Genomic DNA, 114,497 nt, shown 5'->3' with positions numbered 1-114,497 from the left:
ACAGGCAGCCGCCATGGAACACCACGTCGTGTCCCTGGCGCTGCACCCATTCCAGCCCGAAGCGGTAGTCCGGCACAGTGCCGTCTTCCAGCGGTGACGGTTGCAGCATCGCTTGCAGCAGGCTGTCCGGCTGCGCCCACTGGCGGTGCCATTCGCGCTCCCACTGCACCAGCTCCTGCGTGCTGGCATACACGCCGCCGTCGCCCACCGTGTTGGCGTTGCCCAGATGCTGACGGTAGCCGCCCGGCCGCGCCGCATCCACCTCGTAGCTGAAGACCCGGTGCGGCAGCACATTCTGGCGGTCGTCGTCGAAGCCCATGCGCGTAATCCCCAGCGGCAGCAGCAGCGTCTCGCGCAGGAAGCGCGCGGCCGGCATGCCGCTCAGGCGCTCGACCAGCGCCGCCAGCAGGATGTAATTGCTGTTGCTGTAGCGGTGGCCCGCACCGCGTTCGACCGTGTCCATGCGCGCGATGACGCGCAGGATGTCGGCGTTGTTGAAATAGTCCGCCTCGTGCCGGCCCGGCTGGCAGCGCAGGAACTGGAAGTAGTCCGGTATGCCGCTGCTGTGATTGAGCAGGCTGCGCAAGGCGAACGGCTGCTCGAATTCGGCCAGCTCCGGCAGCAGCGCGCAGACATCGTCGTCCAACCCGATCTTCCCGGCGCGCACCAGCGCCAGCACCGCCGCCGCCGTGAACTGCTTGGACTCCGACGCCAGGTAGTATGCCGAACGCGCCGACAGAGGCACCGCCAGCTCCAGCGACGCCAGCCCGTGATGCAGCTCGAACGTCACCTCGCCATCGCGCAGCACCACCGCGCTGAAGCCCGGCCCGTCGGCCGGCAGCGCCGCCTGCTGCCGCAGAAAATAGTCGCTCAATGGGTCCATCCGATTGCTCTCCATCGTCATTCCGGCAGCGGCACGGCCGGCGACGCCGGCACCGCCGTCTGCGCCGCGTTCATCACCATCGCCAGGAAGGTGTAGTAGCCGTTGATGCCCATCAGGTCGACCACGCCGTGCTCGCCGAAGGCCGCCAGCGCCGCCGCGTAGGTGGCGTCGTCGACCCGCTGCAGTTGATGCAGCTGCAAGCAGAAGTCGTGCACCAGCGCCTCGTCGTCCACCATGTTCTCAGGCCGGCGCCGCGCCGCCACCGCTGCGATCACTTCGTCCGCGATGCCGTACTGACGGGCGATCGGCTCGTGGATCGCCCATTCCACCTGCTGGCTCCACTGCCGCGCCGTCACCAGGATCGCCAGCTCCGTCAGCCGTGTGCCGATGGCGCTGCGGTAGCGCAGGTACTCGCCCATGCGCTGCGCCGCCGCCATCAGTTCAGGGCTGCGGATCAGCGGCACGAACGGCCCGTACAAGGCCCCGCGCGGGCCGTCGATCACGGCTTGCGCGGCCACCTGCTGCGCCGCGCTCATGTCGGCAAACGGTATGGCTCCCAAACGGTCGGTCATGGCGTGCATCCCTTTCAATTATTCGCTCATGGTGCGGCATAGATCAACAGAATACAAGCCGATCGCGGCTATCGTCTGCTCTTTGTCACCCCGGAACGAAAGGACGCCATGAGCCACATCATCCACCGCAACCTGCGCCGTGCGCCGCCGCTGGCCGTCAGCGCCGCCGGCCTGACCGTGCGCGACAACCAGGGCCGCAGCTATCTCGATGCCAGCGGCGGCGCCGCCGTCTCCTCGCTGGGCCACGCCCATCCCGACGTGCTGGCCGCCATGCACGCGCAGATCGACCGCAACGCCTACGCCCACACCGCCTTCTTCAGCTGCGACGCCGCCGAGGAACTGGCGACGCGGCTGGCCAACGACGCCCCCGGCGACCTCGATCACGTCTACCTGGTGTCGGGCGGCTCGGAAGCGATGGAGACCGCGCTCAAGCTGGCCCGCCAATACTGCGTCGAAGCGGGCCAGCCCAAACGCAGCCTGTTCATCGCGCGCCGCCAGAGCTATCACGGCAACACGCTGGGCGCGCTGGCAATCGGCGGCAACGAATGGCGTCGCCGCCCGTTCGAGCCGCTGCTGATACAGGTGCCGCGCGTCGCCCCCTGCTACGAATACCGCGACCGCGCCGAGGGCCAGAGCACCGAAGACTACACCGCCGCCCTGCTGGCCGAACTGGAGGCGGCCATCCTCCAGCAAGGCCCGGAAAACCTGATCGGCTTCGTCGCCGAAACCGTGGTCGGCGCCACCGCCGGCGCGTTGCCGCCCACGCCTGGCTACTTCCGTGGCGTGCGCCGGCTGTGCGACCAATACGGCCTGCTGCTGATACTCGATGAAGTCATGTGCGGCATGGGCCGCACCGGCACGCTGTACGCGTTCGAACAGGAGGGCGTGCTGCCGGACCTGGTGGTGCTGGGCAAGGGACTGGGCGCGGGCTATCAACCGATAGGCGCGGTGCTGGCGCGCGAGCATGTGGTGCGGCGTCTGCACGAAGGCAGCGGCGCCTTCCAGCACGGCCACACCTACATGGGCCATCCGGTCGCTGCGGCCGCCGCGCTGGCGGTGCAGAAGGTGATACAGAGGGATTGCCTGCTGGGTGCCGTCACCGTGCGCGGCGCGGCCTTCCGCCGCCAGTTGCGCGAGGCCTTCGGCAACCATCCGCATGTGGGCGACATACGCGGGCGCGGCATGCTGCTGGCGCTGGAGCTGGTGCGGGACCGCGACAGCAAGCAGCCCTTCGATCCGGCCTGCCAGCTGCACGCGGCGGTCAAGGAACAGGCCATGACGCGCGGCCTGATGGTGTATCCGATGGGCGGCACCATCGACGGCCGGCGCGGCGACCATATCCTGCTGGCGCCGCCCTTCATTGCCACCGAGGTGGAGCTGGCGGAGATCACCAGCCGCCTGGCCGACGCCCTTGCGCGGGCGCTGACCAGCGTGACCTGATTATTTCGGAGCGGTCCAGGCGACGACGTCCTGCTGCTGCTCGCCCAAACCGGCGATACCCAGCCGCAGGACGTCGCCTTTCTTGAGGAAGCGCTGCGGCTTGCGGCCCTGGCCCACACCCGGCGGCGTGCCGGTGGCGATCACGTCGCCCGGCTCCAGCGTCATGAACTTCGACAGATAGCTGACGATCTGCGCCACCGAGAAAATCATGGTCTCGGTGCAGCCGGTCTGCATGCGCTTGCCGTTCAGTTCCAGGTACAGGTCCAGCTTCTGCACGTCGTAGATGTCTTCCTGCGTCACCAGCCACGGGCCGACCGGGCCGAAGGTGTCGCAGCCCTTGCCCTTGTCCCATTGCGGGCCGCGCTCCAGCTGGAACGAGCGCTCCGACACGTCATTGACCACGCAATAGCCGGCTACGTACTTGAGCGCATCCTCTTCGCTGACATACTGCGCGCGGCTGCCGATCACCACGCCCAGCTCCACTTCCCAGTCGGTCTTCTTCGAGCCTTGCGGCAGCATGATCGGATCGTCCGGGCCGGACAGGCAGGAGATGGCCTTCATGAAGACGATGGGCTCCTTCGGGATGGGCATGCCCGCTTCGGCCGCGTGGTCCGAATAATTGAGGCCGATGCCGATGAATTTGCCGACGCGCGCGACCGGCACGCCGTAGCGCGGATTGCCGCGCACCAGCGGCAGCGAAGCGTGCGGGATTTTTTCCAGCTTGCGCAGCGCCTTCGGCGCCAGCTGCGTCGCGTCGATGTCGGCGATCACGCCGGACAGGTCGCGCAGCTTGCCTTCGTCATCGATCAGGCCTGGTTTTTCTTTGCCGGGACGGCCGTAACGAACGAGTCTCATAAGGGTTCCTAGGTTAAAAGCGTTGGGTCTGTGCCCGCCATTCTAACCGTAGCGCCCTTGTCTCAGCCATTTGTTGGCGATGATCTTGGTGCCGCGCACCACCGGCGCGCCGCCGTGCAGCGTGCGTTTGTCCGGCTGGTGGTTGATGTCGGTGTTGAGGAACCACAGCGCGTTGCCCTTCTTCGGATACACCTCCAGCCCCAGGCCGGGGAACACCGTGCCGCCGCCCTGCTCCACATCGCTCAGGTAGAGGATGAAGGTGGCCAGCCGCTGGCCGCCGCGCGCCAGGTGGCTGCGGTGGCCGCTGCTGTCCGGGTCCAGCCAGTCGTAGTGCGGGCGGTACTCCTGGGTGGCGTCGTACTTCTGCAGCTGGAACGGTTCGCTGCACTCGGCCGGCCAGTGCGCCAGCGCCGCCAGCCGCCGTTCGATGCGCTCGGCCACTTCGGCCTCGCCGCGCTGGATGAAGGCCATCTCGCTGGTGCGGCCTTCGTGCACCATGCTCGATCCATCGGCCTCGCCGGTGACGGTGGAACGCGTGTAGCGCGTGCCGCAATGGGCGATGATGGCGTCGCACTCCTCGTTGCTGAGCACATTCCCCAGCAGGATGATCTGCGGCTGCTTCAGCACGAACAGCACTTCCGCCACGCGGTCGGGCGCCGCCACCAGATTGCGTTCCAGGTCGATATACGGCATCTGCTGCGGCGCCACGAACACGCTGGCCTGCGGCGCCGCGGCAGCACCGGCGCCGGCGGCGCGCAGCACCAGCGCCTCGTCGATGGCGGCGCGCGCCACCGCCATGCTGTGCTGGCCGGAGCCGGCCATGCTGTTGGCCATGTCGAGCGGGTTGCAGGCGCGGTCCAGGTTATCCATGATCCACTCCTGCCAGGCGGACGGCAGGGAAACGAAGACCGAGTGTGTAGAAGTCATGGCGTTATCGAGGGGCTGGTTGCCGGGCTGCCGGATTGGTGTTCGATTTTACCGGATTGCGCCGCGCGGCCACATCGCCCGCGCGCGAATAACAACAGTCCGCGCAGCTGCAGCAGCACCAGCACCGCGAACGCCACCTGATAGGCCTGGGCCGGATACTGCTGCAGCACGTTGGGCCGCCAGCAGCCCACCAGCAGCCCGAAGCCCGCCTGCACCGCGAACGCGCCGAGGAAGATCAGCAGGTTCAGGCAGGTGGCGCCGCGTCCCGTCAGCGTGGCCGGCAGGCTTTGCGCGACGATGGCGTACTCGATGCCGGTGATGGTGCCGATCAGCGTGAACAGCACCGACAGCAGCTGGTAGCTGGGCCGCCAGTTGAGCACAAACCCCAGCTGCACCAGGACGAACAGCGCCACCCCGGCCGCCGCCACGCGGATCGGTTCTATGCCGCGCCGTCCGGCCCACTCGGTGAGCATGCCGACCGCGATGGCGCCGAAGATCACCGCCGCCATGCTGAGGTACAGCAGAAAGGCCACGCCCTGCTCCGTATAGCCGGCGACGTCGGTCAGCCAGCGGCTGATCCACAAGCCCTGTATGCCGAAGAACACCATGTGCGGCACCAGCACCAGCCGCGCCACTTCGCGGAAGGCCGGATGGCGCATCACCTCGCGCAGCACCGCCAGCGCGGCCGATGGCGCAGCAGCAGCAGCAGAAGCAGAAGCAGCGGCAGCGGCGGCCGGTCTGATGCTGGCGGGCGGCGCGGCCGGCGCCAGCACGCGTATCAACAAGCCGGTGCCGACCGCCGCAGCAGCCAGGCCGACGAACAGCCCGCGCCAGTCCGTGTAGTGCAGCGCCAGCCGCACCGGCAAGGTGGCCGATGCCGCGCCCAAGCCGCCGGCCGCGATCAGATAGCCCTGCACGGAAGGCAGCCGCGCCGGCGCGACCCAGGTGGCCAGCGCCTTCACCGCCGACATGAAGCAGCCGCCCAGGCCCAGGCCGATCAGCGCGCGCGCCACCAGCAGCTGGGCGAAATCGTGGCCGCCCGAGAAAGCCAGCGCACCCACTGCCGCCAGCAGCAGCATCGGCGGCTGCACCCGCGCCGGGCCCCAGCGGTCCAAGGCCATGCCGACCGGCAGCTGCGCCAGCGCGAACGCGAGGAAGAAGGCGCTGGTCAGCAGGCCAAGCTGGCCGGGGGTCAGCGCCAGCGCCGCCATCAGCTGCGGCGCCAGCGTCGCGTTCACGGTGCGTATCAGGCTCGATAGATAATGGCCCAGCGCGAACGGCAGGAACACCACAAGGAACACCGCGCGGCCGGACATGGCAGCACCTAGGCCGGAGTGCGGACGCCGCAGCCGGCCGCCGCCACCGCACCGCCGCAGCCACCGCCGCCGCGCAGCGCCTCGTCCTGCCGCGCCGAGATCAGCGGAATCACCTTGCGCTGTCCCGGCGGCGCGGCGCCGAATTCGCTGCGGCTGCCGCCCTCCTCTTCGAAGAAAAACTTCTCCTTGCCGAAGGCCGGCTTCAGCTCGTCCATCCAGGTCGCCTGCGGATCGAACCTGGCGTAGAACGGCTTGCGCACCCAGTCCGCATTGCGCGCCTGCAGGAACTGCAAGGCAAACACCTTCTCGCCGCCGATGTTGGCGATACCGTCGATCACCACCTTGCCGGGGAAAGCGCTCATCGACGGCCCGCGCACCGTGCGCGACAGGCCGGACACCATCTGGTAAGCCTGCTGGAAGATCTCGTGCGCGCGCGCCAGCGGCAGCTGGAAGTACTCGCGCGGACCGGTGTCGCGCTCGACGAACATGTAGTACGGGATCGCCCCCAGCCGCACGCCGGTCTGCCACAGCTCGGCCCAGCTGTGCGGGTCTTCGTTGATGTGGCGGATCAGCGGCCCCTGCATGCGCAAGGTCGCGCCGGTGCCGACGATGCGCTTGACCGCCTGCTGCGCGATGTCCGGCCGCAGTTCCACCGCGTGGTTGTAGTGGCCCATGATGGCCATGTTCTTGCCGCTGTCGACCACCCGTTCGAACAGGCGCAGCAGGTCGTCGGCGTCGCGGTCGGTGACGAAGCGCTGCGGCCAGTACGCCACCGACTTGGTGCCGATGCGGATGTTCTGGATGTGCGCCAGGTCCGGCGCCAGCAGCGGTTCGATGTAGGCCTCCAGCGAGCGCGTGTTCATGATCAGCGGATCGCCGCCGGTAATCAGCACATCGGTCACTTCCGGATGCATGCGCAGGTAGGACGCCAGCTCGTGCGATTCCTTGGCGTCGAACTTCATGTCGTCCATGCCGACGAACTGCGGCCAGCGGAAGCAGAAGGTGCAGTAGGCGTGGCAGGTCTGGCCGGCGCTGGGGAAGAACAGCACCGTCTCCTTGTACTTGTGCTGCAGGCCCTTGAGCGGCGCGTCGTTCACGCGCGGCACGTTGTGCGTCATCTGCCCGGCCGGATGGGGATTCATGCGCATGCGGATGCGCCGCACCAGCTCCGTCAGCGCCTGCTGGTTGGCGCGGCCCAGCACCAGCTCGCGCAGCTGCGCGTAGTCGTCCGGCGCCAGCATGTCGCGGTGCGGGAAGGTCAGGCGGTAGATCGGATCGTCGGGGATGTTGCTCCAGTCGATCAGATGGTCCATCACGTATTCGTTGGTGCGGAACGGCAGCACATGCGACACCACCTGCACCGCTTCCTGCAGGTCGGGCGGTATCCATTCCCATTGGCGCGAATTGGCTATGGTCTGGCGGATGAAGGGCTTGAACTTGGGCGCTAATGCGCCGGCGCTGTTCCAGGACGCTATCGGAGTAGTGGTCATCGCAGGTTCCTATCGCAATAAAAGGAGGGGTGGGAATTGCATGCTAGGCTCCCCTCCAAAATTCCGATTGCCGCAAATCAACTGACACATGGAAATAAATTTTTCCTTGACGCAGACAGGCGTGCACAGTTGCCACACGGCCAGAACTTGCGGCATCGCAATCCCCGTGCGGCGACGGCGGCGTACAGTTCGTTGGAGCAATCCCGCCCCTCCCCCACACCGACGAGGAACCACCATGAGACTGATCGCCCTGTTGAGCGCCGCCGCGCTGCTGCACCTGCCCGCCCACGCCGCCGAGCCCACCGAAAAAGACGCCATCGCGATGGCGGAAAAAGGTGCGGCCTTCATCAAGGCCCACGGCAAGGACGAGATGATCAAGAAGCTGGTCGCCAAGGACCCCGACTACGTGCAAGGCTCGCTGTACGTCGACCTGCGCGACATCAACACCGGCATCGTGCTGGCGCACCCGATCAACCCCTCCATCGTCGGCAAGAACCTGACCGACGTGCCCGACGCCAACGGCAAGAAATACCGCCGCGAAATCATCGAGCTGGCCGCCAGCAAAGGCCGCGGCTGGGTCGACTACCAGTACAAAAACCCCAACACCGGCAAGATCGAACCCAAGACCACCTACATCCTGCGCGTCGGCGATGTCGTGCTGGAAGCGGGCATCTACAAAAAATAGCGGCGGGAGCGCACCATGCTGAAGAAACTGCGTATCGGTCCCAAACTGCTGCTGGCGCCCGGCCTGGTGCTGCTGCTGCTGATCGCCACGGCGGGCGCCGCCTACTACGGCATGGTGCGCCAGAACGCCTCGCTGGAAAACCTGGTGCAGCTGCGCTCCGCCCGCCTCAAGGCCGCCGCCGACATCACCGGCGAGGCGCGCTACGCCCACGCCCACATCTACCAGCTGCTGGCCTGGGTCAACGGCAGCTTCGCCCAGGCCCGCATCGACGCCCTGGCGCGGCAGATCAAGACCGGCCACCACGACATCGACAGCCGGCTGCGCCAGCTGGCGGCGCAAGCGTCCGCCCCCGGCGAAAGCCAGGAGCGGGCGCTGGTGGCACAGGCGCTGCAATCGCTGGCGGCCTACCGCAAGGCGGTGGGCGACGCCATGGAGATGGCGTCCATGGACCAGAGCATCGCCACCAACGCCATGGTCAGCGGCGAAAAGCAATTCCTGCTGCTGAACGAACAGCTGGCGCAGCTGTCGGCGCTGGAAAAGCAGCTCGGCGAACAGGCGTACGCGCGCGCCAGCGACGAGTTCCACGCGCTGGGCAACAGCATGGCGCTACTGGTGCTGCTGTCGATCGCGCTGTCGCTGGGCGTGACGATGGCGGTGCGCGGCGCCATGCTGCGCGACATCCGCGCCATCGCCGACGTGGTGGTGGCGCTGGCCGCCGGCCGTCTGAGCGCCGGCCGCGGCAACGACGGCCGCGACGAGATCGCCGACACCGCCCGCATGCTGGACCACACCATGCACAACCTGACCCAGACGCTGGGCGCCATCCTGGCGGCGGTGCGCGCCATCGACAACGCCGCCCATGAGATCGCCAGCGGCAACCTCGACCTGTCGACCCGCACCGAGATGCAGGCCAGCTCGCTGGAGGAAACCGCCAGCGCCATGGCCAGCCTGACCAAGGCGGTGCAGGACAACGCCGCCAGCGCGCGCCAGGCCTGCACGCTGGCGGCCGACGCCACCGAACTGGCCCAGCACGGCGGCACGGCGGTGCGCCAGGCGGTGCAGACCATGGCCTCGATCCGCGCCAGCTCGCGCCAGATCGTCGACATCATCGGCGTCATCGACAGCATTTCCTTCCAGACCAATATCCTGGCGCTCAACGCGGCCGTGGAAGCGGCGCGCGCCGGCGAACAGGGGCGCGGCTTCGCCGTGGTCGCCAGCGAGGTGCGCACGCTGGCGCAGCGCTCGGCCGCCGCCGCCAGGGAAATCAAGGCGCTGATCGCCGCCTCGGTGGCCACCATCGACAGCGGCAGCGCCTCGGTGCACCAGGCCGGCGAGCGGATGGACGATATCGTCGCCTCGGTGCAGCAGGTCAACGACGTGATCGCCCGCATCAGCGCGGCCAGCGCCGAGCAGGCCCAGGGCATCGCCGAGGTCAACCAGGCGGTCGGGCAGATGGATGATGTGACGCAGCAGAACGCCGCGCTGGTCGAACAGGCGGCCGCGGCCGCCGCCAGCCTGCAGGATCAGGCGGTGCAGCTGTCGCAGGCGGTGTCGGTGTTCAAGGTGGAGGCGCCGGCCTCAAGCCTCGCGCATGGGTTTGCTCAAAAAGCGCGAACCGGCCAGGCCGAAGCGCCACGGCAACTCCACGGCTTTGGAAATGCCGATGCGCGGGCCGGCTAGCACCTCCACCGCCGCCGCTTCGCGCGCCAGCAGCGTGAACGGCGGCGCCGCCAGCGCCAGATTGTTATGCGCGCGCGTCACGCCCAGCGCCTGGCACAGCCGCCCAGGTCCCGAGCACAGCAGCCGACCATCGTCCAGGCCGCGCCGCGCGCGCATCGCCTCCAGCCCGGCCAGCGGCTCCAGCGCCCGGATCAGCACGCCGGCGCCGTGGCCCTCCTCGCGGCAGACGAAATTCAGACACCAGTGCAGCCCGTGCGAGCGGTACACATAGCTGCGCCCCGGCGGCCCGAACATCGAGAAATTGCGCGGCGTCGGGCCGTTGTAGCTGTGCGCGGCCGGCTCGGTGCGGTCGTAGGCCTCGGCCTCGACGATGCGGCCGCCGACGCCGTCCACCAGCAGCGTGACGCCGATCAGTTGCCGCGCCACCTCGTCCGAGGGCGCGCTGAAATCTATGCCAGCGATGAGCTTGTCCATGCGGCTATTGTAAATGCCAATGTGGCCGTCCCGCTCACGAAAGGCGTGACAAATGATTATCGAATCGCCGCACTTACAAGAATTTAGCGACAAAATATGCTGCCGGCGGCAGAAAATCGGGAGAAATTCATGCCCGCCGCGCGCGCTTGCGGCGATAATCAGGGTAAGCATGCCCAGCATGAGTGAGCGCACTGGTTTATAGTGCTGCTTTTGCATCGCCAGCCCCTAGCCCTGAAGACCACAATGACGACAGTTGCAGCCCCAGCCTTGCCAGCAGAAAACGCGGTGGAAGACGCGCTGATGCGCTCCATCCGGATTCCGCCCCGGCCCAGCCTGCTCGTCGACCTGCAGCGCGAGCTGGCGCAGCCGGATCCGTCGCCGCGCCGCATCGCCCGCATCATCGGCAACGACGTCGGCATGTCCGGCGCCCTGCTCAAGCTGGCCAACTCGCCGTTCTTCGGCGCCGCGCGCAAGGCCAAGTCGGTCGAGCAGGGCATCAACTTCCTCGGCATCAACCAGTGCGCGGCCCTGCTGACCGGGCTGCTGGCGCGCCAGGCCATCGAAGGCAAGGAAGCCGACCTCAGCGCGTTCTGGGAAATCTCGGCGCGCCGCGCCCAGGCCGTGGTGTTTTTCTCGCGCAAGCTGCGCATCGCCCCGCCCGACATCGCCCACACCTTCGGCCTGTTCTGCGACATCGGCGTGCCGCTGCTGATGAACCGCTTCGACGACTACGCCGACACCTACGCCGACGCCTGCGAGGACGCCGAGCAGCCGTTCACCGCCATCGAAGACGCCCGCTACAGCACCAACCACGCCGCCATCGGCTGCCTGCTGGCGCGCAACTGGGGCTTGTCGCCCGACGTCTCCTGGGCCATCCTGCTGCACCACGATTACCGCGTGCTGGACGACCCGGCCACCGACGACGCCGTGCGCTCGCTGGTGGCGCTGGCGCTGCTGGCGGAAAAAGGCATTTCGCGTTTCCACGGCCGCAACCTGTCCTACGAGTGGGAAAAAGGCGGCGACCGCGCCTGCCGCCACCTGGGCCTGTCCGAAGATGAAACCGCCGACCTGCTGGACGAACTGCACGAAGCCTTCCACACCGAACGATAATAAAAACATGCCAAAAAATAAGCGCCCCGTACCGCGCAAATCCGCCAACTCGCCGGAACTGAAAGACGAGCAGCAAACCACCGAACTGTGCGCCCTGGCGCTGGACCTCGCCGACGGCGAGTTCAACCAGGACATCGTGGCCGACAGCACCCGCGCCGACCTGGCGCAAAAAGCCCTGGACTTCCAGCGCCTGCTGCGCAAGCTGCTCAACCAGGGCAAGGACGAAGTGTTGTACGGCGCCATCGAGCTGGCGCGCGACGAAGCGCTGGACGGCTTCCGCTACCTGCGCAACGCCGTCGAGGAAGGCGCGGCCAGCGTGCTGATGCGCCGCGAAGGCGCGCCCGAGATGGAGATCGACGCCTTCGCCATCCCGGTGTTCGTGCACAGCCAGGGCGGCCTCGACCCGGCCTTCGATTTCCAGGACGGCGCCGCCTACGAGGCGCTGCTCGACAGCTTCACCGACGCCGGCCTGGAAAGCGCCAAAGCCAAGGTGGTGCTGGTCAGCCACGCCTACGACCTCGACGAATTCGAACGCGTCAGCTACGGCCAGCTGCACGCCATGGTGCGCGAAGCGGCGCACTCGCTGACCGAGAAAAAAATCGCCGCCGCGCCGGCGCTGGAGCGCAGCATGGCGGCCGGCTGGTCGGCCACCGGCTTCGGCGCGGACGACACGGCGGTCGAGCTGCGCTTCCTGCTGGGCTTTGCGCTCAAGCGCGCCGACGACCCGTTCTACAAGGTGCCGGCCGGCGAAAAAGCCGCCGACGCCTATTTCGCCAAGCGCGCCGAGCGCTACCAGCAGTGGACCGAGCGGCACGCGCCGCTGGTGGCGCGCTGCCTGGGCCGCGGCCGCGGCGCGCCGGAGCTGCGCCTGAACTTCCTGTACCAGGACTTGTTCTTCGGCGCGCGCGCCCAGGGCCAGTCCGAGTACGCGATGCTGCAGCTGCTGTCCACGCTGAACCAGGCGCTGGACGGCCAATCGCCGGACCAGGTCGAGGCCGTCATCGCCCCGGCCGACCTCGACGATGAAATGCTGCTGCGCGTGCAACTGCGCGCCGGCGGCGCCGTGCTGGCCGAGGCCGACAAGCCGCTGGACCCGTGCGCCGACCTCGAAGAAGAAGTCGACGACCTGCGCGACGCGCTGGCCAGCATCGGCATCGCCCGGCTGACGGTGGCGCTGCGCTTCGACGCCCAGGGGCAGCCGGTGGAGCCGCGTCCGCTGGGCTGAGGGCCGCAAATTCCCGTTTGACATCGCCGCGCGAGCCGAGGATACTTTCCTCAAGCGGAACACAGAATCCGCTGCCAGGTGCGGCGCCGGCTTGTGCTCCGCAGCAAAGGGAGACTAGTCATGAAACCATGGGCCTTGACCTTGTGCGCCGCGCTGCTGTGCGGCTGCGCCGGTCCGTCGCAAACGCTGCGCGTGGCCGCCCCGGCCGTATTCCACGACCAGCTGTTCCAGCCGCCGGCCACGCCGGTGGACACCCGCCATATCTTTGCCGTCAGCCAGGAGATGCGCGACTATCTGAGCCGCGAAATCGGCCACAGCCTGCAGCGCAAGGATGCCCGCCGCGAACTGTTCGACGCCCTGTACCGCAAGGACAAGCTGCAGCTCGAATACGATTCCGCCATCACCCGCGACGCCGCCCAGACCTTCGCCGCGCGCGCCGGCAACTGCCTGTCGCTGGCCATCATGACGGCCGCGCTGGCCCATGAACTCAACCTGGTGGTGCAATTCCAGCAGGTCGACGTCGAGGAAAGCTGGAGCCGCGCCGGCAACCTGTACTTCGCCAGCAACCACGTCAACCTGGCGCTGAGCCGGCAGCGCCTCAGCTACGGCGAGGCCTACAGCGTCGACCTGTCGAACGCGCTGACGGTGGACTTCGTCCCCGTCCCGCCCAAGGCGCGCGAAAGCACCCGGCCGCTGGAAGAACAGACCATCATCGCCATGTACCTGAACAACCGCGCCGCCGAACTGCTGTCGCAGGGGCAGCTGGACGAAGCCTACTGGACGGCCCGCAAGGCGGTCGAGCAAGACCCGGCCTTCCTGCACGCCTACAACACGCTGGGCGTGATCTACCAGCATCACGGCAACCTGGGCGAGGCTGAACAGTCGCTGCGCTACGCCCTGTCGCAGGCGCCGAACAACACCATCTTCCTGTCCAACCTGGCGCAGTCGCTCGATGTCCAGCCCGGTCCGGACAAGCAGGCCGAGGCGGCCCGGCTGCGCATCCGCCTGGCCCAGCTGGAGCCCGATCCGCCCTTCCACTTCTTCAACCTGGGCCAGGCCGCCATGCAGGCCGGCGACTACCGCCGCGCGCGCGACCTGTTCGCGCGTGAAGTGGAACGGGTGCCGGACTACCACGAGTTCCACTTCTGGCTGGCGCTGGCCAATTACCAGCTGGGCAATCTGCGCGAGGCCGACGCCCACATGAGCAAGGCGCTGGCCAACAGCACCACGCGCGGCGACCACGACCTGTACTCGGCCAAGCTGGACCGCATCCGCGCCTACGAGGCGCACGCGACGGGCAAATAAGGGCGGACTGATGGTATTCTTGCTGGAGGCTTGACACATAGTTGCAATTGCGCAACAATTGCAAAATATGTAAACACGCTACGCCAACCAAGGATACCGACATGCTGAGACCCAGCTCCGCTTACGCCCTCCCGCTGCTCATCGCCGCCCTGCTGACCGGATGCGGCGGCGGTGGCGGCGGAGGCAACAGCGGCACGCCCGACAACGGCAACCCCGCCGCCACGCCCGCCCTCAGCTTCAACCCTTCCACCGTCCGCGCCACCGTCAGCGCCGGCACGTCGCTCACCCTCAACGTCATCGCCACCGTCACCCGCCCGGGCGACTTCGCCAATGCGGCCAGCGTGTTCGCCAGCGTGGTCGACAGCAACGGCGTGATCGTGCCCAACGCCCAGGTGGTGCGCGACAGCGACACCCAGTACCACGCCGTGCTGCAGACCGCGCCGTCGCTGGCGGCCGGCACCTACACCGGCAACTTCAGCGTGCGCCTGTGCCGCGACAGCGCCTGCGCCGCACAATTCCCCGGCTCGCCGATGCAGCTGCCGTACAACCTGCAAGTGGTGCCGGCCGGACAACTGGCCTTCACCGCCACCCCGGCCGTCGCGCTCAACGCCACCGCCCACCTCAGCGGGGCCGCGCCGGTTCCGGTCAGCGTCGCCATCGGCGGCGAAGGCCGCAACTGGAGCGCCAGCACCGGCGGCGCCGCCTGGCTCAAGCCCACACCGGCCAGCGGCAGCGGCAGCGGCACGCTCAGCGTCGCCTTCGACGCCACCGGCCTGGCCGTGGGCGACTACAGCACCACGCTGACCATCACCGCCAGCGACGGCCAGAGCGTCGCGCTGCCGGTCGCGCTGTCGGTGCAGCCGAGCGGCCTGACCACCAACACCGGCGGCGTCGTCTTCAACGCCATCAATGGCGCCCCGATCGCCACCCAGGTGGTGGCGATCGATACCGACGACCACAGCAGCCTCGCCTGGAGCGCCGTCTCCAGCGACACCTGGCTGCGGGTCTCGCCCGCCAGCGGCGCCAGCACGCCGTCCACCATGGTGCTGACGGTCGATCCCACCGTCGCAGCGCTGGCCAGCGGCAGCTACCCGGGCAGCATCTCGCTCAAGGCCAACAACCTGCCGGCGCGCTCGCTGCCGGTCACGCTCAACCTGGCCAAGCCCACGCTGAGCAGCTCGCTCAACAGCATCAGCCTGGGCGGCACCTACGGCCGCGACTTCACCGTCAACCCGAGCCTGACGCTGAGCCTGAACACCGTCACCAACGCCTGGCCATGGTCGCTCGGCACCTTGCCGGCCTGGGTCACGGCCAACTCCGCCAGCACCAGCGTCAACCAGACCGGCGCCACCGTCGCCTTCACCGCCAAGCCAGCCGCCGCGCAGGTCGGGATCACCTCTGCGCTGGTCACCGCCACCGCCCGTGTCAACGGCGACAGCGTGCCGGCCCAGGTCCTGCTGACCATCAACAAGGACAAGCACAAGCTGATCCCGTCGGAAACCGGCGTCGGCTTCAGCGCCTCGCCGGGCTGGAGCCGCCTGACCCGCACCCTGACCGTCAGCGACAACTACAACACCTTCGGCGGCATGAGCGCCGCCTCCGACCAGGGCTGGCTGGTGGCCGGCGTCAACGCCAACAAGCTGATCCTGACGGCCGACCCGACCCCGCTGGGCCCGGACACGCTGAACATCGCCACCGTCACGCTGACCCCGCTCGACGCCGACGCCAGCGCACCGGAGACCGTCCGCGTCGCCCTGTGGAAAGGCACCCGCACGCCGGTCGCCAACGTCAGCACGGTGCTCAGCTACAGCAACGTCGCGACCGACCCGATCCGGCCGTACGCCTATGTGCACAACGGCGGCGCCTACATCGACGTCTACAACCTGTACAAGGGCCAGAAGGTCGCCACCATCACCGGCCTGGGCGCCAGCCTGGGCGACATGGTCACCAGCAGCAACGGCGACTACCTGTTCCTGCTGAACCTGAGCAGCCGCACCATCACCACCATCGACCTCAACACCCAACAGGTGCTGACCCAGTTGCCGGTCAACGCCGACAAGTCGACCCGCCTCAAGGTGATCCGCCCGAACGGCGTGGAAATGCTGGTGCTCAGCAACGGCGCCGCCTACCTGACATCCAGCGGCGTCCGCCTCAACCTGCCGCTGACCAGCGGCGGCACACTGGCGGCCAGCGGCAACGGCAAGAGCTTGCTGCAACAGGATGAGAACAATAGCAGCGTGCAAATCACCACGCTCAGCGTCGACTATGCCGCGCTCAACGGCGGCACGCTGTTCACGGCCAGGATACCGGCCGCCAGCCACGGCAACACCGGCAGCCTGGGGCAGGATATCGCCGTCAGCGCCGACGGCACGCGCATCTACACCGCCAGCAGCACGCCCAAACTGTGCAGCATCCTCAACCCGGCCGACCTCGGCGTGCTGGGGTATCTGGCGGCCGGCGACGGCACGCCGAACAACATCAAGCTCGGCAGCGACGGCCGCATCTTCTGCGGCACCGCCGTCAAGTCGGCCTTCAGCGATGTGTGGATGTACGATACCAGCGGCAAGCTGCTGAACCAGTTCCGCCTCGCGGCCACCGGCCGCCAGTTGCTGCCGCGCCAGCTGGCGGTCTCCGGCGACGGCATGATGATGATCGGCATCACCGACGACGGCACCGCCACCATGGTGCCGGTGGGGCCGTAGGCGCTTCAGTAACCGGTGCTGCGGCCGGCGATGACGGGCAGGTCGTCGTCGCTGGTCATGGCCCAGATCAGGCGGGCGATGGTTTCCGAGGCGATCACCGTGTGGTGGTTGCCTTGAGCCATCAGCTTCTCGCGGATCTCGCGCCGCACGGCGGGGATGCCGGTCAAGTCGAACAGGATGTCGACGCCGGTGCCCAGGGCGACGATCTGGTCCAGCGACGTCACCGCCAGGCCGGCGTCCAGCGCCATCTGGCGGCCCGGCGTATCGCCGCTTTCGGCCACCGCCACCAACTCCACGCCGCGCTCGCGGCGGCCCAGCATATTGCGCAAGAAGGCCGAGCCGATACGGCCCAGTCCGATGATGGCGATTTTTTGATTGTCCACTTTATCCCCTGCTGAGTTGAACTGCGGTCGATACCCCTGTCAAAACTGTGTTAAAAAGAAAGTGTATTAAAAGCAAGCATAACCACGCTCCCCCGACAAGGCAAGCTACATGGAACGCAACGCGCTGCTGGACCACATTTTTTGGCACACATTGACCGGCGCCCACGCGCACCACGCCAGCGGCAGCGGCGGCGCGCGCCGCTACAACGAAGGCTTTTCCCCCATCGTCGCCTTTGCCGACCCGGCGCAACCGGACTTCGACGCGCTGGCGGCCGTGTGCGCGCCGGGACTGTCCTTCTATTGCGACAGCTGGGCCGGCGCCGCTCCGCCCGGCTGGCGCATCGACGCCGAAAGCACCATGTTCCGCATGGTGTGGCGCGGCCCCGCGCCGGCCGCCGATCCGGCGCCGGACGCCGTTCCCTTGCAGCCGCAGCACGCCGCACAGGCGCTGGAACTGGCCGGCCTGTGCAAGCCGGGACCGTTCGGCCTGCGCACCATCGAGCTGGGCGACTACTTCGGCTACTTCGACGGCGAGCGCCTGATGGCGATGGCCGGCGAACGCCTGCGCGCGCCGGGGCTGTGCGAAATCAGCGGCGTCTGCACCCATCCCGACGATCAGGGTCGGGGGCTGGCCAAACGGCTGATCGGCAAGCTGATCCATCGCCACCGGCAGCGCGGCGACACTTCCTTCCTGCACGTCATGCGGAGCAATGACGCGCACCAGCTCTACCTGCGCATGGGCTTCGAGGATTACCTGGAGTCGGTGGTGCGGGTCATTTCACGCGAGGACATTTGAGATGCAGGCTTTAATCATCATCGACATGCAGCAAGGCATGGCCAGCCCGGCCGCCGGCCAGCGCAACAACCCCGGCGCCGAGGCCAACATCGCCGCCCTGCTGGACGCCTGGCGCGCGGCCGGCGCCACCGTGGTGCACGTGCGCCACATGTCGCGCACGCCGGGTTCGCCGTTCTGGCCCGGCCAGCCGGGCGCCGAATTCCAGCCGCGCCTGGCGCCGCTGGCCCGCGAACACGTGGTGGAAAAGAATGTGCCGGACTGCTTCGTCAACAGCGGGCTGGAACGCTGGCTGCGGGTGCGCGGCATCGACGACGTGGTGCTGGCCGGCGTCAGCACCAACAACTCGGTGGAGGCCAGCGCGCGCAGCGCAGGCAACCTCGGCTTTGCCACGCGGGTGGTGGCCGACGCCTGCTACGCCTACGCCCAGACCGATTACGCGGGCGCGCCGCGCAGCGCCGACGATGTACACTACATGGCGCTGTCCAACCTCGATGGCGAATACGCCGCCATCGTCGACACCGCCAGCATGCTGGCGGCCATACGGAGCTGAACGCCATGCGCCTCGCCATCGTCTCCGACATCCACGGCAACCTGGCCGCGCTGGAAGCGGTAGCGGCCGACATAGTCCGCCACGGTGTGGACGCGGTCGTCAATCTGGGCGACAGCCTGTCCGGGCCGCTGCTGCCGCTGGAGACGGCGCAATTCCTGATGGCGCAGGACTGGACCCACCTGGCCGGCAACCACGAACGACAGATCCTGGAACTGCATGCAGGCTCCGGCGCGGCCGACCGCTACGCCCACGCGCAGCTGACATCGCGCGAACTGGACTGGATCGCCAGCCTGAGGCCGTCGCTGCAATACAGCGCCGACATCTTCCTGTGCCACGGCACACCATCGAGCGACATCACCGGCCTGCTGGAAACAGCCGACCGCCACGCCGCCGCCGCCGACATCGAGCAGCGCCTGGGCGCGGTCGACGCCGGCCTGATCGCCTGCGGCCACACGCACGTGCCACGCAGCGTACGCAGCGCGCGCGGCCAGCTGATCGTCAACCCGGGCAGCGTCGGCCAGCCGGCCTATGCCGACGACCACCCCTACCCTCACGCCATCGAATCCGGCTCACCCGACGCCCGCTACGCCATCGTCGAACACCGCCAGGGGCAATGGCAAGCGCAACTGCACAACATCCCCTACGACCACCGCAGCATGGCCGCACTGGCCCGCCGCAACGGCCGCGAAGACTGGGCTACCGCGCTGAGCAGCGGCTACATGCCGTAGCCGATCAGAGACGTCCTGACTCAAGCAGAGCGCTCCACTGCTCCAGCTTTTGTGCCAACGTAAGCGAGGCATGCGCCGGCGAAGTCGATGGCAGCACCACGGTGCGATACCCGGCGGCAGCAAACTGCGGCGCGAACTTGCCGGAGGTCTGGCCATTGAAGCCCACCGTCTCCAGCAGCGGACACAGCTCGCGCAAGCGGGCGAAGTCGTTGGCGGCGGGCTTGCGGATGGCCGAGTCGAGACTGCCCTCGCGCTCGCAGGCGCCCAGCACATCCCACAGCCCGAAGCCATGCGCCAGCAGGCGCGGCAGGCGTTCCGCATACGGCAGGTCCGCCAGCGGCTCGCCGGTCAAGGCTGACAAGATCGGCCACAGCAGATTGCGCGGATGCGCGTAGTATTGCTGCGCCGCCAGCGATGCGGCGCCGGGAAAGCTGCCCAGCACCAGGATGCGCGTGCGCTCGTCGATCACCGGCGCGAGACCGGCCAGCGCCGGACTAAGGGAAGAGGTTGCATGAGCCATGGCCGCATTGTACCCAAGCCCGGCGCCGCCACGTTTCAGGTGTAGAATTTACCGACGGCCCGACCGTACAATAAAAACAGGAGACACCCATGTCGCAACCGCGCACCATCGATACCTTGCTGGCCCAGTACAGCGAAAGCCATCTCAACCCCACCAATGAAGTCATCCACTTCATCTGCGTGCCCATCATCGTGTTCACGCTGCTGGGGCTGCTGTGGGCCGCGCATCCGCTGCTGGCGGTGACGGTGACGCTGGCCTCGCTGGTCTATTACTTCAAGCTGTCGAAGCCGTTCGCCGTGGGCATGCTGATGATGAGCACGCTGATGCTGGCCCTGCTGGCGGCGCTGCCGGACAAGGCCATCCTGCCGCTGTCGCTGGCGATCTTCGTGCTGGCGTGGATAGGCCAGTTCATCGGCCACAAGATCGAGGGCAAGAAGCCATCGTTCTTCGACGACCTGCGCTTCCTGCTGATCGGGCCGCTGTTCGTGCTGGGCTTTCTGTACCGCCGGCTGAAACTGGCGTATTAATGGAAGCCGGCGAAGGCGAACAGCGTCTGGGCGGCGCCCTGCATCTCTTCGTCGGCCAGCCATAGCACCAGCGCGGTGCTGACCGCGACATAGCCCAACAAGCTGACGACTTTGATCTGCAGCGCGGTACTCATGCCGCTCTCCCTTGATTGATGTGTCATTCCATCATACTTGCACTTTCAACAAAATGCTCAAAATTTACGCAACAGAAACAAATTAATGCCGCCTCTGTTGCGCCGCAACAAAATCGTGACTCACCAGCAAGAATCGACGGGCGCAGTTATACTCGCCCGATGCCCTCCCCACTCCTGTTTATCGCCGCCTGCCTGATCTGGGGCTCCACCTTTTTCGCCATCACGCTGCAGCTGGGCGAGGTCGCGCCCGCCGTCTCGGTGGTCTACCGTTTCGCGCTGTCTTCGGCGGTGTTGTTCGCCTGGTGCCTGGCGCGCGGCGACAAGCTGCTGATGCCCTGGCGCGCCCAGCGCTGGATGTTCCTGCAAGGCGCCGCCAGCTTCTGCGTCAGCTACATCTGCACCTACAGCTCCGAGCAATACCTGGTCTCCGGCCTGGTCGCCGTGCTGTTCGCGCTGATGGTGTTCTGGACGCCCATCCTCAACCGCATCGCCTTCGGCACCCCGCTCAGCTGGCGCACCTGGAGCGCAGGCGCGGTCGCCATCGGCGGCGTGGTGCTGCTGTTTTCCCGGTCGATCAGCGGCGCCTGGAGCGACATCCTGTCCGGCGGCAACGGCCACTTCCTGCTCGGCCTGGCGCTAGCCTTGAGCGCCACCATCGCCAGCACGGTCGGCAACGCCCTCGTCGTCAAGGTGCGCGAGCAATCGTCCAATGTGCTGCTGACCATGGCCTGGTCGATGATGTGGGGCACCCTGCTGGTGGCGCTGTGGGTGCTGGTCAGCGGCCAGCGCTTCACCATGCCCGCCGGCCTGCCCTACTGGGGCGGCTTGCTGTACCTGTCGCTGTTCGGCTCGGTAATCGCCTTCGCCGCCTACTTCACGCTGATCCACCGCATCGGTTCGCAGAAGGCCGTGTACATCGGCGTCGTCACGCCCGTCATTTCCGTGCTGCTGTCGATCCAGCTGGAGCACTTCCGGCCCGGCCCGCTGGAATGGGCCGGCATGATATTGTGCCTGTCCAGCGTCGCCTGGGCGCTGCAAACCGATACCCCGAAAACCACCACCACAGAAAGCATCGTAGAAGCCTGATGAGCCATTCCGACCTGACCATACGCCCGGCCCAGCCGGCCGACGCCGCCGCCATTTTCGGCATGATTTACGAACTGGCCGTGTTTGAGAAACTGGAACACATGGTGGTCGCCAACGAAGCCATGCTGCGCGACAGCCTGTTCTGCGAACGCCCGGTGTGCGAAGCGCTGGTCGGCGAAGTGGATGGCGAAGTCGTCACCTTCGCGCTGTTCTTCCACAACTTCTCCACCTTCCTGTGCAAGAAGGGCCTGTACCTGGAGGACCTGTACGTCAAGCAGAGCCGCCGCGGCAAGGGCTACGGCAAGCAGATGCTGGTGGCGCTGGCCCAGCTGGCGGTGGAGCGCGACTGCGGCCGCTTCGAATGGTCGGTGCTGGACTGGAACAGCAACGCCATCAAGCTGTACGAAAGCATGGGCGCCTCGCTGCTGCCGGAATGGCGCATCTGCCGCGTCACCGGCGACGCGCTGACGCATATGTCCCAAGGGGCTTGATACAGATCAAGGTGCGGCGCGATCCCGCTTGCACAATGATTGTCGATACCCGCTCGCTGGAGACAATCATGGTCAACTTGCCGCCCTTCGTCACCGTCCTTTACAAAGCCTGGCTGCGCGCGCGGCTGGAGCGCTACATGCGGGCGCTGGACGCCATCGCCGCCCAGCGCGAGAACGACTTCCACGCCGAGCGCGTGCTGCACAAGGAAGTGGTACTGCTGCGCTCCAAGCTACACTCGCTGTGACGCCGCCCGGCCCCGGACGGCCAGCCGCTCCAGCAACTCGAACGCGGCCTGCGTCAGCAGCGCCAGCAAAGCCGCCGGTATCGCGCCGGCCAGCAGCATATCGTTATCGTTCAGCGCCAGGCCGATGGTGATGCGCTCGCCGTAGCCGCCGGCGCCGATGAAGGCGGCGATGGTCGCCGTCCCCACGCTCATCACCGCCGCCGTCTTGACGCCCGCCAGGATCACCGGCAAGGCCAGCGGCAATTCCACATGCACCAGCCGCTGCCACGGCCGCAGGCCCAGCGCCTGCGCCGCCAGCCGCAGGCCTTCCGGCACCTGCAGCAAACCGGTGCAGGTATTGCGCACGATGGGCAGCAGCGCATACACCAGCAGCGCCACCAGCGCCGGCACCGTGCCTATCATGCCCAGCAAGGGGATCAGCAGCGCCAGCAAGGCCAGCGACGGCACGGTTTGCAGCACGCCCGCCAAACCCAGCACCACCTGCCGCAGGCGCGGCAAGGCCGCCGCCAGCACGCCCATCGGAATGCCGATCACGCACGCCAGCAGCACCGCCACCAGCACCAGCGTCAGATGCTGGCGCGTCTGCGGCCACAGGTTCTTGTCGAACAGTTTGGCCATCAGGCCGTCGCGCACCGGCGCGGCTGCGGGCGCCGCGCCGGCCGCCGTCAGCGCAGCGCCGCTCGCCAGCGGCTTGTGCGCCGCCAGCCAGTCGCGCGCCACGTTGGCGAAGTTCTGGCCATCGATTTCGGCGGCCGCGTTCATCGCGATCATGTCCGCCGCGCTGATGCGGCCTTCCAGCTGCGTGATCGCCTTCCACGCGGCCGGGAAGCGCTCGGCCGCATCGAGGCGGTACAGCAGCACCGCGTCGTAGCGCGGGAAGTAGGCGCGGTCGTCCTCCAGCACGCGCAGGCCGTACTGGCGGATCTTGGCGTCGGTGGAGTAGATGTCGATCACGTCGACCTGCCGTTGCATCAAGGCCTCGTAGGCGATGCCGTGGTCCAGGCCTTCCGGCCGCTGCGGCAGGCCGTAGCGTTTGGCCAGGCCCGGCCAGCCGTCGGCGCGGCCGATGAATTCATGCGACAGGCCGAAACGCAGGCGCGGCTGCGTGACCAGCTCACTGAGCTTTTTCAGGCCGTCCGCATCGCCGCGCACCGCCAGCGCATAGGTGTTGTTGAAGCCCAGCGGCACCGCCACGCCCAAGCCCATGGGCGCCAGCTCGCGGCGGATCTGCTCCAGCGGCGCGGCCTGCTGGTGCTTGAGGATCTCCAGGTCGATGGTGCCGAGGTATTCGGGATAGACGTCGATGCGGCCGGCCTGCAGCGCCGCCAGGACGATGGCGGTATTGCCCAGGCCTTGCAGATGCTCGACCTTCGCGTGCGGCGATGACGTCTGCGCCAGCACCTCGCCCAGGATGTAGGATTCGGTAAAGCGCTTGGAGCCCACGTGCAGCGTGTCGCCCGAGGCGGCGCATGCCGCGCCGCCGAACCACAGCGCCAGAAAAATAACTAGCAATCGTCCTTGCACAAGCTCTCCGGAATGATGGTCAATCCGGAGAGCTTACCATCAAGCGCTTGCGCGCATCGCCGTTATGCGCCAGCGCGCAGCATGGCCGCCTTCAAAGCCTGGCTGATGGTTTCATACGATTCCGACAGGTGGGCCTTGGCCTCGCGGCTCATCGGCCTGGCCATCGCGCCACGGATATCGCGTTGCAGCGCCAGCGCATTCTCGCGTTGCAGGCTGCGCGCATCGGCCGGCGTGGTGGCCGAGGAGCGCAGCAGGATCGCGGTGATGCGCTTCAAATGCTCGCGCTGCAGATTGCGGCGCATGCCGTTGATGTCCTTGCCGGTTTTCAGCTCGCTCCACACCGCATCCTGCACGGAGGTGTACAACTCGTCGAGACTGAGCGCCTGCTTGCGGTCGTCCAGCTTTTCCTGCGAATCGAGCAGGCGCACCGCCACCGCATCCGACATCAGCTGATCCAGCGCCGCCGCCTGCAGGAACAGCACGCGGCCGCCCACCGACACGTCGGCCCGTCCGCGCGACTCGAAATGATCCGAGCCCAGACGGCTTATCATCGCCGGCGAGAACTGGAAGCTGTCCGACTTGAACAGGCTGGAGGTCAGCATCTGCAAGGCGGCCCGCTGGCGCGGCAGCGGCACCGGCGTGAAGGTGGCGCGGCCGGTGCCGGCGTGGTCGCGCAGATAGGTCACGCCGCCCACGTACTTGACCACCACCGGCATGGTGCGCGCAAACTGCTGGAAGCCGTAGTCGAAACTGCGGCGCAGCGTTTCATAGCTCTCGCCCGGCTTCAGCGTGCGCCTTTGCAGACGGTCCCACAGCTCGCGCGAGATCGTCAGACGGCGCTGGAAGTAGGCCAGCGGATCGCTGCCCAGATCGAACACGTTCACATCCGGATCGGAATTGAAGCCGCCCGCATCCTGGTCGGTGCCGAAGGCCAGCAGCGGCTCGTTGGAGCGGCCGGCGATCTTCGCCAGCTCTTCCTTCTCCTGCGCCGGCTCGATAGGCTTGTAGGCGTACTCGATGGCCCAGTAATCGTAAGGGCCCAGCGTCGATGCCACATACTCGCCCTGCTTCTCGCCCTTGAGCGACAGGTTGAACGGCGTGTAGTCCATGATCGATCCGGCCAGGCCGTTCTTCTTCGTGAACTCCGGATCCTGCAACTGCTTCAGGGTGTAGATGGTCGACGAGCGGAAGTTGTGGCGCAGGCCCAGCGTGTGGCCGATCTCGTGCATCACCACCGAGCGCACATAGGCTTGCGCCAGCGCGTCCGCTTCCGGGCTGCCCATTTCCAGTTCGCCGCGCGCCTCCAGCAGGCCCATGGCGAAGCCCATCTCGGACGCCGACTCCTGCATGTAATCGCAGCGCGCCTCCTGGCCCGGCAGGGCCAGCGGCTCCTGCATGGACATGCCGTCCTCGCCGATCATGCGGCGCGCGCCGCGCGCGAACACGTCGGACATGCCGATGTCCGCATCGAGGATCTCGCCGCTGCGCGGGTCGACCTGACGCGGGCCGATGGCGAAGCCGACATCGCTGCCGAGGAACCAGCGCACCGACGCATGACGCGCATCCATCGTATCGAAGCGGTCCTTCTCGGTCTGCTGCTTGACCACGATGGCGTTCCTGAAGCCGATGCGTTCGAACGCCGCGTTCCAGGCCAGCACGCCCTGCTTCACCGACTCGCGGTACTTCTCCGGGATGTTCGCGTCGAGCCAATAGACGATGGGCTGCTTCGGTTCCGACAGCGCCTGCGCCGGATCCTGCTTCTCCAGGCGCCAGCGCTGGATCACATGCTGCGCCGTGGTCGGCGTCACGTCGTCCGAGTAGTCTTGCATGGTGTTGACGAAGTGGCCAACGCGGTCGTCCGCAGGCCGGCCATGCATGGGCTGCGCAGGCAGCGGCATGAAGCTGTAGTAAAAGCCGAGGAACATGCTGCGCGGGTCCGGCAGCGTGGTCGGCGGACTGGGAACCGGCACCGGCGTGGTCGGCGCCACCAGCGGCGGCGCGGCGATGCGCGGCACGAAGAAGTGGGCGTTGACCTGCAAGCCCGTCATGCTCTCATCGGAGCGGATGGTCTGGAAGCTGCTGTTGCGCGCATCCATCGCATACTGCAGGCGGAAAGCCGATTCCAAGCGGGTGGTAAAGCTCGGGATATCGCCGAACAGCAGGACATTGGCCTCGACCAGGATGCCGTGGTTCTGCGGATTCGGGCCGCTGGCCACGGGCGCGATCGCCAGCAGGCTGTCCGAGTACGCCTGCGACACCGCCAGCGCCTGCGGCGTGCCGGCCTTGGCGCCGTACTCCGTGTTCTTGGCGATCATCTGCACCAGATTGCCGATGCGGTGGAACACCACCACTTCGCTGCGGCCCATCTGGCTGCCGTAGATGCCACGCTCGCCGATCCCGTTCGGTATGTTCACGGTCATGAAGATAGGGCGGTCGAACTGGTCGGGGCGCAGCTCGATCCAGACTTTTTCCTCTTTCTGGTACAGGTTCAAAAAGCCCTGCAAATGCGCCGCGCCGCGTATCACCTCGGCGTAAGGCCGTGGCGCGGCGGCGGGGGGAGCGGCCGGCGTTGGCGTGGCGGGCGGCTGCGCCGGAGCGGCGGCGGCCGCCGGCGCTTCCGGTGCATGCGGGACGGGGGTAGGCGGCACCGGCTCCTGGGCCAGCGCCTGCGCGCCGAGCGTCAGCAAGACGGCGGCGCGGAGAGAATTCAAGACAAACATGGATATCCTGTTACGTTAGAAGAGGCATCCCGGTACTGTAACCGAAACAATAACTAACGAAACAGAATTTCCCGAGGCCGCCCTCTAAACCTGCGGCGAACGCAACACCCCTGCATTGACCACGCCCCGGCACGGATTGAGGCCGATGGCATAGGACAGGTCGGCCGGACGGGCGATGCGCCACAGCGCGAAGTCGGCGCGCTTGCCCACTTCCAGGCTGCCGATCTGCTGTTCGCGCCCCAGCGCGCGGGCGGCGTGCAGCGTGCAGCCGGCCAGCGCCTCCAGTGGCGTCAGGCGCCACAGCGTGCAGACCATATTCATCGCCAGCAGCAGGGACGTCATCGGCGAGGTGCCGGGATTGCAGTCGGTGGACACCGCCATCGGCACGCCTGCGGCGCGCAGCGCGGCGACCGGCGGCGGCGTGGTATCGCGCAGGAAGTAGTAGGCGCCCGGCAGCAGCACCGCCACGGTACCGGCGGCGGCCATCGCGGCGATGCCGGCTTCGCTCAGGTGTTCCAGATGGTCGGCGGACAAACCGTTGTAACGCGCCACCAGTTCGGCGCCGCGCTGGTCGGACAGCTGCTCCGCGTGCAGCTTGACCGGCAGGCCATGCTCGCGCGCGGCCTGGAACACGCGCTCCGTCTGCTCATGCGAGAAGCCTATGCGCTCGCAGAAGGCGTCGACGGCGTCGGCCAGGCCTTCGGCGGCCAGCGGCGCGATCATCGCGCAGACTTCGGTGATGTAGTCGTCGGCGCGGCCCGCGAACTCCGGCGGCAGCGCATGCGCGCCGAGGAAGGTGGTGGCCACGCTGACCGGCAGTTCGCGGCCGATGCGGCGCGCCACGCGCAGCATGTTCGCTTCCGATTCCAGCGCCAGGCCGTAGCCGGATTTGATCTCCAGCGTGGTCACGCCTTCGGCCAGCAGGCTGCACACGCGCGGCAGGCTTTGCCGCAGCAGCTCATCCTCCGACGCGGCGCGGGTGGCGCGCACAGTGGACATGATGCCGCCGCCGGCGCGCGCGATGTCCTCGTAGGTGGCGCCGTTGAGGCGCGCCTCGAATTCGTCGCTGCGGTTGCCGGCGTGGACGATGTGGGTGTGGCAGTCGATCAGGCCCGGCGTCAGCCAGCAGCCGCCGCCATCGTGCACGGTGACGGCCAAAGCGCCCTGCGGCATCTCGGCCTTGGGGCCCAGCCAGGCGATCCGGCCATCCTTGACGGCGATGGCGGCATCGCGGATCTCACCGTAACCATCTGCCATCGTGGCCAGATGCACGTTCGTAAACAACACATCCCACATGCTCGCTACTTTCGAATTAATTGTTGATGATATCGACCACGAACACCGTCGCCTGCTGGGTCTCCATCGACCACTCGTCCTCCGCCTCCATCACCAGCACGTCGTAGCGCACCATGGCGATGCGTTCGCGCGCGCTGCTCAGCGTCAGGCTCTCGCCGTCGGCCAGGAACAGCAGCGTGGTGGCGCTGCGGCGCTTCAGCAGCTCGGTGCCGCGCACCACGCGCGGCTCCAGCCGGTGGCGGCAGCGGCCGCGCCGCGTCATCACATTGAAGTCGGTGGTCAGGCTGCCGGTGACGGTGGCGTGCACCGCGGCCTCGCCGTCGAATTCGATCAGCGGTTCGCTGGGGCTGAGCACGAAGCGCTCGTCGCCGAAGTCCAGCAGCACGCCGTCGCCGGCCACCAGCGCCAGCGAACGGTCGATGCCGGGGAAGGAGGAAAACGGGCCGCTTTGCGAGATGGTCGCCAGGCTGACGCGCCAGTCGAATTCATCGAAGCCGGAGCCGGAAGGCGAGACGGCAATTTCCGTCGTGCTGCCGCCGCCGTTTTTCCACGGCGCGGGCCGCAGGCTTGCATACTGGATTAGCTGGGTCATCGGAACTCCCTCAGTTCGGCCAAGGTCTGCTTGAAGCGCGCAGCGATCGCCTGCTGCGCAACGTGCTGCTGATTGCGTACTACCCACCGGCCGCCGACCATCACGTCCTTGACCAGATTGTCGTTGCCGCAGAAGACGAAGCTGCCGAGTACCTCGTCCAGCGCCAAGCCATACAGATTCGGGTGCTGGTCATCCAGCACGATCACATCGGCGCGGCGGCCCGGCGCCAGCGCGCCCACCGGCCGTCCGCTGGCCTGCGCCCCGCCCTGCAAGGCGCCCTGCCACAGGAAGTCGCCGACATTGCGCTGCCCGGCCGACACCGCGATATTGCGGCGCTGGTGTTGCAGGCGCTGGCCGTATTCCAGCCAGCGCAGCTCTTCCACCGCGCTCTGCGAAATATGGCTGTCGCTGCCGATGCCGAACCGTCCGCCCGCCGCCAGGAAATCCTCCAGCGGGAACAGGCCGTCGCCCAGGTTGGCTTCCGTGGTCGGGCACAGGCCCGCCACGGCGCCGCTCTGCGCCATCTGGTCCACCTCGTCGCGCATCAGATGCGTGGCGTGGATCAGGCACCAGCGTTCGTTCACCTCCACCTGGTCCAGCAGCCATTGCACCGGGCGGCGTCCGCTCCAGTCCAGCGACTGCTGCACTTCCTGCTTCTGCTCGGCGATGTGGATGTGCACCGGACGGTCGTCCGGCAACGTCAACAACACCTCGTTAATCTGCGCCACCGACGCCGCTCGCAGCGAATGCGGCGCCACGCCCACCTCGGTCTGCGCGTCGCGCAGGGGTTCCAGCGCCTCGATCACCCGCAACACGTCCTGCGGATCGGTCTTGAAGCGCTTCTGCTCCGGCTTCAAGGCGCTTTCGCCGAAGCCGGAATAACTATACAACACTGGCAGCATGGTCATGCCGATTCCCGCCAAACGTGCGGCGGCGATGACACGCTCCGCCGTTTCCGCCGGGCGCGGATACATGGCGCCGTCCGCCGCACGCTGCACGTAATGGAACTCGCACATGGAGGTGTAGCCATGGCGCAGGCATTCGGAAAACAGCTGGGCCGCGATGGCTTCGATATGCTCGGGCGTGATGTTGCGCGCGAAGCGGTACATCAGGTCGCGCCAGGTCCAGAAGCTGTCCTTGGTGTCGCCGGCCTTTTCCGTGCGGCCGCCCAGCGCCCGCTGGAAGCTGTGCGAATGCAGGTTGATCATGCCCGGCAGCGCGTATTCAACGATCTGCGCCACCACCTGCTCGCCGGCCGGCAGCACCGCCCCGGCCTCGGCGCGGACGATGGTGCCGTCGGCATCCCACTCGATCAGCACATCCTTGCGCCAGCCCTCGGGCAGCAGCGCGTTGCGCGCAAACAGGCGATTCATGCGCGCCCCCAATCGGCGGCGGCCTGCGTCATCTGCATCAACACGCCCTGCACCTGCTGCGCGCGGTCCTCGCGGTAGCCGTACGGCGCTTCCTCATCCATATACGTGGACTGGCACATCTCCAGCTGGATCGCATGCACGTTGTTGGCCGGCTGGCCGTAGTGGCGGGTGATATGCCCGCCCTTGAAGCGGCCGTTGACGGCCACGCTGAACTGGTCCTGCGCCAGCGCGCGCGCCACGATGGCGTCGCTCAGGCCCGGCGCGCAGCTCTTGCCGTCGGCCGTGCCGAAGTTCAGGTCCGGCAGCTTGCCTTCGAAGAAGCGCGGCACCACCGACGCGATCGAATGCGCGTCCCACAGCACCACGCGGCCGTGCAGCGCCAGCAGGCGATCCAGCTCGGCGCGCAGTTGGTCGTGATACGGCTTCCAGTACGCGGCCAGGCGGCGCTGCACCTCGGCCTCGCTGGGCGTATGGCCTTCGCGGTACAGCGGCTCGCGGTGGAAGGTATCGACCGGGCACAGGCCGGTCGTGTCCTGGCCCGGATACAGGTTGGTGTTCTCCGGCGGACGATTCAGATCGATGACGTAGCGCGACCAGCGCGCCGACAAGGTCGACGCACCCATCTCACCCAGGAACTCGTACAGGCGCACCAGGTGCCAGTCCGTGTCCTGCTTGTCGACGGCGGCCGGCGTCATCGCCGCCGCCACGTCATCGGGTATATCGGTGCCCACGTGCGGCATGGACACCAGCAAGGGAATACTGCCTGCTTTGAACTGATAGTCCATGACGCCTCCTCTTACGGGTGCAGCGGCGTGAACAGGCTCTTGCACGACGCGCTCAACTCGCCGCGCATGACCATGCCCTTGGCTGCTTCGATGTCCGGCGCGAAGAAGCGGTCGGCGTCGAAGAACGGCACCTTCTGGCGCAGCTGCGCATGCACATGCTCCAGGTGCGGCGAGGTTTTCAGCGGACGGTGGAAGTCGATGCCCTGCGCAGCAGCCAGCAGCTCGATGCCGACGATGACGGCGGTATTGTGCGCCATGTCGTCCAGGCGGCGCGCCGCATAGGTCGCCATGCTGACGTGGTCTTCCTGGTTGGCCGAAGTCGGGATCGAATCGACGCTGCCAGGATGGGCCAGCGACTTGTTCTCCGACGCCAGCGCGGCGGCGGTGACGTGGGCGATCATGAAGCCCGAGTTCACGCCCGGATCGCGCACCAGGAACGGCGGCAGGCCGGACAAGGTGGCGTCGATCAGCAGCGCGATGCGGCGTTCGGAGATGGCGCCGATTTCGGCGATCGCCAGCGCCAGCGTGTCGGCGGCGAAGGCCACCGGCTCGGCGTGGAAGTTACCGCCCGAGACCACCACCGACAGCTCGCCGTCCTTGAACAGCAGCGGATTGTCGGTGACGGCGTTGGCTTCGATCAGCAGCGTGCGCGAGGCGTTGTTGATGATGTCCCAGCAGGCGCCCATCACTTGCGGCTGGCAGCGCAGGCAGTATGGGTCTTGCACGCGCTCGTCGCCGACCAGGTGCGAGGCGCGGATCGCGCTGTTGCTGACTAGTTGACGATAGATGGAGGCGGCGGCGATCTGGCCCGGCTGGCCGCGCACTTCGTGCACGCGGGCGTCGAACGGCGAATCGGAACCCTTGGCCGCGTCCAGCGACAGCGCGCCGGCCACCATGCCCGCTTCCAGCAGGCGCTCGGCCATGAACAGGCCGTGCAGCGCCAGCGCGGTCGACACCTGGGTGCCGTTGATCAGCGCCAGGCCTTCTTTCGCGGCCAGCACCACCGGTGCGATGTTGGCGGCTTTCAGCGCGTCGGCGGCCTGCATCAGTTCACCGTTGACGCGCACTTCGCCCACGCCCAGCATCGCCAGCGTCATGTGCGACAGCGGCGCCAGGTCGCCCGAGGCGCCGACCGAACCCTTGGCCGGAATGGCCGGCATGATGCCGGCGTTATACAGCGCGATCAGCGTGTCGATAATCAGCGGGCGCACGCCCGAGTAGCCGCGCGCCAGGCTGCCGATCTTCATCAGCAGGATCAGGCGGCAGACCGCGTCCGACAGCAGCTCGCCGGTGCCGACCGAGTGCGACAGGATCAGGTTGCGCTGCAGCTGTTCCAGCTTCTCGTCCGGGATGCGGGTCTTGGCCAGCAGGCCGAAACCGGTGTTGATGCCGTAGGCGGCATCGCCCTTGGCGACGATGGCGCGCACGGCGGCGGCCGATGCTTCGATGACGGGATAGGCTTCGGCGGCCAGCGACAGCGGGCCGGCGGCGGTCCACACGGCGCGCAGTTCGGTCAGGGTCATCGCGCCCGGTTTCAGGGTCAGTGCATTTGGTTTCATAGGTACTCTCGAATTATTTAATCATTGGCAGATTGAGGCCGTTGCGCTTGGCGCAGGCGACCGCAGTCTCGTATCCCGCATCGGCGTGACGCATCACGCCCGAAGCGCTGTCGTTGACCAGCACGCGCGCCAGGCGCTTGGCGGCGGCGTCGGTGCCGTCGGCCACGATCACCACGCCGGAGTGCTGCGAATAGCCCATGCCCACGCCGCCGCCATGGTGCAGCGACACCCAGGTCGCGCCGCCGGCGGTGTTGAGCAGCGCGTTCAGCAGCGGCCAGTCGGAGACGGCGTCGGTGCCGTCTTTCATGCTTTCGGTTTCGCGGTTAGGGCTGGCGACGGAGCCGGTGTCCAGGTGGTCGCGGCCGATGACGACCGGCGCTTTCAGCTCGCCGTTGCGCACCATCTCGTTGAAGGCCAGGCCGGCGATGTGACGCTCGCCCAGGCCCAGCCAGCAGATACGCGCCGGCAGGCCCTGGAAGGCGATGCGCTCGCGCGCCATGTCCAGCCAGCGGTGCACATTGGCGTGGTGCGGGAACAGCTCCTTGATCTTGGCGTCGGTCTTGTAGATGTCTTCCGGGTCGCCGGACAGCGCCACCCAGCGGAACGGGCCGCGGCCTTCGCAGAACTGCGGGCGGATATAGGCCGGCACGAAGCCAGGGAAATCGAAGGCGTTCTTGACGCCGTGGTCAAACGCGACCTGGCGGATATTGTTGCCGTAGTCGACTACCTTGGCGCCCAGCGTCTGGAAGTCCAGCATCGCCTGCACGTGCACCGCGCACGATGCGGTGGCGGCGGCTTTCAGTTCGGCGTGGCGGGCGTCGTCATGCTGCGCGGTTTTCCACTGGTCGACCGACCAGCCTTGCGGCAGGTAGCCGTTGATCAGGTCATGGGCCGAAGTCTGGTCGGTGACGACATCAGGAACGATGCCGCCGGCCTTGGCGCGGCGCACCAGCTCCGGCAGCACGTCGGCCGCGTTGCCCAGCAGGCCGATGGAGATGGCGTCGCCATTGGCCTTGTGCAGTTTGATTAGTTCCAGCGCCTCGTCAATGCTGGCGGCCTGCTTGTCCAGGTAGCGGGTGCGCAGGCGGAAGTCGATGCTGCTTTGCTGGCACTCGATGGTCAGCGACACGGCGCCGGCCATGGTGGCGGCCAGCGGCTGTGCGCCGCCCATACCGCCCAGGCCTGCGGTCAGCACCCAGCGGCCTTTGAGGTCGCCGCCGAAATGCTGGCGGCCCGCTTCGGCGAAGGTTTCGAAGGTGCCCTGCACGATGCCCTGGGTGCCGATGTAGATCCACGAGCCGGCCGTCATCTGGCCGTACATGAACAGGCCTTTGCGGTCCAGTTCATTGAAGTGTTCCCAGTTGGCCCATTTCGGCACCAGGTTGGAATTGGCGATCAGTACGCGCGGTGCGTCTTCGTGGGTCTGGAACACGCCGACCGGCTTGCCGGACTGGATCAGCAGGGTTTGATTGTCTTCCAGTTCGCGCAGCGAGGCCAGGATCTGGTCGTAGCATTCCCAGTTGCGGGCGGCGCGGCCGATGCCGCCGTAGACCACCAGGTGTTTCGGGTTTTCCGCCACTTCCTTGTCCAGATTATTCTGGATCATGCGGTAGGCCGCCTCGGCGCCCCAGTTTTTACAGGTGCGCTCGGGTCCGCGCGGGGCGCGGATTTCGCGGCTGGCGTCAAAACGTGGATCGCTGTCTAAATGGGTCGTCATGGTGGCTCCTGCTCCTGAGTGAGTGGGACCGGCTACGGGCGCAACCATGCACGCGCAGCCAGCGCATCCTCAAAGGATAAGTTGTATATACAACCAAGTCAATCAGTTTTTAAGCGGGCTGGAGGAACCAAGAGTCCCTGAGCTTGTCAAATAGCTTATCCGCATTTGTCATCTTGCCAGCATACGCCGGCGCGCGCTCACCCGGAGCCTCGATATGGTTGCCCTGCCGATCAACCTGCAGAATTTGTTGCGCCACCGCACAGTGGAGAGCGAGCGCATTGAGTACAAAGCGGCGTGGAATCCTGATGCGGTCATCCGCACCCTGTGCGCGTTCGCCAACGACTTTGAAAATCTCGGCGGCGGCTACACTTTGATGCTGGCCTATCTTCAAGAAGTGGCAGCGCGCTGGCGGACTATGCGGAGGAGCTCTCCGTAGATGAGTTGCGCCGCCAGATAAACGTCGTAGACGGCCCAGTCGAGTCCCCTTGGCCCAAGAATGTCGGCCTCATGTTTTTTAACGAGACACCAGACCGGTTCTTCCCGTACACGCAGATAGATGTGGCGTGGTTCCCCGAAGGCGCTGGCGGTGATCAGTTTGACGAAAAAATATTTAAAGGGCCGTTGGCGCAATTAAGGCGATGGCAGGTAACGGCTCGCCACCGCCGCAGTTTGACACCGACGACGACCGCAGAGGGTGTCTGGTCAGGCTACCTTTTCACCACCTGGCTCAGTGGCCCGACCAGTCCAGCCTGGGCCTTACCCCGGAAGTCGCCCCCCAAGTTGCCCCTCAAGTCGCCCCCCCTAAGTCCTAAGCCTCGTCAAATTACTGGTGGAAGAATCGGCGCGTCAGCAACTCCAGCAGGCGCTGGGATTGAAGGATGTCAAACACTTCCGCAGGGCATATCTGCTGCCCGCGATGGAGGCCGGCTTGGTGCAGATGACCCGCCCTGACGCGCCTCGCAGCAGTAGCCAGCGATATAGATTAACCCCGGCGGGCCAGCAATGGCTAAAGCAACACGCCGACGATTAATCCGGCCGCTTATCCCTCTTGTACACCCGCTTGCCGCCCATCCAGGTCTGCAGCACCTGCGTCTTGCCGATTTGCTCGGCCGGCACCTTGAACAGGTCGCGGTCGATCAGGATGAAGTCGGCCCACTTGCCCGGCTCCAGCGTGCCGATGACGTTTTCCTGGTGCGCCGCATACGCCGCGTCCAGGGTGAAGCAGCGGAAGGCCTCGGTCAGCGTCATCGCCTGGTTCTTGTACCAGCCGCCGGCCGGCACGCCGGCGTTGTTCTGCCGCGTGACCGCCGCATGCAAGCCCTCGAACGGATTCGGCGACTCCACCGGGAAATCCGAACCGCAGGCGATGCGCGAACCCTGGTCCAGGAAAGTCCGCCACGCATACGCGCCCTTGATGCGCTCATGCCCCACGCGCTGCTCGGCCATGTTCTGGTCCGAAGTCGCATGCGTCGGCTGCATCGACGGCACGATGCCCAGCGCCTTGAAACGCGGGATGTCCTCCAGCGCCACCACCTGCGCATGCTCGATGCGGTGGCGCAGTTCGACGTTGTTATATTTCGGGATCAGCTGCGCGTACGCGTCCAGGATCTGCCGGTTGCCCGCGTCGCCGATGGCGTGCACATTGACCTGGTAGCCGGCCTTCATGGCCTTGTTCATCTTGGCCTGCATCTCCGCGTTCGGATAGAACAGCAGCCCTTTGGTCGACGGCATGTCGGAATACGGCGCCAGCAAGGCCGCGCCACGGCTGCCCAGCGCACCGTCCGAGTACAGCTTGACGGCGGCCAGCGCATACACGTCGTTGGCGTAGGACTTCAGCGGCCCCTCCTTGGACAGCTCGTCGAAATCGGCCGCCGTGTCGCCGATCATCGCGTACACGCGCGTGGTCAGTTTGCCGTGGTCGGCATAGTCGCGATACAGGTCGTCCTGCACCACGCGGATGCCGGCGTCGTGCACACTGGTCAGGCCCACCCTGGACAGCGCGGCCAGCGCGTGGTCCAGCATGCCGCGCGCCTCGTTCGGCGTCGGCAGCGGCACCACCTTGTTGACCAGCTCCATGGCGGCGTCCACCAACACGCCGCTAGGCTTGCCGGAGGCGTCGCGCTCGATCTTGCCGCCCTTCGGGTCCGGCGTATCCTTGCCGATGCCGGCCATCTCCAGCGCCTTGGTGTTGACCCAGACCGCATGGCCGTCAACGCGGCTCAGCAACACCGGACGGTCGCCCACCACCGCATCCAGCTCGGCGGCGGTCGGAAAGCGCCCCAGCTTCCACACTTCCTGGTTCCAGCCGAAGCCCCTGATCCAGGCGTTTTTCGGGTGCGACCGGCTGAATTCCGCCACCGCCCGCACCGCGCCGCCCAGGGACGTGGCGCTGAACAGCTCCACGCCGGAAGCGATTTCGCCCAGTTCGAACACGTGGCCGTGGGCGTCGATCAGGCCTGGCAGCAGGGTTTTGCCCTGCACATCGATGTGCTCCGCCTTCGGCAGCCGGGCCGCCGTTTCCCTCTCGCTGCCCACCGTGACGATGCGGCCCAGGTCATCGAATGCCAGCGATGTGAAGCGCTGCAAAGTACCCGCCGCGTTCAGCGTATAGCCGTTGGCATGGTCGATGATGGTGTCGGCCTGCGCCGGCGGCAAAACGGCGGACAAGGCCAGGCTGACGGCTGCGGCCAGCGGAGCGGGCGAAAACAGGGGTGCGCGCATCGATACTCTCCATTCAGAAGCAAGTAACAGAGTGTAGCGAACTTTGAGCCGGGGTCAATCAAACTCTAGGTACAATGGCGCATTCGCCGCTCTCTAACCACATCCGTGTCCAGCCGATCCCTCTATTTACGCCTGCTTAAACAATTCAGCCCCTACGCCTGGATCGGGTTCGCCACCCTGTTCGCGGTCGGCCTGGCCGCCGCCGCCGATGTTTTATTGATACGCCAACTGCAAAACGTGGTCGACGCGCTGGCGCCCTCGCACACGCTGGGCGGCGCGCGCCCGTCCGCCGGCCTGCTGGCCGAGGTGCAGGAATGGCTGCGCCAGATGCTGCCCAACGATCCGGTCAACGCCGCGCTGTGGTCGATACCGGCGGTGATCTTCGGGCTGGCCGTGATGCGCATGTTTTCCAGCTTCGCCGCCGAATACGGCGCCGCGTGGCTGAGCAGCCGGGTGCAGGCCAATCTGCGCGAGGTGATGTTCGCCCGCATCATGCGTCTGCCAAACGGTTTCTTCGACCAATCCTCCACCGGCACCACGCTGTCGCGCGTGGCCTTCGACGCCGCCCAGGTGGCGCAGGCCGTGCTGACGGTGGTGAACGTGGCGGTGCGCGATTCGGTCGCCGCCATCGGCTACCTGGCCACGCTGTTCATCGTCGACTGGCAACTGGCCCTGTTCTGCCTTGGCCTGCTGCCGATGGTGGCCATCATCGTCACCTTCGCCGGCCGCCGCATGCGCCACCTGAGCAAGAGCGCGCAGGCGGCCATGGGCGATTTGACCAATGTGCTCGACGAGAGCATCAGCGGCCAGCGCGTGGTGAAGATCTTCGGCGGACAAAAGTACGAACAGGCGCGCTTCGACGGCGTGGTCAAGCTCAATCGCCAGCTGGCGGTCAAGCATGCGGCGACGTCGGCGCTCAACTCCGGCATCATCATGCTGCTGATCGGGATCACGCTGTCGTCGGTGATCTACTTCGCGCTGCTGCGCGCGCAGGCCGGGGCGCTGACGCCGGGCGCCTTCGTGGCCTTCATGTCGTCGCTGATGGCGATGCAGTCGCCGATCAAGAACCTGACCAAGATTAACGAACCGATGCAGCGCGGCCTGGCCGCCGCCGAATCGGTGTTCGGCCTGATCGACACCGAAGCCGAAGCCGACACCGGCACCCGCAAGGTGGAGCGCGCCGTAGGCCGCCTGGCGCTGGAGGACGTGAGCTTCCACTACAGCGCCGATCCCGACGCCAGGCCGGCGCTGGACCGCGTGTCGCTGGACATCGCCGCCGGCGAGACGGTGGCCCTGGTCGGCAGCTCCGGCAGCGGCAAGACCACGCTGGCCGGCCTGCTGCCGCGCTTCTACGATGTCAGCTCGGGCAGCATCAAGCTCGATGGCGTCGACCTGCGCGACTACACGATGGCCTCATTGCGCCAGCAGATCGCGCTGGTCAGCCAGGATGTGGTGCTGTTCAACGACACGCTGGCCGCCAACATCGCGTACGGCGATCCCGAGCCGTCGATGCAGCGCATCGAAGCGGCGGCCCGCGCCGCGCATGCGCACGAGTTCATCGAACGCCAGCCGGACGGCTACCACACCTCGGTCGGCGAGAACGGCCTGCGGCTGTCGGGCGGCCAGCGCCAGCGCCTGGCGATTGCGCGCGCGCTGTACAAGAACGCGCCGATCCTGATCCTGGACGAGGCGACCAGCGCGCTGGATACGGAATCGGAACGCCTGGTGCAGGCGGCCTTGGAAGTGCTGATGCAGGGCCGCACGACGGTGGTCATCGCGCACCGCCTGTCGACCATCGAAAACGCCGACCGCATCGTGGTGCTGGACGGCGGCCGCATCGCCGAAGTGGGCAGCCATGACACGCTGCTGGCGCAGCACGGCATCTACGCCCGCCTGTATCAAACGCAGAAGAGCGTTCAGGCGGCGTCGTGAAAGATCAGTCCCAGCGTATGACGTGAGCCGGTGCGCAGCCTGCTCACCCCATGCCGCATGCTGACCCGGTAGACCCCGCGCCCACCCTGCGCCGGCCGGTGGTTAACGGGGAAGATCACCATGTCGCCGCGCTTCAGCGGCACCACCTCCACCCGCGACTGCATGCGCGGGCGCTGCTCGGTCAGCACGAACTCCCCTCCTTCGAAATCCTTGCCCGGTTGGCTCAGCAGAATCGCGGCCTGCAGCGGGAACACGTGGTCGCCGTATAAATCCTGATGCAGGCAGTTGTAGTCGCCGGGGCCGTATTGCAGCATCAGCGGCGTCGGGCGCTGCTGGCCGGCCGCGTGGCAGCGCGCCAGAAAGTCGGCATGGTCGGCCGGGAAGCGCGCTTCCATGTCCATCGCCTCGTGCCAGCGGTTGGCGATATCGGCCAGCGGGCCATACAGCGACTGCCGCAGCGCGGCGATCATCGACGGCAGCGGGTAGCGGAAGTACTGGTACTCGCCGCTGCCGAAGCCGTGCTGCGACATCACGACCCGGCTGCGGAACAGCGACGCCTGCCCATACTGCGCGGCCATGGCGATGCATTCGTCGGCGGTCAGCATGCCGGGCACGATGGCGTAGCCGTGGGCATTGAGCTCGTCGGCGATGGATTGCCAGTCCAGTCCCGCCACGTGCACCGCGATGCCGGCCGCCGCGCCGACCGCCTTGCGGGCAGTGGCCAGCGCCTGTGCGTTGCCGGCGGCAGCGTCGGCGGGGGCGGCGGGGGCGGCGGGGGCGGCGGGCGCCACGCTCACCGGCGGCGTCTTGCGCGGCTTGCGCTCGGCCGCACCGCCGCCGAAATCGAATTCGCCGTTCTTCATTGCTTCGCCTCCCGGTCCAGCAGCGCGGCCTTGCGGTCCACGCCCCAGCGGTAGCCGGAAATCGAACCGTCATTGCGCACCACGCGGTGACACGGTATCGCCACCGCCAGCGCATTCGCCGCGCAAGCTCCGGCCACCGCCCGCGCGCCATTCGGCGAGCCGACCAGCTGCGCCAGCTCCGCATAGCTGACCGTGCGTCCGGCCGGAATCTCGCGCAGCACCTGCCACACGCGCTGCTGGAAAGCCGTGCCGCGCACGTCGAGCGGCAGATCGAGGCCGATCTCCGGCCGCTCCACCAGCCCCACCACGCGCGACACCACCTGCTCGAACTCCGGCTCGGCGCCGATCAGCTCCGCCTTGGGAAAACGGTCCTGCAGATCGCGCACCAGCACATCGGGATCGTCGTCCATCAGGATCGCGCAGATGCCCTGCTCCGTGCTGGCCACCAGGATCGCGCCCAGCGAACAGGCGCCGATGGCGAAGCGGATCTGCGCGCCGCGCCCGCCGGCGCGGAAGGCGGTCGGCGTCATGCCCAGCACCGCCGGCGACTGCGCATAAAACCGGCCGCTGGAATTGAAGCCGGCCGCATACATCGCGTCCGTCACCGTGGCCTGCTGCGCCAGTCCGGCCTGCATGCGGCGCGCGCGCTGGGCGTTGGCGTAGGCCTTGGGCGTAATCCCCGTCACGGCCTTGAACATGCGGTGAAAATGAAAACGGCTCACGCCCACCGCCGTCGCCAGGCTGTCCAGATCCAGCGCCGTTTCGGCGTCGGCCTCGTCGATCAGGCGGCAGGCCTGCGCCACCACGGCGGCCTGGCGTTCGGCCAGCGGCGGCTGTTCCGGCTTGCAGCGCATGCACGGACGGAAGCCCGCTTCCTCGGCCGCCTCGCGGCTGTCGTGGAAGGCCACGTTCTTGCGCAGCGCCGGCCGCGCGCCGCACGACGGCCGGCAGTACACGCCGGTGCTGCGCACCGAGTACCAGAACACGCCGTCGGCGCCGCCGTCGCGCTGCTGCACGGCGGCCCAGCGCAAGTCCTCGCCCTGGTAGGCGGCCTGCTCAACGTGCTTGTTTGCGAGTTTGCTTTCTATCTTGCCCATTTCAGACTCCATGATCGGATAAGGTATGCAGCCATCTTATCCAGCGCCCCGCAGCGACACACTCCGGCTCTTGCTTTTGAATTGGAGATTGTACGCCGGCTACAAAAGATGTTCAGCAGGCAAGCTCGCGATGCTAAAATGTCCGTCTGCCGCCAGTGAGGCGCACCCACGGAGAAGCCGTTTGGACGACGAACCAGCCCTGCAAGAAAACACCCCGATTTTCCAGCGCATCAAGGATTACCTGGTGGCCCAGATCGCCGCCGGCACCTGGAAGGAAGGCGACGTGATCCCGTCCGAACAGGCGCTGGTCAAACAGTTCGGCGTTTCCCGCATGACCGTCAACCGCGCCGTGCGCGAGCTGACCGCCGACCAGATCCTGACCCGCCGCCAGGGCTCCGGCACCTACGTCGCGCAACAGAAGTACCAGGCCACGCTGCTGGAGATCAAATCCATCGCCGACGAAATCCGCGCGCGCGGCCACGCCCACCGCAGCAGCCTGCAGCAACTGGAGCGCGTCAAGGCCAGCGAGCTGATGGCCAAGCAGTTCGACCTGCCGGCCGGCCATACGCTGTTCCACTCGGTGATCGTCCACTTCGAAAACGGCGTGCCTATCCAGGTCGAGGACCGCTGGGCCAACCCGCTGTGCGCGCCCGACTACATGGAGCAGGACTACGCCGCCATCACGCCCAACGAATACCTGATGCAGGCCGCGCCGCTGCAAGGTGCCACCTACAGCATCGAAGCGCTGGCGGCGCCGCGCGACATCGCCGAAATGCTGGCCATCGACACCAAGCAGGCCTGCCTGGTGCTCAAGCGCCAGACCCGCTCCGGCGGCCAGGTCGCGTCGATCGCGACGATGTGGCATCCCGGCCACCGCTACCAGTTCGCCGGCAGCTTCGCCCAGTAAGCGCCGGGCTTGCTTCCGGGGTTGCTTCTTTTCTTACAACTTTTCTCGCCTACGGCCAAACCTTCGATGCTATAGTTGCCCGGCCATCGTAGAAACAAGTAATGCCTTGCGGATTGAAAGGGAAGCTCTTGTTGCACCGCCGTTCCAGCCCCCTCTTCTGGCGCCGTCTGCCACGCCGGCTGATGGCGGCTGCGCTCGTGCTGGCCTGCGGCGCCGGCAGCGCGCAGGCCGCTGAAAAGGTCAGCCTGCAGCTCAAGTGGACGCACCAGTTCCAGTTCGCCGGCTACTACGCGGCCCAGGACCAGGGCTATTACCGCGACGTCGGCCTCGACGTCACGCTGATCGAAGCCCGTCCCGGCGTCGATCCCACCCAGTCGGTACTCGACGGCCACGCCCAGTACGGCGTCGGCAACACCTCGCTGCTGGCGGCGCGCGGACGCGGCCAGCCGGTGGTGGCGCTGGCCTCGATCTTCCAGCACTCGGCCGCCGCGCTGCTGGTGCGCCACGGCGCCGACGGCAAGCCGCGCCCCTGGCCCGGCAGCCGCGTGATGCTGGCGCCGAACAACGAAGAGCTGATCGTCTTCCTGAAAAAACAGGGCATCCGTCCCGACAGCCTGGCGCAGCCGGCCCACAGCTACAACACCGAAGACCTGCTCGAAGGCCGCGCCGACGCCATGTCGATCTACATCACCGAGGCGCCGTACACGCTGGAACGCAGCAGCGTCGGTTACGAGATCCTGTCGCCGCGCATGCTGGGCGACGACTTCTACGGCGACACCCTGTACACCACCGAGAGCGAGCTGCGCGAGCATCCGATGCGCGCGCAGGCGCTGCGCGAGGCCACGCTGCGCGGCTGGCGCTATGCGATGGCGCATCCGGGCGAGATCGCCGACCTGATACGGGCGCGCTACCCCGAGCGCCACAGCCGCGAACACCTGATGTACGAAGCCCAGCACATCGCGCCGCTGCTGGAGCAGGGCTTGATCGAACTGGGTTACAGCAATCCCGAGCGCTGGCAAGCCATCGCCCGCACCTACATTGAACAGGGCATGCTGCCGGCCGACTTCAAGCTCGATGGCTTCCTGTACCAGCCGCAGGCCAGCAACCGCCTGCAACGCTACGCCATGGCGCTGGCGGCCACGCTGGTGCTGCTGCTGACGGCGGGCGTGCTGTGGCGCCTGCGCCGGCAGGCGGCGACGCTGCGCGCCACGCGCGCGGAACTGGGCAAGTCCGAACGCTTCGCCAGCTTCGCGCTGGAGAGTTCGGGCATCGGCATGTGGGAATGGCAGGTCGACACCGGCACGCTGACGCTGTCGCCGCGCTATTGCGCGCTGCTGGGCTACGGCCCCGGCGAGTTCGCGCCGACGCTGGAACAATGGCTGGGCCATGTGCATCCGGACGACGTGGCGCGGGTCGAGCGCAGCATCCAGTACTACCTGGCCAGCCTGCCCGAATCGAACGCCCAGATCTTCAGCGAACACCGCATGCGCACCAAGGAAGGCTGCTGGATCTGGGCGCTGGCGCGCGGCATGATCGTCGAGCGCGACGCCGCCGGCCGGCCGCTGCGCGCCATCGGCACCATGGCCGACATCAGCGAGCGCGCCGCCGCCGAGGAAGCCCGCATGTGCTCCATCATCGACGCCACGCCGGGCGCGATGCTGATCGCCGACAAGAGCGGCCGCGTGCGCTACGCCAACCCGGCCTGCGCACGCAGCTTCGGCTACGAGGGCACGATGACCGGGCGCTCGGTCGAGCAGCTGGCGCCGGAAGCGATGCGCAGCAACGGCCGCGTGCGCGAGCTGTTCTCGCGCCCCAACCTGCCGGGCCGCGTGCTGAGCGCGATCCGCGCCGACGGCGGCAGCTTCCCGGCCATGGTGCACATCGCGCCGGTGATGCTGGCCGGCCAGGAGCTGGTGGTGATGGCGCTGCGCGACATGACCCAGCGCCAGCGCGCCGAGGAAGCGCTGCACGCCAGCTCCGAACGCTATCGCCTGATCGTGCAGACCGCCGCCGAAGGCATCTGGATGACCGGCGCCGACGACCGCACCAGCTTCGTCAACCCCACCATGGCGCGCATGCTGGACTACGACGTCGAGCAGATGCTGGGCCGCGTCATGACCGACTTCATGGACGACGACGGCCGCGCCCTGCTCAAGCAGCATCTGCAACGGCGCCTGGCCGGCGAGGCTTGCCAGGGCGACGTCTGCTTCCTGCGGCGCGACGGCAGCGTGGTGTGGTGCCTGCTGTCGACCACCGTCATCAACTCCGACGCCGGCCACTACGCCGGCACGCTGGCGATGCTGACCGATATCACCGAGCGGCGCCACGCCGACAGCGCGCTGCGCAGCTCCAGCCAGCGGCTGGCGTCGATCTTCAACGCCGTCACCAACGGCCTGGTGATGGTCGACGGCGACGGCCGCATCCTGGAGAGCAACGCCGCCGCCGCGCGCATGCTGGCGCACTCGCTGGCGGTCGACGGCGGCAGCCTGTGGCGCGGCGTGCGCGAGGACGGCACGCCGTTCGACGCCGCCAGCCATCCGGTGCGGCTGGCCATCGTCACCGGCATGTCGGTGCGCGACGTGGTGATGGGCGTGAGCCAGCCGGGCGGCGGCATGCACTGGCTGTCGGTCAACGCCGAGCCGATTCCCGACGACAGCGGCGCGGTGCCGCTGGTGGTGGCCAGCCTGACCGACATCACCGACCGCAAGCGCGGCGAAGACCAGCTGCGCGAACTGAACGAACACCTGGAAGAACGGGTGGCGATACGCACCGATGAGCTGAACCAGGCGCGCCTGCTGGCCGAAGACGCCAGCCAGACCAAGGGCCAGTTCCTGGCCAATATGAGCCACGAAATCCGCACGCCGATGAACGGCGTGATCGGCATGGCCTACCTGGCGCTGAAGACCGACCTCGATCCGCGCCAGCGCGACTACCTGGAAAAGATCCGCTTCGCCGGCGAGCACCTGCTGGGCATCATCGACGACATCCTCGACATCTCCAAGATCGAGGCGGGCAAGCTGGAGATCGAGCAGGTCGACTTCGCGCTCGACCACGTGATCCAGACGCTGACCACGGTGGTGGCGCCGAAGGCCGCCAGCCGCGAGCTGGAGCTGGTGTTCGACCTCGACCCCGGCCTGCCCAAGGTGCTGCGCGGCGATCCGCTGCGGCTGGGCCAGGTGCTGATCAACTACACCAACAACGCCATCAAGTTCAGCGAGAAGGGCCGCATCGAGGTGCGGGTGCGCCAGGTGGTGGGCGACGCCACCGGCTGCCTGCTGCGCTTCGAGGTCAGCGACTGCGGCATCGGCCTGTCCGAGACCGAGATCGACAAGCTGTTCCAGTCGTTCCAGCAAGCCGATACGTCGACCACGCGCGAATACGGCGGCACCGGCCTGGGTCTGGCGATCTGCAAGCAGCTGGCGCAGCTGATGGGCGGCGATGTCGGCGTGCGCAGCCGGCCCGGCCAGGGCAGCACCTTCTGGTTCACCGCGCGGCTGGGCATCTCCAGCGCCACCGTGCCGGCGCTGATCGACCGCGTCAAGGACGCCGCCGCCGAGCTGCTGGCGTCCTCGCGCAGCGCCGCCGTCATGGCCGCGCTGAAGAACGCCCGCATCCTGCTGGTCGAGGACAACACCTTCAACCAGCAGATCGCGCTGGAGATGCTGGAGGAAGTCGGCTCCTCGGTGTGCCTGGCCGCCAACGGCATGGAGGCGCTGGAACTGCTGCGCCAGACCGCCTTCGACTGCGTGCTGATGGACGTGCAGATGCCGCTGATGGACGGCCTGGAAACCACGCGCCGCATCCGCGCCGACCCCGGCCTGGCCGACCTGCGCGTGCTGGCGATGACCGCCACCGCCACCAACGAAGACCGGGTGCGCTGCATCGAGGCCGGCATGGACGACTTCATCTCCAAGCCCATCCAGCCGGCGCTGATGTACCAGACCATCGCCAACTGGCTGCCGGCGCGCAGCGGCGACGCGCTGCGCGAGGCGCCGGCGGCGCCGCCGCGTCCGGCCTTCAAGGCCACGCTGGGCGGCGACCCGGCGGTGATCGACCTGTCCATCCTGGCCAAGCTGCTGGGCTATCATCCGCACAAGGTGCGCAAGTTCGCCTTCAAGTTCCTGCAGAACACCCAGGAAGGCCTGACCAAGATGGAGCGCGCGCTGCAGCGCGGCGACCTGGCCCAGGTGCGCGAGCTGGGCCACCGGCTGAAGTCGCCGGCGCGCACCGTCGGCGCCCTCGGCATGGGCGAGCTGATGCTGGAGATCGAACAGCTGCCGGCCGATCCGCAGACGGCGGCGCGCGCGCAAGCCATCCTGGCGCGGCTGTGGCCGCTGCTGGAACTGATCACCGAACAAATCATGACCAACACCACTTTCGCCGACGATAACTGAGGCTGACAAGGAACCATGCGGGTATTGTTGCTGGACGACGATGGATTCATGCTGGAACTGCTGGCCGACATGATCGCCAGCCTGGGCGAACACGAGGTGCTGCGCGAAACCGACGGCCGCCGCGCCCTGGTGGAGCTGCGGCTGCGCCCGCCGGAGCTGCTGATCTGCGACCTCAGCATGCCGGTGATGGACGGCATCGACTTCCTGCGCCTGGCGGCGGCGCAGCAATACAGCGGCTGCGTAGTGCTGCTGTCGGGCGTCGACAGCGCGGTGCTGAAGACCGCCGCCCGCCTGGCCGAGGCCCAGGGCCTGGCCATCCTCGACGCCTGCGCCAAGCCGCTGGATATCGACGTGCTGGCGGCGCTGATGGCCCGTGCCGCCGCGCGCTGCCAGAAGCGGCCCGGCCCGGTTCTTGACAACAATGGCAAATAGTTTAGATGGTTTCTACAATCTGCCGCACATTTCTAAAAAATGGGTTATTATTTACGCCATCCCCGCCTGCCGACCTTGTTGCCATCCCTTCCAAGACATTGAATTCGCGCAATTGGCCACCATCTGCTGCCTGTTACCGGCAACGTTGATGGCGATTGCAGACAACATGGCATAATCCCCAGGCGTTATTGATCCCACAGACCTCGATTGAGGAATATATGAGCGAAAACATCAAACACATCACCGACACTTCCTTTGACGCCGACGTCCTGAAATCCGACCGCCCAGTGCTGGTCGATTTCTGGGCCGAATGGTGCGGTCCTTGCAAGAGCATCGCCCCGATCCTGGAAGAAGTGGCCAAGGAATACGACGGCAAGATCCTGATCGCCAAGATGGACGTCGACGCCAACCAGGCAGTGCCTGCCAAGTTCGGCATCCGCGGCATCCCGACCCTGATCCTGTTCAAGAACGGTGTCGCAGCGGCGCAAAAGGTTGGCGCAATGGCAAAAGGCCAGCTGACCTCTTTCATCGACAGCAATATCTAAGTAAGATAGTATTACGCTGGACCAAAACGGTGCCGCGCCCGCGGCGCCGTTTAATAACAGAGACAACCACGCAGTCCCCTCCCCTACCTTTACTTTCCCGTCACGGGACACTCAACACATATGCATCTATCTGAATTAAAGGCCCTACACGTCTCGGCATTGCTGGAGATGGCCATCGGTCTTGATATCGACAACGCGGCGCGTCTGCGCAAACAGGAGCTGATGTTTGCGATCCTGAAAAAGCGCGCGAAATCCGGTGAACAAATCTTCGGCGACGGCGCCCTGGAAGTGCTGCCCGACGGCTTCGGCTTCCTGCGCTCGCCGGACGCCAGCTACATGGCGTCCACCGACGACATCTACATTTCCCCATCGCAGATCCGCCGCTTCAACCTGCACACCGGCGATTCGATCGAGGGCGAAGTGCGTACCCCTAAAGATGGCGAGCGCTACTTCGCGCTGGTCAAGGTCGACAAGGTCAACGGCGAATCGCCGGAAGCCTCGAAGCACCGCATATTGTTTGAGAACCTGACGCCGCTGCACCCGAACGAGCCGCTGCGCCTGGAACGTGACATCAACGGCACCGAGAACATCACCGGCCGTATCGTCGACCTGATCTCGCCGATCGGCAAGGGCCAGCGCGGCCTGCTGGTGGCGTCGCCGAAGTCCGGTAAATCCGTGATGCTGCAACACATCGCCCACGCGATCACCTCGAATCACCCGGACGTGACGCTGATCGTGCTGCTGATCGACGAACGTCCAGAGGAAGTGACCGAGATGCAGCGCTCCGTGCGCGGCGAAGTGGTCGCCTCGACCTTCGACGAACCGGCCACCCGCCACGTGCAGGTCGCCGAAATGGTGCTGGAAAAAGCCAAGCGCCTGGTCGAAATGAAAAAAGACGTGGTCATCCTGCTCGATTCGATCACCCGCCTGGCGCGCGCCTACAACACCGTGATCCCTGCCTCCGGCAAGGTGCTGACCGGTGGTGTGGACGCCAACGCTCTGCAACGTCCTAAGCGCTTCTTCGGCGCCGCCCGTAACATCGAAGAAGGCGGCTCGCTGACCATCATCGCCACCGCGCTGATCGAAACCGGTTCGCGCATGGATGACGTGATCTACGAAGAATTCAAGGGTACCGGCAATATGGAGGTGCACCTGGAGCGCCGCCTGGCCGAGAAGCGCGTCTACCCGGCGATCAACCTGAACAAATCGGGCACCCGCCGCGAAGAGCTGCTGATCAAGCCGGACCAGCTGCAGAAGATCTGGATCCTGCGCAAGCTGCTGTACTCGATGGACGAGATCGAGGCGATGGAGTTCATCCTCGACAAAATGAAGGCCACCAAGAACAACGGTGAGTTCTTCGACATGATGAGGCGAGGCGGCTAAAGCCGCAGTGCCTCCGGGGAGCTGGGCCTTGCAAGGCCCAGCCGTTCCGCAGGCGCGCGGCTGCGCCGCACGAAACCCCTGCTCCACCGACGCGGCTAATTGGCTAGGCAGGCAATCATGCAAAACAGGCAACCCTCGGGTTGCCTGTTTGCGTTTACCCCGGTATAATCGCCGATCGCATTATTTTTAATTCTGGCAAGTGAGCGGCAATCGGGTCACGAAGCAGTACCGACCGACGAAGTGCTGTTTGGCTACCTAACTAACCGAGGCTTCAAATGAAACCAGAAATCCATCCAGACTACCGCGAAGTTGTGTTCCACGACCTGTCGTGCGACTTCAAATTCGTTACCCGTTCGACCATCCAGACCCGCGAAACGATCAACCACAACGGTAAAGACTATCCGCTGATCAAGATCGAGGTTTCGGCTGAATCGCACCCGTTCTACACCGGCAAGCACAAAATCGTCGACACCGCTGGCCGCGTTGAGAAATTCCGCCAGAAGTTCGGCGCCGTGGGTTCGAAGACCCAAATCGCACAAGGCTGATTTTCGCCGCGATCATGAAAAAAGCAGCCTCTGGCTGCTTTTTTTGTTTGTCGCCCCCGCCGCCAGCCGGTTTTCCTTCATACTCCCGTTCACCTCTCACTTGCATACCGATCGATGAAGCCAGTCCGTCTTCCCGCCGCCGCTACCCTGGCACTGCCGCGCTGGGCCTTGTTTGCCCTGGGCCTGCTGTACATCCTGCCTGGCCTGATCGGCCGCGATCCGTGGAAGAACGACGACGCCGCCAGCTTCGGCATCATGTGGACGATGGCGCACGGCAGCTGGCAGGACTGGCTGTGGCCGAATATCGCCGGCCTGTCGATGCCGGACGAAGGCCCGCTGGCGTTCTGGCTGGGCGCGCTCGGCATCAAGCTGTTCGGCTGGCTGATCGGCGATGTGCCGGCGGCCCGCGTCGGCACCGTCGGCGTGTTCCTGCTGGGCGTGCTGTCGCTGTGGTACGCCACCTTTAATCTGGGACGCCGCCAGGATGCGCAACCGCTGCGCCTGGCCTTCGGCGGCCAGCCCGAACCGGACGACTTCGGCCGCACGCTGGCCGACGCCGCCGTGCTGCTCTACCTCGGCTGCCTGGGCTTGCTGCTGCACAGCCACGAGACCACCTCGGAAGCGCTGCAAGTGTCGCTGGTGGCGCTGCTGCTGTACCGCACCGTGCGCTACGTGGAAGGCCCGTCGCTGCGCAACGCCGCCCTCAGCGGCCTGGCGGTCGGCCTGCTGACGCTGACGCGCGGCTGGGTCACGCCGGTATTCCTCATGCTGGCCCTGTTCGCCTGCACCCGTTTCCTCGACCAGCCCGCCATCCGCGCGATGCGCGACCTGGGCGCCACCATCGCCGTCGGCGGCGCCGTGGCCGCGCTGTGGCTGCTGCCGGCGCAATTGCTGCAACCGTATCACCAACTGCCGCTGAACGCCTGGCTGGCCTGGAACCTCGACCTGTTCGGCCTGCCGAGCGCGCTGTCGCTCAAATTCTTCTTCCGCGTCGGCGTCTGGTTCTTCTGGCCGGCGTGGCCGTTTGCCGGCTGGGCCGTGTGGGCCTGGCGCCGCCAGCGCCGCGCGCTGCACATCGTCGTGCCGCTGGCCTTCGTCACCATGGGCGCGCTGCTGACGCTGTTCAACGACCAGCCCGAGCAAGGACAACTGCTGGTGCTGCTGCCGCCGCTGGCCATCATGGCCGCCTTCGGCCTGCTGACCATGAAGCGCGGCGCCATCAACGCCATCGACTGGTTCTCGGTGATGGCGCTGACCTTGTGCGCGGCCGTGATCTGGGTGTTCTGGTTCGCCAAGCTGACCGGCTGGCCGGCCAAGGCCGCCAAGAACGCGCTCAAGCTGGTGCCGGGCTTCCATCCCGAGCTGGGCTGGATCGCGCTGCTGGTGGCGCTGGCCGCCACCGCCGGCTGGTTCGTGCTGGTGCACTGGCGCATCTCGCGCCAGCCGGCCGTGCTGTGGCGCGCGGTGGTGCTGTCGTCCGGCGGCCTGATCCTGATCTGGATCCTGTTGATGACCTTGTTCCTGCCCGACGTCAATTACAGCAAGAGCTACGCCAGCGTGGCGCACCAGATCGCCGACAAGCTGCCGCCGAATACGCGCTGTATCGAATCCAACGTCGGCCCGGCGCAGCGCGCCTCGTTCGCCTACTACGCCCAGCTGCCGTTCGCCGGCGTCGAAGGCGATGCCTGCGACATGCTGCTGCTGCAAGACAGCATCAAGCTGCGCGACGAGCGCGAGATTCCGGCGCGCTATCGCGACAAGCAATGGCGCCTGCTGTGGGAAGGCCGCCGTCCGGCAGACCGGGACGAGCGCTTCCGCCTGTACCGCCGCGCGGACTAGAACAATACAAAAGGATGGGGTCGGCCGACGAGGCCGGATGGGCGCTAGCCCTCAGTGCCGGACGGGCACCGGGGCTGGCCCGGGGAAGTGCTGCATCAACGCTTGGCCATGACGATGGTGTCGCCCACGGCTTGGGCCAATGGCAGGCGGCCGAAGTTGGCCACGCCGACCGTTTCCGCATCGTCGCTGAAATCAAAGCGGGTGCCGGAATCGGTGACGAAGCGGTCCTTGGCGATCGGGAAGATCTCGACGCGATGGCCGCTGTCGACCTGGGCGTAGAAGCGGGTCTGGCGCTGGCTGAATTTCAGCACCTGGCCGTTGGTCAAGGAATACGCCTGGATGTATTCGGCAAAGTCGCCCTGATTGATGTGGATGCGGCCGTGTCCGCCTTTGATCTGCACGCTGGTGTCCTCGGCGTGGGCGGCTGGAATGGTGGCGAAAGCAAGGGCGGCGACGACGCCGAAGAGTGCGGTTTTCATGGTGTGCTCCGTGAGGTGATTGCGTTGTAAAGACTGCCGGGGAGCCACCGCTGTTTCTTGAATCAGCGGTAGACATGTACAGATTAGCAAAGCGCGCCGCGCAACATCCGGCGCATGCGACGGGCGGTTAATCCGCAGCCGCAAATGGTAAAAAATCGCGATCAACGGCAGGCGCGCCGCCGTTGTTGCGGCATCTGCCTTTTTTTTCAGCACACCCGATACAAAACGCCCCAGTCCCGCTATAGTGCCGGTATGCCGTGTTGCCACACGGCATGTGTTTTTCACTATATTTGAAGGCAACACCCCGGCAGCGCCCCACCTCGCGCGCCGGCCATAGCGGCCTCGGCTGCTGCGCCCCGCCCCTGCGCATCAGCCCGACATCAGCCGCACAGTCCTCTGGTCTGGATCGCGTCTATGTTTAATCTGTACAAACTTCACTCCGCCCTGCGCAACAATTACGTGCGCGCCGGGCTGGCCCTGCTGGTTGCCGTCGTCGTCGTGCTGCTCGGCTGGCGCGCCGACGTGCCGCAAGACCAGCACCCGATGCTGCGCTCGCAGGACATCTCGCAGATCACCGCGCTGGCGGCCGAGCGCGAGCGGCTGGAATACCTGATGGTGGCGGCGCCGCTGTCGGACGCGCCGCGCTATGTGTTCAAGCTGCGCGACGATCCGCTGCTGTACGTGGTCAAGGTGCCGGCCAGCACGCACCAGAGCCTGGAGCGCGAGATCCTGCTGCGGCATAACATCCCCTACGCCATCGCCCGCGACGATTACCTGGCGTCGCACCGCGCGGTGCTGCAGGACGAGGAAGACAGCAAGCTGGCGCGGGTGGGCGTGTTCCTGCGGCGCCACGCGGTCGACCTGCTGCTGGTGGGGCTGGCGCTGTTCGTGCTGCGCCACGGCCTGCCCGGCACGGGCGTGTCGGCCCGGGTACTGACGCCGGACCAGCTGAGCGGCAGCATGGACGACCTGATCGGCATGGAAGACATCAAGCAGGAAGTGCTGCACCTGGAGGACATGATACGGAACCGCGCGGTCTACCGCGAACACGATATCGACAAGCCCTTCAACGTCATGCTGACCGGGCCGGCGGGCACCGGCAAGACCAAGCTGGCCGGCTACCTGGCCAAGCGCCTCAACGTGCCGCTGATCCAGGCGTCGGCCTCGGCGCTGGAGTCCGGCTACATCGGCGGCGGCTCCAAGGCGCTGCATGCGTTACACCGCAAGGCTTGCGCGCGCGGCAGCTGTATCATTTTCCTCGACGAAGCCCAGAGCCTGTTCATGCCGCGCGGCCGCGGCGACAAGAAATGGGAAGACGACACCGCCAACACCCTGCTGGGCTTGCTGGACGGCGTGCGCAGCGACCAGGGCGCGGGCGTGATCTGGGTGGTGGCCTCCAACTTCGACGACGCCTCGTCGCAGATGGACGAGGCCATGCTGCGCCGCTTCTCGGTCAAGATCAATTTCCGGCTGCCGAACAAGAGCGAGCGGCGCGAACTGCTGCGCGCCTTCCTGGCGCGCAAGGCCGACGGCTGCGTGGCCTGGGACCAGCTCAACCTCGACCAGGTGGCCGAGATCACCGCCAACCTCAGCCCCGCGCTGCTGCAGACGGTGGTCGAGCGCGCCAGCATGATCGCCATCCAGGAACAGGCGGTGATCGATACCGGACTGATGTTCCGCGCCTTCGAGCGCGCCACCATCGGCCTGACCGACCGCGCCACCACCGCCGAGAAGACGCGCCAGCGCGAGCGCGTGGCGCTGCACGAGCTGGGCCACTTCTTCATGCAGATCGACCCGTGGCTGCGCCAGGGCATGACGCTGGAGCAGGTCAAGCAACGCTCGCCGCTGCTCAAGATCAGCACCGAGTCGGTGTCCAAGCTGGGCGCGCTGGGCTATGTGCTGTCGGCCTCGGACGACGTGGCGCTGCGCACGCTGGAAGAGCTGGAGCGCGACGTGATCCAGCTGTACGGCGGCGTGGCGGCGGAGGAATTGTTCTACGGCGCGCGCGGCATCTCGGTCGGCAGCCAGAACGATATTCAGAAAGCCACCTCGATGCTGGACATGATGGTCAACCAGCTGTCGATGTATTCGCGCTCCAAGCTGGACTACAGCCAGTTCAAGAACAAGGAAAACGACCTCGACCAGGTGCAAGCCAAGGCCGACGAGCTCTACACCTACACGCTGCAGGCGATCGCCGACTACCGCGTGCAGATCGGCGAGTTGAAGGAAGTGCTGATGGACCAGTATGTGCTGTCGAAGGACGCGATCTTCGCGCTGCTGGAGCAGCAGCAGCTGGGGGGCGCCGCACCGGCTTGATTGTCAGTTACAAATCTTTTTCGATAAAGATTGCGATATAGTTATCGCTCTATATACTTGCGCCTACACAATTAAAGCGCGAGGCATCGATGTCACAACCGAACTATTCCAGCGTGGAAGGTTATACCGGCGAACAGTTCTTCACCTTGCATTTCGATGCCCCGCTGGACGGCGCCAATCCGCCGCAGCTCAGCGCCTTCCGCAACGTCGCGGTCAGCGGCTCCCCCGTCACCGTCAGCGGCGTGGAGGTGGACGGCGCCGCACAAACCGTGACGCTCTTCTTCACCGGCGCGGTACTCAACGACAACGACTACGTCGAGTTCTCCTATGCCGACCCCACCGCCGGCAACGATGTCCGGGCCATCCAGGGAACGGACGGCGCCGACGCGAACAGCATCAATGGCGGCAACTTTACCGTGCTCGGCGCGCGCCTGGGGCCGTCCATGCCGTCGACGCCGGCACTGTCCGGCGGCAGCGACAGCGGCACGCCCGGCGACCGCATCACCAACGACAACACGCCGACGCTGACCGGCGTGGCCGACGCCTGCAACACCGTCAAGCTGTACGACAGCGACGGCACCACGCTGCTGGGCACCACCACCGCCGACGGCGCCGGCAACTGGAGCATCACTGCCAGCAGGCTGTCCGACGCCGTCCATACGCTGAGGGTGACCCAGACCGCCGGCCAGACCACCTCGCCGAAGAGCATCGGATTGGCGCTGACCATCGACACCGCCGTCGCCGCGCCGACCTCGGTGGCGCTGTCCCACGCCAGCGACAGCGGCACCTTGGGCGACGGCATTTCCAACGCCGGCATGCCGGTCTTCACCGGCCACAGTGAAGCGAACGCGACTGTGCGGCTGTACGACACCGGCGGCTCGACACTGCGGGGCACGGCCTTCGCCGACAGTTTCGGCAACTGGAGTCTCGTCAGTAATCCGCTGACCTCCGGCGCGCACACCTTGACGTTCAAGCAGAGCGACGTGGCCGGCAATGTCTCGGCCGCTTCAAGCAGCTTCACCTATTTCCTCGACACGATGGGGCCCAGGGACCTCGCGCTGAGCGCGACCCGGGTGGCGCAATCGACCGCCGTCACCGGCGCCACCGTGGCCACGCTGTTGGCCAGCGACGAACACACCATCACCTACAGCTTCGCCTCCGTCAGCGGCGCCGGCGGCGACAACGGCAAGTTCACCATAGTCGGCAACGCGCTGGTGGCGGCGCAGGACCTGGTCGCCAATACCAGCTATTCCCTGTATGTGCAGGCCACCGACGTGGCCGACAACTCGACGTTCCAGATCTTCAGCATCGACGTGGTCGACGCCCCCGTCGCGCTGTCCATCGTGCGCGCCGCCGCGGCCTCCACCACCGTGGCCGCGGCCGCCACTTCGGTCGTCTACACGGTCACCTTCAGCTAGGCCGTGAACGCGGTCGACAGCGCCGACTTCGCGCTGACCGCCACCGGCAACGCCACCGGCACCATCTCGGGCGTCACCGGCAACGGCGACACCTACAGCGTCACCGTCAGCGGCCTGGGCGGCGACGGCACCCTGCGGCTGGACCTGAATCCCAGCGGCACCGGCATCTACAACAATTTCATGGTCGACATCATCGGCGGCTACGCGGGCGGCCAGCAGTACACGCTGGACCACACGGTCGCCGCGCCCTCCGCGCCGGCGATGACGGCCGGCACCGACAGCGGCATCTCCACCAGCGACGCCATCACCAGCAACGCCACGCCGGTGTTCACCGGCACGGCCGAGGCCAACGCCACCGTCACGCTGTACGACAGCGGCGGCAGCGCGGTGCTGGGCAGCGCCGTCGCCGACGGCTCGGGCAACTGGAGCATCACCAGCAGCACGCTGGTGCAAGGCAGCCACACGCTGAGCGCCAGGCAGACCGACGTGGCCGGCAACGTCTCGGCCGCCAGCGGCGCGCGGACGGTGGTGATCGACACCGGCGCCAGCGCACCGGCCGCGCCCACGCTGGCGACGGCCAGCGACAGCGGCGCGCCGGGCGACGGCATCACCAACAGCGCCGCACCGACCATCAACGGCACGGCCGAGGCCAACGCCAGCGTCACGCTGTACGACACCGGCGGCAGCATCGTGCTGGGCACGGCCACCGCCGACGGCTCGGGCAACTGGAGCATCACCAGCAGCACGCTGGCGCAAGGCAGCCACACGCTGAGCGCCAGGCAGACCGATGTGGCCGGCAACGTCTCGGCCGCCGGCGCCACGCTGACGCTGACCATCGACACGGCGACGCCAGCCGCGCCCGGCGCGCCTGTGCTGGCCGCCGCCAGCGACAGCGGCACGCCGGGCGATCGCATCACCACCGTCGCCGCGCCGGTGCTCACCGGCACGGCCGAAGCCTACGCCACCGTCAAGCTGTACGACAGCAACGGCACCACCGTGCTGGGCACGGCCACCGCCAACGGCTCGGGCGACTGGAGCATCACCAGCAGCGCGCTGTCGGTCGGCACGCATACGCTGACGGCCACGCAGACCGACCGCGCCGGCAATGTCTCGGCGGCCGGCGCGTCGCTGGCCCTGACCATCGCAGCGCCGCCGCCACCGCCGCCGGCGGAACCACCAACCCCCATCATCGACGGCGTGCCGGTGACGCAGCAGACTGTCTTGCTGCCGGGCGGCGGCATCGGCACCCGGACCATCATCCCTATCATCACCGCGGACCGTCCCGACTCCAGCGGCGGCGCCGGCACCGCCGACATTCCGCTGGTGACCGCCGGCGGCGGCACCCTGCTGCTGGCGCAGATCGCGACCGGTTTCGGTCTGACCGCTGTCGGCGGCGACAGCCAGCCGGCCGGCAGCTCGGCCGACCACCTGAGCATGGCCCTGCTGGCGGCGGCGCCGGACCATTCCAGCGGCGACCAGAACCACCTGGCCGGCAACGGCGCGAACTTCATCAAGCAGCTGGCCGCCACCGTGCCGCTGCTGGTCGAAACCATCACGCTGAGCAGCGGCGCGACCGCGCCCACCGCGCCGCTGACGCTGACCGGCACCCCGGCCCAGCACACGGCGCTGGTCATCGACGCCTCCCATGTTCCCGCCGGCAGCCAGCTGGTGCTCAATGCGGTGGACTTCGCCGCCATCATCGGCGCGGCCAACGTGACGGGCAACACCGCCGGCCAGACCCTGATCGGGGACGCCGCCAGCCAGCGCTTCACCGTGTCCTCCGGCAGCGGCGGCGCGGTGTTCGCGGGCGGCGGCAGCGATACGCTGTCGTTCACGCTGCCGAACGCGCAGGGCGCGACCCACGGCGACCCGCGCGCGGCCGCCGCCGCGCCCGGCACCACCATCCTGCATGGCGGCCTGGGCGCCGATACCGCGGTGTTCAGCGGCGCCAGCACGGACTACACCATCGAGCGCCACCAGGGCTATGTCACGGTCACGGCCAAGGCGCAGCCGCAGCAGCACGCGCTGGTCATCAACGTCGAGAGCCTGAAATTTTCCGACGCCACGCTGGCGCTGGACAACCGCGACGCCCTGAGCGCGATCGCCGGCCTGTACAGGGACGCGCTGGGCCGCCAGGCCGACTACCTGGGCTTCGACTACTGGGGACGGGCGGAACAGAACGGCATCAGCCTGGGCCGCATCGCGCTCGACATCATCAGCTCGCCGGCGTCGCAGCAACTCCACCCCATCGTGTTCAACGGCGACAGCACACATGACATCGAGCTACTGTATCTGGGCATCTTCAGCCGCCACAGCGACGCCGACGGCATGGCGTTCTGGGTCAAGGCCCTGGCCAACGGCTTTTCGCTGGAACACATCGCCAACAATTTCATGCACTCGCAGGAGATGGAGCTGCACAAGATCGGCGCGCCGAACTGGGACTTCCTGATCGCGGCCTAGGCCGGCGTCAGACTTTCATCGGCAGGATCACCATCTGCAAGCCTTCCAGGTGCAGGCGGCGCTGGGCGGCCAGCGCCGCCTGGTTGTGCAGCAGGCGCGTGAACCAGTTATCGGATGAGAAGATCAGCTTGCTGGTGAAGAAGATCGCGTGCGGGAACTCCTGGCTGATCTCCTCGCACATGCGGGTGACTTCGTCCACCGCGTCGGTGCCGAAGCCCAGATAGGACGAGGCCGCCATGCCGTGGCTGTGGCAGAAGTCGACAAAGAATTCCAGCGTCTCGGCCGCCTCTTCGCGCATCTGCTCCAGCGCGCCCTCGCCGCCGTAGGCGTGCGAATCGACCGTGCGCGCATTGACGAACAAGAAGTTCTTGAAGTGGTGGGGGAACATGCGCTGCACCCACAGCAGCGCATGCAGGCCGCCGCCGCGCGAGGTGCCGACGATGAACACGGCGGTCTGGTCTTCCGGATTGGGCTCGACCGCCTGCGTGTTGGGGCCGAAGGGCTGGCTGGCGAACACCTCGTCGACCGAATGGATGGCTTGCTTGGTGGCGCGGTAGTGCTTGCGTATCATCACGCACAGGCTGGCGATGGCGGCGATAATCAGCGCCGTCACCCAGCCGCCCTCGGTGAAACGCTCGACCAGCAGGATGGCCAGGATGCCGGCGCAGATGACGAAGCCGGTGGCCGACAGCAGCAGGCGGCGTTTCCAGTAGGTGCCGGGCCGGCGGTTGCGCGACCAGTACAGCACCAGGCCGAACAGCGAGATGGCGAAGGTCAGGAACACCGAAATCGAATACAGCACCACCAGCAGCGTCACGCTGCCGCCGGTCCACCACAGGATGGCCAGCGCGGCGATGCCCATCACCAGGATACCGTTCTGCGTCACCAGCCGGGTCGACAGGTAGCGGAATTTGTGCGGCACCCACGAATCGGACGCCATGTTCGACAGCACCGACGGCCCGCCCAGGAAGCCGGTGTTGGCCGCCACGAACAGCAGCCCGGCCTCGAACGCCAGCACGATCACCAGCAGCAGCTGGTTGAGCGTCTCGCCGCCCAGGCCCATGCTGGCGATGATGGTCTTGAAAGTGGACGCGTTGAGCGTTTCGCCCGGCACCGGATGGGCGTCCCACAGCAGGTACAGCAGGATGATGCCGCCGGCCGTGAACGCCAGCGACAGCGCCATGTACAACATCGTCACCTTGCCGGTGCGCACGCGCGGCTCGGCCAGCAGGTTGACGTTGTTCGATACCGCCTCCAGCCCGGTGTAGGTGCCGCCGCCCTGAGAATAGGCCAGCAGCAGCATGCCGGCCACGCCGGTCCAGCCGATCTCGCTGGCCAGCTTGCCGGTGTCGGCCATCGTGGTCGGCACCAGTTCCGGCAGGTGCGAGGCGTGGGCGAAAATGCCGTAAACGATTAATACCAAATGCGTGGCGACGAAGCCGAGGAAGATCGGCAGCAGGATCTGGATCGCTTCCTTCAGGCCGCGCAGGTTCATCACGATCAGCAGGCCGATGAAGAACACCTCGGCCCACAGCTTGTAGGGCTGGAAGCCCAGCGGCAGGAAGGAAGCCAGCGCGTCGACGCCGGAGGCGATCGAGATGGCGATGGTCAGCACATAGTCGAGGATCAGCGCGCAGCCGGAGATCAGGCCCATGTACGGCCCCACCAGCTTGGTCGCGACGCGGTAGCCGCCACCGCCGGTGGGGAACAGTTCGATCACCTGGTTGTAGGCCAGCGCGATGATGAACACGGTGACGGCGGTGGCGATCGCCATGTACAGGCCGAGGTGGGTGTGGCTGCCCAGCGCGCGGAAGGTTTCCTCGGGGCCGTAGGCGGAGGAGGACAGGCCGTCGGCGCCCAGACCGACCCAGGCCAGGAAGGCCACCAGCGCCATCGAGTGGCGGGTTTCGCTCTTCATCGGGTCGAGCGCCTTGCCCAGGATTATTTCGCGGATCTTGTTATTTTTCATGCGACAGCTGCCGGCGGGGGCCGGCGGAAGCGGAAGGTAGGCGTGATGATACCCGCTTCGGCGGCGGATAAATACTTGTATAAATATAAAATTTCCGCGTCATGGCTTGCGGCATGGGGGTAAATCAGTGATAATGCGGGTCGCGTTGCCGGGATGGCGGAATAGGTAGACGCACGGGACTCAAAATCCCGCGCCGCAAGGCGTGCCGGTTCGATTCCGGCTCCCGGCACCAACTGTTACTTACAATGTAACTCAGACTCGCTCAGAACCCGCCCATCTCCCTATGACGGCGGGTTTTTTTATTGGCTCAGCCTGTCGCTGGAAAAATCCCACACACTTTGATTTTTGACGGTATTTTTTACCGTAGTTTTGTTAGTCTGAATCCGTATACCGTCACCAAGCGAGGTGAACATGGCTCTGACAGACACATTCGTCAAAAAGGTCAAACCGCTCAAGGAGGGCGGCGACAAGTACAGTGACGGGGACGGCATGTACCTTCTCGTTACAACGGCGGGCAAGTATTGGCGGCTCGACTACCGATATCTCGGCAAACGCAAAACGCTGGCACTCGGCGTTTATCCATCTACCTCTCTCGCCAAGGCCAGGCTTAAACGTGCCGACGCCAAAATCCAGCTGGCAGATGGGATTGACCCGGGACTCGCCAAGCGAGAAGACAAGCTCCGGCGCAGCGAGATCGCCAATCAGACATTCGAGGCGGTCGCGCTCAGCTGGTTAAGCAAGACGGAGGCCGAGCGTGCGGCCACCACGCAGGAGAAAGTCATCGGGTGGCTGCGAAAGGACCTGTTCCCTTATATCGGCGCCCTGCCGATCTCCACCATCAAACCGCGTGACGTTCTGATCACCGTGCAACGGATGGAAGCACGCGGCGCCGTCGAATCCGCCCATAGGGTTCGGCAAGTATGTGGGCAGGTGTTCCGTTTCGCAGTGGCGAGCGGACTGATCGAGCGTGACATCACAGCCGATCTCAAAGGCGCCCTAGCCTCGCCGAAGAAAACCCACTATGCGGCCATTACCGATCCAAAACGCGTCGGAGCACTCATGCGCTCGATCTATGGTTATCAGGGGCATCCGTATGCCATCGCAGCGCTGAAGCTCTCCGCGCTGCTTTTCGTGCGTCCAGGGGAGCTTCGCGCCGCCGAATGGACCGAGATCGATTTTGATGCTGCGGAATGGCGAATACCCGGGGTGAAAATGAAGATGAAGGTTGACCACATTGTCCCGCTGTCCACGCAAGCCTTGGACATCCTCAAAAAATTGGAGCCGATGACGGGGCATGCCACCTACGTGCTGCCCAGTATCCGCAGCGATGACCGGTGCATGAGCGAGAACACCGTCAGCGCGGCGCTACGGAGCATGGGTTACACTAAGGACGAGATGACGGCCCACGGATTCCGGGCGATGGCGCGGACTATTTTGGATGAGGTGCTGGGCGAGCGCGTCGATCTCCTTGAACACCAGTTGGCCCACGCGGTCATTGATCCAAACGGCCGCGCTTACAACCGTACAGCCCACCTGCCTGCACGCAAACAGTTGATGCAGCGATGGGCCAATTATCTTGACGAGATTCGGAAGGCCTACGCCCGCTAATAATTTGTCAGTGCGCGCACTTCTCGGCTAATCATTTTTCTGTGATTGCTGATAGACTTCCTTCGCTAATCGTGAATCGGCGATAGAACAGGGTGGACGTCGTGCATGCTTCACCTTGGTAAATTACTTGGTCGCGAGTATGATACTGGGCAACTGTCGCATAACGTACGACTTGGGTGCACCAAAGGTTTTTCTGGGATGCGCTTCAGTTCTCCGATTCAAGGGCGATACCAATTGGGCTCATTAAATGCTTAGAAAAATTGAGATTGGACACTTCAAGTCAATATTAGATCAGAAGATTGAATTTGGTCGCGTCAATATTTTTATTGGCTGTAACGGCGCTGGAAAAAGCAATATCCTCGAAGCTATTGGCATGTTTTCAGCAGCGACGACAGGTGATATTCAGTACGAAAAATTGACAGCGCGCGGGGTAAGGCTCTCGTCTCCCGAAGTATTCAAAAGCGCACTTAAATCGCAGGGCAAGCGAAAGCCTACTTTTTCCCTTGCAGGGACGTTCGATCAATTAAAGTACTCGGCGAGTATCCGTGCTCGTAGTGGGACCTCCAATTCGTCTCCATTTGACTTTCAATCTGAGAAATTCACGGAACTTGGAAAGAAGTTAAAAGGTCGCAGCCCGAATAGTCGAGTTACCGATGAATTGCCTCCACCAGAGATGAGTGTAATTTCTTATCTCGAAGCGTTAGGAAAATTGAGCGATAGCCAGAAAGATTCAATTAAAAGTATTCGTGATTTCGCGATTTTTGCACCATCCACGCCTATTTTACGGGGTGTATCGCCAGACGAAAGCAAGAGAAGTCCGCTGGGCTTGTATGGCGGTGGTCTTGAGCAAGGATTTTCGAATTTACTTCGACCGCCGGCGAGGGACGCGGCAGTTGAGTTTTTTAAAATGTTTGATTGGATTCAGTCAATTGGCGTTCGATCACCAAATAAAAAAATTCAATCAAGTCATATTCATACCCCCAATAAAGTTGTCACTTTCACTGACAAATTTATGAGTAGTGAATTTGATAAATTGTATGCATATGACGTTAGTGAAGGTGCTTTATATGTATTCTTCGTGTTACTGTTGTTAACATTGAAGGATTCTCCAAGTATTTTTGCACTCGATAATGTCGACAGCGCATTAAATCCTGGAATGGTTAGAACTCTGGTTGCGAAGATTGTTAAATATACTCAGGAGAACAATCGCCAAATCTTTATGACGACTCATAATCCTACTGCGTTGGATGCAATTGACCTCTTTGATGATGAACAACGAGTTTTTGTCGTCAAACGTGCAGATAGATCAGGAGCTACTATAGTTGAGCGGATTGCACCTCCGGAAAATATGACTAAGGAAGAATGGGTAGATCAATATTCGGGTATGCGCTTATCCAATCTTTGGCTGGAGGGTATAATACCCGGTGCCTTGCCACCATCTGATTTCTGACAGCGATGACAAAGAAATATCTTCTTGTTTGTGAAGGCCCGACTGATATTGTTATTCTCAATAAGATCGCAGAACATTTAGGCGGAAAGATTGTTGAAATCTCCCCTGCAAAGGATGCGACGTCGAATACATATCCTCCACAAGGTTGGACTGAGGTGAAAAATTGGTGCATGCGCCACGGCAAATTGAAAACAAAGGGTAATCCCCTTGAATTTTATATGCGCATGCACAAAGCTGATGGTCTTATCATTCAAATAGATACGGACATTGCGAATTTTATTAAATTTGAGGGCCAGGGCGGTGTCCCTGGCGATAAGGCTTGGTGCAGTAATGCCATTGATCAATGGCTTGGAACCAATTCAGGGTTAGCGACTACTCATTATATTTTGACGACACAGTCAACTGAGATTTGGATCGTAGCTACATATTCAAACACAAGACTAGGTTTACCCGCGAATTCCCTTAAAGATTATGAAACAATCGCAGATCCGCAGTTGCAACTAGTACAACTAGGTTATGCCGTTGAAAAAGGTGTATTGAAAAAATCAGAGAAACAATACCGGATGCCAAAATATGCTCCAAGAATTATTGAACATTTGAGTAAGGCAAAATATCGCTCGATGGAGCTAAAAAAATTTATCGATCTATTCTAGTGACATACCCTGTCTCGGAGGGAATAAGTTCGATGGTGTTGTGCATGATATGCTCGAACGTAGCCTTCGCGACAACGGTACCTATTGTCAATTTCAGCAAATGACGACCGTCTGATCGGGACGAAAGCCACCGGTCGCCTGAACTGAGAGAGTTAAAATTTGATTAAAACCTGTATTTCTCTAGCGTTGAGGACCGAGTGACCGATTACGTTGCCGGTCACGATTGGTCTCTAAAGCCTTGTTGTCATCCGGCTGCAAGCGCGTGAGGTAAGTTGCCGCCGATGGCGCAAGCCGGCCACCGCATTCCTCCACCAGTACGTATGGATGCTGTTCACGTCGCCTCTGCACCTGTTGGTTTGTGAATCCCGCCAATCGACCATCGGTGCGACTAATGGCTTTCGCGCCGTGTCGTCCCAGGCCTTGCGCCAGCCCTTCCGCCGCTCGGCCGCGTAAAGGCGCGTCCAGAGGGCGCTGGGATAACTTCACCCACGCCTGGTACTCGTCCCGGCCAGTCTCCACAACTGTGGCAGGGGCGAAACCCCGTTCACGCAGTGTCCGCAAGTCATCCTTTTTCAATCCCCCCAAGAGCACAAGCCCATGCTCGCCGTCGGGCCGTATCCAGACATCGTATCCTCGTGCGTTCATGCGCTTGAGCCATGCCACGCTCTTGATCACTTCCGCCTTGCGCCAGCGCCGTTCCTCTTGCTTGCCCTGCTTTGCGTCCACCAGCGTCACCACGAAATGATCAACGCCCATCGCCGTTATTTGCCTTTGCGCGGCTTCAGCGCTGCGATCTCGGGCCGCAGCAGTTCTGCGACCACCTTCGCGTCCAGCGTGTTCTGGACCGTCGGCGCTGGCGCCAGCCAAAGCCAGAATACGCTCACGAGCAGCCCTGTCACCATTCCCGTCAACAGCGCTATCAGGTAATGACTCACTTCCATCCGCCGCCCCGCCTGGTCCAGTCGTTCGGCTGCCTTCTCGGCCGCTACCGTCGCGTTGCGCCACGACATGATCGCCATCTCGACCTGCGTCCGGAATTGCTCGCCCTGCGCCCGGCTGTGCTGCCCGATCTGCTCCAGGCTCACCCTCGTCTCGTCCGTCAACGCCGCCATCGCCTGTGCGAGCGGCTCCAACAGCGTCGCCAGTTCTTCCGCGCTGGTCAGCTTCGCCTGACGCAAGCTCTCGATTTGTTGGTTCAGCGCTTCCACCCGCGCCGCGTTCGAGGCAGCGGCCAACTGCCGCACCGTCTCGCTCTTTGTCATAGCTCACCCCGCGTTTCGCCAGCCCCATCGGGCTGTAGCCCTTCCCCAGGTCGCTGCCCTTCATCATCACGCCGTCCAGCCGGTACGACAGACCCGACATCTTGCGGCCCTCCAGCTGCGTGACTGGCACCAGCTCGACGCCAACCGCCGCCAGGCGCTCGGCGTATTCACTGAAGCTGTGGCAATGGGCGGCCGCGCCATCGCACAGCTGCTGCAAGCGCTGGCGCGTCGATGGCACGCCGGTGCGCAAGCCTTCCTCGATCTCGCCCTTGGTCAACGCGTGGCGCTGGGCTGCAACTGACGGCGTCACGCGCTGCAAATCGAATTCGCGCTCGATGGCGCGCATCAGCGTCTCCTGGCGGCGGTAGTCATGGCTGTCGGATGTGACACCGCCATCAAAGCGGACGCGGTTCACCAGCAGGTGAATATGCTCGTGCTCAGTGTCCATGTGGCGCGTCACAAGGTACTGATTGTTCTCCAGCCCCATGCCGTGCAGGTAGCGCTGCGCCACCTGCTGCCACTGCTCATCGCTCAGATGCTCGCCCGGTGCCGCCGACAGCGACACATGCAGCACCGCCTTGCCCAGCTTGGGCCGCAGCTTGCGGACCTCGCCGAGTTCCTTCGCCAGTTCTCGCGCTGTCGTGCCGCTCATATTGGTGTCGATCACGCGGCCCTGCTCTTTGTTCAAGTCGTAATCGAGAGCGCCACGAAAGCCTCGCCCTTTGACAGCCTTAGCGATCATCGTCGACTACCTCCACGCCGAGCAAGGCCTGGCGCAAGCGCCGCGTCTCCGTCAGCAAGCGCGCCAGCAAGGCATCGGCCACCGTCACCTTGCGCCCCTCATTGGCCAGGCGCGTGAGCTGGTTCAGGTTCGCGGCCAAGCGCGCCAGTTCGACGTACTGTTCTCGATTGATCGCCGCTACGGGAGGAGATGGCAAACGCCTGGATAGCGCGGCGGCCCGCAGCCATTGGGCCGGTTTCATGTGCATGGCGGCGGACCGTTCGCACAGCGTGATGTATTCGCTGGCAGAGACGCGCACGCCGATGACGGCGGTGCGGACAGCGGCAGGGTCGCCTTTGCGGCGGCCGCCTTTGGACTTGCGGGGAGTGAGATCGGTATTCATCACGCGACCTGGCCGGCTTTGGTGAGCGGAGCGAATGCAGTCAGACGAGCGTAGCGAGAGCAGCCCCGCAGGGCAAGCCACGTTTGAGTGAAACGAAAACATGGCTTGCTCCTAGCCCGACGGCACTTCGTCTACCACTGTAGCCGGACTGTGCCGATACACGATGAGCCGTATCAAGCGGCGTCGATTATTTAGGCGAAGCAAGCCGACTGCGGTCACTGGCGCCGACACGGCAGCCTTGCCGCATTCAATACTAGCCAGAGGCGCGCCGACCGCAGCCGCGAACGAGACGCCATGTTGGCTTGGATGCTCAGCCCGGTGCCTGGCCAGATGTCTTTCACCTGTCGGCATATCTCATGCGCCGGCGCCTGGAATTACCGACTTCAGCAGCACAACGATCTGATACGTGAAAAATGACGCATAGCTACTTTACCTATGAGTGTACTGCGTTGCCTCAATCCTTCGCCAACTAAGCAGATCAAAATGGCAAGGTCAGCCACAGTCAACTTAACTTTCCCGGAGCCAAAATGAAAAATCCTCCGAACCACAATCCAGCCCAACTCAAGCCAGAACGAATACCGATGTTGTACAAGATCACCAGCGTCATGGCCCTGCTGGAAATTTCCCACGCGACGGTCTACCGGATGGTAGCGAACGGCGAGCTAGACTTAATCAAGCTTAGCTCCAGGGCAAGCAGAATCACCTCCGCCAGCGTCGCGCGGGTGCTTGCGAATCGATCAGGCAAGGACTAAAATCTTCAATGAAATCATTGGGTTCCTGCGAAAGGAACCGCGAACGCGAATTCAAGTGACGGTATTTTTGACGGTATTTTCCGCTCAGCCGTATAGACCGCCTTTAGTGGCGGCCTCGCTTTGAAGTCGAGGTTCCGGCTCCCGCACCACCCAACAGTGTTATCAAGTATCATCAAACTTCTAACCCGCATGCTGCGAAGCATAGCGGGTTTTTTGTTGCATCAACACATGATCGTCAGCGTGCTTGCCCGCTTGGGGTCTCCGCAGCCGGCATGCCAGCGCACCACCACCCCACCGTTGTTGTTTTTGTCCTAAATCATATAAATCATATGCAAAATTGTTTAAATTTTCATATTTTTATTGTGCTTATGTTATCTTTGAATCATGCAAGCTCATCTGTAAAAGATTGCATGGCCCGGCGTGGCGGGGGCTTCGCCGGATTTCATTAGATTGCTTGATGGAGGTGTAGAAATGGCTGTTTCGTTTAAATCTGCTGTGATTTCCTCGCTGTTCCTGGCATCCGTTTTGAGCGCAGGCGCCGCTTCGGCCAACGCGCTCACCGAGAATTTCGACGGCGGCGTGCCTGCCGGCTGGACGGTGGTCAATAACAGCGATCCGCTGGGTTCGACCGATTGGTTCCAGGGTAATCCGGCCGTATTCGGTTCGTACCAGGGGGCAGCCAATTCCTACATCGGCGCCAACTTCAACAACGGTGCCGGCGTGGCCACCATCAGCAACTGGCTGATCCTGCCAACCTCGACCTACCACAACGGCGACACCCTGTCGTTCTACACCCGCACCGTTGACGGTTCGTCCTGGCCTGACCGCCTGGAAGTACGCTTCAGCAACGTCGGCGGCACCAATGTCGGCAATACCGCCAGCAGCGTCGGTTCGTTCAGCAGCCTGCTGCTGTCGGTGAACGGCGGCCAGGACGTGGGCGGCTACCCTGAGGAATGGACCAAGTACAGCGTGACGCTGAGCGGCCTGTCCGGCGCCACCAGCGGCGCCTTCGCCTTCCACTACTCGGTGGAGGACGGCGGCCCGTTCGGTGACAATTCCAACTACATCGGCATCGACAGCCTGTCGGTCACAGCCGTGCCGGAACCTAGCACCTACCTGATGCTGGGCGCCGGCCTGGGCCTGGTTGGCCTGGCACGCAAACGCAAAGCCAAAGCTGAGCACGCCGCTTAAGCAACATCCTTGGCAAACGCCGGACAGTGCCGCACCTCGTGGTGCTGTCCGGTAAAATGGCGCGATGCCTTCCGCCAAACTCCCCATCTTCCCCGGACCACTGACCGCGCGCGGCGCCGTGCTCGCCGTGCTGATTTCCGACGCCGACCAGACCGGCGCCCCGCCGCTGCAAGGCCGCACCTCGCTGGCCGCCATCGTCAAGGCGCTCAAGCGCAAATACCATTGGCCGGTCGAGACCAGCAGCTTCCCATCCAACACCGGCGACGGCCGCGCCAGCTGGGCCACGGTCTACAGCCTGCCGCCGGCCGTCATCGCCCGGGCGCTGGACCAGGGCGGCGGCCGCGAATGGCTGGAGCGCCGCAACGCCGCCCGCGGCGCGCCGTAACATCTGCTTACGCCGGATACACTTTCTGCGTCACCGGCTTTGTTCTCCAGCCCGTTATATGGGCAAGCGCCACCGTGGCGCAATATTGGAGAATAAAAATGACGACCACTCAAACCACCCGCATCCACCCACTGATGGCCGTAGCCGCCGTATCCCTGACCCTGGTCAGCCTGGTCGGCGCCGCGTCGATCGCCGGCCTGCTGCCGAGCTCCCATGCCACCCCGGACAACACGCCGGTCGCCGCCAACGTCGCGCCGGCAACGACCCAGTCGATGAACGGCCAGCCGATGAATGGCCAGCCGCTGGCCGCCCAGACGCAGCAGGAAACCCGCCCGGCCGTGGTTGAACACCGCACCGTGGTGCACCACCGCGACGCCCCGGCCCGCAACGTCAGCCATAACGACTACAGCGCCCAAAACGCGCCGGTGGCGCAGGCTCCGGCCCCGGCCCCGGTCGCACAGAACAGCCCGCTCGGCATGGGCATAGGCGCGGTGGTCGGCGGCTTGATCGGCAACCAGGTCGGCGGCGGCAAAGGCAAGACCGCAGCCACCATCGCCGGTGTGGTCGGCGGCGCCTACGTCGGCAACGAGATCGCCAAGAAGAACTAAGCACCCCGCACGCAACAACGGCCCGGCCCCGCACAGGGGACCGGGCCGTTTTGTTTGCGCTGGCTCAATGCGGGTTTAGTTTCTCGGTGGAAAATATGACATAATACCTGCCGCCCTATCCCCCGAACGCAAGCTTATCGTTATGACCATACCCACCGACCAACTCGAAGCCCCGCTGCAATTCTGGGAGTCGCGCGTCAAGGCCAGCCGCTGGCTGATCGTCAAGACGCTGTCGCTGGGCGTGCTGGCGGCCATCTGCGGCGTGCTGGGCCAGGGTTGGCTGGAGGACGCCAGTCCGCTGTTCCCCATCATCAGCCAGAACTACGGCATCTGGCAGGCCGGCTACCTGCTGGCCCTGCTCGTGGTGTTCCTGATCTGGGCCGCCGCCATGCTGCAGAAATTCAGCCTGCTGCAGAACAGCAAGCAAGGCCGCGCCATGCAGCAGCGCGTGGACGAGCACAACGAGCGCATCGCCCAGAAAAAACTCGAAGCCAAGCTGCGCCGCGAACAGGCACAGCAGGAGCGCGAGGCCGCCCCATCCTTCTTCAAGACTTCCCCGCGCAGCACCAAGTTCGACTACTGATCTACTCGTAGCGCAGGCAATCGACCGGCAGCAGGCGCGACGCGCGACGCGCCGGATAGAAGCCGAAGAACACCCCCACCAGGCTGGAGAAGCCGCACGCCACCACCACCGCCTGCAGCGTGATGAACACGTCGAACTTGCCGGTCGAGGTGATGGCGGCCGCCGCCCCGGTGGCCAGCATGATGCCGAAGATGCCGCCCACCAGGCAGATCACCACCGCCTCCGTCAGGAACTGCAGCAGCACGTCGCGCGGCTTGGCGCCGATCGCCATGCGGATGCCGATCTCGCGGGTGCGCTCCGTCACCGACACCAGCATGATGTTCATGATGCCGATGCCGCCGACGATCAGCGAGATCGCGCCGATCAAGCCCAGCAGCGCGGCCAGGCCGGCGCTGATCTTCTGCGCGGTCTCGGCGAACGAGGCCAGGTTATCGATGCGGAAATCGTCCGGCTGCTCGAACTTGATGTGATGGCGGTCGCGCAGCGTTTCATTGATGTCCTGGATCGCATCCTGCAGATTGCCGCCGGACTTGCCCTGCGCCACCACGTAATGCACATTGCCGGGGAACGGCAGCCGCACCAGGTTGGCCGCCGAGGCCGTGATCGGCACCAGCACGTAGTCGGCCAGGTCGCCGCCATCGACCTGCTTGCCCTCGCCGTACAGCACGCCCACCACCTGGAAGGACACGTTCTCGATGCGGATGTACTTGCCCAGCGGGTCGACCTTGTAGAAGAACTGGTCGGCGATCTTCTTGCCGATCACCACCATGCGCGAGGCGGCGCGCACATCGGCGTCGCTGAAGGCGCTGCCCTTGTCGATCTTCCAGCCGCGGATCTTGAACATGGCCGGCGTCACGCCGTGCACCGTCTTCGACGCGTTCTCGTTGCCGACCGCCAGGTTGAAGCCGCCCTGCAGCACACCGGCCGCGCCGGCCAGCGACGGCAGCGCGTTGAGCGCCGCCGCATCGGCCATGGTCAGCGCCGGCGCCGCGCCGGTGCGCATGCGTTGCTGCTGCGCGCGGTCGCCGCCGGGCGAGACGAACAGCATGTTGGTGCCCAGCTGTTCCAGCTCCTTGGCGATGAAGCGCTTCATGCTGTCGCCGACAGCCAGCAGCAGCACCACCGAGGTGATGCCGATGATGATGCCCAGCATGGTCAGCAGCGTGCGCAGGCGGTTCGCCATCATCGAGCGAAACGCCTCTACCACTATCTGTAAAGGATTCATGATTGTTTTATATGGTTTATACGGTTAGCGCGTCATGGCTCTGCGACATCAGCCGCAGGCCCTCGGCGGCCGGGCCGTCGTACAGCACGTGGCCGTCCTTGAGGCGCATCAGCCGCTTGCTGTAGGCCGCGATGTCCGGTTCGTGCGTCACCAGCAAAATCGTGATGCCGCGTTCCTCGTTCAGTTGCTGGAACGAGCGCATGATTTCGATGCTGGTCTGCGTATCGAGGTTGCCGGTCGGCTCGTCGGCCAGGATCAGCGGCGGATCGCCCACCAGCGCGCGCGCGATCGCCACCCGCTGCTGCTGGCCGCCGGACAGCTGGTTGGGCGTGCGCTTGGCATAATCCTTCAGGCCCACGCGCTCCAGCTCCACCAGCGCCTTGGCGTGCGCCTTCGAGCGCGACACGCCGGCGTAGATCAGCGGCAGCGCCACGTTCTCCGCCACGCTCATGCGCTTGATCAGGTTAAAGCTCTGGAACACGAAACCGATGGTGCGGTTGCGGATGCTCGCCAGCTCGGCGCGCGACAGGGTCAGCGTGTCGACGCCGTTCAGGTGGTAGCTGCCGCCGGTGGCCTGGTCGAGACAGCCGAAGATATTCATCAGCGTCGACTTGCCCGAGCCGGACTGTCCCATCACCGCCAGGAAGTCGCCGCGCGGCACGGCCAGGTCGATACCGAACAAGACCTGGGTTTCGACGTTGCCGGAGAAATAGCTCTTGGTGACCTGGCGGATATCGATCAGCAGTTGCGGCGCCGTCGTCACAGATCACCCGGCTTTTCATTGATGGCGCGGGTGATGACCTTGTCGCCTTTTTTCAGCTCGCCGCCCACCACCTCGGTGTAGCGGAAGTTGGACAGGCCGATCTTGATATCCCTGGCCACCGGGTTGTTCTTGTCGTCCATGGTGTAGATCTTGAACGAGCGCGCCAGTTCGCTCTTGCTGCGGAAGGCGGCGTCATCCTCCTGCGGCGCTTCGACCACGGCCACGGCGGCGGCCGACGCGCTGGCGCTGCCGGCCTTGGCGGCGGCCGCCTTGTCCTTCTTGGCCTGCTTCTCGACTTCCTCGTCGCTGAGACGGAAGCGCAGCGCGGCGGTCGGGATGCGCAGCACCTGCTGGCGGTTGCCGACCAGCAGGCGCACCTGGGCCGTCATGCCCGGCTTGAGCAGCTCTTCCTTGTTGTCCACGTCCAGCACCACGTTGTAGGTGACGACGTTCTGCACCACGTTGGCGGCCAGGCGGAACTGGCGCATGCGCGCCTCGAACTCCTTGTCCGGATAGGCGTCGACCACGAAGCGGGCCGCCTGCCCATCCTTCAGCGCGCCGACATCGGCCTCGGAAACGCTGGTGTCGATCTGCATCTTGGTCAGGTCGCGGGCGATCTGGAACAAGGTCGGCGTGGTGAACGAGGCGGCCACGGTCTGGCCCAGGTCCACCGTGCGCTTGATGATGACGCCGTCGATCGGCGAGCGGATCACGCTGTTGTCGAGGTCGGCCTGGGCGCGCGCCAGCTGCGCCTGCGCCAGCTGGATATTGGCCTGGGCCACGTCGACCTCGCGCTTGGACTGGTCCAGCGCCAGCGGCGAGATGAAGCTTTGCGTCACCAGCGTCTGGTTGCGCTGGTGGGTGGCCTGCGCCAGGCGCAGGCTGGCCCGCGCCGACGCCAGTTGCGCCTCGACCTGGCGGATCTGGGCGTTGAAGATGGTCGGGTCCAGCTTGAGCAGCACCTGGCCCTTTTGCACGTGGTCGTTGAAATCCGCCTTCAGTTCGCTCACCGTGCCCGACACCTGCGAGCCGATGTTAATCAGCGCCACCGGGTTGATGGTGCCGGTGGCCGTCACCGTCTGCGTGATGTTGCCGGTGTCGGCGGCGGCCACGCGGAAGCGCGGCGCCTCGACCACCGGGGCCTTGCTTTTGGAGTACCAGGCGGCGCTGGCGCCGCCGATAACGAGCAGGCCGACGGCCAGCGCGATCTTCTTCTTGGTCAGGAAAGCCATCGTCTCTACACATCCCATAGGTGAGATCCGTCGATATGCGGATCAGCTCGCCAAGTATATGGAGTTTTGCAAAGAATGCAATCATGCAAGTCTTAAGCCCCGGCTCTCCCCTTGGACGGAGACGGCGGCGCCCCCATCGCGGTATGTGCAAAGTCGCAATCCGGGATTGCACGTATGGGCGTTCCCGGCGTGGAAAAACCGCCCTACCATGGCTTCATCACTCACCCTCATAGGAAGTCATCATGTCCAGCAGCGCAAGCCCGCAAGTCAATCCATCCCGCCGTTCCGCCATGGTCGGCGCAGCCGCCGCCGTGGCCGCCCTGCCGCTGGCCACCGTCAGCAGCGACAGCCATGCAGCAGGCGCCGGCGCCAAGGTGCAAAAGCACGGCAGCACCATCACCACCCGCGACGGCGTCGAGATCTACTACAAGGATTGGGGCCCGCGCGCCGGCCAGCCGGTGATCCTGAGCCACGGCTGGCCGCTGAACGCCGACAGCTGGGAATCGGCCGCCTTCCACCTGGCCAACAACGGCTTCCGCGTCATCACCCATGACCGCCGCGGCCACGGCCGTTCGAGCCAGCCCTGGGACGGCAACGACATGGACCACTACGCCGACGACCTGGCGCAGCTGATCGAAGCGCTGGATCTGCACAACATCATCCTGGCCGGCTTCTCGACCGGCGGCGGTGAAGTGGCGCGCTACGTGGGCCGTCACGGCACCAAGCGCATCGCCAAGCTGGGCCTGATCTCGGCCGTGCCGCCGCTGATGCTGAAGACCGACAGCAATCCGGGCGGCCTGCCGATCGCAGTGTTCGACGGCATCCGCGCCGCCTCGGTCGCCAACCGCGCGCAGCTGTACCTGGACATCGCCTCGGGTCCGTTCTACAACTACAACCGTCCGGGCGCCAAGCCGTCGCAGGGCATCATCGACGCCTGGTACGCGCAGGGCATGCAGGCCGGCCACAAGAACACCTATGACTCGATCAAGGCCTTCTCCGAAACCGACTTCCGCGACGACCTGAAAAAGTTCGACAAGCCGACGCTGGTGATCCACGGCGAGGACGACCAGATCGTGCCGATCAACGCCGCCGGCCGCGCCTCGGCCGCCATCGTCAAGCACGCCAAGCTGATTACCTACCCTGGCGCGCCGCACGGTTTGACCGACACCCACAAGGAACAGTTCAACGCCGATTTCCTGGCCTTCGCCAAATCCTGATTAAATCCGGGGTCAGGTCTGACATTTGGACACGAGCTCAACCCTAACGCATGTTACGGTTGAGCTCGTGTCCAAATGTCAGACCTGACCCCGGATTTTATGTGATAAGGTTTCTGCTGTGCCCAGTTCGCATCAGCGGAAACCTTATGAATCTCGATACTCTCCTGCAGCTGTTCGCGCGCCCCGCCGATCCCACGCTGATCCAATACGGCAGCTACACGCCGACCCTGGTACTGCTTTCCATCTTGATAGCCATCTTTTCCTCATGGATGGGATTGCAGGTGGTCGCCCAGGCCCAGTCCAGCAAGAGCCGCGGCCTGCGCGCCATCATGCTCGGCACCGGCAGCCTAGCGCTGGGCTGCGGTGTCTGGGCCATGCACTTCATCGGCATGCTGGCCTTCAACCTGTGCACGGCGGTCGACTACGACCACGTCGTCACCATGCTGTCCGTGCTGCCCAGCCTGGCCGCTTCCGGCATCGCGCTGTCCATCATCAGCCGCCGCCAGCTCGGCACCGGCTCGCTGCTGACCGGCGGCCTGCTGGTCGGCGCCGGCATCGGCGCCATGCACTACACCGGCATGGCCGCGATGCGCATGGCCTTCGACCTGTACTACGATCCCATGATGTTCGGCCTGTCCATCGTGGTGGCCGTGGTGCTGGCCACGCTGGCGCTGTGGGTGCGCTTCGGCCTGCGCCTGCACACCCGCCTGCCGTCCAGCGTGCTGGGTGTAATCAGCGCCACCGTCATGGGCTGCGCCATCGCCGGCATGCACTACACCGGCATGGCGGCCGCGCGCTTCGCCGGCCAGCCGCAGAGCGGCGCCGCGCCCGAACAAAGCAGCACCTTCCTGGCGCTGGCGATCTCGCTGATCACGGTCGCCATCACCATCTTCATCATGTCGGCCAACGGCCTGCTGCGCTACCGCGAACTGTTCCGCCAGAAAAGCGAGAGCGAAGCCTGGATGCGCGCCCTGCTCACCACCACCATCGACGGCGTGGTCACCGTCGACCGCGCCGGCGTGATCCATGAATTCAATGCCTCGGCCGAGCGCATCTTCGGCTGGCGCCGCGATGAAATCGTCGGCCGCAACATCCGCCTGCTGATGGACGACACCCAGCGCTCCGAACAGGACGGCCTGCTCAACTACCTGCGCACCGAGAACTCGGCCATCCCCGGCCAGGGCAGCGAAGTGATCGCGCTGCGCAAGGACCGCAGCAAAGTGCCGATCCGGCGCGCGCTGGGCCACGCGCGGCTGGCCGAGCGCGACCTGTTCGTGCTGTTCATCACCGACATCAGCGAACGGCGCGCCATCATGCAGGCGCTGCGCGACAGCGAGCAGCAGTTCCGCTCGCTGATCGGCAACATCCCCGGCATCTCCTTCCGCAGCAGCATGCGCTTCGACGCGCCGCCGGCCTTCGTCAGCGACGGCATCGAGCGCCTGGCCGGCTACCCGGCCAGCGACTTCGTCGGCGACGGCCGCAGCCGCACGCTGGGCAGCCTGATCGTGTCGGAAGACCGCGCCGGCGTCGAGGCCGAGATCGACCGCGCCGTCGACGAACTGAGCGCCTACCAGGTCGAGTACCGGCTGCGCCACGCCGACGGCCACACCAGCTGGATGTGGGAGCACGGCGCCGTCACCCAGGACGAGAGCGATCCCGAACTGCGCTGGATCGACGGCGTCATCCTCGACATCAGCGAGCGCCGCCAGATGGAGCAGCAGCTGCGCAAGGCCAAGGAGACGGCCGAGCAGGCGGCCGCCGCGCGCGCCAGCTTTGTCGCCAACATGAGCCATGAAATCCGCACGCCGATGAACGCCATCCTCGGCTTCACCGACGTGCTGCTGGACACCGAACTCGACGACAGCCAGCGGCGCCACCTGGACACGGTGCGCAAGGAAGGCCGCTCGCTGCTGCGCCTGCTCAACGAAATCCTCGACACCGCCAAGCTGGACAAGGGCGCGGTGGAGCTGGAGCCGGACGACTACAGCCTGCTCGGCCTGATCGACGAACTGGCCTCCACCTTCGGCAGCAACGCCCGCAGCAAGGGCCTGGCCATCGACATCGTCTACGCCCCGTCGCTGCCGGCCTGGCTGCACGGCGACGAGCTGCGCATGCGCCAGATCCTCGGCAACCTGCTCGACAACGCCATCAAGTTCACCGCCGCCGGCACCATCAGCCTGCGCGCCGGCGCGGCCCAGGGCCAGCTGCAGATCGCCGTGCAGGACACCGGCATCGGCATCGCGCCGGAGCGGCTGGAAGCGATCTTCGATCCCTTCACCCAGGCCGACCCCTCGATGACGCGGCGCTTCGGCGGCACCGGCCTGGGCACCACCATCAGCCGCCAGCTGGTGGCGCTGATGGGCGGCAAGCTGTGGGCCGAGAGCACGCCCGGCGTGGGCACCACCTTCCACCTGACGCTGCCGCTGGAGCCGGCCCGCAACGACGGCAGCCAGAGCGCCGAGCGCACCGCCTATCCGCTGCCGCCGCTGCGCGTGCTGGCGGCCGACGACGTGCCGCAGAACCTGGAGCTGCTGACCCTGCTGATGAACAAGCGCGGCCACACGCTGGAGCGCGCCGGCGACGGCGCCGCCGCGCTGCGCATGTCGGCCGAGCGCAGCTACGACCTGATCCTGATGGACATGCAGATGCCGCAGATGGACGGCCTGGCCGCCACGCGCGCCATCCGCGCCCGCGAGCGGCAAGCCGGCGCGCCGGCCGTCCCCATCGTCGCCATGACGGCCAGCGTGCTGGCCGCGCACCGCGAGGCCGCCGCCGCCGCCGGCATGAACGGCTTCGCCTCCAAGCCGGTGGACTGGTATGCGCTGTCGCACGAGATCGCCCGCGTGATGGCGCTGCCGCCGCTGGAGCAGGCGCCGGCCGCGGCCGACGCGCCGGCGCGCGCCCGCGTGCTGAACCAGAAGACCGGCCTGCAGCGCTGGTCCGGCGACGAAGTCAAATACCACCAGGCGCTGCACCGCTTCGCCACCGACTACGGCGACGCCGCCACGTCGCTGGCGCGGCTGTTCGCCAGCGACAGCGAGACCCGGCTGGCCGAAGCGCAGGCCTGCTGCCACAAGGTGCGCGGCGTGGCCGCCAACCTGGGCGCCGGCGAGGTCGCCGGCCTGACCGCAGCGGTCGAGACGGCCCTGCGCCAGGACGCCGGCGCGGCCGTGCTGCTGGCCGCGCTGGAACCGCTGGAACAGGCGCTGCAACGGGTGGCGGACGGCGCCCGCCAGCTGTCGGCGCCGGCTGCGGACCAGCCCGCCAGCAACACGGTCGCGCATGACTTGCCGCAAAAGCTGGCGGAGTTGCAAAGTTTGCTTCAGAATAACAACTTGAAAGCCTTGGAGCATTTCCAGCAGCTGCGGCCCGCGCTGTCCGCGGCGGAGCCGGTTCGGGCTCTGGCGGAGGCGGTCGAAACGCTGAACTTCAAGGCGGCGCAGAAAATGGTGGAAGACATGTTGCAGCGAAAGGAAAGTGCATGAGTTGGACCGACCTGGCCAGGAATGGACGCATACTCGTGGTCGACGACGCCATGGAAAACATCCAGATCCTGCACCACGCCCTGCGTGACGAGCATGAAGTGCTGTTCGCGCTGGACGGCGAGAAGGCGCTGGAACTGGCGCTGGAGCAGCAGCCCGACCTGATCCTGCTGGACGCCGTCATGCCCGGCATGGACGGCTACGCGGTGTGCGCGGCGCTGCAGGCCTCGCCGCGCTTGCAGGACATCCCGGTGATCTTCGTCACCGCGCTGAGCCAGCCGGAAGACGAAACCCGCGCGCTGGAAGCGGGCGCGGTCGACTTCATCAGCAAGCCCTTCAACGTGGCGGTGGTGCGCGCCCGCGTGCGCAGCCAGCTGACCATCAAGCGCCAGGCCGACGCCATGCGCGAACTGAGCATGACCGACGGCCTGACCGGCGTGGCCAACCGCCGCAGCTTCAACGACACCCTCGACGCCGAATGGCGCCGCTGCGCGCGCGCCGGCCTGCCGCTGTCGGTCATCATGATCGACATCGACCACTTCAAGCTGTACAACGACCACTACGGCCACCAGGCGGGCGACCTGTGCCTGCAACAGGTGAGCGCGGCGATGGCGCGCTGCGCGTCGCGGCCGCAGGATATGCTGGCGCGCTACGGCGGCGAGGAATTCATCTTGCTGTTGCCGCAGGAAGCGGCCGAGGGCGCCGACGTGGTGGCGCGCCGCATCCTCGACGAGGTCGGCAGGCTGGCGGTGCCGCATGCGGCCTCGACGACTGCGCCGCACGTGACCGTCAGCCTGGGCGTGTGCACCGTGATGCCGCCGCTCGACGCCACCGACGCCAACGCCTTGATACGGCTGGCCGACAAGCAGCTCTACCTCGCCAAGCAGGGCGGCCGCAACCGCCACTGCACGACCGTGACGCCTTAGTCGCGGCGCATCAGGAACTCGGCGACGCAGACCGGCTTGTCGCCGCCCTCGCGCTCCACCACCACCGCCCACAGGATTTGCGCGCCGCCGGCGATATCGTCGATGGCGGCGATGGTCAGCCGCGCCCGCACCCGGCTGCCGGCCGGCACCGGCGCCGGAAAGCGCACCTTGTTCAGGCCGTAGTTCAGGCCCATCGTCATGTCCACCATGTGCAGCGCGTTGACCAGCAAGGCCGGCAGCAGCGCCAGCGTCAGGAAGCCGTGCGCCACCGTCGCGCCGTACGGCGATTCGCGCGCCGCCCGTTCGGGGTCGGTGTGTATCCACTGATGGTCGCTGGTGGCGTCGGCGAACAGGGCTATGCGCTGCTGGGTGATCTCCACCCAGTCCGACACCGCCACCTCATTGCCGATCTCGGCCTTCATGGCCGCCAGGTTGGCGAAGCTGCGCATCAGGAATGCTGCTGGAAGCCGCGCTGGGCGATGAAGCGCTCCAGGTGGTGGTCGACATCGCCCAGGGTCAGCTCGATCATGCCCAGCCGCTTGAAGTGGTGGGCGGCCGGCAGTTCGTCGGTGACGCCCATGCCGCCGTGCAGCTGCACCGCCTGCTGGCCCAGGAACTTCGACGCCTGGCCGACCCGCACCTTGGCCGCCGACACCACGCGCCGGCGTTCCTCGGCGTCGCCGCAGGACATGCGGGCCGCCGCCAGCATCGCCATCGAGCGCGCCTGTTCCAGATGGATGTACATATCGGCCATGCGGTGCTGCAGCGCCTGGAAGCCGCCGATCGGCGTGCCGAACTGCTTGCGCGTCTTCAGGTAGTCCAGCGTGGCGGCGAACAGCGCATCCATCGCGCCGACCGCTTCCGCGCACAGCAGGCTGGCGCCGTAGTCGGCCGCCTCGTCCAGCATCTCCCAGCCGCCGCCCAGCTTGCCCAGGAGCGCCGAGGCCGGCACCGCCACATGGCTGAACTGCACGGTGGCGGCGCGCTGGCCGTCGATGGTGCGGTAGTCGCGCACGATCACGCCCGGCGTATCGGCCGGCACCACGAACAGGCTGATGCCGTTGGTGTCGCGCTGGGCGCCGGCGCTGCGGGCCGAGACGATCAGCGCGCCGGCCTGGGCGCCGTGGATCACCACGGTCTTGGTGCCGTCGATGCGGTAGCCTTCGCCGTTGATGCTGGCGATGGTCTTGATGTCCGACAGCTCATGGCGCGAGTGCTTCTCGCCCAGCGCGCAAGCCAGTTTCAGCTCGCCGCTGGCGACTTCTTCCAGCAGATGGTGCTGGTTACCGGCCAGCTTGAGGAATTGCGCGCCCCAGACGGTGGCGAAGTAAGGCTCGACCACCAGGCCGCGGCCGATTTCCTGCATCACCACCCACAGGTCGACCGCGCTGCCGTCGAAGCCGCCCTGCTCTTCCGGCACCGGCAGCGCCGTCATGCCCAGTTCGACCAGCGTGTTCCAGGCCAGGTCGGACACGCCCGATGCCGAATGCACGATGCGGTGGCGCACGTCGAAGCCGTAATCCTTGTCGACCCAGCGGCGCAGGGCGTCGGCGAACTGCTGCTGTTCTTCTTTCAAATTAAAATCCATCGCTGCCCCTTACAGTCCCAGGATCATCTGGGTGATGATGTTTTTCTGAATCTCGTTCGAACCGCCGTAGATCGACGTCTTGCGGAAATTGAAGTAGTAGCCGGCCAGCGGCGCGGCGGCGTCATCGCCGGTGACGGCATGGTCGGCCTTGCCTTCGAGGTAGTCGGTATCGAAGGGCAGCGCGTCCGGGCCCAGGGCCTCGACCATCAGCTCGGTGAGCAGTTGCTGGATTTCCGAACCGCGCACCTTCAGCAGCGACGCTTCCGGGCCCGGCGCGTGCGACTCGCGGGTAATCACGCGCAGCACCGTGGTTTCCAGCGCCATCAATTCGATTTCCAGGCTGGCCACCTTGGCGGCGTAGACCGGATCCTGCAGCAGCGGCTTGCCGTGCTTGTAGTGTTCGGAGGCGATCTTCTTCAGGAACAGCAGCTCGCGCTTGGAGCGGCCGACGGCGGCGATGCCGGTGCGCTCGTGGCCCAGCAGGTATTTGGCGTAGGTCCAGCCCTTGCTTTCCTGGCCGATCAGGTTTTGCACCGGCACCTTGACGTTGTCGAAGAAGACCTCGTTCACCTCGTGGTCTTCATCGAGCATGATGATGGGGCGGATCGTGATGCCGGGGGTCTTCATGTCGATCAGCAGGAAGGAGATGCCCTCCTGCTTGCGCACGGTGCTATCGGTGCGGACCAGGCAGAAGATCATGTCGGCGTGCTGGGCCAGCGTGGTCCAGGTCTTCTGGCCGTTGACGATGTAGTGATCGCCGTCGCGTTCGGCGGTGGTCTTCAGCGAGGCCAGGTCGGAGCCGGAGCCGGGTTCGGAGTAACCCTGGCACCACCAGTCCTCGCAGCTGAGGATGCGCGGCAGATAGTGGGCCTTCTGCGCCTCGTTACCGAAAGCCATGATAACCGGCGCCACCATGTTGACGCCAAACGGCAGGATGGGCGGCGTACCGGCGCGGGCGCACTCTTCTTCCCAGATGTGGCGCTGGGTGGCGGTCCAGCCCGGGCCGCCGTGTTCGACCGGCCAGGCCGGCGCGGCCCAGCCCTGGCGGGCGACGATCTGGTGCCAGCGCACGTAGTCCTGGCGATTCAGGCGCAGATGGTTGCGGACCTTCTTCTGCAGATCGCTGGGCAGGTTAGCGTCGAGAAAAGCGCGCGCCGTGTCACGGAACGCCAGATCCGCCGCCGAATAGTTCAAATCCATGCTGTCTCCATATTCTTATGATCCCGCTAAAAAAGCACGATCGTTCAAATAATTGTACCCCAGATCCCGTTGTGGATTGTGGCATTTTTATAGGGCGACAGAATGGCGTTGTTTGTTCAGTCTTTGGGGATTTAGTTGTGCAAAATCCGGGGTCAAGTCTGACATTTGGACACGAGCGCAGCCGTAACTGTTCGCTACGGTTGAGTTCATGTCCAAATGTCAGACTTGACCCCTGGGGTTTTACTTCATCGTGTAGCTTTGCTGCGCTGTGTCGACGGCGTAGTTATGCGCCGCGTCCCAGTAGGTGAAGCTGTAGTTCACCACGTCGCCGATCTTCAGGCCGCTCGCGGTGTAGCTGTTGGTGCCGGCGTTCTGCGTCATCCGCACGTTCAACTGGCCGCCGCCGTTGACGGTGTAGTGCACGTCCGCCCAGCTGCTCGATGCGAGCGAGAACTTCAACATCGTCGCGCTGGTTTGCTGTGCGGCCGGAGTTGGAGTTGGCGTGGGCGTTGGGGTCGGCGTAGGAGTTGGCGTGGGTGTCGGGGTTGGCGTGGGAGTCGGCGTTGGTGTGGGCGTCGGCACGCCGGTATCCCAGACGATGTCATCGATCGCCATCTGGAATGCCGAGCTCGGCAGCGCGGCGCCGTCGCTGGCGATCTGGAACAGGTCCAGCATCGACTGCAAGGCGACCTTGCTGCCGGCCAGGTCGGCCACCGGTATCGTCGCCGTGCCCCAGTCGCCGTTGCGTACCAGGCCATAGGTCGTGGCATTGGCCGGGAACTTGACCGCGTTCTGGTTGGTGTAGGTATCCTGCACGCCCACCGTGAAGGCCACATTGGCCGGAATCTTGATCTTCAGCTTCATGGTGCCATTGCGGAAGTTGCTCATGTCCCGCGCCTGGCGCGACTCCACGCTGCCGCCGAACCACTGCCCCGGCGTGTTGAAGCTCCACGCCATCACATTGCTCCCCTCGTACGGCGGCAGATTGCCCGGCGTGACGGAAGCGTTGTTCCACACGAAGATGTCGGAGGTGGTGCCCGCCGCCAGCTTGTTGTTGACCACGGTGTTGTCGGTGAAGACGCCGAACTTGCCCACCTCCGGCGTGGTCTGGCTGCCCAGCTTGACCGTGCCCTTGCCGTCCAGCTGGTACACGCGCACATAGTCGACGTACATCGTGCCGGGCAGCGGCGCCGTCACCTGCGCCGGCGTGGCCGCGTCGGTGAAGTTGCCGCCAACGGCCAGGTTGAACAGCAGGTAGAACGGCGCCTGCAATGAAGTCGAGTTGACCGGCAGCGGATTGTTGTACATGTCGCGCTCGACGCCGTTGTCCACCACCGTGAAGCGCATCTGCGTGTCGGTCCAGTACAGGCGGTAGATGACGAAGCGGTTGGCCAGCGACTGGCTCGGCGTGTACCAGTTCTTGGTCTGCCACGCGGTCGAGGCGGCGCAGCTCTCGTTGCCCGGCACGCAGGCGGCCTGCTGCCAGGTGATGATGTTGGAGCCGACGAAGTTGTCGATGGCCGGCGTCGGCGAGCCCGCCGCCGCGCGGCTGCTGGCCTTGTGGCCCATCTCGATGATGTCGATCTCGCCGTTGCGCGGCCAGCTCTGCGGACTGACGCCCAGCATCCACGCGGCCGGCCACAAGCCGGTGCCCAGCGGCGGCGTCGACATGCGGATCTCGACCATGCCGTACTGCACCTGCACCTTGCCGAAGGAGCCTATTTTGCCGGAAGTGAAGACGTTGCTGCCCACCGTCTGGTTCTGCGCCTTGATCGCCAGCGCCCGCGTGTTCGGCTCGAACGGCACGTTGACGATGGAGAGATTGTTGGGGCTGTAGTACTCCAGCTCCTGGTTGCCGTAGCCGCACAGGTTGATCTGGCAACCGTTGCCGTCCACCGCCGTCCACACCGCAGTGTTGAGCGTGGTGCCGTTGAATTCATCGGACCACAGCAGCGGCCCGATGACGGGACTGGTGACGCTGGCCGACACCTGCGTGCCGTATGCCATCAGGATGCCGGCGGCGACGGCGGACAGAACGAATTTCTGTTTTCTCACAATGTATGACTCCTCGTATCCATGCTTCCACATTTCGAACCGGACGGCCGTCCGGCCCGCACCTTCGCCGGCAACACCGGCTATTCCGCTTGCGGACAGGGAGATGGAACGAGACGCGGCGCAGGAAAAAATGGGCGCAGGGGCGCCATCGCTACGAGGCGTTTCTCTTGTACTTGCAGTCTCCGTGCCGGCCGGGTCGATGCCCGGGCTCTGTCGCTGACTAGAATTGGAAACGATTCCAATTCAGTATTCAAAATATATTCTGATTAATATTTTTTGTCAACGAAGACGCGCAAGCGTGCGCAACTTACTTTTTGCGCACCCGTTTGAGAAATACCGGCAATCGATTGAAGATGCGCACCAGCGCATGCATCTGCCAGGGGAAGACGCAGCGCTCGTCGCGCCGCGCAATCGCGTCGGCGATGCGCCGCACCGCCTCCTGCTCGGACATCAGGAAAGGCTTGCGGCTGGCGTCGCCGTTATTCAGCTCGCGCAGGCGCGCGGTGTCGACGTAACCGGGAACGATCACGGTGACATCGATGCCGAACGGCGCCAGCGCCTTGCGGTAGGCGTCGCAGATGGCGATGGCGGCGCGCTTGCTGGCGCTGTACAACGAGCCGCCCGGATAATCCTGCTGCAAGCCCGCGATGGACGCCACCGCGACCAGTTGCCCCTGACCGCGCGCCATCATCGCCTCGGCGGCCGCGCTGAAGGCGTGATCGAGACCGCCCACATTCACCCGCAGCACCGGCAAGGTGCTGGAGCGATCGAGCGCAATCGCGGCGGCATCGGTGTACTGCCCGGCGGTGACGATCAACAGGTCCAGGCCATCGGCCGCCACCAGCGCCACCGTGTGCGCCACCGCCGTGCGGTCGGCGATATCGCAGGCGTGGACGCTGATGCGTTCCTCCAGCAGCAGCGGCGAGCCATCCAGCTTGCGCGGATGCCGCCCGCAGATGGCGACACGCGCGCCCTGCCGCCAATAGTGCTGCGCCAGTCCCAGGCCGATGCCGCTGGTGCCGCCGATGATCATCACGTTCATGTCGAAGCCTTGTTGTGCTTATCCTCGTTGCGCATGGCGACGCGACGGCCTTGCGCGGCCAGCTCGTAAGCCTCCTGCGCGCGCCGGTAGCCGTACAGCCATTGGGCTTCCACGTCGGCCACGTACTGTTCGTAGCTGGCCGGCGCCACCAGCTTCACCTGATTGCTGCGCCACGCGATGCGCTTGCGGACGCCGGTGCCGCGTAAGGCCTCGCTCACATCGGACGTATCGATCCACACATCGACCGACTGGCCGTGCACATGGCGCAGTCGCTGATTAGCGTCGAAACCGAACACCGAGCGCAGGGCGGGAATCGCGGTGAACTGCTCGTAGGACTGCTTCATTTCGATGCTGATGTGCTGCGCCAGGCATTGCGCCAGCTCGATCGGGAACAGATCGATCACGCCGCCGGTGTAGTCCGCGCCGGCGGCGGACTGGCAGCGGAAGTAGACCATGTCGGCAATCGAGATGCGGGCCGCGTCGGCCACGGACATGGCGGTGTCGATCTCCAGCTCGTGCGCGACCGCGTTGGTCCAGCCATCGCGGCCGATGGCCGACGGCTGGCCGGCCGCCAGCGCGGCGATGCGCGCGTCGCCAAACAAGGTGACGCGATAAATGGCGCGGCCATGCCGCAACTGCCCTACTTCGTCGGGACCGAACAGCAGCTTGCCGCCGAGGATGGCCAGCGCCGGCGCGGATGCGGATGCAGGCGCCGGCTCGGGCGGCAGCGGCAGCACCGGCGGAATCTCGAACAGGTAATCGTTGAACAGGTCCGGAATGCGCGCCGCCCGCGCGCCGTTCAAGCGCCGCAGCGCGATGCTGACGACCGCCCGCAGCGGCGTGGCGCGCGGGCCGGAACGCAGGCCGCTGAAAAATTCGTACATCTGCGGCGACGCCAGCCAGGCCTTGCGCGCCGCGCTGTCCGGCAGGTTGCGGATGATGGCGCCGGCCACCGAGCCGCCGCAGGTGGCCAGCAACAGATCCGGCTCCTTGCCGGCATCGATGGCCGCCGCGTGCATGCCGAGATAGTAGCCGAAGCGGAAGCCGCCTCCGGCCAGCACCATGCATCGTTGGTAGCGTTGATCTGATTGGTCTGCTTGGTCTCGCGCGGCGTCGGTCATGCGTGACATAATGCATCAATTACATCGTTTATCACAAGGACAGCGCGACAATGAACCGGGATGCAGTGCCCAGCGTACAGCAACGCGCTACCCAGCTTGCGCTGAACGGCGCATTGTTCGGCGTCTGCTACCCGCTGACCAACTACCTGGCGCAACGCCACGCGGACCTTGGCAACGTCGCGATGGCATGGGAAGCGGCGCTGCCCTTCCTGCCGTGGATGGTGCTGCCGTACATGACGTCCGGCCTGTTCTTCGTACTGAGTTTTCTGCTGGTGCGCGACCGCGCCGGCCTGTCGGCGCTGAGCCGCCGGGTGGCGTTTGCCACCGTCGTCGCCTGCCTGGTCTTCGCCGCCTGGCCGCTGCGCTTCTCGCTGCCCCGCCCCGCCGTCGATGACGCGCTGCCCGCCTGGCTGTTCGCGCAACTGGCGGCGATGGACCGGCCCTACAACCAGCTGCCCTCGCTGCACGTGGCCTACTGCCTGATCTTCTGGGCCGCCCTGCGCGGCGCCGTCACATCGGCGTTGATGCGCGCCGCGCTGGCCGCGTGGCTGATGCTGGTGGCGCTGAGCACCGTGTTCACCTACCAGCACCACGCGCTCGATGTCGCCGGCGGCGCCGCACTGGGCGCGCTGGCGCTGCACTTGCTGCCGTCCGACGGCGATATCCGCAAGCCGGTGGCGTTCTGCTATGCGATGCTGGCCGGTCTGGCGGCGCTGGCTTGGTTCGCGCTGGGCGGCGTCTGGTGGCTGTACCTGGGCGCCAGCCTGCTGCTGGTGGCGCGCGCCTACTATCGCCATCACGCGGCCTTCCTGCACAAGCGCGACGGCCGTTATCCCTTGTGGATCTGGATGCTGTACGCGCCCTACCTGTGCGGCTATCTGCTGACCTGGCAGCTGGTGCGCTGGCATGAGCGCCATCGGCCGCCGTTCGTGCGCCACAGCGAAGGCCTGTGGGTGGGACGCCGCCTGACCGAGGCCGAAGCGGCGCAGCTGCCGGCCGATTGCGCCGTCATCGACCTGTCCAATGAACTGAGCGAGACGCACGCGCTGCGCGGCCGCAGCTATCATCACTTCCCCATGCTGGACCTGCAAGCGCCGGATGCGCAATCGGCCCGGCCGATACTGGCGGCCATCAGCACCCACGCGGCGCAGGGCCGCGCCATTTACCTGCACTGCGCCATGGGCTACCGGCGCAGCCGCCAAATCGCCCAACTCTACAAGGAGCACTACCAGCAATGAGCTTTTCGATCTACCAGTTGAAACCCCAATTCCAGCAACTGCTGCAACCGTTGATGCGCGCGCTGGTGCGCTGCCGCGTCACGCCGAATCAAATCACGCTGGCGACGATGCTGCTGTCGGTGGCCTACGGCGCGGCGCTGGCGATGCAGCCGCAGCGCGCCGGCCTGTGGGCGGGCCTGGCCGGCGTCCTGCTGCTGCGCATGGCGCTCAACGCCATCGACGGCATGCTGGCCAACGCCACCGGCCAGAAGACCCGCCTCGGCACCCTGCTCAACGAAATCTGCGACCAGGTTTCGGACGTGGCGCTGTACCTGCCCTTCATGCTGGTGCTGCACGCGCCGCTGGTGGTGCTGGCCGTGGCGGCCGCGCTGCTGGCGGAGTTTGCCGGCGTGCTGGCGCTCAGCGTGGGCGCGGCGCGCCGCTTCGACGGGCCGATGGGCAAGAGCGACCGCGCCTTCTGGTTCGGCCTGCTCGGCCTGCTGATCGCCTGGCAGGCCGCCCCGCTGCTGCTGCACGGCGTCCTGGCGCTGGTGATCGCGCTGTCGGCGTGGACCGTCGTTAATCGCCTGCGGCAGGCGCTGCGGGCTTCCGCGCCAGCGACACCGTAAAGATCCCCTCCAACCCGATGCTGGTGGCGACCTTGCGGCAGCCCGCATGCGCCACCAGGCCATCCATCTCCACCTGCGGACGCGGACGCATCTGCCACGGCTTGCCCTGGTGGCTGGTCAGGGTCAGCGCGATCATGTCCAGCTGCGGATGCCACGGCTGGCCGGTGTAGATCAGGTGGCCGCCTGCGCGCAGCACGCGGGCGATGCCTTGCAGCGAAGCGGCCACCGGCGCGTTTTCGCTGAACAGCTCATACAGGCCGGAGACGATGACGATGTCGTACTCGCCCTCCTCCACGCGGTAGCTGTCGGCGCTGAAGGCGTCGCGCAGCTGGTAGTCGATGCCGGCGCGCAGTTGCAGCTGCTGCGCCAACGCGCGCGCCTGGTCCAGGTTGTGCTGCGTGTAGTCGCGCAGCGTGACTTCGATGTCGCGGTCCTGGAAACGCTTGACCGTCTCCAGTACGTAACGGCCGGAGCCGCAGGCCACGTCCAGTATCCGCAGCGGCGCCTTGCCGTCGTGGGCGGCGATGCGTTCGCCCAGCATCTGCTGCAACTGGCGCTTGCGCAGGCGGATGCCGCGCCAGCCCACCGCGTCCAGATAGCCCCGGTCCATGATGCCGCCGAACAGGAAGCGGCCGCCGGCCTGGTTGCGGTAGACGTAATCGAGCGAGGCGCCGGAATCGAAGCCGTGCTGCAAGCCGATCTTCATGCCGTTGCTGACCGGTCCCATCATGCCCAGCATCACGCGCTGCATGCCGAACCAGGCCTTGGCCAGCGGGCCGCAGCTCTGGCCCGCCTGCAGCGCCGCGTACTGGCGGGCGCTGTGGCTGTCGCGGTCCGCGCTCAGGTAGTGCGACGGCGCGGTCGGTGCGCGCTCGAAGCATTGCTCGACGAACTGGCGGCTCGCTTCCAGCGCCACGCTGGTGTCCTGCTCGTAGAACAGCGCGTGGAACGCATCCGGCAAATGCACATAGCGCTTCAGCGGCGACGACAGGCGCTGGTAGAAGTCCTGCTGCGGGCCTTCCTTCACCACATAGTCCTTGCCGGCGGCGAGCATCAGCACCGGCGTATCGATGGCGGCGGCGTCCTGCACGATGCGCTTGGCGGTATCGGCCAGGCCCAGCAGCACACAGGCGGAGATGGCCTTGGCGATCAGCGGATCTGCGGCGTAGGCCGCCGCTTCCTGCGCCGAGTGGGTCAGCATGCCGGGGCGGATATAGCTGGTCACGAACAGCTCCGGCTTGAAACGGCGGGCGAAACGCAGCGCCGGCTTGGCCAGCGGCACGTACAGATTGATGTCGAACGCGGCGGCGGCCATGATGACGCCGCGCACGCGTGGCGCGTAGTCGTGCAGCCAGGTGGCGGCGATCACCGCGCCGACGCTGTTGGCCACCACCAGGATATTCTCCGGCGCGATGCCGTGCGTGGCGGCGATGTGGGCGATGAAGGTGTCGAAGTCCTCGACCAGCGCTTCAAAGCTGGGCGCGTCGCCGCGTTCGCCGGGCGAGTAGCCGTGGCCGCGCGCGTCCCAGGCGAAGGCCCAGTCCTGCGTGTAGCCGAACTGCTCCACCAGCGGCTGGATGCGGCCCGAATGCTCGTGGCCGCGATGCAGGAACACCAGCGCGCGCTGCGGTCCGTCCTGGCGCGGCGCCAATGGCTGCCAGGCGCGGTAGAACAGGCGCACGCCGTCCTTGCAGTCGAAGCCGGATTCGGTGGTGCGCCAGGCCAGTGAGCGTTCAGCTTTCATATTAGTTTCCCAGGAAATGAGTGATGAGGAAATACAGCAGCGGCGCCGTGACGACCAGGCTGTCGACGCGGTCGAGGATGCCGCCGTGGCCGGGTATCAGTTGCGAGAAATCCTTGACGCCCAATACCCGCTTGGCGGCCGAGAACATCAGGTCGCCGCAGAAGCCGCCCACCGACAGCAGCAGCGCAAAGCCCGCCAGGTGCACAGCGTCGGCCAGGTGCAGGTAGCGGCCCAGCGCCAGCGACAGCGCGCAGGTAACCACCACGCCGCCAGCCAATCCTTGCCAGGTCTTGTTGGGGCTGATGCCGGGCGCGATGCGGTGGCGGCCGAAGATGGTGCCGCTGATGAATTGCGCCACGTCGTTCAACGCGGTCAGCACGTAGAGGTAGAACAGCCAGGCCAGCCGCACATGCGGTTCCAGCGGCAGGCTGTCGAACAGCGGAAGGAAGCGGCAGCTGTAGCACAACACCAGCCACAGCAGCCACGCCAGCGCCGGCTGGCTGCGGTTGCGCAGGAAGATCGCCGCCGTCACCGCGATGGCCGGCGGCAGCGCCAGCAGCGCTATCGTCGCCGGCAGGAACAGCGCGCTGCCGAACACGACGGCGGCCGGCAGCACAAAGCCGCGCGCGCCGAACGGGGCCAGCTCGCGCAAGGCCAGCAGGCCGATCAACAGCGCCAGCAGCGTGGCGCCGAGCGGGTGCAACAGCAGGCTGACCGTGACCACCGGGAAGATCCACCACCAGGCATTGACCTGCGCCCGCAACTGGCTGTGCGGCCGCGCGCGCAGCTTGACGCCCACGCCCAGCGACGCCATGCCCAGCATAAGGTACAACATGGCGAGCGCGGTCAGGATCTCCGTGCCCAGCAGCGAAAACAGCAATTGCATAAATGCCTCAATTATTTTTGTGGCAATTGTATAGCGTTTTGCGGCAAGCAGCTCAGTCTACGGTAATCAGCAAATCGCGGCCCTTGCTGGCGGCGTTGCCGGCGTAGTCTTCGGCGGTGATGCGCAGGGTGTACTGGCCGGGACCGAGGACGCCGACCTTCCACGCGCCCGGCGTCAGCTTGCCGTGGATCAGGCTGTTGTTGATGGCGTAGGAGAAGCGCGTCTCGGCCGCGCCGTGCACGGTAATGCCGCTGCTGACCGAGTAAGCCAGCTTGACGGCCTCGCGGTTGCGCGGCAGGCGGTCGTACAGCTGGGTAATCAGCGGCTGCTCCATGCCGGGGATGATTTCACCGTCGGCATTGAGCAGCTGGTAGCCCAGCTTGTACAAGCCCAGGCGGCGGCGGGCCTGGTTGCCGTTCATCTGGTCGAAGGCGTCGACGACGATCTGCACTTCACCCAGGGCGCGCGGCACCAGCAGGCGGCCGTCGACCTTTTCCTTGAGCGGCTTGCCGCTGCTGTCGGTCAGCGCGATCGACTGGATCTGCGGCGCGATGGTGTCTTCCAGGTCGACGAATGGCAGCGTCAGCGGATTGAGGGCGTCGCCGTTCGGCTTGTAGTCCAGGTGCACATGGGCCATGCGGTTGACGGTGCCCAGCGGTTCACCGACGACGAAGCGGGTGCCGCGCTTGACGCGCACGGCGGCCGGCACGCCCTTCTCGTCCTTCAGCAACTGGAAGCGCGGGTCGAGCAGCTTGTCGTTGGCGCCACGGCCGACGCGCATGTGGATGTATTGCAGGCCGTCCAGCGACAGCCCTTCCGACAGTTCGCCATAGCCCCAGCTGGCGCGCGGATCGGCGACCTTGCCGGCGGTGACGGCCAGCACCGGCGTGCCGATGGCCGCCTGGACATCCAGCCCCGAATGGAAATGGTCGCGGCTTTCGCCGTCGAAATTGCCGCGCACCTCGCCCATCAGGCCGACCACTTCATGCGCCTTGTCCTGCGGCTTGATCGGCCACAGCATGGTGGCGCTGTGGGAAGGCGCCGGGGGCAGCGGCAGTTCCGGCGCGGCCGCCTGGCCAGCCAGCGCCAGCGCGACGTGATGCAGGCGGAAAGTGGCGGCGTCGGTGACGAACAGCGAGCCGTCCTTGGCCAAGGCCACGCCGCGCGGCGCGTAGAGGCGCACACTGCCGTCGGAGCCGTAGCCGGGTTGCGGCGGATGGTCGGCATCGTCCAGCGTCAGCACGTCGCCGGTCGGGGTGATCTGCGCCAGCCGGCCGTGGGCGTTGCTGCTCGCGTACAGATAGCCGTCCGGCGTCAGCGCCAGCCCGACCGGTGCGCGCAGCAGCGCGTTGCGGTCGTCGTCATCGGCCTGGGCGATGGTGCTGACCTTGCCGTCCTTGCCCAGCTTGCGGATCGCGTGGTTGCCGGTGTCGGCGATGTACAGGTCGCCGGCGGCGCTGATCGCCAGGCCGGTCGGCGTATCGAACAAGGCTTGCGCGGCGGCGCCGTCGGCCTTGCCGGCGCGGCTGCCGCCGGCGATGGTGGTGACGTCGCCGTTCGGCGCGATGCGGCGGATGCGGTCGTTATAAGTGTCGGAGACGTAGACCACGCCGGCCGCGTCCACCGCGATGCCGACCGGGCCGTTGAACTGGGCTGCCGCGCCGCGGCCATCCTTGTCGCCCGGCAGGCCGTCGCCGGCCAGCGTGCTGACCACGCCTTCGGGCGTGACCTTGCGGATGGCGTTGTTGCCGGTGTCGGCCACGTACAGGTTGCCGGCGGCGTCGATCGCCAGTCCGGACGGCGTATTGAAGGCGGCCGCCTTGCCCGCCCCTTCCGCATAGCCCTCGACCGCACCGGCCAGCGTGGTGGTGGTGCCGTCCAGCGCGATCTTGCGGATGCTGTTGTTGTCGCCGCCGTCGGCCACGTACAAGTTGCCGGCGCCATCGATGACGACGCCGAACGGATCGGCAAAGCGCGTGCTGCGGCCGTGGCCGTTGTTCGCGCCCGGCAAGCCGTCGCCGGCGATGGAGGTGACGCGCGCGCTCCAGTGCGGCTGTGTGCCTTTGGCCGCTGTCGGCTGCGCCACCTCGGTGCCGGCGTCGCCGCCGCCGGAATGGGTCAGGATATAGGCCGCTCCGCCTCCGCCCAACGCCCCGCCGAACGCCAATGCGGCGGCGATTAACTTGAATTGGGTAGGAGTCACGTTGCGCAAGCCTAAAAGTTGATCTAAAGAAAATATTTTAACCGATCTTCTGTAGGCAGGCAAAAAACAGGCGAAAAAAAAGCCCGCTACGGGAGCGGGCTAAATCTATTTCCTTGGAGGAGATAGAGGAGACAGGTGAATGATGCTGCATCGCGGAATATATATCCAATTTATATTGGCAATACCAGAAATACCCGTGATGAATAACTCAAAAAAAAGCCCCGCGACAGGCGCGGGGCTGGGATGGAGCGTGGCGGCTTATTTGCCAGCTTCCACCGCATACGGCAGCACGCGCGAGGCCATGCGGGTGTCGGTCTTGAGCAGGCTGACCTCGTCGGCCAGGATGTGTACCGCTTCGTTAAGCAGCACGTCCTTGGCGGCCTTGGCGGCTTTTTCGGCGTCCAGTTCGGCGGTCAGCGAGCGCTCGTCGCCCTGCAGGCCGTCGTCGGTGCGCAGCGCGCCCTTCACTGCCGCTACTTTCGGCGACGGCGCAGGCTTGCCGTTGGCTGCTTTGGCCGAGATCGCCTTGTTCAGCGCGTCTTTCGGATCAGGCACCAGGATGGGATCGTCCGCGCCAGGCGTGGTCGACAGCAAGCGCGCTTCGCGCAGCTTGGCGCGTGCTTCCTGCGTGTCGCGTTCCTTGCGGCGCGCGGTCTCGTTCAGCGAGATCAGGTTGTCCTTGCGCTGTTTCTTGACCAGCGCTATGTCCTCGGCCAGGTACTGGAAGTCCTTGTCCTTGGCCACGCGGGCTTCGTGCTTCTTGTCCAGCAGCGGCAGGATGTCCTTCAGGTCGCCGGTCGGGATGTAGGGCGCAGGCTTGATCGAGGTCCACGGCAAGGCATTGTCGTAGCTCGATTCGCCGAAGGTGTCGGAATCGCCCATGGTCGGCAGCTTGATGTCCGGCGTGACGCCGCGCAGCTGCGTGGTGCCGCCGTTGATGCGGAAGAACTGGGCGATGGTCATCTTCAGCTCGCCGTAGTGGACCTTGTCGCTCTGGGCGAAACGGTCCAGGCCGAAGATGGTCTGCACCGTGCCTTTGCCGAAGCTCGGCTCGCCGATGATGATGCCACGGCCGTAGTCCTGGATGGCGGCCGCGAAAATCTCCGAAGCCGAGGCCGAACCACGATTGATGAGCACGCCCAGCGGACCGTCCCAGGCCATGCCGGCGTTGTTGTCGCTCTCGATTTCAATCTTGTTGTCGCTGTTACGCTGCTGCACCACCGGGCCCTTGTCGATGAACAGGCCGGTCAGCGCCACCGCTTCCGACAGCGAACCGCCGCCGTTGTTGCGCAGGTCGATCAGCACGTTGTCGACTTTTTCCTTCTTCAGCTCGCCCAGCAGGCGGGCCACGTCGCGGGTGGCGCTCTTGTATTCCTTGTCGCCCTTGCGGCTGGCTTCGAAGTCCATGTAGAAGGTCGGCAGCGAAATCACGCCGATGCGGCGCTTGGCGGCGCCATCCTTCACTTCCAGGATGGATTTCTTGGCCGACTGCTCTTCCATGCTGATTTTCTTGCGCACCAGCGATACCAGCGTGTGCTTGCCGTCGACGCCGGCATCGACCGGCTGGATGTCCAGGCGCACGGTGGAATCTTTCGGGCCGCGTATCAGCGCGACCACGTCGTCGATGCGCCAGCCCAGCACTTCGGTCATCGGCGAGTTGTCGTCCTTGGCCACGCCGAGGATCTTGTCGCCGACCTTGATCTTGCCCGACAAGCCGGCCGGGCTGCCCGGCACCACTTCGCGCACGACCGTGTATTCGTCGCGGGTCTGCAGCACGCAGCCTATGCCTTCGAGCGACAGGCGCATGGCGATGTCGAAGTTTTCCGACGCGCGCGGGCCCAGGTAGTTGGTATGCGGCTCGATCGACATCGCGTAGGCGTTCATGAAGATCTGGAACACGTCTTCATTGGTCAGCTTGCGCGAGCGGCTGATGTAGTTCTCGTAGCGCTTGTCGAGCGTCTCGCGGATGCCCTTGTCGTCCTTGCCGGCCAGCTTCAGGCGCAGCCAGTCGTTCTTGACGCGCTTGCGCCACAGTTCCTTCAGCTCGGCGTCGCTCTTGACCCAGTCGGCCTTTTCGCGGTCGTACTGGTAGCTCTCGTCGAGGCTGAAATCGGGCTTGGTCTTGAGCAGTTCGCGAGCGTAGGCGATGCGCTCGTTGAAGCGCTGCTGGTACTGGTTGTAGATCGCGAACGGCACGCTGAGGTTTTCGCCGTTGATGGCGTCGTCCAGGCGGGTGCGCACGATGGCGTACTGGTCGAGATCGGCCTGGGTGAAGAACAGTTTTTCAGAATCCAGCGACTTGAAATAGCGGTCGAAAATCTTTTCCGACATCGCATCGTCCAGCGGCGTGGATTTGTAATGGAGTTTGGTCAGCACCCGCGAGGCCCATACGGCCGCCTGGGCCTGGCCCGGCTGGGGTTTGAGTACGGTCTCTGCCGCCGCTTTTTCTGGCACGGCCGCGCCGGCCTGCACTGACAGCGCCGCCAACACGGCTACCAACAGCATTTGCTTCTTCATCGGCTTACTCCGAAACGTAGTGAATTCATTGATCGTCATGCGCAGCGCCTGGGCCTGCGTTTCCATTCTACAGGATAGCGCTGCTACACGGCTCTGGTAGTTTGCAGTGTCCCCGCCCAAGCTTAAGGGTGGCTGAAATGAAACTAGCTGAACGCCGCAGCGCACGACACGGCGACCTGCACTCCCGGCAATTTTTTATTCAAGTCATTGTTTTCTAAAACAAAACTGGTTGATGGCATACACATTTATGTTGCAATACGGCAAAAATGTGGTACTATACCGGTCTTATGTTTTTGACGGCCCCGCCACGCATCACTCCGGCAGAGCCCGCACGCCTCCGACTCGCGAGGCGCCTACGCAGCAAGCAGCACGCCTCATGCAGTCGCTCCCCCGGAGCATGCTCGAACCAGAGCGCCCTCAATCAGCAGTACCTTAACTAAAAAAAACAATGCAAACCTTTACTATGAATCCCCGCAATTGGGGTGTCGGCACCAAGATTACCGTGTTCACCTTCGGCCTGATCGCCGTCATCCTGGCCATGCTGCTCAGCCTGATTAACCTCAGCACTTCAGCCATGCTCAAAGAGCGCGCCAAGGCCAACGTCGCCAATACGCTGGGCGGCATCAGCAACACGGTCGAAGTGTTCAACACCGCCATGACCAATGAAGCGTCGAGCTTTGCGCGCCTGTTCGCGGCCGGCTTCGGCGACGGCAAGTTCACGCTGGACCCGGCCGCCACGGTCGACATCGGCGGCAAGCCCACGCCTTCGCTCAAGCACGACGGCAAGACGCTGAACCTGGACTTCACCATCCCCGATCGCTTCACCGCCGACACCGGCGTGGTCGCCACCATCTTCGCCGCCAACGGCGACGAGTTCGTGCGCGTGAGCACCTCGCTGAAGAAGGAAAACGGCGAGCGCGCGGTCGGCACCCAGCTCGACCACGCCCACCCGAGCTACGCGCCGCTGCGCGCCGGCGCCAACTACATCGGCCTGGCCACGCTGTTCGGCAAGCAGTACATCACCCAGTACGACCCGATCAAGGACGCCAGCGGCCACGTCATCGGCGTGCTGTTCATCGGCCTGGACATCTCCAAGAACATGGCGATGCTGAAGGAAAAGATCAAGGCCATCAAGATCGGCGACACCGGCTACATCTACGTGGTCAACGCCGCGCCGGGCAAGACGTTGGGCACGGCGCTGGTCCATCCCGCCAAGGAAGGCGAGAACCTGATCGACAGCAAGAGCAGCGACGACCGCCTGTTCGTCAAGGACATGCTGGAAGCCAAGGAAGGCTCGATGAGCTACGACTGGGCCGACAACGCCAACACCGCGCCGCGCGAAAAGATGGTCGAGTTCCACACCTTCAAGGCCTGGAACTGGCTGATCGTCGGCGGCACCTACACCGAAGAGATCACCCGCGAAGCCGGCCAGCTGCGCAACCGCTACGCCGCGCTGGGCCTGGTGTCGCTGGCGCTGTTCGCCGTCATCCTGTTCCTGCTGGTGCGCGCCAACGTCACGCGTCCGCTGGCACGCGCCGAAGCAGCCGCGCGCCGCATCGCCAAGGGCGAGCTGGACGTGCAGCTGGACATCCGCAACAAGGACGAAATCGGCCTGGTGTTGCGCGCCCTGAACGGCATCAGCAACAACCTGTCCGGCGTGGTCGGCCAGGTGCGCTTGGGCGCCGAGCAGATCGCCACCGCGTCCAATGAAATCGCCGCCGGCAACCTGGACCTGTCGTCGCGCACCGAAGAACAGGCGTCCAGCCTGGAAGAAACCGCCGCCTCGATGGAGCAGCTGAGCAGCGCCGTGCGCCAGAACGCCGACAACGCGGCCCAGGCCAACCAGATGGCGCTGGCCGCCTCCGGCATCGCCGCCAAGGGTGGCGAGGTGGTGGCGCAGGTGGTCGACACCATGGGTTCGATCAACCAGTCGTCGCGCAAGATCGTCGACATCATTTCGGTCATCGACGGCATTGCGTTCCAGACCAACATCCTGGCGCTGAACGCCGCCGTTGAAGCGGCGCGCGCCGGCGAACAGGGCCGCGGCTTCGCGGTCGTGGCGCAGGAAGTGCGCAACCTGGCGCAGCGCTCGGCCACGGCGGCCAAGGAAATCAAGGCGCTGATCGACGACTCCGTCAGCAAGGTCGACATCGGCAGCAAGCAGGTCGAACAAGCCGGCTCGACGATGCAGGAAGTGGTGGTCAGCGTGCGCCGCGTGACCGACATCATGGCCGAGATCAGCACCGCCAGCGAAGAGCAGCGCGCCGGCATCGGCCAGGTGCACGAAGCGATCGCGCAGATGGACCAGGTCACGCAGCAGAACGCCGCGCTGGTCGAAGAAGCCGCCGCAGCAGCCCACGCCTTGCAGGACCAGGCGGCGGACCTGGAGCAAGTGGTGCGCATCTTCAAACTGGGCAACGGCCACGGCGCCGCAGCCCTGCCGCCGGCGCGCAGCCGCCTGGCGCTGAAGTAAAACCAATCCGGGGCACGACCCCGGATTTTCTTTTGCCCTATAATTGTCGGATGGGTAAATTGTTCAAGCACCGGCGCAGTCACAGCCTGATCGTATGCATTGCGATTTTGCTGAACCTGCTCGCACCGGCGATCGGCCATGCGATGTCCGCGCTGACGCGCGATCCGCTGGCGCTGGAAATTTGCTCCGCAACGCCGGCCAAGCAAGCGCCTGGCGACAGCGCTCCGCACGCGCTCAAGCACTGCGTATTCTGCGCCACCCATGCCGACACCTACGCGCCACCGCCCGCTCCTGCCGGCCTGGTCGCCGTGCTGCGCGGCCATGACGCCTACCCTGCACCGCACTACTTCTCCCCTGTTCTTCCCTTCGTCTGGTCCGACGCGCAGCCGCGCGGGCCGCCCGCATTCTCCTGATGTTCCCGTAACCCGCATGCAGCGGCCACGCCATTCCGGCGACGGCCGGCGTGCGCCTATCGATCGTTACACAGGACTCACCATGCAACGCCGTACCCTACTTACCGCGCTGGCTGCATTGCCGCTGGCCGCCCACGCCGCAACACCGGCCTACACCGGCATCGACATCACCGGCAGCAGCATCGGCCCGGACTTCCGGCTGTTCTACGGCGACGGCAAGCCCGCCTCGCTGCAGGACTTCAAAGGCAAATACGTGCTGCTGTTCTTCGGCTTCACGCAATGCCCGGATGTCTGCCCGACCGCACTGTCGCGCGCCGTCGAAACCAGGAAACTGCTCGGCGCCGACGGCGACAAGCTGCAAGTGCTGTTCGTCACCGTCGACCCCGAGCGCGACACCGCCGCGCTGCTGGCCGAATACATGCGCGCCTTCGATCCCGGCTTCGTCGGCCTGCGCGGCGACGCCGCACAAACGGCCAAGGCGGCCAAGGACTTCAAGATCTTCTACCGCAAGGTGCCCAGCGGCAGCTCATACACGATGGACCACACGGCCATCACCTACGTGTTCGACGCCACCGGCAAGATCCGCCTCGCCTTCAAGCACGACCAGACCGCCCAGCAATGCGCAGCCGACCTGCGCAAACTGATGCAACCTAAAAAAGAAACCAGCTTCCTGAAAGGATTATTCCAATGAAACGCATGATTTATCTGATGCTCCTCGCCGCCCTGCCCGCGTTCGCGCAAGTCACCGTCAGCGAGGCCTGGGTGCGCGGCACCGTGGCCCAGCAGAAAGCCACCGGCGCCTTCATGACGCTGACCGCCTCCCAGGACGCGCGCCTGGTCGGCGCCAGCTCGCCGGCGGCCGGCGTGGTCGAAGTGCACGAAATGAAAATGGTGGACGATGTGATGCGGATGCGCCAGATCGACGGCCTGCCGCTGCCTGCCGGCCAGGCCGTGCAGCTGGCGCCGGGCGGCTACCACCTGATGCTGATGCAGCTGAAGCAGCCGCTGGCCGACGGCCAGAAAATCCCGCTGACGCTGGAGTTCGAGGATGCCAAACATCAGCGCAGCAGCATCCAGCTTGAAGCGCCGGTGCGGCCGCTGAACGCGGCCGCCGCCCACCACTAAATCAAGTCACGGCTTGCCGCGAAAGCGATTCTCGTGATCGATGGCGGCGACGGCCTGGGACAACGCGGCCGCGCGAGCCTGGTTCGCCGTGGCGAATTCGCCGGCAGCGTTTGTTACCCGACCGGACTCGTCGTCGAGGCGCGCGCTACCGGTCCAGAGCCCGTTGGCACTTTGTGCCGCGGTCAAATAAATCGCGCGGCCTCGATAGAGCGAAATTTCCGGAATGGGTTCTGCCCGTTCCGTTCGCTCGATCGCCGGCGGCGGACCGATGGCCTGGGCTGCCTTGTTGCTCTTGGGCTGCGTCATCGGCGACTCCATGGATCAGCAGTGGGTGCCGCCTGGTCCGCCAAACCAGACTGTCTCGTTCCATGGCGCGGCGTATTTGACGACCTGAGAAGTGTAGCACGGTGCATTCGCAGATGCTGTCAGCGCGGCGTCCGTGCGGCCGCCGCCGGTCGGGAAGTACTGGATTTGTCGCTGATATGCCGCGTGCTGCCACCCCCCAGAGGCGTAGGCTCCGCCGCCCATGGGCGGCCAGCTGGTCGTGCCGACGACCTCGCCGCCATAGTCGATTTCCGAGGCATGCGTAGCCATCGCTCCACCGTGATAGATTGAGGCGGGGTAATAGCCGACCGCATTGGCAGCGGCGCCTCCGCCCAAATAAAGCCACCAGTTGCCGCCCACGAGATAGAAGGCGATATCGAGTTCATATTGAGTCCCACCCGCGACGCTCCAGGGGGACAGCGCGCCGCCGAGAGCCCAGTTCTTGTTGGTCTGGACGAAGGCGCTGCAGGACAGGTTGTAGCAACCCGTCGAGTGATAGGCGTCCGCCGTCCAGTAGATAAACAAACACGGTTTGGTATTCGCGTACATTCCGGGATAGACCTGCCAGCCGACTTCCGCAGTTTGCAGCGCGGCGCCGCTGCCACCGACATACCAATGTTGCGACAGCGAGAATATTTGGTTCGCTCCTATGCTCGGATCCCAGACATTGACGAAGCTGGTGCCGCCGAGATTGTTGACGTTCTGAAACGCGTGCGCCCAGCGATGCGTCGCCGCCACTTGTGGCGACGGGCCCGAGGCGCCGGGAGGCCTGATCCCGCCACCGTTGCCGGGACGCTTCTGCATGAAGTGCCGCAGGCTTCTGAACCGGGACAGGTCCTCCAGAGTCAGCCGCCTTACCGGTATCGTTCCGTCGGGCGCGAGCATCTGGTTGCCGTAGATATCGACGAAGTCGGCATGCAATTGCACCAGAGCGCGCGCAGGAGCGTGCGGCGCGCCAGGGGCCAGCGTTGCCGCCCAGCCGGGAAGATCCACCGCTGTCGCGATCGCGCCCGGCTGGCCTCGACGGGACATCTGCTGTTCGATCGGAATGCAGTCGAACACGGAGCCGTTGGCGTCCACGAAACTATGCAAGGCGGTTGTAGAGTCGTAATATTTAATGAGATACGTCCGGATTTCGTCGAACGAGCCTGCGTCAGCGATATTGCTATGGGGAACATTCAAGAAATGTTCGGCTCGCGCCGCGTGCAAGGATTGTACGAATTGATCGAAAGGCACGAGAGGGTGTGAAGCAGGCATGACTGTCCTCCTTTGTGTTATCAGCGTGTAGCGGCAGGGTCCGCCAAAATAGTGTCGGCGGTTGGCGCGGGGCTGTCTGTGATAACGCGCAATCAGGATGCAATCAGGTCTTAGCCTATCGATGGAACTGAAAAATGGCCAGCCAAACCAGACAAGCAATACAGCCATACATCAGGGCGGACAGCGCCCCCATTTTTATATCGATATGGGAGGGAAGGCAGGAGAACAATGCGACCGCCGCGACATATCCAGACACCAGCCAGCTCGTGTAGTCGCCGCGCTGAAAAGCCGACTGCGTCCAATAGTTGAAGATCAACCAACTCACCCAAGCCAACAGAAGTGGGGCAAAGGCCACCGGCGCAGAATTCCAGATATTCAGATTTCTAAACCCCACGGAGCCTAGCATCCAATAGTTTTTTCCCCGTCTTGGAATGATGGAAAACGACGTGGGCTTCGCATAAACCACCCAGCCCACCGCCGCGTGCAAGACCTCGTGGCTGATCGTCCCTATCAACGTCAGGATCGCAATTCCCCAGCCAGAATACCTCACCCAGCGCAGCAAGCAGAACCAGATAAATATCAATACGATGGATGGGATGGAGCTGACCGTCAGGCCCATGTGATTTAGCGAGGACATTCTGGCCTCTCGTCAGGGATGCCGCGCCGACATGGCGCGGATCAGCAGCGCCAGCCCGAGCGATGGCGCCAGGTACAGCAAAATGTCGCGGTGACGGCACAACCACGCCGGCGCGAGCGTACTACATGCAAACAGGCTGCTCATGGCCGCATCGTCGCACGATGACCGCCCGGCGTCAATTTCTCGCTATCGAACGCCTATCCTCTCCTCTTGCGATGCTTGCCGGCGTCAGTCCCGAGGTTTAGCCGCGCGCTCGATGCGGAAGGTGTCGCCGTGCGCATCGCTGGCCAGCAGCGTGACGGTCAGTTGGCCCGCCGTCACCGTCTGGCCGACCGCCAGCAGCGCTTGCAGATGCTGCTCGTCGCTGTCGCCTGGCGGCTGCACGCGGACCGCGCCGTCATGCGAAGTCAGCCGCGTATCGACGGTGTAGACCAGCAGGCCGGCACGCGGCAGCCTGCTGTCGTAGCCTTCGGCACGCCGGCTTTCCACCGCCAGCGCCGTGTTCGGACCGGTCGGCACCAGCGCCAGCTTGGCGCCGCCTGCGCGTTCGAGCGGCGTCAGCGTCAAGGTCGTGCTGGCGGCGCTGGCGCAGCTGACTTGCGCGTCATCCAGCCAGCCCAGTTGCCAGCGCTCCCAGCCCAGGTATTCCGGCGCCCTGCCCGTCGGGTTGCCCATCGCGCTGAATTCCCCGACATAGGTGTGCCACAACTGCCTGGGCGGACGCGGGCCGGCCAGGTCGACCAGCGACATCGCATGGCCGATTTCATGCACAAACCAGGCCCAGCCCAGCGTCGGCAGATCGCTGCCCGAGGTGGCGCCGTTGAGGAATTCGCGGCCGCCGGCCCGGACGCCCTGCCCGGACCTGGCGGTGAAGGCCGGCCCCCAGTTGATCGCCTGGGTGGCGGGATTGGCGATCACCAGGATGGCGTCGCTGCCGGAATAGTCGACCGAGGGACCGGCCAGGTTTATCGCTTCCTGGAAGTAGGCGCGATGGTATTCGAACGAGGCATCGCGGCCGAAGTGGTAGTCGGACGAGGGTTTGCGCATGCGTATCCAGCGCGGGTCGGCGGCCAGCGTCACGTCCAGCTTGCCGTAGGAGACGGCCTTGAAGTACTGCTCCGCGCGCGGCGAGATGATGGACAGCACATCACGCGGCGCGACCGTTGCCGGGGCGTCGCTGAAGTCGACGAACAACACGCGGAAACGCAGCTGGCCCGTGGTCTTCAAGCGCTCGGGCTTGCGCGGGAAGCCGAGGCCGACATCGGTACGCAGTTGCATTTCGGGCAAGCGGCATGCGGCCAGCGGGTCGGCTGCCGAGGCGGGCAAAGCCATCAACAACGCCAATGCGCCAACCGCGCACCGCGCCATCACGCGCCACCGCCCGCGACTGCCGCGACGCTGCTCTCGTAGGAAAAGCCATGCTGCTGCAGGATGTCCACCAGCTCCGCCGGCGGGCTGCCCAGCTTGAGGTTCTCGGCCACCCAGTCGCGCCAGGCCGGCGTCACATCGAACGGTTCCGGCGCCAGCTCGATGCCCGCGATGATGCGCGCCAGCAGGCCGTTGATGCGCTTGGTGTCGATCAGATGCTGCACCACCGCATGGCCCGAATAGGGAAACGGATACAGCGTGCAATTGCCCGCCGCCGCCAGCCGATGCGCGTGCATGGCGTCCAGGTTGACGGACTCGGTCGCATCGTCCCGGTCCGGCTTGGTGCCGAACACGATGTGCAACTGCGTCTGCCCGCCGCGCTCGCGGCCCAGCGCCGCCAGGTCGTAATAGCCCGACGGCGGCGGTTGCTGCGCCAGCGCCCGCATCACGGCGATCCAGCGGCGGTCGTGGTAGAGCAAAGCCTGCTTCACATCGAGAAAGGACAAGGGGCCAAACGCCACCACCTGCTCCACTCCGAGCAGCAACCCGAACATGACGGCCGCATAAGCGCCCATCGACTGGCCGATGGTGACGACCTTGCTCGGCCGGATTTCCGCCACCAGCGCGCGCAGCGTCTCGACCGTGTCATCGGGATGTTCACCCAGTCCGGCGACGGCGCGGTGGTACCAGCTGTTGCCGGAATCGCGCACGAGAATTTTGTTGAGATGGCGTCCGCTGGCTTGCTCCAGCTTTTTCAGGCGCCCATAGAAATCGAAGTCCGGCCGCGCATCCCAGGACACGAAGCCGAAGGCGATCACCAGGATCTCTCCCGGTACCACACGGTCGATCAGCACATCCTCGGTGCTGGTTTTGACGCGCCGGTTATCCAGCGCGGGCACATCGGTGATACTCAACGACATGGCCGGCGCTCCCGGGCTGAAAAGTTTAGTGGTTGTCGGTATAAAAACAGCGGCCGCAGGCCTGGCGGTAGCTCTCGTTGCCGCCAATGCTGATCTGCTCGCCTTCCTTGATGCGTCGGCCGTTCTCGTCGACGCGGATATTCATCGTCGCCTTCTTGCCGCAAGTGCAGATGTTCTTCAATTCTTCAATATCGTCGGCCAGCGCCAGCAGATAGGCCGAGCCGGGGAACGGCTCGCCGCGGAAGTCCGTGCGCAGGCCGTAGGTGATGACCGGCACGCCGCGCACCTGCGCCAGCTGGTGCAACTGCTGCACCTGGGCCGTGCTGAGGAACTGCGCCTCGTCGATCAACAGGCAGGCGATCTTCTGGTCGATGCAGACCAGGAAATCGGTCGCGGCGTCGAACACCTCCGTCTCGCGCTGCGGTCCCAGGCGCGAGGTCACGTGGCCCACGCCGTAGCGGTTGTCGATGGCGGCCGTGAACAGGCGCACCTTCTGCCCCTGCTCTTCGTAATTGTGCGCCACTTGCAGCATCGCGGTGGACTTGCCTGCGTTCATAGCAGAATAACGGAAATAAAGTTTAGCCACTACTACCCCTGATTGAAGAGCGCGATTATAAACCGTCCCCCGCGAAAAAGGCGCATACTTGTCTTTCCAACAGCACGGTGAAAATGATAATTTTTTTCATATGCAAACTCGGAAACATTCCTTTCCAGCGGCGACAGAGCGGCCTACCATCCGCTCTTTTCAAAAAAGCACGAGCGGACACAATCCGCCCGCGCCGATATCCTGCAAGGAGCACCTCATGCCTACCCCCGCATTGTTCAGCCTCATCGGCAACACGCCGCTGATCCCCGTCACCCGTCTGGACACCGGCCCCTGCCAGTTGTTCCTCAAACTGGAATCGCAGAATCCCGGCGGATCGATCAAGGACCGCATCGGCCTGTCCATCATCGAAGCGGCCGAAGCCGACGGCCGCCTGCAACCAGGCGGCACCATCATCGAAGCGACCGCCGGCAACACCGGCCTGGGCCTGGCCCTGGTCGGCCGCCTGAAGGGCTACCGCGTGCTGCTGGTGGTGCCGGATAAAATGTCCACCGAAAAAGTGCTGCACCTGAAGGCGCTGGGCGCCGAAGTACGCACCACCCGTTCCGACGTCGGCAAGGGCCACCCCGAGTACTACCAGGACTACGCGGCGCGCCTGGCGCGCGAACTGCCGGGCGCCTTCTTCGCCGACCAGTTCAACAATCCCGCCAACCCGCTGGCGCACGAAACCACCACCGGCCCGGAGATCTGGGAGCAGACCGGCCATGAACTCGACGCCATCGTGGTCGGGGTCGGCTCGTCCGGCACCCTGACCGGGCTGACTAATTACTTCCGCAAGGCCGCGCCCAACGTCGAGTTCGTACTGGCCGATCCCAAGGGTTCCATCCTGACCGAGTACGTCGACACCGGCCGCGTCTCCGACACCAGCGGTTCGTGGGCGGTGGAAGGCATAGGCGAGGACTTCATTCCCGCGATTGCCGACCTCAGCGGTGTGCGCAAGGCCTACACCGTCACCGACCAGGAAAGCTTCGACAGCGCCCGCGCCCTGCTGCGCGCCGAAGGCATCCTGGGCGGTTCGTCGACCGGCACGCTGCTGGCCGCCGCGCTCAAATACTGCCGCGAGCAGACCACGCCCAAGCGCGTCGTCACCTTCGTCTGCGACACCGGCACGCGCTACCTGTCCAAGGTCTACAACGACGGCTGGATGCACGACCAGGGCCTGCTGCAACGCCCGCCGCTGCATGACCTGCGCGACCTGATCGGCCGCCGCTTCGACGCCGGCGATGTCGTCAGCGTGGCGCCGGGCGACACCCTGCTGACCGCCTTCAACCGCATGCGCAGCACCGACCTGGCGCAGCTGCCGGTGATCGAGAACGGCAAGCTGGTCGGCATCATCGATGAATCGGACCTGCTGCTCAAGGTCGACAACCACGCCGAACAGTTCTCCAGCCTGGTCGGCACCACCATGACATCGCGGCTGGAAACGCTGCACCCGAGCGCCAACGTGCAAGCGCTGCGCAGCACGCTGGACCGCGGCCTGACCGCCGTGGTCGCCGAGGGCGACACGTTCTACGGCCTGATTACCCGCTTCGACCTGCTGAACCATCTGAGAAGGACTTTATCTTGAACGACAATAAAAAAGCCCACCTGGCCACCCGCGTGATCCACGGCGGCCAGTCGCCCGACCCGACCACCGGCGCCATCATGCCGCCGATTTACGCCACCTCCACCTTCGTGCAGGACAGCCCCGGCGTGCACAAGGGCCTGGACTACGGCCGCTCGCACAACCCGACCCGCTGGGCATTGGAGCGCTGCGTGGCCGACCTGGAAGGCGGCGCCCAGGGCTTCGCCTTCGCCTCCGGCCTCGCGGCGATCTCGACGGTGCTGGAACTGGCCGATGCCGGTTCGCACATCATCGCCGGCGACGACATGTACGGCGGCAGCTACCGCCTGTTCGAACGGGTGCGCCGCCGCAGCGCAGGCCATGACTTCACCTACGTCGATCTGACCAATCCGGAAAACCTGCTGGCCGCGATCCGCCCCGAGACCAAGATGGTGTGGGTGGAAACCCCGACCAACCCGATGCTCAAGCTGGCCGACCTGAAGGCGATCGCCAAGATCTGCCGCGAGCGCGGCATCATCGCTGTGGCCGACAACACCTTCGCCAGTCCGCTGGTGCAGCGCCCGCTGGAGCACGGCTTCGACATCGTGGTGCACTCGACCACCAAGTATCTGAACGGCCACTCCGACATCATCGGCGGCATCGCCGTGGTGGGCGGCGAGCCGCACCAGCAGGCGTGGTGCGAGCAGGTCGGCTTCCTGCAAAACTCGGTGGGTGCGATTGCCGGCCCGTTCGACAGCTTCCTGGCGCTGCGCGGCGTGAAGACGCTGGCGATCCGCATGGAACGCCACTGCCGCAGCGCGCTGGACCTGGCGCGCTGGCTAGAGCAGCAGCCGGAAGTACGCAAGGTCTACTACCCGGGCCTGGAATCGCACCCGCAGCACGAGCTGGCCAAGCGCCAGATGGACGGCTTCGGCGGCATCATCTCGATCGACCTGAAGACCGACCTGGCGGGCGCGCGCCGCTTCCTGGAAACCTGCTCGGTGTTCGCGCTGGCCGAAAGCCTGGGCGGCGTCGAAAGCCTGATCGAGCATCCGGCGCTGATGACGCACGCCACCATCCCGCCGGAAACGCGGGCCAAACTGGGCATCGGCGATGGCTTGATACGACTGTCGGTGGGAATCGAGGATATAGAGGATTTAAGGGCCGATATTCGCCGTTCGCTCGACGCGATTTAGGTGCTAGTATCCGGGAATTGCGTATTTAGCCTGAGAGCTCATGGAATTCCTCTTCATCATCATTGGCGTACTGGCCATCGGCGCCCTCTACTCGTTGGGCGTGGCCAGCGCCAAGCCGGTGCCCGGCAGCGACTTTTACAAGGTGTCGAAGGATGGCCGCGTGCTGGCCTCCGGCGGCCCCAAGGTGACGGCGCTGCGGCCCAAGGTCACGCCGGACGGCTTGATGGTCAAGCTGCGCAATGGCAACCGCACCGGCGAATTCCTGGTGCACGACCTGGTGGCCGAGGCGCACCTGCCCAATCCATCGGGCTTGAAGTACGTGCGTCACAAGGATGGCAACCTGCGCAACAACAAGGTTGAGAATCTGGCGTGGAGCAAGGAGCCGGTCGCCGAACCCGCAGCGGCGCCGGCGCCGCCGCCTGTCCAAACGCCGCCGCAGACGCGCTATGCATCACCTGCGGCGCGGGCCGCAGCGGCAGCCCTGGCCGCCGCTGCGGCGGAATCGGAGGCAAGCTCCGCTCCGGCGAAAACCATCGGCGATGCCCTGCCCGGCGGCGCGCCTCAATCGCCTGGGTGATATTTACGTTCCAGGTGCTTTTCCACGTCAGCCTTGTAGAACAACACGTCCTTGAACTCCCCGCGCGCGTACATCGCGGCCTGGTCGCTGAAATGCGGCGAGGCCGGGTCGCCGCTCTCCCCTCCCGCCAGAATGCTGCGCGCCTTGATGCGCGGCCCGAACTCCACCGCCGCCACGAAGCTGTTGCCGCGCTCGCCGTAGAGACGCTTGGTCTTGCTCTTGTTGGTCATGCCGTAGGCGGCCAGCGAACCCCAGTTGGCTGACGCGAAGGCCACAGGCAAGCTCGGCTTGCTGTCGTCGAAGGGCTGGACGATGTCGCCGCTCAAACGTTGAAAACGATTTATATCGCCCCACGGCGTCTGCCATGTGCCGAAGTCCGCCGTCAGCTTGGCTGACGCCCGCTCCAGCGCCTGCAGGCGTTGTTGCGGCGTGATCGCGGCCTGGATGTAGTCGAGCGCCAGCACCTCGCGTGCCTTGGCCGCCGGGCCGTACGTGGCCGTCAGATCCTGTGCCCAGAACACCGCCAGCGAAGTCGGCACCGAGTCCAGCGCGTAGCGCATATCCCAGCCGCGCAGCGCGGCGATCTGCGGCGCCAGGCTGCCCTTGAGCGTGTCGCCGGCGGGCAGCTCGTCCCAGGCCGCGAACAGCTGCGGCAGCAGTGGCTCGAAGGCTGGCAGCTGGGTGTCGTAGGCGCTGGCGATCAGGCTGTCGAGCGTGAAGTTCTTCTTGTTCTCCAGTACCCGCACCGCGTGGATGCCGCGAGGGTTCTCGGGATTCATCGACATGTAGGCCGGATAGTCCCGCGCCTTGGGGCTGTACGCGCCCGCCGCCGTGTACGGCCAGTTGTTGGTGTTCTGTATCCAGCCGTTCTTCGGATTGAACAGTGTGATGGTTTCCTTCACCGCATGCAGGCCTTGCCACTCGGTGGCCGGATCGCTGCCGTCGACCGGATGCTTCCAGTCGAACTTGGGATCGCGGCGCGGAATGAAATTGCCGTGGAAGTAGGCGATATTGCCGTCGGCATCGGCGTACACGGTGTTGTTGGACGAATTGGTGCGCAGCTCCATCGCCTTGTAGAAATCCTTGTAGCTGCGGGCCTTGGTGCGGATGTAGGATTGCGTCAGCGCCTTCAGCGGCTCATTCATCAGGCGCACGGCGATCCACTTGCCGTCCTTCGCGCGCACGATGGGGCCGTGGTGGCTGTAGTAGACCTTGACCACCTTGCTGGCCATGCCGGCCGCCGTCTTGTACGGCAGCGTGATGTCGACCGCCCTCAACGGCCGCTGCTCCTGGCCGTACTGGTAGTAGAACTGGCCGTCCTTCTCGCTGATGGTCTCCAGGTATTCGTCGATGACGTCGCCGCCGCCGGAGGTGTGCATCCAGCCCAGGCGGTCGTTGAAGCCCTGGTAGACGAAGAACTGGCCCCAGGTCACCGCGCCGTAGGCGTTCAGGCCTTGTTCGCTGTGCACCTGCACCTCGGGCCGGAAGTAGAACGAGGTGTGCGGATTAATCAGCAGCAGCGCATGGCCGCCCCTGGTCAGCGCCGGTGCGATGGCGAAGCCATTGGAGCCGCCCGGTTCCTTGTCCAGATCGATGCCCTCCCCGCGTGCCGACAACAGCAAGGGCGGGGCCAGCGGCAGCCTGGCGCCGTTGGCGTACAACTCCTGCAGCTGCTTGAGGTCCACCGATTCAATGTCGCCGCCGATGCTGCCCTCGCTGAAGCTGAGCGCCATCCACGGTTCGAAGTGCGTAATCAGCGCCGGCTTGACGTCCGGGTGCGTGGCCAGGTAGTAGTTCAGGCCGTCGGCGAAGGCCACCATCAGCTGCTTCAGCCAAGCCGGGCTTTGCCGGTACTGCGCCTGCAAGTCCGCCGGATTGATGAACAGCTTCATGCGCAGGTCGCGATACAGCTCGGCCTCGCCTTCGACCTCGGCCAGCCGGCCCATGGCGTTGATGTAGTTGAGTTCGACCCGCTTGAAGTCGTCCTCGGCCTGCGCGTACATCAGGCCGAACACGGCGTCGGCGTCGGTCTTGCCGTAGACGTGGGGAATGCCCCATTTGTCGCGCAGGATGGTGACGCGCTGTGCCGCCGCCTTCAGCCTGGCGACCTCGGAGGGGACTGCCGGTGGCGCTGCCGCCGCATTCATCGCTATACAACACAACAAGGCAGGCAAGGCGCGCATCGGCAGACTCCGTACAGTGAGGGGGGGACAGCTTAGCTGGCGTCGACCAGCTCCGAGATGCGCAGTTGCAGCGCGGTGATTTCCGACCGCAGTGCGGCGTTCTTTTCCTTGAGCGAGGCGTTTTCAGCGCGCAGCTCGTCCACCTCGGTCATCGGCCGGTATTCGCCGCCGCCTTCCTTGGCTTCCTTGGCCGGGCGCGAAGCGGCGCGCAGCTCGCGCACTTCCTTGGCGGCCTTCTGCAACTCCTTCTTGCCGCCGGCGACCGCAGCCACCTGATCGGCTTCCGGCAGCGAGGCCACGGTGGCGGCGGCGTTGATCGAGATCGTGCCCGAACGCACCGCCTCCACCAGCTCCGGCGTCGCCGTCTTCTGGATCTTTTCGATCTGGCTGATGGTCGCGCTGCTCAGGCGCGCGGCGCGGGCGATGTCCTCGCGCGAGGTCAGCGGCATCGCGGCCGGCTTGGCCTTGGACGCATCGCCTTCGGGCGGCGCGATGGCGGCATCCTCGGCGGCGGCCTGCGCGGCCAGCTCGGCCACGCGGGCGGCGACGATTTCCTTCTTGCGCAGCGCCAGCACGCCGCGCTGGAAGTCGGAAATGCTGCGGCGGCCCAGATTGTTATCGATCATCCACAGCTTGACGTCGTCCAGGTTGCGGAAACTGGTGTTTTCCGTCACCTTGAACGGCACGCCGTGCTGCTGGCAGATCTGGTAGCGGTTGTGGCCGTCGACCAGCACGTCTTCCCACAGCACCAGCGCGTCGCGGCAGCCTTCCACCAGAATGCTGCGCTCCAGCGCCGCGTATTCGGCCTCGGTCAGCGGCTCGATGTAGCTGCGCAACACGTCGTTAATTTTGATTTGCATAGTTATCCTTGAATTACCGGCGGGCCGGCGCCTGTGCGCCCGGCCGTTTCGCCGTCCAGCATGCTACACCATCCGGGGCATGCGGCCCAAGCCCTGCGCCGCATGGTTGCCAAATGGTTACTAAGGCAATCTTAAGAAACATTCATTAAGATGCTTCCCAGTCAACTTGCTTTCTCCGCTAATTGACGTCTAGCCCCGACAGGTTCTCCGCCTGTTCGGGGCTTTTCTTCGTCTGCCGCCATGGTGGCTGGTGATCGCTGACAGGGACTAGGCCCAGGGGGACGCGATGATGCTTACGTATCGCGGAAAGAAAGTGATGATGGTGCAAAGCGAGCTCAAGCGCCAGTCCGGGACGGCGCTTTCCCGCCGATTGCCAAGAAAATTACAGCGCGTCAAAGCCGCGCTGCAATCGGCGGGAATTGCTTCATTTCTCGTTGCCGGTCTTGGTGTTCAAAATCAGCGGCATGGTGTGGATGAAGCCCCAGACGAAATCGTTTTGCAGGAGGCTGTTGGTGGCCGGCCGGGCGTTCAGATTGAAATTGCCGGGATTGGGCGTGCCGGCCCAGTTGATGTACAAGCCCAGCACCTGAGGCGAAACGCCAGTCGCCGTGGTGCCGGCGGTCGCGTGGCAGGACACGCACGAGGAGCCGGCAACGATGCCGCCATTCGACGGCCTCGAACCCAGATAGCTGGGCCGCCCCGCCTGGTCGGTGTAGGCCCATTGCGAACCGCGCAGGCGATAGCTGCGCCAACCTTTGCTTTGCGGCGTGGGCCAGCCGCCGGCTTGATCGCCGGTGCCGATGCGGGTCTGGTCGAACAGCTGCTTGAGCGCCGGCGTGATCGGGCCGCTGGGATAGACGGTGTTTTGGACGAAGACTTGCCCCTTGGCGGTATTCTCGGTCGCCGCACTGGTAAAGTTCCGGCTCAGGCCGGGCCGCGCCGGGGCCGCCGAATCGAAGCCGTAGCCGTCATTACAGCCGGTAAAATCACAGCGGCCGGGACTGTTGACATGCTCGAAATCGGCCCAGAACCAGGGCGGCGTATCCTTGGTCGACAGATGGAAGGACATCAGCCAGTATTCGCCGGGGGCGAAAACGTCTGGATTGAAATTGTAGTGATGGCGGTCGTCGATCAGGACTTTGACAAACGGCGACGCCGGATCATCGACCAGGCCGGCAGCCAGCGCCGCCTTCTTGCTGATCCATTGCGCGCGTATCATCCAACCGTCGATCGGAAAGTTAACCGAGGTCAGTTGCTTGCTGGTGCTGACCGCGTGAAACGGCGCGTTCTTGACCAGGTCGGCATTGGCATTGTTCAGCACCGCGACCAGTCCGTTCGAGTGGTACAGGCCGTTCTGGAACACATAATCGAACATCGGCTTGTTATAAAAGGTCAGCGGCAAGGTCGCCACGGCGCGCGTCCCGTGCACTTCCGGCGTGCCCGCCGTGCGGGAGGCGTCGCGCCGCATGCCCGGGCGCGGCGCCTGCGCCAGGACTACGCCATCCTTGCCGTCCGGCGCGAAGGGGCAGTAGCGGCTGGGATAAGCGGGATTGTCGTAGCCGGGGTTGTTCGACCTGCCCGGCATGCAGCAGTTTTTCTCGCTCGCCGTGGTACACAGAGGCAATGGCGACGACGGCCAGATCAGGTCGCCACTGACCCAGGATCCGATGAAATTCTGTTGTATCACCTCGATATACAGTTTCCACGCCAGCAGATCGGGGCAGCTCATGGCCGGATTGGTCACCGGTCCGGTAAAACTGACGCGGCCATTCGATGCCGTCATGCCGCAACTGACGTCGTTGACGACCATGGCATTGAAGTACATATCATATCCGACGTTGTTGGGGGCCGCCCCCTCTTCCACTTTTTGCGCCTGGCACACGGTGACGGCCAACAGCAGCAGCAACAAGAATGAACGCATGATGAATTCCCCCTCAGGTGAGATGCGGAGCGACAACGCGGGTGTCATGTGACATGGGCGGCCGCGGTATGCCGCCCGGATAATAGTCCGCCATCAGCGCCCGGCCGATGGACAAGATGCGCTCGTCGTGTCCGGGCCGGCCGATAATTTGCAGGCCGATCGGCAACTCTTGCGACGACAGCCCGCACGGCACGCTCAGCGCGCACAGGCCGAGGACATTGACCGAGCGGGTGCAGGAGGAATAGCGGCTGTTGGCGTCGGTATAGGCCGTCGCGGACCGGCTCACGTCGTCGAGCGCCACCGCGGTGGTCGCCGTGGCAGGCGCCAGCAAGGCATCGAATGCTTCCATGGCAGCCACGGCCTGCGGCTGCAGCGCCGCCATGCTGCCGAGGGCGGCATAGTAGGCGGTCGCCGTCGCCGTGGCGCCGGAGTCAAAGCTGGCCACCACCTTCTGATCCAGCCACGCCGACCCGCTCGCCAGCAAAGCCTGGTTGTAGGTGTAGCCTTCCACCTTGCTGATCACGCCGTTCGGATTGATGAGTTCGGCCTGTTCGGCCTGCGGGAAAGCGATATGCGTCACGGTCGCTCCCAACGCCTCCAGGCGGGCGGCAGCGCGCAGCACCGCCTCGGCCACCTCGTCATCGACATCCTCGAACAGGCTGTCGGCGACGGCCAGGCGCAAGCCGCGCAGGCGGAACGGCTCCGTGGCGGGCGGGTCCGCGTTTTCCGGCGAAAGCAGGCGCAGCAGAACCGCGACGTCTTCGGCGGCGATGCCGATCACGCCCACGGAATCCAGCGTCGGACTGAGCGGATAGACGCCGCTCCGGCTAATGCGGCCATAGGTGGTTTTCAAGCCTATCGTGCCGCACAGCGCCGCCGGCACGCGGATCGAGCCGCCGGTATCGGTGCCCAGCGCGATGGGCGCCATGCCGGTGGCAACCGCGACGCTCGACCCGCTGCTGGAGCCGCCCGCCACCCGGTGCACCGCAGACCACGGGTTGCGCGGCGTGCCCTGGTTCAGATTGACGCCCAGGGAGCCATGGGCAAACTGCACCAGATTGGTTTTCCCCAACAACACCATGCCGGAGGCCTGCAACAGGTCGACGACGGCGGCCGACGCCGACACCGGACTCCCGGCCAGCAAGTCACAGCCGGCGCTGGTCGGCAGGCCGGCCACATCGAACAAATCCTTGACCGCATACGGCACGCCCTGCAGCGGGCCAAGCCGGATGCCGGCCTGGATGGCTTCGTCGGCGGCGCGAGCCTGGGCCAGCGCCAGGTCGGCGGTGACCAAGCGATACGCGCCGTAGTGCCGGTCCAGTTGCGCTATGCGTTCCAGAAAATATTCAGTCAACTGGACCGAACTAATCTGCCGCAACTCCAGCATGCGGGCCCATTCGAGACAGGTTTTCATGCCGCGCTCCTCATGCGATATCCTGCAGCACGGCAAACAGCCGGCCGATCTGGTCGGGGAAGTTGTAGATGTGGGTGGAAACCCGCAAGGCGTTGATCTGCGGACCACGGCCGCCGTCCGGCCCCGGCGTGGCGGTGCACAGCACCCATAGGCCGAATTCATTGACCAGCCGCTGGGCGATCTGCTGCATGCGGGTGGCGTCATACGCCAGCGCATAATTGCGCGAAGGCACGAAAGCGGTCAGGCCGCAGCACAGCGCCCCGTCCTCCGCCTGATGCGACGGACTGAACACGCTACCCTGCCCCCAATGCGCGACCGCTTCCCGCTCGACCTCGGCCGACAGCTGAAGGATGCGCCGTTCAATCGTGGATTTGCCTATGCCTTCGAAGAACTCGGCAGTGCGTGCCAGCGTGTAGAAGGCCGGGCCGTTCAGGTTGGCACGCGCCTGCAAGGCATCGGCGATGGTCAAGCCATTGCCGACATCCATGGCCCGCTCTGAAACAATCGGTTGCAAGCCCCAGGGATTGGTTTCCGCATCACGGATATACAGGATCCCCGTTCCCGGTGGACCGTTCAGCCATTTATGGCCCGAGGCGGCATAAAAATCGGGCCCTAATTCACGCAGATTAAGGTCCAACATGCCCAGCGCATGGGCGCCGTCGACCAGGCTCAGAATATTCCGTTCACGCGCCAGATTGCATATCTCGCGCACCGGCATGCGCAGCCCGACGGCATAGTTAATATGCGAGAAACAAATAGCCCTGGTGTTCGGGGTGATCGCCTTCCTGAATATCTGGACGATATCCTCGCTGGATTTCGCGGGAATCGGCAATGACACTTCTATTATTTTCACACCCTGCCGTTCGGCCAGAATCGACAGCGGCGAATACATTGAAAAATGATCTTGCTGCGTAGTAATTATTTCACACGGCCCTTTATTGGGCAAACCTAATAAAACCATTGCCAAACCCATCGTCGTATTGTCGGTCAATACGAGATCGGCAGGATCGGCGCCGACAAATTTTGCCATCCGGGACCGATTGGCAAGTTGCTTGCTGTTCAGGTTGACGTCATCGAAAAATGCCTGGGAGGGGCTGGAAGCCCAATGTCTCATGGCTTGAGTAAGGATAGACTGCATTTCCAGCGGCAAGGAACCTTCTGAGCCGGAGTTGAGATAGATCAAACCCGGTTCGAAATGGAAGGCCTTGGCCAATTCCCGCCATTTCCCTTCGTCGCCGTCCGGCCAGCGCGTCTGCAAGGCATTCGTCTCCATCGCATCTCCATTCAAAAATGGCAGTTAGTATTTCCCCGGCTATTTAAAAACACCAGGCCATTGTAATTAAAAACCATAATTGAATTATCACGATTTGTCACGCGCGGCATTTTTATAACTTTCATTTTGCACTGACCCTTTTAATTTTCCATGAGGAAATCACCACCCAATAAAAAACCAACTCGCTACTTATTTTTTAATAGTTAATCAGGTCAAAAAATTAATATTGACAATGAAATTTGATTGAATTAATCTCGGCCCAATACTCCGGATATTATCCCGGAGGTAAGCGGAATGGACGAGATTGAATACCTTGCCCATGCCGCGAAAATGCTGTGCTTTTCATCTAACCTGGAGGAATCATGTCTAGATTTAATCGAGATTTGAATGAACAGGAATTCACCGAATTGCTGCAAGCGGCCAACGGTGTGGCCAGTTCGATGCGCGGTCGCATCGCTTCCCTGCGGGGGCATCTGGCCTCCCTGCGTGGCGCGGCAGCTTCGCTGCAAGCCAAGGGGCTGACGGCGTCGGCCGCAGGCCTGACCGCTTCGCTGCGTGGCGTCACGGCCTCGCTGAACGGCATCGTCAGCTCGGCCCGCGGCGTCTCCTCTTCGCTGGCGGCAAAATAAAAGGTACCGGCCTTGCACGATGGACGCTGGCTTGCCAGCGTCTGTCTTACTGGGGAACAAGATATGTTTGACGACCACGCGGTGATGGCATTTTTCAAGCAACGTATGCCGGACTTGGCTTTGCAAC

General features: G+C 65.2%; 99 protein-coding genes, 1 tRNA gene and 2 pseudogenes (2 of these 102 running past the window's edge). 50 read left to right on the top strand and 52 right to left on the bottom strand.

Going from position 1 to position 114,497, the window contains the following annotated elements:
• Together GEV02_RS20195 and GEV02_RS20190 are read right to left on the bottom strand one after the other, a co-directional pair.
• Positions 1-883, bottom strand: partial view of a serine hydrolase domain-containing protein gene (locus GEV02_RS20195; RefSeq protein ID WP_152839747.1) — the 5' portion only. Its footprint begins 119 nt before the window's first position; the window shows 883 of its 1,002 coding nt (coding positions 1-883); its start codon is at positions 881-883; its stop codon lies beyond the left edge, outside the window.
• A gap of 17 nt (positions 884-900) precedes the next feature.
• Entirely contained in the window at positions 901-1,455 is a 555-nt protein-coding gene (locus tag GEV02_RS20190; RefSeq protein ID WP_152839745.1) for a carboxymuconolactone decarboxylase family protein, read from the bottom strand.
• 108 nt (positions 1,456-1,563) lie between these two features.
• Here GEV02_RS20190 and GEV02_RS20185 point away from each other — a divergent pair, with 108 nt between their 5' ends.
• Complete coding sequence (locus GEV02_RS20185) at positions 1,564-2,895, top strand: aspartate aminotransferase family protein (protein ID WP_152839743.1); 1,332 nt, start codon at positions 1,564-1,566, stop codon at positions 2,893-2,895.
• Here GEV02_RS20185 and GEV02_RS20180 read toward each other — a convergent pair whose 3' ends face one another.
• The 4 genes from GEV02_RS20180 to GEV02_RS20165 are packed head-to-tail and all read right to left on the bottom strand — an operon-like array spanning position 2,896 to position 7,483.
• The gene (locus GEV02_RS20180) at positions 2,896-3,750 is read right to left on the bottom strand and encodes a fumarylacetoacetate hydrolase family protein (protein WP_152839741.1); all 855 of its coding nucleotides are present in this window, start codon (positions 3,748-3,750) and stop codon (positions 2,896-2,898) included.
• 42 nt (positions 3,751-3,792) lie between these two features.
• Complete coding sequence (locus GEV02_RS20175) at positions 3,793-4,677, bottom strand: 2OG-Fe(II) oxygenase (RefSeq protein WP_235922848.1); 885 nt, start codon at positions 4,675-4,677, stop codon at positions 3,793-3,795.
• Entirely contained in the window at positions 4,674-5,993 is a 1,320-nt protein-coding gene (locus tag GEV02_RS20170; RefSeq protein ID WP_152839739.1) for an MFS transporter, read from the bottom strand. The genes GEV02_RS20175 and GEV02_RS20170 overlap by 4 nt, the downstream gene beginning before the upstream one ends.
• An 8-nt stretch (positions 5,994-6,001) precedes the next feature.
• Positions 6,002-7,483, bottom strand: coding sequence for a KamA family radical SAM protein (locus tag GEV02_RS20165; RefSeq protein ID WP_152839737.1), 1,482 nt, complete (start codon positions 7,481-7,483; stop codon positions 6,002-6,004).
• Between the two features lie 235 nt (positions 7,484-7,718).
• Here GEV02_RS20165 and GEV02_RS20160 point away from each other — a divergent pair, with 235 nt between their 5' ends.
• Together GEV02_RS20160 and GEV02_RS20155 are read left to right on the top strand one after the other, a co-directional pair.
• Positions 7,719-8,168 carry a cache domain-containing protein gene (locus tag GEV02_RS20160; RefSeq protein ID WP_152839735.1) on the top strand — a complete coding sequence of 150 codons (450 nt, stop codon included), beginning with the start codon at positions 7,719-7,721 and terminating at the stop codon, positions 8,166-8,168.
• A 15-nt stretch (positions 8,169-8,183) separates the two neighbouring features.
• Positions 8,184-9,848 carry a methyl-accepting chemotaxis protein gene (locus GEV02_RS20155; RefSeq protein ID WP_152839733.1) on the top strand — a complete coding sequence of 555 codons (1,665 nt, stop codon included), beginning with the start codon at positions 8,184-8,186 and terminating at the stop codon, positions 9,846-9,848.
• Here GEV02_RS20155 and GEV02_RS20150 read toward each other — a convergent pair.
• Positions 9,747-10,322, bottom strand: a complete 576-nt coding sequence (locus tag GEV02_RS20150; RefSeq protein WP_152839732.1) for a DNA-3-methyladenine glycosylase — start codon at positions 10,320-10,322, stop codon at positions 9,747-9,749. The two genes, GEV02_RS20155 and GEV02_RS20150, sit on opposite strands and share 102 nt — an antisense overlap.
• 243 nt (positions 10,323-10,565) lie before the next feature.
• Here GEV02_RS20150 and GEV02_RS20145 point away from each other — a divergent pair, with 243 nt between their 5' ends.
• The 4 genes from GEV02_RS20145 (at position 10,566) to GEV02_RS20130 (ending at position 16,664) form a co-directional block, all read left to right on the top strand.
• Positions 10,566-11,432, top strand: coding sequence for an HDOD domain-containing protein (locus GEV02_RS20145; protein ID WP_152839730.1), 867 nt, complete (start codon positions 10,566-10,568; stop codon positions 11,430-11,432).
• Positions 11,433-11,439: 7 nt separating this feature from the next.
• Positions 11,440-12,657, top strand: a complete 1,218-nt coding sequence (locus GEV02_RS20140) for a DUF2863 family protein (protein ID WP_152839728.1) — start codon at positions 11,440-11,442, stop codon at positions 12,655-12,657.
• A 120-nt stretch (positions 12,658-12,777) separates the two neighbouring features.
• Positions 12,778-13,962, top strand: coding sequence for a tetratricopeptide repeat protein (locus GEV02_RS20135; RefSeq protein WP_152839726.1), 1,185 nt, complete (start codon positions 12,778-12,780; stop codon positions 13,960-13,962).
• A 101-nt stretch (positions 13,963-14,063) separates the two neighbouring features.
• Entirely contained in the window at positions 14,064-16,664 is a 2,601-nt protein-coding gene (locus tag GEV02_RS20130) for a BACON domain-containing protein (protein WP_152839724.1), read from the top strand.
• Positions 16,665-16,669: 5 nt separating this feature from the next.
• Here the strand turns inward: GEV02_RS20130 and GEV02_RS20125 are convergent, their stop codons facing one another.
• Entirely contained in the window at positions 16,670-17,047 is a 378-nt protein-coding gene (locus GEV02_RS20125) for a Rossmann-fold NAD(P)-binding domain-containing protein (protein ID WP_328595873.1), read from the bottom strand.
• Positions 17,048-17,156: 109 nt separating this feature from the next.
• On the opposite strand from GEV02_RS20125, the gene GEV02_RS20120 reads away from it, so the two are divergent.
• From GEV02_RS20120 to GEV02_RS20110, 3 genes are read left to right on the top strand one after another with little or no spacing between them, the layout of a single operon-like run.
• The gene (locus GEV02_RS20120) at positions 17,157-17,843 is read left to right on the top strand and encodes a GNAT family N-acetyltransferase (protein ID WP_152839722.1); all 687 of its coding nucleotides are present in this window, start codon (positions 17,157-17,159) and stop codon (positions 17,841-17,843) included.
• Between the two features lies 1 nt (position 17,844).
• Entirely contained in the window at positions 17,845-18,393 is a 549-nt protein-coding gene (locus tag GEV02_RS20115) for a cysteine hydrolase family protein (protein WP_152839720.1), read from the top strand.
• A gap of 5 nt (positions 18,394-18,398) precedes the next feature.
• Positions 18,399-19,121, top strand: a complete 723-nt coding sequence (locus GEV02_RS20110) for a metallophosphoesterase family protein (protein WP_152839718.1) — start codon at positions 18,399-18,401, stop codon at positions 19,119-19,121.
• A 4-nt stretch (positions 19,122-19,125) separates the two neighbouring features.
• Here GEV02_RS20110 and GEV02_RS20105 read toward each other — a convergent pair whose 3' ends face one another.
• Positions 19,126-19,641 (bottom strand): DNA-deoxyinosine glycosylase, encoded by a 516-nt coding sequence (locus tag GEV02_RS20105; RefSeq protein ID WP_152839716.1) that lies wholly within the window; start codon positions 19,639-19,641, stop codon positions 19,126-19,128.
• Positions 19,642-19,730: 89 nt separating this feature from the next.
• Here GEV02_RS20105 and GEV02_RS20100 point away from each other — a divergent pair, with 89 nt between their 5' ends.
• A complete protein-coding gene (locus GEV02_RS20100; protein WP_152839714.1) occupies positions 19,731-20,168 on the top strand; it encodes an Mpo1 family 2-hydroxy fatty acid dioxygenase in 438 nt (145 codons plus the stop codon).
• Here the strand turns inward: GEV02_RS20100 and GEV02_RS32965 are convergent.
• Positions 20,165-20,302 carry a hypothetical protein gene (locus GEV02_RS32965; protein WP_174999195.1) on the bottom strand — a complete coding sequence of 46 codons (138 nt, stop codon included), beginning with the start codon at positions 20,300-20,302 and terminating at the stop codon, positions 20,165-20,167. The genes GEV02_RS20100 and GEV02_RS32965 overlap by 4 nt on opposite strands.
• Before the next feature lie 159 nt (positions 20,303-20,461).
• Here GEV02_RS32965 and GEV02_RS20095 point away from each other — a divergent pair, with 159 nt between their 5' ends.
• The 3 genes from GEV02_RS20095 to GEV02_RS32960 all read left to right on the top strand — a co-directional run bounded on the left by GEV02_RS20095 (position 20,462) and on the right by GEV02_RS32960 (position 22,124).
• Positions 20,462-21,388 (top strand): DMT family transporter, encoded by a 927-nt coding sequence (locus GEV02_RS20095; RefSeq protein ID WP_152839713.1) that lies wholly within the window; start codon positions 20,462-20,464, stop codon positions 21,386-21,388.
• A complete protein-coding gene (locus tag GEV02_RS20090) occupies positions 21,388-21,879 on the top strand; it encodes a GNAT family N-acetyltransferase (RefSeq protein ID WP_152839711.1) in 492 nt (163 codons plus the stop codon). The genes GEV02_RS20095 and GEV02_RS20090 overlap by 1 nt, the downstream gene beginning before the upstream one ends.
• Positions 21,880-21,947: 68 nt before the next feature.
• Positions 21,948-22,124, top strand: a complete 177-nt coding sequence (locus GEV02_RS32960; RefSeq protein ID WP_174999193.1) for a hypothetical protein — start codon at positions 21,948-21,950, stop codon at positions 22,122-22,124.
• Here GEV02_RS32960 and GEV02_RS20085 read toward each other — a convergent pair.
• The 8 genes from GEV02_RS20085 to hutU form a co-directional block, all read right to left on the bottom strand.
• Entirely contained in the window at positions 22,110-23,636 is a 1,527-nt protein-coding gene (locus GEV02_RS20085) for a glycine betaine ABC transporter substrate-binding protein (RefSeq protein ID WP_235922847.1), read from the bottom strand. The genes GEV02_RS32960 and GEV02_RS20085 overlap by 15 nt on opposite strands.
• Positions 23,637-23,710: 74 nt before the next feature.
• Positions 23,711-26,368: a zinc-dependent metalloprotease gene (locus GEV02_RS20080; protein WP_152839709.1), complete on the bottom strand. Its 2,658-nt coding sequence runs from the start codon at positions 26,366-26,368 to the stop codon at positions 23,711-23,713.
• Between the two features lie 84 nt (positions 26,369-26,452).
• Positions 26,453-27,664, bottom strand: coding sequence for an imidazolonepropionase (gene hutI, locus GEV02_RS20075; protein ID WP_152839708.1), 1,212 nt, complete (start codon positions 27,662-27,664; stop codon positions 26,453-26,455).
• A gap of 16 nt (positions 27,665-27,680) precedes the next feature.
• Positions 27,681-28,256, bottom strand: coding sequence for a HutD/Ves family protein (locus GEV02_RS20070; RefSeq protein ID WP_152839706.1), 576 nt, complete (start codon positions 28,254-28,256; stop codon positions 27,681-27,683).
• Entirely contained in the window at positions 28,253-29,629 is a 1,377-nt protein-coding gene (locus tag GEV02_RS20065; protein ID WP_152839704.1) for a formimidoylglutamate deiminase, read from the bottom strand. Before GEV02_RS20065 ends, GEV02_RS20070 begins: the two co-directional genes overlap by 4 nt.
• Positions 29,626-30,414 carry an N-formylglutamate deformylase gene (gene hutG, locus GEV02_RS20060; RefSeq protein ID WP_152839702.1) on the bottom strand — a complete coding sequence of 263 codons (789 nt, stop codon included), beginning with the start codon at positions 30,412-30,414 and terminating at the stop codon, positions 29,626-29,628. Before hutG ends, GEV02_RS20065 begins: the two co-directional genes overlap by 4 nt.
• Before the next feature lie 11 nt (positions 30,415-30,425).
• Positions 30,426-31,973, bottom strand: coding sequence for a histidine ammonia-lyase (gene hutH / locus GEV02_RS20055; RefSeq protein WP_152839700.1), 1,548 nt, complete (start codon positions 31,971-31,973; stop codon positions 30,426-30,428).
• Between the two features lie 13 nt (positions 31,974-31,986).
• Positions 31,987-33,690 carry a urocanate hydratase gene (gene hutU, locus GEV02_RS20050; RefSeq protein WP_152839699.1) on the bottom strand — a complete coding sequence of 568 codons (1,704 nt, stop codon included), beginning with the start codon at positions 33,688-33,690 and terminating at the stop codon, positions 31,987-31,989.
• A gap of 214 nt (positions 33,691-33,904) precedes the next feature.
• On the opposite strand from hutU, the gene GEV02_RS33145 reads away from it, so the two are divergent.
• Together GEV02_RS33145 and GEV02_RS33835 are read left to right on the top strand one after the other, a co-directional pair.
• The gene (locus GEV02_RS33145; RefSeq protein ID WP_217433152.1) at positions 33,905-34,126 is read left to right on the top strand and encodes an AlbA family DNA-binding domain-containing protein; all 222 of its coding nucleotides are present in this window, start codon (positions 33,905-33,907) and stop codon (positions 34,124-34,126) included.
• 381 nt (positions 34,127-34,507) lie between these two features.
• Positions 34,508-34,720 (top strand): annotated as a pseudogene (locus tag GEV02_RS33835) (Fic family protein); the annotation flags it as partial.
• On the opposite strand, the gene GEV02_RS20040 reads toward GEV02_RS33835, so the two are convergent.
• Positions 34,717-36,411: an amidohydrolase gene (locus GEV02_RS20040; RefSeq protein WP_152839697.1), complete on the bottom strand. Its 1,695-nt coding sequence runs from the start codon at positions 36,409-36,411 to the stop codon at positions 34,717-34,719. The pseudogene GEV02_RS33835 and the gene GEV02_RS20040 sit on opposite strands and share 4 nt — an antisense overlap.
• 105 nt (positions 36,412-36,516) lie before the next feature.
• Here GEV02_RS20040 and msbA point away from each other — a divergent pair, with 105 nt between their 5' ends.
• Positions 36,517-38,343 (top strand): lipid A export permease/ATP-binding protein MsbA, encoded by a 1,827-nt coding sequence (gene msbA / locus GEV02_RS20035; protein ID WP_328595872.1) that lies wholly within the window; start codon positions 36,517-36,519, stop codon positions 38,341-38,343.
• Here msbA and GEV02_RS20030 read toward each other — a convergent pair.
• The gene (locus GEV02_RS20030) at positions 38,328-39,206 is read right to left on the bottom strand and encodes a 2OG-Fe(II) oxygenase (RefSeq protein ID WP_152839695.1); all 879 of its coding nucleotides are present in this window, start codon (positions 39,204-39,206) and stop codon (positions 38,328-38,330) included. The two genes, msbA and GEV02_RS20030, sit on opposite strands and share 16 nt — an antisense overlap.
• Positions 39,203-40,303, bottom strand: a complete 1,101-nt coding sequence (gene ada, locus GEV02_RS20025) for a bifunctional DNA-binding transcriptional regulator/O6-methylguanine-DNA methyltransferase Ada (RefSeq protein ID WP_152839694.1) — start codon at positions 40,301-40,303, stop codon at positions 39,203-39,205. The genes GEV02_RS20030 and ada overlap by 4 nt, the downstream gene beginning before the upstream one ends.
• 130 nt (positions 40,304-40,433) lie before the next feature.
• Between ada and hutC the strand changes: the two genes are divergently transcribed.
• The 7 genes from hutC to GEV02_RS19990 all read left to right on the top strand — a co-directional run bounded on the left by hutC (position 40,434) and on the right by GEV02_RS19990 (position 50,348).
• The gene (gene hutC, locus GEV02_RS20020; protein ID WP_235922846.1) at positions 40,434-41,210 is read left to right on the top strand and encodes a histidine utilization repressor; all 777 of its coding nucleotides are present in this window, start codon (positions 40,434-40,436) and stop codon (positions 41,208-41,210) included.
• 182 nt (positions 41,211-41,392) lie between these two features.
• On the top strand, positions 41,393-45,604 hold the full coding sequence (locus tag GEV02_RS20015; protein WP_235922845.1) for a PAS domain S-box protein: 4,212 nt from the start codon (positions 41,393-41,395) through the stop codon (positions 45,602-45,604).
• Between the two features lie 15 nt (positions 45,605-45,619).
• Positions 45,620-46,036 carry a response regulator gene (locus GEV02_RS20010; protein ID WP_152839688.1) on the top strand — a complete coding sequence of 139 codons (417 nt, stop codon included), beginning with the start codon at positions 45,620-45,622 and terminating at the stop codon, positions 46,034-46,036.
• A gap of 218 nt (positions 46,037-46,254) precedes the next feature.
• On the top strand, positions 46,255-46,581 hold the full coding sequence (gene trxA, locus GEV02_RS20005; RefSeq protein WP_008452390.1) for a thioredoxin TrxA: 327 nt from the start codon (positions 46,255-46,257) through the stop codon (positions 46,579-46,581).
• A gap of 120 nt (positions 46,582-46,701) precedes the next feature.
• Positions 46,702-47,964, top strand: a complete 1,263-nt coding sequence (rho, locus tag GEV02_RS20000; protein WP_008452392.1) for a transcription termination factor Rho — start codon at positions 46,702-46,704, stop codon at positions 47,962-47,964.
• 275 nt (positions 47,965-48,239) lie between these two features.
• The gene (locus tag GEV02_RS19995) at positions 48,240-48,509 is read left to right on the top strand and encodes a type B 50S ribosomal protein L31 (protein WP_152806993.1); all 270 of its coding nucleotides are present in this window, start codon (positions 48,240-48,242) and stop codon (positions 48,507-48,509) included.
• 114 nt (positions 48,510-48,623) lie between these two features.
• Complete coding sequence (locus GEV02_RS19990; protein ID WP_152839687.1) at positions 48,624-50,348, top strand: ArnT family glycosyltransferase; 1,725 nt, start codon at positions 48,624-48,626, stop codon at positions 50,346-50,348.
• A gap of 95 nt (positions 50,349-50,443) precedes the next feature.
• Here the strand turns inward: GEV02_RS19990 and GEV02_RS19985 are convergent, their stop codons facing one another.
• Positions 50,444-50,827, bottom strand: coding sequence for a gel scht (locus GEV02_RS19985; RefSeq protein ID WP_152839685.1), 384 nt, complete (start codon positions 50,825-50,827; stop codon positions 50,444-50,446).
• A 414-nt stretch (positions 50,828-51,241) separates the two neighbouring features.
• On the opposite strand from GEV02_RS19985, the gene GEV02_RS19980 reads away from it, so the two are divergent.
• The 3 genes from GEV02_RS19980 to GEV02_RS19970 all read left to right on the top strand — a co-directional run bounded on the left by GEV02_RS19980 (position 51,242) and on the right by GEV02_RS19970 (position 57,021).
• Positions 51,242-53,143 (top strand): AAA family ATPase, encoded by a 1,902-nt coding sequence (locus GEV02_RS19980; RefSeq protein WP_152839683.1) that lies wholly within the window; start codon positions 51,242-51,244, stop codon positions 53,141-53,143.
• 89 nt (positions 53,144-53,232) lie between these two features.
• On the top strand, positions 53,233-54,561 hold the full coding sequence (locus GEV02_RS19975; protein ID WP_152839681.1) for an Ig-like domain-containing protein: 1,329 nt from the start codon (positions 53,233-53,235) through the stop codon (positions 54,559-54,561).
• A gap of 3 nt (positions 54,562-54,564) precedes the next feature.
• On the top strand, positions 54,565-57,021 hold the full coding sequence (locus GEV02_RS19970; protein ID WP_152839679.1) for an Ig-like domain-containing protein: 2,457 nt from the start codon (positions 54,565-54,567) through the stop codon (positions 57,019-57,021).
• Between the two features lie 7 nt (positions 57,022-57,028).
• Here GEV02_RS19970 and GEV02_RS19965 read toward each other — a convergent pair whose 3' ends face one another.
• On the bottom strand, positions 57,029-58,990 hold the full coding sequence (locus tag GEV02_RS19965; RefSeq protein ID WP_152839677.1) for an amino acid permease: 1,962 nt from the start codon (positions 58,988-58,990) through the stop codon (positions 57,029-57,031).
• A 147-nt stretch (positions 58,991-59,137) separates the two neighbouring features.
• Here GEV02_RS19965 and GEV02_RS19960 point away from each other — a divergent pair.
• From GEV02_RS19960 to GEV02_RS19945, 4 genes are all read left to right on the top strand, one after another.
• Positions 59,138-59,222: transfer RNA gene (locus GEV02_RS19960), tRNA-Leu, on the top strand.
• Between the two features lie 179 nt (positions 59,223-59,401).
• Entirely contained in the window at positions 59,402-60,598 is a 1,197-nt protein-coding gene (locus GEV02_RS19955) for a tyrosine-type recombinase/integrase (RefSeq protein ID WP_152839675.1), read from the top strand.
• A 247-nt stretch (positions 60,599-60,845) separates the two neighbouring features.
• Positions 60,846-62,048, top strand: coding sequence for an AAA family ATPase (locus GEV02_RS19950; protein ID WP_152839673.1), 1,203 nt, complete (start codon positions 60,846-60,848; stop codon positions 62,046-62,048).
• A 5-nt stretch (positions 62,049-62,053) separates the two neighbouring features.
• Positions 62,054-62,701 carry a hypothetical protein gene (locus tag GEV02_RS19945; RefSeq protein WP_152839671.1) on the top strand — a complete coding sequence of 216 codons (648 nt, stop codon included), beginning with the start codon at positions 62,054-62,056 and terminating at the stop codon, positions 62,699-62,701.
• Positions 62,702-62,881: 180 nt separating this feature from the next.
• On the opposite strand, the gene GEV02_RS33375 is transcribed toward GEV02_RS19945, so the two are convergent.
• The 4 genes and pseudogenes from GEV02_RS33375 to GEV02_RS19935 form a co-directional block, all read right to left on the bottom strand.
• The gene (locus GEV02_RS33375) at positions 62,882-63,457 is read right to left on the bottom strand and encodes a DNA-primase RepB domain-containing protein (RefSeq protein WP_235922856.1); all 576 of its coding nucleotides are present in this window, start codon (positions 63,455-63,457) and stop codon (positions 62,882-62,884) included.
• Between the two features lie 5 nt (positions 63,458-63,462).
• Positions 63,463-63,813 carry a mobilization protein gene (locus GEV02_RS33370; RefSeq protein WP_235922855.1) on the bottom strand — a complete coding sequence of 117 codons (351 nt, stop codon included), beginning with the start codon at positions 63,811-63,813 and terminating at the stop codon, positions 63,463-63,465.
• A gap of 478 nt (positions 63,814-64,291) precedes the next feature.
• Positions 64,292-64,705 (bottom strand): annotated as a pseudogene (locus GEV02_RS33830) (relaxase/mobilization nuclease domain-containing protein); the annotation flags it as partial.
• Positions 64,695-65,087, bottom strand: a complete 393-nt coding sequence (locus GEV02_RS19935) for a plasmid mobilization protein (RefSeq protein WP_152839667.1) — start codon at positions 65,085-65,087, stop codon at positions 64,695-64,697. The gene GEV02_RS19935 and the pseudogene GEV02_RS33830, both read right to left, overlap by 11 nt.
• A gap of 527 nt (positions 65,088-65,614) precedes the next feature.
• Here GEV02_RS19935 and GEV02_RS19930 point away from each other — a divergent pair.
• From GEV02_RS19930 to GEV02_RS19910, 5 genes are all read left to right on the top strand, one after another.
• On the top strand, positions 65,615-65,839 hold the full coding sequence (locus tag GEV02_RS19930) for a helix-turn-helix transcriptional regulator (RefSeq protein WP_152839665.1): 225 nt from the start codon (positions 65,615-65,617) through the stop codon (positions 65,837-65,839).
• Positions 65,840-66,310: 471 nt separating this feature from the next.
• Positions 66,311-67,030 (top strand): choice-of-anchor J family PEP-CTERM protein, encoded by a 720-nt coding sequence (locus GEV02_RS19925; RefSeq protein ID WP_152839663.1) that lies wholly within the window; start codon positions 66,311-66,313, stop codon positions 67,028-67,030.
• Between the two features lie 64 nt (positions 67,031-67,094).
• Positions 67,095-67,415 carry a hypothetical protein gene (locus GEV02_RS19920; protein ID WP_152839661.1) on the top strand — a complete coding sequence of 107 codons (321 nt, stop codon included), beginning with the start codon at positions 67,095-67,097 and terminating at the stop codon, positions 67,413-67,415.
• Between the two features lie 98 nt (positions 67,416-67,513).
• Positions 67,514-68,023: a glycine zipper 2TM domain-containing protein gene (locus tag GEV02_RS19915; RefSeq protein WP_152839659.1), complete on the top strand. Its 510-nt coding sequence runs from the start codon at positions 67,514-67,516 to the stop codon at positions 68,021-68,023.
• Between the two features lie 142 nt (positions 68,024-68,165).
• Positions 68,166-68,606 (top strand): hypothetical protein, encoded by a 441-nt coding sequence (locus GEV02_RS19910; protein ID WP_152839657.1) that lies wholly within the window; start codon positions 68,166-68,168, stop codon positions 68,604-68,606.
• A 1-nt stretch (position 68,607) separates the two neighbouring features.
• Here GEV02_RS19910 and GEV02_RS19905 read toward each other — a convergent pair whose 3' ends face one another.
• From GEV02_RS19905 to GEV02_RS19895, 3 genes are read right to left on the bottom strand one after another with little or no spacing between them, the layout of a single operon-like run.
• A complete protein-coding gene (locus GEV02_RS19905) occupies positions 68,608-69,792 on the bottom strand; it encodes an ABC transporter permease (RefSeq protein WP_152807038.1) in 1,185 nt (394 codons plus the stop codon).
• A 55-nt stretch (positions 69,793-69,847) separates the two neighbouring features.
• Entirely contained in the window at positions 69,848-70,594 is a 747-nt protein-coding gene (locus tag GEV02_RS19900) for an ABC transporter ATP-binding protein (RefSeq protein ID WP_328595871.1), read from the bottom strand.
• On the bottom strand, positions 70,591-71,826 hold the full coding sequence (locus GEV02_RS19895) for an efflux RND transporter periplasmic adaptor subunit (RefSeq protein ID WP_152839655.1): 1,236 nt from the start codon (positions 71,824-71,826) through the stop codon (positions 70,591-70,593). Before GEV02_RS19895 ends, GEV02_RS19900 begins: the two co-directional genes overlap by 4 nt.
• A gap of 242 nt (positions 71,827-72,068) precedes the next feature.
• Here GEV02_RS19895 and GEV02_RS19890 point away from each other — a divergent pair, with 242 nt between their 5' ends.
• The 3 genes from GEV02_RS19890 to GEV02_RS19880 all read left to right on the top strand — a co-directional run bounded on the left by GEV02_RS19890 (position 72,069) and on the right by GEV02_RS19880 (position 77,451).
• Positions 72,069-73,043: an alpha/beta fold hydrolase gene (locus GEV02_RS19890; protein ID WP_152839653.1), complete on the top strand. Its 975-nt coding sequence runs from the start codon at positions 72,069-72,071 to the stop codon at positions 73,041-73,043.
• A gap of 146 nt (positions 73,044-73,189) precedes the next feature.
• On the top strand, positions 73,190-76,528 hold the full coding sequence (locus tag GEV02_RS19885) for an MHYT domain-containing protein (protein WP_235922844.1): 3,339 nt from the start codon (positions 73,190-73,192) through the stop codon (positions 76,526-76,528).
• Positions 76,525-77,451 carry a diguanylate cyclase domain-containing protein gene (locus GEV02_RS19880; protein WP_152839651.1) on the top strand — a complete coding sequence of 309 codons (927 nt, stop codon included), beginning with the start codon at positions 76,525-76,527 and terminating at the stop codon, positions 77,449-77,451. The genes GEV02_RS19885 and GEV02_RS19880 overlap by 4 nt, the downstream gene beginning before the upstream one ends.
• On the opposite strand, the gene GEV02_RS19875 is transcribed toward GEV02_RS19880, so the two are convergent.
• The 6 genes from GEV02_RS19875 to GEV02_RS19850 all read right to left on the bottom strand — a co-directional run bounded on the left by GEV02_RS19875 (position 77,448) and on the right by GEV02_RS19850 (position 84,400).
• Positions 77,448-77,900 carry a MaoC family dehydratase gene (locus GEV02_RS19875; protein WP_152839650.1) on the bottom strand — a complete coding sequence of 151 codons (453 nt, stop codon included), beginning with the start codon at positions 77,898-77,900 and terminating at the stop codon, positions 77,448-77,450. The two genes, GEV02_RS19880 and GEV02_RS19875, sit on opposite strands and share 4 nt — an antisense overlap.
• A complete protein-coding gene (locus GEV02_RS19870) occupies positions 77,900-79,039 on the bottom strand; it encodes an acyl-CoA dehydrogenase family protein (RefSeq protein ID WP_152839648.1) in 1,140 nt (379 codons plus the stop codon). The genes GEV02_RS19875 and GEV02_RS19870 overlap by 1 nt, the downstream gene beginning before the upstream one ends.
• A gap of 9 nt (positions 79,040-79,048) precedes the next feature.
• Positions 79,049-80,239: an acyl-CoA dehydrogenase family protein gene (locus tag GEV02_RS19865; protein ID WP_152839646.1), complete on the bottom strand. Its 1,191-nt coding sequence runs from the start codon at positions 80,237-80,239 to the stop codon at positions 79,049-79,051.
• 240 nt (positions 80,240-80,479) lie between these two features.
• Positions 80,480-82,294 (bottom strand): glycoside hydrolase family 16 protein, encoded by a 1,815-nt coding sequence (locus GEV02_RS19860; protein ID WP_152839644.1) that lies wholly within the window; start codon positions 82,292-82,294, stop codon positions 80,480-80,482.
• A gap of 307 nt (positions 82,295-82,601) precedes the next feature.
• Entirely contained in the window at positions 82,602-83,336 is a 735-nt protein-coding gene (locus GEV02_RS19855) for an SDR family NAD(P)-dependent oxidoreductase (protein WP_152839642.1), read from the bottom strand.
• Complete coding sequence (locus GEV02_RS19850) at positions 83,333-84,400, bottom strand: patatin-like phospholipase domain-containing protein (RefSeq protein WP_235922843.1); 1,068 nt, start codon at positions 84,398-84,400, stop codon at positions 83,333-83,335. The genes GEV02_RS19855 and GEV02_RS19850 overlap by 4 nt, the downstream gene beginning before the upstream one ends.
• Before the next feature lie 107 nt (positions 84,401-84,507).
• On the opposite strand from GEV02_RS19850, the gene GEV02_RS19845 reads away from it, so the two are divergent.
• Both GEV02_RS19845 and GEV02_RS19840 read left to right on the top strand, forming a co-directional pair.
• Entirely contained in the window at positions 84,508-85,695 is a 1,188-nt protein-coding gene (locus GEV02_RS19845) for a phosphatase PAP2 family protein (protein WP_152839640.1), read from the top strand.
• Complete coding sequence (locus GEV02_RS19840) at positions 85,692-86,303, top strand: CDP-alcohol phosphatidyltransferase family protein (RefSeq protein ID WP_152839638.1); 612 nt, start codon at positions 85,692-85,694, stop codon at positions 86,301-86,303. Before GEV02_RS19845 ends, GEV02_RS19840 begins: the two co-directional genes overlap by 4 nt.
• On the opposite strand, the gene GEV02_RS19835 is transcribed toward GEV02_RS19840, so the two are convergent.
• The 4 genes from GEV02_RS19835 to GEV02_RS19820 form a co-directional block, all read right to left on the bottom strand.
• Positions 86,254-88,047, bottom strand: coding sequence for a bifunctional alpha/beta hydrolase/class I SAM-dependent methyltransferase (locus GEV02_RS19835; RefSeq protein WP_152839637.1), 1,794 nt, complete (start codon positions 88,045-88,047; stop codon positions 86,254-86,256). The two genes, GEV02_RS19840 and GEV02_RS19835, sit on opposite strands and share 50 nt — an antisense overlap.
• A 1-nt stretch (position 88,048) precedes the next feature.
• Entirely contained in the window at positions 88,049-88,933 is an 885-nt protein-coding gene (locus GEV02_RS19830) for a phosphatidate cytidylyltransferase (protein ID WP_152839635.1), read from the bottom strand.
• Between the two features lie 52 nt (positions 88,934-88,985).
• Positions 88,986-91,136 (bottom strand): gluconolaconase, encoded by a 2,151-nt coding sequence (locus GEV02_RS19825; protein WP_328595870.1) that lies wholly within the window; start codon positions 91,134-91,136, stop codon positions 88,986-88,988.
• 258 nt (positions 91,137-91,394) lie between these two features.
• Positions 91,395-93,653, bottom strand: coding sequence for a carboxy terminal-processing peptidase (locus tag GEV02_RS19820; RefSeq protein ID WP_152839631.1), 2,259 nt, complete (start codon positions 93,651-93,653; stop codon positions 91,395-91,397).
• Between the two features lie 463 nt (positions 93,654-94,116).
• Here GEV02_RS19820 and GEV02_RS19815 point away from each other — a divergent pair, with 463 nt between their 5' ends.
• From GEV02_RS19815 to GEV02_RS19800, 4 genes are all read left to right on the top strand, one after another.
• Positions 94,117-96,126, top strand: coding sequence for a methyl-accepting chemotaxis protein (locus GEV02_RS19815; RefSeq protein WP_152839630.1), 2,010 nt, complete (start codon positions 94,117-94,119; stop codon positions 96,124-96,126).
• A gap of 50 nt (positions 96,127-96,176) precedes the next feature.
• The gene (locus GEV02_RS19810) at positions 96,177-96,539 is read left to right on the top strand and encodes a DUF2946 domain-containing protein (RefSeq protein ID WP_152839628.1); all 363 of its coding nucleotides are present in this window, start codon (positions 96,177-96,179) and stop codon (positions 96,537-96,539) included.
• Positions 96,540-96,621: 82 nt separating this feature from the next.
• On the top strand, positions 96,622-97,230 hold the full coding sequence (locus tag GEV02_RS19805) for an SCO family protein (protein WP_152839626.1): 609 nt from the start codon (positions 96,622-96,624) through the stop codon (positions 97,228-97,230).
• Entirely contained in the window at positions 97,227-97,664 is a 438-nt protein-coding gene (locus GEV02_RS19800) for a copper chaperone PCu(A)C (protein WP_152839624.1), read from the top strand. The genes GEV02_RS19805 and GEV02_RS19800 overlap by 4 nt, the downstream gene beginning before the upstream one ends.
• A 6-nt stretch (positions 97,665-97,670) precedes the next feature.
• Here GEV02_RS19800 and GEV02_RS19795 read toward each other — a convergent pair whose 3' ends face one another.
• The 7 genes from GEV02_RS19795 to GEV02_RS19770 all read right to left on the bottom strand — a co-directional run bounded on the left by GEV02_RS19795 (position 97,671) and on the right by GEV02_RS19770 (position 102,756).
• Positions 97,671-97,970 carry a hypothetical protein gene (locus GEV02_RS19795; protein ID WP_152839623.1) on the bottom strand — a complete coding sequence of 100 codons (300 nt, stop codon included), beginning with the start codon at positions 97,968-97,970 and terminating at the stop codon, positions 97,671-97,673.
• A gap of 15 nt (positions 97,971-97,985) precedes the next feature.
• Positions 97,986-99,245, bottom strand: coding sequence for a neprosin family prolyl endopeptidase (locus tag GEV02_RS19790; protein WP_152839621.1), 1,260 nt, complete (start codon positions 99,243-99,245; stop codon positions 97,986-97,988).
• Positions 99,246-99,360: 115 nt separating this feature from the next.
• The gene (locus tag GEV02_RS19785; protein WP_152839619.1) at positions 99,361-99,882 is read right to left on the bottom strand and encodes a hypothetical protein; all 522 of its coding nucleotides are present in this window, start codon (positions 99,880-99,882) and stop codon (positions 99,361-99,363) included.
• A gap of 12 nt (positions 99,883-99,894) precedes the next feature.
• Positions 99,895-100,026, bottom strand: a complete 132-nt coding sequence (locus tag GEV02_RS33585) for a hypothetical protein (RefSeq protein ID WP_268878644.1) — start codon at positions 100,024-100,026, stop codon at positions 99,895-99,897.
• Between the two features lie 84 nt (positions 100,027-100,110).
• Positions 100,111-101,214 carry a metallopeptidase domain-containing protein gene (locus GEV02_RS19780; protein ID WP_152839617.1) on the bottom strand — a complete coding sequence of 368 codons (1,104 nt, stop codon included), beginning with the start codon at positions 101,212-101,214 and terminating at the stop codon, positions 100,111-100,113.
• Positions 101,215-101,249: 35 nt separating this feature from the next.
• Positions 101,250-102,170, bottom strand: a complete 921-nt coding sequence (locus GEV02_RS19775; RefSeq protein WP_152839616.1) for an alpha/beta hydrolase — start codon at positions 102,168-102,170, stop codon at positions 101,250-101,252.
• Between the two features lie 25 nt (positions 102,171-102,195).
• Positions 102,196-102,756, bottom strand: coding sequence for a thymidine kinase (locus tag GEV02_RS19770; protein WP_328595869.1), 561 nt, complete (start codon positions 102,754-102,756; stop codon positions 102,196-102,198).
• A gap of 217 nt (positions 102,757-102,973) precedes the next feature.
• Between GEV02_RS19770 and GEV02_RS19765 the strand changes: the two genes are divergently transcribed.
• The 3 genes from GEV02_RS19765 to GEV02_RS33140 are packed head-to-tail and all read left to right on the top strand — an operon-like array spanning position 102,974 to position 106,090.
• On the top strand, positions 102,974-104,341 hold the full coding sequence (locus GEV02_RS19765; protein ID WP_152839613.1) for a pyridoxal-phosphate dependent enzyme: 1,368 nt from the start codon (positions 102,974-102,976) through the stop codon (positions 104,339-104,341).
• Entirely contained in the window at positions 104,338-105,513 is a 1,176-nt protein-coding gene (locus GEV02_RS19760) for a trans-sulfuration enzyme family protein (protein ID WP_152809836.1), read from the top strand. Before GEV02_RS19765 ends, GEV02_RS19760 begins: the two co-directional genes overlap by 4 nt.
• A 40-nt stretch (positions 105,514-105,553) precedes the next feature.
• The gene (locus GEV02_RS33140; RefSeq protein WP_217433151.1) at positions 105,554-106,090 is read left to right on the top strand and encodes an HNH endonuclease; all 537 of its coding nucleotides are present in this window, start codon (positions 105,554-105,556) and stop codon (positions 106,088-106,090) included.
• Here the strand turns inward: GEV02_RS33140 and GEV02_RS19750 are convergent.
• From GEV02_RS19750 to GEV02_RS19730, 5 genes are all read right to left on the bottom strand, one after another.
• A complete protein-coding gene (locus GEV02_RS19750; protein ID WP_152839611.1) occupies positions 106,075-108,273 on the bottom strand; it encodes an acylase in 2,199 nt (732 codons plus the stop codon). The two genes, GEV02_RS33140 and GEV02_RS19750, sit on opposite strands and share 16 nt — an antisense overlap.
• 32 nt (positions 108,274-108,305) lie before the next feature.
• A complete protein-coding gene (locus GEV02_RS19745) occupies positions 108,306-109,133 on the bottom strand; it encodes a ParB N-terminal domain-containing protein (RefSeq protein WP_152839609.1) in 828 nt (275 codons plus the stop codon).
• 424 nt (positions 109,134-109,557) lie between these two features.
• Positions 109,558-111,054, bottom strand: a complete 1,497-nt coding sequence (locus GEV02_RS19740) for a hypothetical protein (protein ID WP_152839607.1) — start codon at positions 111,052-111,054, stop codon at positions 109,558-109,560.
• 13 nt (positions 111,055-111,067) lie between these two features.
• Positions 111,068-112,468: an amidase gene (locus GEV02_RS19735; RefSeq protein ID WP_174999191.1), complete on the bottom strand. Its 1,401-nt coding sequence runs from the start codon at positions 112,466-112,468 to the stop codon at positions 111,068-111,070.
• Positions 112,469-112,478: 10 nt separating this feature from the next.
• Positions 112,479-113,741, bottom strand: a complete 1,263-nt coding sequence (locus GEV02_RS19730; RefSeq protein ID WP_152839603.1) for an aminotransferase class V-fold PLP-dependent enzyme — start codon at positions 113,739-113,741, stop codon at positions 112,479-112,481.
• A 362-nt stretch (positions 113,742-114,103) separates the two neighbouring features.
• On the opposite strand from GEV02_RS19730, the gene GEV02_RS19725 reads away from it, so the two are divergent.
• Both GEV02_RS19725 and GEV02_RS19720 read left to right on the top strand, forming a co-directional pair.
• Positions 114,104-114,370, top strand: a complete 267-nt coding sequence (locus GEV02_RS19725; RefSeq protein ID WP_152839602.1) for a hypothetical protein — start codon at positions 114,104-114,106, stop codon at positions 114,368-114,370.
• Positions 114,371-114,433: 63 nt separating this feature from the next.
• Positions 114,434-114,497, top strand: partial view of a hypothetical protein gene (locus tag GEV02_RS19720; protein WP_152839600.1) — the start only. 167 nt of this gene lie beyond the right edge of the window; the window shows 64 of its 231 coding nt (coding positions 1-64); its start codon is at positions 114,434-114,436; its stop codon lies beyond the right edge, outside the window.

The sequence above is a fragment of the Rugamonas aquatica genome, assembly GCF_009380215.1.
GTDB classification, from domain to species: domain Bacteria; phylum Pseudomonadota; class Gammaproteobacteria; order Burkholderiales; family Burkholderiaceae_D; genus Rugamonas; species Rugamonas aquatica_B.
The sequence above is the reverse complement of the archived record's forward strand: the minus strand, read 5'-3'. Positions and strand labels throughout refer to the sequence as shown.

Bases quoted from the DNA above. Each gene is read 5' to 3' on its own strand.
- GEV02_RS20190 (WP_152839745.1), bottom strand. From the start codon at position 1,455: ATGACCGACCGTTTGGGAGCCATACCGTTTGCCGACATGAGCGCGGCG.
- GEV02_RS20185 (WP_152839743.1), top strand. From the start codon at position 1,564: ATGAGCCACATCATCCACCGCAACCTGCGCCGTGCGCCGCCGCTGGCC.
- GEV02_RS20180 (WP_152839741.1), bottom strand. From the start codon at position 3,750: ATGAGACTCGTTCGTTACGGCCGTCCCGGCAAAGAAAAACCAGGCCTG.
- GEV02_RS20175 (WP_235922848.1), bottom strand. From the start codon at position 4,677: ATGACTTCTACACACTCGGTCTTCGTTTCCCTGCCGTCCGCCTGGCAG.
- GEV02_RS20170 (WP_152839739.1), bottom strand. From the start codon at position 5,993: ATGTCCGGCCGCGCGGTGTTCCTTGTGGTGTTCCTGCCGTTCGCGCTG.
- GEV02_RS20165 (WP_152839737.1), bottom strand. From the start codon at position 7,483: ATGACCACTACTCCGATAGCGTCCTGGAACAGCGCCGGCGCATTAGCG.
- GEV02_RS20160 (WP_152839735.1), top strand. From the start codon at position 7,719: ATGAGACTGATCGCCCTGTTGAGCGCCGCCGCGCTGCTGCACCTGCCC.
- GEV02_RS20155 (WP_152839733.1), top strand. From the start codon at position 8,184: ATGCTGAAGAAACTGCGTATCGGTCCCAAACTGCTGCTGGCGCCCGGC.
- GEV02_RS20150 (WP_152839732.1), bottom strand. From the start codon at position 10,322: ATGGACAAGCTCATCGCTGGCATAGATTTCAGCGCGCCCTCGGACGAG.
- GEV02_RS20145 (WP_152839730.1), top strand. From the start codon at position 10,566: ATGACGACAGTTGCAGCCCCAGCCTTGCCAGCAGAAAACGCGGTGGAA.
- GEV02_RS20140 (WP_152839728.1), top strand. From the start codon at position 11,440: ATGCCAAAAAATAAGCGCCCCGTACCGCGCAAATCCGCCAACTCGCCG.
- GEV02_RS20135 (WP_152839726.1), top strand. From the start codon at position 12,778: ATGAAACCATGGGCCTTGACCTTGTGCGCCGCGCTGCTGTGCGGCTGC.
- GEV02_RS20130 (WP_152839724.1), top strand. From the start codon at position 14,064: ATGCTGAGACCCAGCTCCGCTTACGCCCTCCCGCTGCTCATCGCCGCC.
- GEV02_RS20120 (WP_152839722.1), top strand. From the start codon at position 17,157: ATGGAACGCAACGCGCTGCTGGACCACATTTTTTGGCACACATTGACC.
- GEV02_RS20115 (WP_152839720.1), top strand. From the start codon at position 17,845: ATGCAGGCTTTAATCATCATCGACATGCAGCAAGGCATGGCCAGCCCG.
- GEV02_RS20110 (WP_152839718.1), top strand. From the start codon at position 18,399: ATGCGCCTCGCCATCGTCTCCGACATCCACGGCAACCTGGCCGCGCTG.
- GEV02_RS20105 (WP_152839716.1), bottom strand. From the start codon at position 19,641: ATGGCTCATGCAACCTCTTCCCTTAGTCCGGCGCTGGCCGGTCTCGCG.
- GEV02_RS20100 (WP_152839714.1), top strand. From the start codon at position 19,731: ATGTCGCAACCGCGCACCATCGATACCTTGCTGGCCCAGTACAGCGAA.
- GEV02_RS32965 (WP_174999195.1), bottom strand. From the start codon at position 20,302: ATGAGTACCGCGCTGCAGATCAAAGTCGTCAGCTTGTTGGGCTATGTC.
- GEV02_RS20095 (WP_152839713.1), top strand. From the start codon at position 20,462: ATGCCCTCCCCACTCCTGTTTATCGCCGCCTGCCTGATCTGGGGCTCC.
- GEV02_RS20090 (WP_152839711.1), top strand. From the start codon at position 21,388: ATGAGCCATTCCGACCTGACCATACGCCCGGCCCAGCCGGCCGACGCC.
- GEV02_RS32960 (WP_174999193.1), top strand. From the start codon at position 21,948: ATGGTCAACTTGCCGCCCTTCGTCACCGTCCTTTACAAAGCCTGGCTG.
- GEV02_RS20080 (WP_152839709.1), bottom strand. From the start codon at position 26,368: ATGTTTGTCTTGAATTCTCTCCGCGCCGCCGTCTTGCTGACGCTCGGC.
- hutI (WP_152839708.1), bottom strand. From the start codon at position 27,664: ATGTGGGATGTGTTGTTTACGAACGTGCATCTGGCCACGATGGCAGAT.
- GEV02_RS20070 (WP_152839706.1), bottom strand. From the start codon at position 28,256: ATGACCCAGCTAATCCAGTATGCAAGCCTGCGGCCCGCGCCGTGGAAA.
- GEV02_RS20065 (WP_152839704.1), bottom strand. From the start codon at position 29,629: ATGAATCGCCTGTTTGCGCGCAACGCGCTGCTGCCCGAGGGCTGGCGC.
- hutG (WP_152839702.1), bottom strand. From the start codon at position 30,414: ATGGACTATCAGTTCAAAGCAGGCAGTATTCCCTTGCTGGTGTCCATG.
- hutH (WP_152839700.1), bottom strand. From the start codon at position 31,973: ATGAAACCAAATGCACTGACCCTGAAACCGGGCGCGATGACCCTGACC.
- hutU (WP_152839699.1), bottom strand. From the start codon at position 33,690: ATGACGACCCATTTAGACAGCGATCCACGTTTTGACGCCAGCCGCGAA.
- GEV02_RS33145 (WP_217433152.1), top strand. From the start codon at position 33,905: ATGGTTGCCCTGCCGATCAACCTGCAGAATTTGTTGCGCCACCGCACA.
- GEV02_RS20040 (WP_152839697.1), bottom strand. From the start codon at position 36,411: ATGCGCGCACCCCTGTTTTCGCCCGCTCCGCTGGCCGCAGCCGTCAGC.
- GEV02_RS20030 (WP_152839695.1), bottom strand. From the start codon at position 39,206: ATGAAGAACGGCGAATTCGATTTCGGCGGCGGTGCGGCCGAGCGCAAG.
- ada (WP_152839694.1), bottom strand. From the start codon at position 40,303: ATGGGCAAGATAGAAAGCAAACTCGCAAACAAGCACGTTGAGCAGGCC.
- hutC (WP_235922846.1), top strand. From the start codon at position 40,434: ATGCTAAAATGTCCGTCTGCCGCCAGTGAGGCGCACCCACGGAGAAGC.
- GEV02_RS20015 (WP_235922845.1), top strand. From the start codon at position 41,393: ATGGCGGCTGCGCTCGTGCTGGCCTGCGGCGCCGGCAGCGCGCAGGCC.
- GEV02_RS20010 (WP_152839688.1), top strand. From the start codon at position 45,620: ATGCGGGTATTGTTGCTGGACGACGATGGATTCATGCTGGAACTGCTG.
- trxA (WP_008452390.1), top strand. From the start codon at position 46,255: ATGAGCGAAAACATCAAACACATCACCGACACTTCCTTTGACGCCGAC.
- rho (WP_008452392.1), top strand. From the start codon at position 46,702: ATGCATCTATCTGAATTAAAGGCCCTACACGTCTCGGCATTGCTGGAG.
- GEV02_RS19995 (WP_152806993.1), top strand. From the start codon at position 48,240: ATGAAACCAGAAATCCATCCAGACTACCGCGAAGTTGTGTTCCACGAC.
- GEV02_RS19990 (WP_152839687.1), top strand. From the start codon at position 48,624: ATGAAGCCAGTCCGTCTTCCCGCCGCCGCTACCCTGGCACTGCCGCGC.
- GEV02_RS19985 (WP_152839685.1), bottom strand. From the start codon at position 50,827: ATGAAAACCGCACTCTTCGGCGTCGTCGCCGCCCTTGCTTTCGCCACC.
- GEV02_RS19980 (WP_152839683.1), top strand. From the start codon at position 51,242: ATGTTTAATCTGTACAAACTTCACTCCGCCCTGCGCAACAATTACGTG.
- GEV02_RS19975 (WP_152839681.1), top strand. From the start codon at position 53,233: ATGTCACAACCGAACTATTCCAGCGTGGAAGGTTATACCGGCGAACAG.
- GEV02_RS19965 (WP_152839677.1), bottom strand. From the start codon at position 58,990: ATGAAAAATAACAAGATCCGCGAAATAATCCTGGGCAAGGCGCTCGAC.
- GEV02_RS19955 (WP_152839675.1), top strand. From the start codon at position 59,402: ATGGCTCTGACAGACACATTCGTCAAAAAGGTCAAACCGCTCAAGGAG.
- GEV02_RS19950 (WP_152839673.1), top strand. From the start codon at position 60,846: ATGCTTAGAAAAATTGAGATTGGACACTTCAAGTCAATATTAGATCAG.
- GEV02_RS19945 (WP_152839671.1), top strand. From the start codon at position 62,054: ATGACAAAGAAATATCTTCTTGTTTGTGAAGGCCCGACTGATATTGTT.
- GEV02_RS33375 (WP_235922856.1), bottom strand. From the start codon at position 63,457: ATGGGCGTTGATCATTTCGTGGTGACGCTGGTGGACGCAAAGCAGGGC.
- GEV02_RS33370 (WP_235922855.1), bottom strand. From the start codon at position 63,813: ATGGCGGCGTTGACGGACGAGACGAGGGTGAGCCTGGAGCAGATCGGG.
- GEV02_RS19935 (WP_152839667.1), bottom strand. From the start codon at position 65,087: ATGAATACCGATCTCACTCCCCGCAAGTCCAAAGGCGGCCGCCGCAAA.
- GEV02_RS19930 (WP_152839665.1), top strand. From the start codon at position 65,615: ATGAAAAATCCTCCGAACCACAATCCAGCCCAACTCAAGCCAGAACGA.
- GEV02_RS19925 (WP_152839663.1), top strand. From the start codon at position 66,311: ATGGCTGTTTCGTTTAAATCTGCTGTGATTTCCTCGCTGTTCCTGGCA.
- GEV02_RS19920 (WP_152839661.1), top strand. From the start codon at position 67,095: ATGCCTTCCGCCAAACTCCCCATCTTCCCCGGACCACTGACCGCGCGC.
- GEV02_RS19915 (WP_152839659.1), top strand. From the start codon at position 67,514: ATGACGACCACTCAAACCACCCGCATCCACCCACTGATGGCCGTAGCC.
- GEV02_RS19910 (WP_152839657.1), top strand. From the start codon at position 68,166: ATGACCATACCCACCGACCAACTCGAAGCCCCGCTGCAATTCTGGGAG.
- GEV02_RS19905 (WP_152807038.1), bottom strand. From the start codon at position 69,792: ATGATGGCGAACCGCCTGCGCACGCTGCTGACCATGCTGGGCATCATC.
- GEV02_RS19895 (WP_152839655.1), bottom strand. From the start codon at position 71,826: ATGGCTTTCCTGACCAAGAAGAAGATCGCGCTGGCCGTCGGCCTGCTC.
- GEV02_RS19890 (WP_152839653.1), top strand. From the start codon at position 72,069: ATGTCCAGCAGCGCAAGCCCGCAAGTCAATCCATCCCGCCGTTCCGCC.
- GEV02_RS19885 (WP_235922844.1), top strand. From the start codon at position 73,190: ATGAATCTCGATACTCTCCTGCAGCTGTTCGCGCGCCCCGCCGATCCC.
- GEV02_RS19880 (WP_152839651.1), top strand. From the start codon at position 76,525: ATGAGTTGGACCGACCTGGCCAGGAATGGACGCATACTCGTGGTCGAC.
- GEV02_RS19875 (WP_152839650.1), bottom strand. From the start codon at position 77,900: ATGCGCAGCTTCGCCAACCTGGCGGCCATGAAGGCCGAGATCGGCAAT.
- GEV02_RS19870 (WP_152839648.1), bottom strand. From the start codon at position 79,039: ATGGATTTTAATTTGAAAGAAGAACAGCAGCAGTTCGCCGACGCCCTG.
- GEV02_RS19865 (WP_152839646.1), bottom strand. From the start codon at position 80,239: ATGGATTTGAACTATTCGGCGGCGGATCTGGCGTTCCGTGACACGGCG.
- GEV02_RS19855 (WP_152839642.1), bottom strand. From the start codon at position 83,336: ATGAACGTGATGATCATCGGCGGCACCAGCGGCATCGGCCTGGGACTG.
- GEV02_RS19850 (WP_235922843.1), bottom strand. From the start codon at position 84,400: ATGGTGCTGGCCGGAGGCGGCTTCCGCTTCGGCTACTATCTCGGCATG.
- GEV02_RS19845 (WP_152839640.1), top strand. From the start codon at position 84,508: ATGAACCGGGATGCAGTGCCCAGCGTACAGCAACGCGCTACCCAGCTT.
- GEV02_RS19840 (WP_152839638.1), top strand. From the start codon at position 85,692: ATGAGCTTTTCGATCTACCAGTTGAAACCCCAATTCCAGCAACTGCTG.
- GEV02_RS19835 (WP_152839637.1), bottom strand. From the start codon at position 88,047: ATGAAAGCTGAACGCTCACTGGCCTGGCGCACCACCGAATCCGGCTTC.
- GEV02_RS19830 (WP_152839635.1), bottom strand. From the start codon at position 88,933: ATGCAATTGCTGTTTTCGCTGCTGGGCACGGAGATCCTGACCGCGCTC.
- GEV02_RS19820 (WP_152839631.1), bottom strand. From the start codon at position 93,653: ATGAAGAAGCAAATGCTGTTGGTAGCCGTGTTGGCGGCGCTGTCAGTG.
- GEV02_RS19815 (WP_152839630.1), top strand. From the start codon at position 94,117: ATGAATCCCCGCAATTGGGGTGTCGGCACCAAGATTACCGTGTTCACC.
- GEV02_RS19810 (WP_152839628.1), top strand. From the start codon at position 96,177: ATGGGTAAATTGTTCAAGCACCGGCGCAGTCACAGCCTGATCGTATGC.
- GEV02_RS19805 (WP_152839626.1), top strand. From the start codon at position 96,622: ATGCAACGCCGTACCCTACTTACCGCGCTGGCTGCATTGCCGCTGGCC.
- GEV02_RS19800 (WP_152839624.1), top strand. From the start codon at position 97,227: ATGAAACGCATGATTTATCTGATGCTCCTCGCCGCCCTGCCCGCGTTC.
- GEV02_RS19795 (WP_152839623.1), bottom strand. From the start codon at position 97,970: ATGACGCAGCCCAAGAGCAACAAGGCAGCCCAGGCCATCGGTCCGCCG.
- GEV02_RS19790 (WP_152839621.1), bottom strand. From the start codon at position 99,245: ATGCCTGCTTCACACCCTCTCGTGCCTTTCGATCAATTCGTACAATCC.
- GEV02_RS19785 (WP_152839619.1), bottom strand. From the start codon at position 99,882: ATGTCCTCGCTAAATCACATGGGCCTGACGGTCAGCTCCATCCCATCC.
- GEV02_RS33585 (WP_268878644.1), bottom strand. From the start codon at position 100,026: ATGAGCAGCCTGTTTGCATGTAGTACGCTCGCGCCGGCGTGGTTGTGC.
- GEV02_RS19780 (WP_152839617.1), bottom strand. From the start codon at position 101,214: ATGGCTTTGCCCGCCTCGGCAGCCGACCCGCTGGCCGCATGCCGCTTG.
- GEV02_RS19775 (WP_152839616.1), bottom strand. From the start codon at position 102,170: ATGTCGTTGAGTATCACCGATGTGCCCGCGCTGGATAACCGGCGCGTC.
- GEV02_RS19765 (WP_152839613.1), top strand. From the start codon at position 102,974: ATGCCTACCCCCGCATTGTTCAGCCTCATCGGCAACACGCCGCTGATC.
- GEV02_RS33140 (WP_217433151.1), top strand. From the start codon at position 105,554: ATGGAATTCCTCTTCATCATCATTGGCGTACTGGCCATCGGCGCCCTC.
- GEV02_RS19750 (WP_152839611.1), bottom strand. From the start codon at position 108,273: ATGCGCGCCTTGCCTGCCTTGTTGTGTTGTATAGCGATGAATGCGGCG.
- GEV02_RS19745 (WP_152839609.1), bottom strand. From the start codon at position 109,133: ATGCAAATCAAAATTAACGACGTGTTGCGCAGCTACATCGAGCCGCTG.
- GEV02_RS19740 (WP_152839607.1), bottom strand. From the start codon at position 111,054: ATGCGTTCATTCTTGTTGCTGCTGCTGTTGGCCGTCACCGTGTGCCAG.
- GEV02_RS19735 (WP_174999191.1), bottom strand. From the start codon at position 112,468: ATGAAAACCTGTCTCGAATGGGCCCGCATGCTGGAGTTGCGGCAGATT.
- GEV02_RS19730 (WP_152839603.1), bottom strand. From the start codon at position 113,741: ATGGAGACGAATGCCTTGCAGACGCGCTGGCCGGACGGCGACGAAGGG.
- GEV02_RS19725 (WP_152839602.1), top strand. From the start codon at position 114,104: ATGTCTAGATTTAATCGAGATTTGAATGAACAGGAATTCACCGAATTG.